Source organism: Methylobacterium sp. yr668 (assembly GCF_900116245.1).
Lineage (GTDB): Bacteria > Pseudomonadota > Alphaproteobacteria > Rhizobiales > Beijerinckiaceae > Methylobacterium.
In genome coordinates this window covers 1-87321 of the sequence record NZ_FOZY01000027.1, presented here as the reverse complement: position 1 = coordinate 87321, position 87321 = coordinate 1, and the positions used below count along the sequence as shown (strand labels likewise).

Below are 87321 nucleotides of genomic sequence, written 5' to 3'. Positions count from 1 at the left end.
GGGCTACTCCAGTCCGCCGGCCCGTCGTCGCCTCCGACAACGCCGGGTCGAGCCGGTGATCCCCACCCGCAAGGATCAGCCCCGCCAGCTCGATTTCGACAAAGCCGCCTATCGCCAGCGCAACAAGGTCGAGCGGTTGATCGGTCGGCTCAAACAGTATCGCCGCATCGCCACCCGCTACGAGAAGCGAGCCGCAAACTACCTCGCCATGGAGTTGACCCGGTCTCGTGGAGCCCTCCAGACTTTCCGCACGAGGTGCGCTCCATGCCTCATACACGCCCGCCCTACGCCCCCGAGTTCCGCCGCCAGATGGTCGAATTGGTCCGCGCCGGACGCGACCCGGCCGATCTCGCCCGCGAGTTCGAGCCCTCCGCCCAGGCCATCCGCAACTGGGGCGCTCAAGCCGACCGCGGTGAGGGCCGTGGCGCCTCCAAGAATGACGTCCCGACGCTCGCCGAGCGGGAGGAACTGGCCCGTCTACACCGCGAGGTGCGGCAGTTTCGGTTGGAGCGCGACATCCTCTCAAAAGCCGCGGCCTGGTTCGCACGGGAGAGCGGCGCGGTGCCGTCGGGCTCTTCCAGTTCATGAGCGCGAACCAGGCCGTCTTCCCCATTGCGGCCATGGCACGCAGCGGGCACCCCATCGCGGCCTGCCGCGATGGGAACCCTGCTCGGCGTGTCGGAAGCCGGCTATCACGCTTGGCGGCAGCGCACGCCCTCCGTCCGTGCCGTGGCGGATGCCGCGTTGTTGAAGCAGATCCGCACCGCTCACGCTGGGTTGGGCGAAATCTACGGTGCGCCGCGCGTGCACGCTACGCTGGCAACGCAGGGCGCACGACACGGACGCAAGCGCATTGCGCGGCTGATGCGCGAGGCGGGCCTTGTCGGCGTCAGCCGCCAGCGCGGAGGCGTCGTGACCACTCGACGCGACCGGGAGGCTCGCCCCGTGCCCGATCTCGTGGACCGCACCTTCTCGGCCGAGGCCCCCAACCAGCTCTGGGTAGGTGACATCACCTTCGTGCTGACCGCCGCGGGCTTCCTCTATCTCGCCGTGGTGGTCGACGCCTGGAGCCGGCGCGTCGTGGGCTGGTCGATGGCCAGCCACCTGCGGACCGAACTCGTGCTCGACGCACTGGAGATGGCCATCATGCAGCGCCGACCGCGCGATGTGATCCACCACTCCGACCAGGGATCGCAATACACGTCGCTGGCCTTCGGCGGTCGCTGCCGCGAAGCGGGCGTGCGGCCCTCCATGGGCTCGGTGGGCGACGCCTACGACAACGCAATGTGCGAGAGCTTCTTCGCGACGCTGGAGTGCGAGTTGCTCGACCGCCGGCGCTTCGCCTCTCAAGCACAGGCCCGCATGGCCGTGTTCACCTTCAGCGAGGGCTTCTACAATCCCGTGCGCCTGCACTCCGCGCTCGGTTATCGCTCACCCATCCGCTACGAACAGGAGATGCTCGCCAACCCTTGATCCGCAAGCGTTCCACCGCTCCACCAAAACGGGTCAACTCCAACTCCAACTCCAGCTGACTCCGCGGTCCCGCCGCGACGCGTTGATCCAGCGCAAGGCCTGCGAAGCCGGACCGAGCTCATCTCGTAGGCTCAAACGGGAGGGCCAGACATGAAGACGTCAGCCCTAAGCTCGCCCGGGACGTATCGACCGGTGACCGCCGGATGGATGCCGGGCGTGCACGGGTGGCTTGCAGCCTTGCCGCTTGCCGGCCTCTGTGTCGGCTTGGCTGTGCAGGTCATCGGTCGGGCAGATATCGCGGCGGCGGCCTGGACCCTCGCGACCCTGGCGGTCCTCGGAGCCCTCGTGTTCCAGGTTGTGACGAGCCTGGCGAAGGGCGACGTCGGCCTCGACCTCGTCGCCCTGCTCTCGATGGGCAGCGCGCTCGCGCTTTCGCAGCCGCTGGCCGGCGCCGTCATCGCCCTGATGTACGCCGGCGGCCAGTCGTTGGAGGCGTACGCGTCCGGCCGTGCCAGCAGGGCGATGACCGCGCTGGTCGCGCGCCAGCCACGCACCGCCATGCGCGAGGACGGTGGCGCCCTGACGGAGGTGCCGCTCGCGGCGCTGGTCCCGGGAGACCGCATCCTGGTGCGCGTCGGCGACGTCGTGCCGGTCGACGGGCGGGTCGCCGCAGGTCGCGCCATCCTCGACCGGTCCAGCCTCACCGGCGAGGCACTGCCGGTCAGCTTCGGAGCGAACGAGGCCGTGTTGAGCGGTACGGTGAACGCGGGCACGCCGTTCACCTTGGTGGCGGAGCGGCCCGCGGCCGAGAGCACGTATGCCGGGATCGTCCGCCTCGTGGAGGCGGCGCAAGCCCGGAAGGCGCCGATGGCACGCCTGGCGGACCGGTACGGGCTCGTTTTCCTCGTTCTCACGCTGCTGCTGGCCGGAGGCGCTTGGCTCGCCACCGACGACCCCCTTCGGGCGCTGGCCGTGCTGGTCGTCGCCACCCCGTGCCCGCTGATACTGGCGGTGCCCGTCGCGCTCGTCTCCGGCCTCTCCCGCGCCGCCAGCATCGGCGTCCTCATCAAGGGCGGTGGCGCCCTCTAGATGCTGGCCAAGGTCCGCGTCCTGGTCGTCGACAAAACCGGCACCCTGACCCACGGCACCGCCCGGATGGTGTCCATGCGGATCCTCGGCGCCTTTCCCGAGGACGAGGTGCTGGGACTCGCGGCGTCTCTCGAACAAGCCTCGGGGCACCCGGTCGGGCAGGCACTGGTCGAGGAGGCGCGCCGACGAGGTCGGACGCTCTCTCAACCCGAAGCCGTCGTGGAGACGCCCGGGGAAGGCGTGACCGGACACGTGGACGGGCGGCACCTCGTCGTCGGGGGGCTGCACCTGATGCGAATCCACGGGATCGACTTCCGGATACAGGACGAGGCGCGAGGCCTGGCGGCAGCCGCGGCGACGGTTCTGGTCGCCATCGATGGCGCGCCGGCCGCCATCCTGGAGTTCGCCGACCCGCTCCGTGCGGACGGCGGCATCGCGCTTCTGGAACTTCGCGCGTGCGGCATCGAGCGGGTAGTGCTCGCGACCGGAGATCGGTGTGCCGTCGCCGAGGCGCTCGTCGCCGGTCTGCCCGTCGACGCCGTCGCCGCCGACCTCGACCCGACGGCGAAGACGAACACCGTGGCCGCCGAGCGTCGCAACGGGCCCGTGATGATGGTCGGCGACGGGGTGAACGACGCGCCGGCCTTGGCGGCCGCCGATCTCGGCGTGGCACTCGGCGCGAGGGGTGCGGCGGCCGCGGCCGAAGCCGCGGACGTCGTCCTGCTGGTCGACAGCCTGGCCCCGCTGCCCGATGCCATCCGCATCGCCAAGCGGACCCGCACTATCGCGCTTCAGAGCGTGTGGATCGGCCTCGGCCTGTCGCTCGCCGGCATGACTGCGGCGGCGCTGGGCCACCTCTCGCCCCTTCAGGGCGCGTTGCTCCAGGAGGTTATCGACGTGGCGGTCATCCTCAACGCCATGCGTGCGCTCGGCGGCTCCCAGGACGCTCGCAAGCCGACGGCGCGGGAAGTTGCGCGGCATCCATGAGGCTGTCGACAGCCCGCGGAACTTGCGATGGATCAAGGTGGCCCGTTCCCGCCAGGACCAAGCTCCCTTCGTCGGCATCGACGCACAACGGAGGCCGCCATGGACTACGCGAACATCCTCGTGTCCGCCGACCTCGGCGAGGCCGCACCGAATCGGATACGGCTTGCCGCCGACCTGGCCCGACGCTTCGGGGCGACCGTGACAGGTGTGGCCGCCCACACCGTTCCGGCCCCCATCCTGGTGCGGGACATCTACGATGCCATTGACCAGGAAGGCCGCAACAAGGCGCAGATACAAGCCATCCTGGAACAGGCGCACGCGTCGTTCGAACGCTTCGTCGGGGATGGCATTCCCACCGACTGGCGCTGGTGCTTCGCCGACGCCACCGCACATCTCATCGAGCAGGCGCGCGCCGCGGACCTCGTGGTCGTGAGCCGGAAGGGTCTCGGAGACCAGGATCCAGGACCTCTCGGCGTGCCGCCCGGGCCCGTGATCATGGAGGCAGCCAAGCCGGTCCTGGTCGTGCCGCCGAGGACCGCGCACCTGAAGGCGGCGCGCATCTTGGTCGCCTGGAAGGATAGCCCCGAAGCACGACGGGCGGTGTCGGCCGCGCTGCCTCTCATGCGGGAGGCGGACCAGGTCCTCGTCGCGACGGTCGGCACGGACGCACACCTTACGGGCGCGGAAGACGTCGCCTACCACCTCGCGCGGCACGGTGCCCACGTCACACCGCACCGCCTGCACACGAAGGACGACGACGGCTCGGAGATCCTGCGCTTCGCCCTGATGCAGGATGCCGACCTGATCGTCCTCGGCGCCTACGGCCATTCCCGGTTGCGGGAGTGGATATTCGGCGGCGTGACGCGAGACCTGTTGGACCGTTCGCCCCTTTGCAGCCTGATGTGCCATTGATGACCGGCAAGCGTGTCCTGCTCGTTGCGAGCGTCGCGCTCCGACTGCTCGCCGGGCCTGCCGCGGCGGAGGAGGCTTCCGCCGCGCGCGGGCGGGCCCTCGCGGGCATCGTCTGCGCTCGCTGTCACGCAGTGCGTATGACGGGCGAGAGCCCGATGCGCGAGGCGCCTCCGCTCCGCAAGCTCGCCGAGAGCTTCCCCATAGGCGACCTCGCCGACGTTCTGGACGAAGGCGTCGAACGCCGGCATCCCGCCATGCCGGACTTCCGGCTCGACCCGAGCGATGCGGCCGACCTGACGGCCTATATGCAGACGATGAGGCGGTGAGACGGACGTCAAGGCGCAGGTAGCCGGACATCGAGGACGAGGGTTCGACGGGACGCCGAGTCCCGAAAGGGACGAGCACCATGGAAGGGTCGCTTCTCTACGTCAGCCGTCGGACGTCCTCCGATGCTGAGGTCCGGAACATCGTCGAGACGTCGCTGGCGAGGAACGCTCAACTCGGCGTCACCGGAGCGCTCGTCGCGTCGCGCGGGCGATTCGCACAGATCCTCGAAGGCCCCCGCGCCGCGGTAGACGCGCTGATGGACAGCATCCAGCGCGATCGGCGCCATGCAGGCGTGGAGGTGCTGGTCTACGATGACATCGACAGGCGGCGCTTCGCGGACTGGACCCTGGCCTATTCCGGCGCCTCCGTTTTTGTCGATGGGCTGATCGGAACTTTAACCGAGCGCGCCACGCCCCTGCCACATCGAGGCGACGTGCGCCGCTTGATCCAGGCCATTGGGGGACTCGCGCGCGCACGAATTTGACGGCCCGGCAAGCCCGGGCCGCCTGAAGCGGTGCGCGGCCGCTTTACTCGACGAAGCTCCAGCCGGCCTTCAGGGCGGCGCGCTCCTCCTCGTTTATCGGGCCGGGCCACTCCGGCCTGTTCGGTGCCCGCACCTGAGGCGGCACCTCCCCGACATCGAGCTTTGCCGGTGCGGATTTGCTGCGCGCGCTCGGGGTACCGCGTCTCCGGGCGGCCCGACCGGTCGGGCCGCTCCCTGAAGATCCTTGCTTGAACACGGTCGGCCTCCCGGGCTTAATGGGCGAGGAACAGCGGTGCCGGGCTGCCCCTCAGGAAGGAGCGGGTCACCCCGCCGAAAAAGTATTCACGCGTGGGGGAGTGCCGGTAGGCACCCATCACGATCATGTCGGCCCGGAACAAGCCGGCCTGGGCGCGCAACGTGTCGGCGACGCTCTCCCCCTTCGGCAGGTCGTTGACGCTGACGTTTACCCCGTGCCGCGCGAGATGGGGTGCGAACTCGGCGCCTGGCACCCCTTCTTGGATCTCTGCCTCGGTGCCGACCGAGACGATCTCGACAGCCTCGGCCGAACGCAGGAACGGCAAGGCGTCGTTGGCGGCGCGGGCGGCCTGGGCGCTGCCGTCCCAGGCGACGATGATCCGCCGTGCCGCGAAGGCGTCGTGTCCCGGCGGGACGGCGATGACCGGCCGGCCGCTGTGAAACAGCGCCTTCTCGACCATCTCGCGGTCGAGGTCGTACGTCCGCGGACCGATGTCGAGGACCGTCAGGTCGTGCAGGCGCGCGCGGGCGGCGAGACGGTTCACGATCTCCGGATACGGCAGGCTCGGCGTCTCCGTCGTGCAGACCACGCCGGCCTGCGCGGCATCCCCAGCCGAGCGCTCGGCGACGGAGCGGGCCAGGGCGTCGAGCCGGCGGTCCATGACCGAGACGCCTTCGTAGTCGAACTCGCCGAGCCAGGCGTCGTCGCCCGAGAGGCGCCACGAGGCCGACTGGACGGTGAGGTGGGCGCCGGCGGCCTTGGCCAAGGTCAGGCCGTAGCCGATGGCCGACGAGGCCTCCTCGCGCTCGCCCTCCACGGCGGTGCCGACGAGGACGTCGCGAATGCCTGCCAAGTGCGAAGGGCTGAATCTGGACATGGAAGTTCTCCGGGTTGAGCCGATCCCATAGTTCCTCCCGTCGTGGCTGCGCGGCGTTGATCCATCTCAAGCGGCCGGAGCGACGCGGTATCGGTGCCGGTTCGGCCCAAAGAGCTACTCGACCCGGGCCGCGAATACGCACCTGCGGCTGTTCCCCGCTCCGAAATCGCAATAATAACTGGGCACGAGATGCAGCCGGGTGGCGGTCGGACACGGGCGAGTTCCACAACGGCCGCGCGCAGGACTTCTCCGGGTGCGCTCGATGACGGACACCGTCGACCGGCCCAGCGCCGACCTTGAGCGTGACGTCACGCGAGCGAGCGACGAGCTTCGGCAGACCCTCGACGAAGTCGGGATCTGCGTCTGGTCTTTGGACATCCCGACCGGGCGGGCCACGGTATCCCCGACCTGCGCGCGCCTGTTCGGGGTGCCGCCCGAGCGGCTGACCACGTTCGCTGACTCACAGGCGTTGGTTCACCCGGACGACCGCCAGGCCCGCGCTGACGCCATCCAGAAAGCGCTGCGTGAGGGCGGGAGCTACGAGGTCGACTACCGCGTCGTGCGGCCGGACGAGTCCGTCTGCTGGCTGCGCTCGCGCGGGCGGGTGAACCTCGACGCGGCTGGCAGGCCGGCGCGCCATCGCGGGGTTGTCCAGAGCATCGACGAGCAGAAGCGGGCCGAAGAGGACATCCGGGCGCGCGAGGCGCACCTGCGCTCGATCCTCGACACCGTGCCCGAAGCCATGGTCGTCATCGACGAGGCGGGCCTCATCCATTCTTTCAGCGCCGCAGCCGAGCGGCTGTTCGGCTACGCGGCTGGCGAGGTGGCCGGGCAGAACGTCCGCATTCTGATGCCGGAACCGATGCGGGGCGAGCACGACGGCTACCTCGACCATTACCGGCGGACGCGGGAGCGGCGCATCATCGGCACCAACCGGATCGTAACCGGCCGGCGGGCCGACGGCACGACGTTCCCGATGGAGCTCGCCATCGGTGAGATGCGCTCGGGCGAGCAGGTGTTCTTCACCGGGTTCATCAACGACCTCACCGAACACCAGAAGACGCAAGCCCGGCTCCAGGAACTCCAGACCGAGCTCGTCCACGTCTCCCGCCTGAGCGCGATGGGCGAGATGGCGTCCACCCTGGCGCACGAGCTGAACCAGCCGCTCGGCGCCATCGCGAACTACACCAAGGGTTGCCGTCGGTTGCTCGCGCGGTCCGGCCCGGAAGCCATCGCCAAGTCGTTGGACGTTCTCGACAAGACCGCCGAGCAAGCCCTGCGGGCCGGCCAAATCATTCGCCGGCTCCGGGAGTTCGTTACCCGCGGGGAGACGCAGCGACGGCTGGAGCCGGTCTCGCGGCTGATCGAGGAGTCAAGCGCCCTGGCCTTCATCGGTGCCAGGGAACAGGGCGTCGTTGCTAAGATCCGGGTGGCCGCCGGCCTGAAGGCCGTACTGGCCGACCGGGTCCAGATCCAGCAAGTCTTGGTCAATCTCATGCGGAACGCGCGCGAGGCCATGCAGCAGAGCGAACGGCGCGAGATGACCGTCGACGCCCATGCGTTATCCGCGAAGATGGTCGAGATCACAGTGTCGGACACCGGCCCCGGCATCGCGGACGAGGTCGCGGACCGCCTCTTCCGGCCATTCGTGACCACCAAGGCCAGCGGGATGGGCGTCGGCCTCTCGATCTGCCGCACCATCATCGAGGCGCATGGCGGCCGCCTGACGGCCGAGCGCAACGCAGCCGGAGGTGCCACATTCCGTCTGACTTTGCCGACCGCCGCCGAGGGAGACACGGCCAATGGCAGTTAGCCTCGTGCACGTCGTGGACGACGACCCGGCGATGCGGGATTCGGTCGGCTTTCTGCTCGACACCGCCGGCTTCGAGGTCGCGCTCTATGAGGCCGGGTCGCGCCTCCTCGAAACGCTGGCGAAGCCCGCCGCGGGATGCGTCCTGACCGACATCCGCATGCCCGGCATCGACGGGCTGGAACTGCTGCGCCGTTTGCGGGCGATGGGACACACCTTGCCGGTGGTCATGATGACAGGGCACGGGGATGTGCCGCTCGCGGTCGAGGCGATGAAGCTCGGCGCCTGCGATTTCATCGAGAAGCCGTTCGACGACGAGGCGCTGATCCAGGCGCTTAGGTCGGCCTCGGAGCGTGGCGGGGTCGCCGGAACTGTCGACCCGACGGTGCGCGATTTCGTTCGACGCGTTGGGACCCTTAGCGAGCGCGAGCGGCAGGTTCTGGATCATCTTGTGGCCGGCCGCACCAGCAAGGAAATCGGCCGCTCGCTCGACATCAGCCCACGCACCGTCGAGATCTACAGGGCCAAGCTCATGGCAAAGACGCGAGCGGAGAGCCTGCAGGAATTGGTGCGCTGGTCAGTGCTGGCTGGGCTCGCCTGACGCCGGCTTGAGGCAGGTCAAGGCGAGCGCCCGGTCCTTTCCGCAAGGTGGCGTCTTCAACCGCGAGCCACACCGGACGGCGACCACCATGCCATCGGCCCCTCAGAGCCTCATCTACGTCGTGGATGACGATCCGGCCGTCCTGCACTCCACCCGCTTCCTGATCGAGTGCGAAGGTCACCGCGTCGAGACCTTCGCTGACGGCCACGATCTGCTGGCGGCCTTCCCCGGTCCGCGACCGGCCTTCGTGCTGCTCGACCACGTCATGCCGGGGATGGATGGTCTTGAGGTGCTTGGCCATCTGCGCGAGCTCGACGCACATGTGCCCGTCGTGCTGATCACCGGCCATCCCGACCCGGGCATCCGGGCGCGCGCCAGGGCCGCGGGCGTTCCCCTAGTCGATAAGCCGCTGGTGTTTGACGCGCTCCTCGGCCTGCTCGCCAACGAAGCGGCTGAGGTTTCGGCCAAACGAGCCTTACGGAGCTGAAACGAGGCCTCGACCGCGCCACTGCGCCCTGACGGTGGAAATTGGATGCCTAATACCCGCTCCGGGACGTCCGAGAAGGGTGGTTTTCTGCCAGGCCACTTTCGGAACCCGGAGCCAGAAGATCGGACTTGCAGCGAGTAGGATTGCCCAGATTCGATGTAGACAAAGAACGCTTTCGCGTGAGGTGATTTCCCGATGCCTAAGCCCGTTCTCCCTAACCACTGAGTTTCGTCGGCAGATGATCGATCTGGAGAGCGCCAGCCGCAGTCCGGCGCACTTCGCCCGCAAGTTCCAGCCCTCCGCTAAGGCCATTTGTAACCGTGCGACAGAGGCCGAGCGTAGCGTAGGTCGACAGGAGGCGAAGCCACGGGCCGCCGATGAGGGATTAAAGACACGAAGCGCGACAATCTCCTCTCACTCGGGTGAGAGGTCAAACCGTAAAATCTGGAGCGCGGTAAGCGTTGTCATGCGACCCAGCTGTCATACAATAACCGCTCCCTCTGCTCGGTCTGAAATGCCGGCGAGGTCAGGTGCCGAATGCACCGGACGGTCGAGCGGCCTGAAGCTGAAGCGCGGTTAAGCCTCGCGGACGCCGGGCTTCTTGCCTGCCTCGAAGATGAATTCGACGCCCGCCTCTTCCAGCGCACGACGCACGGCGAGCAGGGTGTCCGAGCGCGACCGAACCGCCGAGGTCGGGTCCTCCAGCCGATTGAGTGTCGAGACCGAGACATTGGCCAACGCGGCAAGATCATCCTTAGAAAGGCCCGTGATCGCACGGGCCGAGCGGATTTGGCTCGAAGTCAGGGTCTCGTCAGCGGGCGTGGCCTGCACGATTCCCTGCTGCAGCGCAGCATCGGGCGGCGGGGCCCCGTAGCGGGTTCGCCCCGGCACGTTGAGGCACACCCCGACCCATTCTCGGACGGAGCCGTCCTTGTTCAGGACCGGCGCGCCGCGGGCATTGAACCAGCGATAGATCCCGTCCGCGCACAGGACGCGATAGTCCGTGTTGTAGGGCGCCGTGTGCTCCACCGCCGTGGTCCAGGCCGCGAGCGTGCGGGAGCGGTCGTCCGGGTGGACGGCGTCGAGCCAGCCCAGACCCTGCATCTGCGCATGAGACTGACCGGTCAGGGCCATCCACTGCGGCATCTCGCTCGGCTCACCGTTCGCCTTGTTGACCCAGAAGACCGCTGCCGTCGCGGCGATCAGCGCGTTCAGGCGGTCATGCCGCTGCATGAGCGCGTTCATGGTCTCGTGCTGCGCCGTGACGTCGAACACGACGCCCATGCCCTGGCTCGGGCGCCCGTCCGCGCCGAGCATGACCTCGGCGTGGTGCAGGAGCCAGCGCTGGGTCCGGTCCGGCCGGATGATGCGGAACTCACGACTGACCGGCTGGCCGGAGCGCAGCACGGCGATCTGGTCACCGTGCGCGGCTTGATCCTCCGGGTGGATCATGTCGAGCCCGAAGCCGAAGGTCATCTCTGTGGTCGGGTCGAGGCCCAGAATCCGGTAGAGGCCCGGCGACGCGTCCAGCCGCTCGGAAAGCAGGTCCGCCGACCAGAAGCCGATTTTTCCCGTATCCTCGATCAGTTTCAGGTAGTGGCGCGAGGAGAAGCCGCGCGGGGCGACGCCGATCTCGGTCTTCGACTGTGGACGCATCAATGCACGTGTCGGCATCGCCTCACCCCGATCGCCAGCGCTCCAGAACTGAGATGCGAAATGCCATAATCGTGGCCGTGAAAGCGTTAAGAAGACAGCATTCGATCCATATTAACTGACATTTAGTGGCGGCTGTCAGCGTCGTGCAGGCCATCGATCGCTTGGAAAAGGAAGCCTGCGTCGGCTGCCTTTTTGGCGATCGATGGATACCAGAATTCGACGAGGTATCTATCGGTCGAGCGCGATGGATATGCCGCAGAATGGAACAAAAAATTCCACTGCGCCCGAAGCTTCGGATGTGTCCGGCGGAATGACAGGAAATTGGATCCCCTCAAGCGCGATTGAACAGGAATTCCGGCGATCGGCTTGAGACTCTGGCAGTCCGAAGCGGTCATCCTCGCACCGGAGACGCGGCGAGCCGTCTCCTGCCTGGGTACCTGAATGTCGCTGCCGAATGCCGAATACCGGGCGAAGTCGAGCACCCTCGACAGTGCACCGGCGTCGATCCAGTTCGACCTCCGCGGCAGGGTGATCGCCGCCGACGGTTCGACGTCCTCGAACGGGCGCGGCCATGAGTGAGATCATCCTGCCGATGGGCGTCGACGACGCGGTGCACCTGCCCGACGAGGACGCGCGCCTGCGCGAGGCGATGCGCGCCACGATGCTCGCCGAGACGCTGCAACTCGGCCGATACTCGGCGGTTACGCAGGCCGCCGTCGTGCTCGCGCTGGCCGCCATCTTCTGGGGCATCGTCTCGCACGCTTACCTGTCCGGTCTCGCGGCGGCGGTGACGGCGCTGTGCGCGGTGGCTATGATCGCGATGCGCCGCTATCGCGGCCGCCTCGGCGACCGATCGATCGCCCGGGAGGCCTTCGCCGTCCTTCACGGCCTCGCGCTCGGCCGCGGTCTCGCCTGGGCCAGCATGCCGGCGATCCTGCTGCCCTCGGTCGACAATGCCTACCGGATCGTGGTCGGGGCCGTCTGCGCCGCCCTGATCTCGCACGCCTACGTGGCGGGCCCGATCTTCTCCCTGGCACTCCTGGCCGTGGCGCCGGTGGTGGCCGGCATCTTCGTCGGGCTCGCCGGTTGCGAGAGCCCGGTCGGCGAGTACGTCGCCGTGCTGCTGTCGCTGTACGCGGCCTTCGTCTTCGTGAGCGCGCGTCGGATGTGCCGGCACTCCTACCAGCGCCTCTGCGACCGCGTCATGGTGCAGGCGCAGAGCGAGACCATCGGGTTCCTCCTCAAGGATTTCGCCGAGGGCACGAGCGACTGGCTCTGGGAAACTGACACGGTCGGGCGCCTTCGGCAGGCCCGCGCCGCTGTCGCCGCCCTGCTCGGCGTCGAGGTCGCCGGGCTGCGCCACCGGCCGCTGTCCGAGCTTCTGCGCGCGTTCGCCGACCCGGACGGCGACGGCGCGGACGCCCAGGCCGTCGCCGCGGCGATCGCGGCGCGCGCGCCTTTCCGCGATCGCACCATCCGGCTCCGTACCGCGGCCGGCACGCGCTGGATCACGCTCAACGGCAAGCCCGTCTTCGACGCGCAGGGAGCGTTCGCGGGCTATCGCGGCGTGGGCTCGGACGCCACCGAGAGCCGTGAGGCGCAGGCCCGCATCGCCTTCCTGGCGGGTCACGACAGCCTGACCGGACTGCCGAACCGCAGCGGTTTCCAGGACGCGCTGGGGACGCTCTGCCGCACGGTTCGCACGGCGGAGAGACCGAGTGCGCTGTTCTATCTCGACCTCGACGGCTTCAAGGCCGTCAACGACAGTCGCGGCCACCTCGTCGGCGACCGATTGCTGCGCGCGGTCACTGCACGCCTGCTCGCCATCGGTGAACCGCACAGCCTGTTCCGCCTCGGCGGCGACGAGTTCGCGATGGTCGTCCGCGATCTAGGTCGGCCCGCGGCCGAGGCCCTCGCCGCCCGCGTGGTGGCCGAGCTGCGCCGCCCGTTCCAGATCGACGAGGCCCGGCTGGAGGTCGGTGTCAGCGTCGGCATCGCCTACATGCCGGACGACGCGATCGAGCCTGCCAGCCTGCTCATGCGCGCCGACCTCGCCCTCTACGCCGCCAAGGCGGACGGCAAGGGCTGCTGGCGGACCTTCGATCCGTCGCTGGAGGAGCGGGTCGTCCGTCAGCGGCAGTTCGACCTGGACATGCGCGCGGCCCTCGCGGCGGACGAGATGGAGCTGCACTACCAGCCCCTGGTGGACATGCGGAGCGGTCGTGTCGCCGGTTTCGAGGCGCTGCTGCGGTGGAACAAGCCCGGGTACGGCTGGGTTTCGCCGGGGGAGATTATTCCCATCGCCGAGGCGACCGGCTTCATCGTCGAGATCGGCCGCTGGGCCCTGCGCCGTGCCTGCACCGACGCCCGCACGTGGTCCGACCTGAAGATCGCGGTGAACATCTCCTCCATCCACGTGCGGATGCCGGGCTTCCACGCCGAGGTCGCGGCCGTTCTCCGCGAGACCGGCCTCGCGCCAGATCGGCTCGAGATCGAGATCACCGAGTCGGTGCTGCTCGACCACGGTCCGGAGGTTCTGGAGAACCTGAAGCGCCTGCGCGCGACGGGCGTGCGCATCGCGCTGGACGACTTCGGCACGGGCTACTCGAGCCTGAGCTACCTGACCGAATTCCCGTTCGACAAGGTGAAGGTCGACCGCTCCTTCGTGCGCGATCTGCAAGGTCGCCCCGAGAAGGTCGCCGTGGTCGAGGCCATCGCCCGAATGGCGCGGGCCCTGTCGATGAGCGTCACGGTGGAGGGCGTGGAGACCCGGCAGCAACTGGACGTCCTCCGGGACAAGCGCTGCGACATCGCGCAGGGCTTCCTCTACAGCCCGGCGCGCCCGGTCCACGAGGTTGCGGCGCTGATCGCGCGCATCGAGGGTGCTGCGCCGCCGCCAAGCGTGAGCGCCAGCGATCCGGACGGGAGCCCGACCGCCGACGCGCGCCCGGTCCTGTCGCTGGCCCGCGCCTCGTAGTTGACGGGCGGCGCATCGCGTCACTGCCGAAAGGCAGAAAATCTCTCTTGTCGCGCTGAGGACGCCCCCCAGAGCGCGATTGCCAGGCAACGCGTCTTTAAATGCGGCGACTTCAAAATTCAGAAGTAATGGAGCATCATTACATGTCGCGCCTGTCGGACCTCAAGATTGTTACTAAGGTTACGATCCCGCTGCTGCTGGTCGCCGCTGTCGCCGGGGGGCTCGTGTATCGCGCGCACGGCGTCTTCGATGAGTTGAACGAGAAGACGCAGCACATCGTCGATGTTCAGTCCGCGCGACTTGAGAATATCCTGACTGTTCGCACGAACGTCCTCGAGGCGACGGTTCAGAATCGGAACATTCTCATCGAGGACCGGCCGCCCGAGCAGGCCACGTACCGATCGCGCTACGACGAGGCCGTGAAACAGGCCTACGTGGCGGTCGACAGGCTGATCGCGCTGTCGAACTCGCCCGAGCGGCGGGCCGTCAATCAGAAGCTGCGAGAGGCCGTCGAGGCCTATTTCCACATCGTCGGGCGCGCGAACGCGGCGGCCCTCGACAGGGACGCCGAGACCGCGCGGACAATCGTGCTTTCCGAAGGTCTCGCGGCCCGCAACAAGGTCCGCGACCTCGTCCAGCCGCGCATCGACAATCTCGCGGCCGAGCTCGCCCAGGCGAAGGCGGAGGCCCAGGCGAGCGCGGAGCGGGCGACGACGGTCCTCGTCACGGCCGCGGTCGCCGGGCTGCTCGCGGCCCTGGCCATCGCGTTCGCCATCGTCCATTTCGGGCTGACGCGGCCCCTGACGCGGCTGGTCGCCGTTCTGCAGCGCATGGCCGAGGGCGATATCGATGCCGACATCGCGGAGGCCGCCCGTCGCGACGAGATCGGCCAGGTCGGCAAGGCCGTTGCGGACATCCGGGCCATGGTCGCGCGGAAGGCCGTCGAGGACACGGAGATGAAGCGCGCCGCCGACGCGGCGGCCGGCGCCGAGCGACGGCGCCTCATGATGGACCTCGCGAACGGCTTCGAGCGGGCCGTCGGAGGCATCGTCGGGATGGTCTCGGCCTCCGCGACGGAGTTGCAGGCCACGGCCGCGACGATGACGGCGACCGCGACCGAGACGGCCACGCAGTCCACGGCCGTGGCTGCGGCGGCCGATCAGGCAGCGTCGAACGTCGGCACCGTGGCGGCGGCCTCCGAGGAGCTCGGGAGCTCGGTTCAGGAGATTGGCCGTCAGGTACAGGGATCGGCATCCCTCGCCCAGGCCGCTGTCGGCGAGGCCGACCGGACGGCGCGGCTCGTCGAGGACCTCACGACGGCCGTCGCGAGAATCGGCGACGTCGTCGCGATGATCTCGGCCATCGCTGGCCAAACCAACCTCCTGGCGCTGAACGCGACCATCGAGGCGGCGCGGGCCGGCGAGGCCGGCAAAGGCTTCGCGGTCGTCGCAGCCGAGGTCAAGGAACTCGCTTCGCAGACGGCCCGGGCGACGGACGAGATCGGCGGCCATATCGGCCGCATCCAGGGCGTGACAGGCGAGGCCGTCTCGGCCATCGGCGCGATCACGGGGCGCATCCGCGAGATCAACACGGTGGCGGCCAGCATTGCCGCCGCCGTGGAGCAGCAGGGCGCGGCGACCCAGGAGATCGTGCGCAACGTCGCCCAGGCGGCGACGGGCACCGCGGAGGTGACCGGCAACATCGCCGGAGTCGCGTCAGCGTCGGAGGCTACCGGCGCGGCGGCGACCCAGGTGCTGGCGTCGTCCGGCGAGCTGTCGCGACACGCCGAGCAGCTCGCAGCGGAGATGACGCGCTTCCTCACCACCGTGCGCGCGGCCTGAGGCGATCCCGATGGCGTGCAGCACAGCCAGCGTCCCGGGCCTCGGGGCCAATCCCACGCTTCGGCCGGGTTGCCGGGGAGATGCCGCGGCGGGGCACCGGCGTTGCGGCCCGTACCGGGTCGGGCAGGCGTGATCGCCATGGCCGACATTATCCCTCTCGGCACCATCCCGGGCGCCGAGAGCGCCCGCGCGATGCTTCTGGACCTGCGCCGGCGCCTCGATTCCGGCGAGGACATCGGTCCGCGGATCGCGCAGATCCGTCAGGCCGCGGCGTCGATGCGGGCTCTGGCGGGCGGCCTCAGACGGGTCCTCAAAGCGCCGGACGAGAGGCTGGCCGCCGAGCCGGAGGTGCTGGCCGCGGCCTGGAAAGTCCTCGCCTTGGCGGAGCGCAACGTCGCGAAGGTCGAGGAATTCCTTCGGCTCTCAGACGAAGAGGACTTGGAGGAGGCTTCGCGGTAGCCTTTGCCCTAATCTCGCGAATGCGGGATAGGCGATCCAGATCACGGCTCTGTCCCAGACTGAGCGAGTTCCGTACACCGGGCGGACGCTTCGGCGCGGATGAAGGCGCAGGTCAAGCGACCGGAAGTACCACGTTCGACCTGACGCGCGGATCGTACCGTCGCCAGCCGTGCCACCGCGCGCAGCAGCTCCCGACGCGCGCGCTCGGACCGGCTTTGGTCATTTGACAACCGCTGTCCGCTCGCCGGCAGCAGCGAAGACTGAAGGCGAGGATCCATCTGACACGGAATAGTTCATGATCCGACCGATATCTGTATCAGGCTCCAAAAATTCCTCGAAATGAAACGTGGCGCCGCACGTTCGAGGCCGGATTCGGAGGTGCTGCTAAGTCCAGCTTATTGTCTCTATGTCACGATATGGCGTCCAATGAAAGTTGCGCCATGTTCCGTAAGTCTGCCTATAATGAAACCCAGGCCACCATCGACGCGCTAACGCGCTCATTGGCCATCATCGAGTTCGGTATGGATGGCACGATCCTGCGCGCCAACCCGAATTTTCTGGCCGTCGTGGGCTACGATCTGGCTTCCCTGCAGGGAAAACACCACCGGATCCTAGTCGGCGAGGAGATGGCCAGTAGTTCGGAATACGACGAATTCTGGTCGAAGCTGCGAGCCGGCGAGTTTGCGTCCGGCGAATTTCCCCGCCGCGCGCGGTCCGGCGCGAAGGTCTGGCTCGAAGCCACCTACAATCCGATCCTGGGCTCCGACGGCAAGCCGTTCAAGGTCATCAAGTTCGCCAGCGACATCACGGCCAAGAAGAGCGAGACCAACCGACTGCTGCGCATGATCGACGAGATGCCGGTCGCGGTCATGACCGCAGACCCGAAGAACGATTTCAAGATCAATTACATCAACAACACCTCGCGCAAGACGCTGGAAGCTATCGAGCGGTATCTGCCGATCAGGGTCTCCGAGATGATGGGTCAGTCCTTCGACGTGTTCCACAAGAATCCGCATCATCAACGAAACATGCTGGCTGACGCGCGCCGACTGCCCCACCGCACCAAGATCAAGGTCGGACCCGAGACCCTCGACTTGCAGGTCTCCGCCATCACCGACGCGGATGGAGCCTATGTTGGGCCCATGTTGACTTGGTCGGTCATCACCGCACAGCTTGCCATGGCCGAGGACGTCGCTGGCGTCGTCGAGGCACTCGGGACCGCAATCGGCGAGATGAAAGATTCGGCGGAGGGCCTGAACCGCTCGGCAGACGCGGCGAGCGAGCGCGCGAACTCCGTGGCGGCGGGATCCGAGGAGATGACCAGCTCGATCCACGAGATCTCGGGCCAGGTCGGGCGGGTCTCCGAACGCACCCAGCAGATCGCCAACCAGGCGACGGCGACGGACGCAACGGTGCGCAATCTCGCGGCCAACGCCGGCGAGGTCGACGCGGTGGTGGGAATGATCAAGTCGATCGCCGACCAGACCAACCTCCTCGCGCTCAACGCCACGATCGAGGCGGCGCGTGCAGGCGCGGCCGGGCGCGGCTTCGCGGTTGTGGCCACGGAGGTCAAGGAACTTGCCGGCCAGACGGCGCGGGCGACCGGCGAGATCACCCACAAGGTTCACGCCATCCAGAAGGCGACCGGCGAGGCCGTGACGGCGATCCGCTTGATCACCGACGAGGTGGCCGAGCTCTCGAAACTCACGCTGGCCATGGCGAGCGCCGTCGAGGAGCAGGCCGCCTCGACACAGGAGATGTCGTCCAACATCACTGGTGTCTCGGCCGCGGCCGGAGAGACGGGGCAACTCGCAGAGATGGTCCGGCGGATCTCCGACAAGCTCGAGGCGCATTCCGCCGGCCTCGGTGCCAGCATGGAGAAGTACCTCAAGGCGGGTTGATGAGAGGCATCAGGAGGCCAGTCCAGCTTTCCGCTTCAGGCTGCCCAAGCGCGGCCTGAAGCGAACGCTGCTCGATCGCCCCTTCGTGAAGGCGCCGGCCCGGGCATGCTTTGCGACGCGCCAGATTGAGATCGTGCACGGCAGGATGCGGCATTCGTCTACGCTATTGCCGAGACGAGTAAGCTTCGAGCGAATGAATGACATCGCGGGACGCAGCGTCGTTTCAGGTAGAGGGTCAAACGCTCTGTGATGATCAATTGCACAACACCGATAATCACTATGAGTGACGGCGAGGCGGTGATCGGACGCTCCGGCGAGCGGAGCGTCGAGGGATTCTTGCAGGATCCTGCAACGCGGGAGGTGCGACGATCACATGCCGGCCTCCTTGTTCTCGATTCGGACCACCGGCGCAGACGAACAGGCCAAGCGGTGAGCGATCTATTGAAGAAAACACAAGGCGAGCGCCTCGCTTTGATCGGTGCACGCAACCGCGAGATGGCGGCCGACGATACGAGAAATCTCCTTCTGGAACGTCTGGGTCTTATCCAACGGATCGGAGGTCCGCGCCCGCATCATCTGCGCGGTAATTCCGTTATTGAGTGGACCATCACAGAGGCAGGCATGACTGCCCTCTCTGAGTTCATGATTGCGATAAATTGGGTCTGACCCACTAGAAACCGAGAAGTTCGCTTAACGTATGCGCTACGGTGGGATCCATGTGCTACTGGCCGCATCGCTCCCACTTGTGAGGTCAGATTGGGAGGACGTGGATAGCTGCCATGCTCGCTTTAGGCGGGGCACTCCGTATAGGCAATGGATAGAAGCTGACCCGTCGCTTGCAAACGGCGCTTGGAAGAGCTGTTCCGTAAAAGCTAGGTGCTGGTGCTATCCTTGGCGAGAACATTTTGCGTGCCAGCAGCGCCTGACAATGATAATCTAATTTAGCCGTCGGTGATGAGCACCGAGGCAAATTAGCACTGCGACCATTTGAAAAGATTGCAACGATCGAGTATCGTGGCACTCAATCAGGTAATTTTATTTAATTTACTGAATACATTAGTAACTCACTGATTGGCCTTAATGCGCGTATTACTGCCTCAGAGGCAGCACTCGATGCGTCCGCTTCTGAGATCGACAAGGTCGCAGTTAATTGACTGTTGTGGGTCGGCAGCAGACCCAGGGTATGGGTTTTATCCATCAGAGTTCGACCACTAGCACGCGCTCGACCTAATCCTTGGGCCGTCTGTGACCATAGCTGGATTGCGCCAGATCAAGGTCGTTTGGCGGCCTTCACGCCAGCCTGGAAGCCAGCCGGAACGGGGAAGGCACCCGAGGTCCCTTCGACGTTGGGCCCTGGGCCGTTCCGCGTAAGCCGCCGCGCCCGCGAAGTCCCGCGGCGGGCTGCACGCTTGGGGACCGTTAATCAATCATCTGATCAGGTACGGGCCGGGCCGCCGGCTCCACGCATGCCGAGTGTCTGCGGGCTAAGGCGACGGCAGCTCCTCGCTCATCTTGAGCCACATCAATGCTTCGAAGCGACATGGTCGGATGCTCGATCTCAGGAGGCGGCAGGCCATCTGCCGCCCCGGGGCCCCGTGTTCAGTGTGTCCGGTCCCGGTTCTCCCCTCTTCCGCAAGGAGGCAACGATGCGAACCATCGAGAACCGAACCGAGGACATGATCCCAAACGCCCTCAATGCCTTGCTCGGCGTCGCTCTGCTCATGATGCCCTGGTACCTGAGCCTCGGAAGCGAGACCGCCCGGGCCCGAAACGCTTTCGTGTGCGGGATGGCCATCGCAATTATCGCGGTGCTCGCCCTTAGCAAGTCCTACGACTGGGAGGAGTACATAAACCTCGCCGTCGGCCTCTGGGTGTCCATTGCCCCGTGGGCGCTCGGCTTCGCGGACTCGGCCGTGCCAACGTGGACACACGTCGTGATCGGGCTCGCGGTCGCCGCCCTGGCCGCATTCGAGCTCTGGCGGCTGTTCGTGTCCACCCAGGCGCGCTCGGTCTGACCGACCGTCCGTCGCCGCAGCGGCCGCGCCGGTACCTCGCCCGATGCGGCCGTGGCCGATCTCCCCAGAGCCCCCTTCCCGGAGGCCGTCATGACACTCGACCCAGTCGCGCTCGCCGCCGCCGCGACCTTCACGGCCGGCTGCGCCGGCATCCACGACCTTCTTCGACCTCATGACGGTCCAGAAGGCGGTCCCACATCTTCTGGTCGGCGGCTTTGCGATCCTGCTGCAGTCCGGGATCGGTCTCGTCCTAACGAGCTTCTATCACCCGTTCTTCCTCGCCTTTAATCTGGTGGTTGCCACCGTGCTCGTCGTCATCGCACTCCTCTGGGCGGGGCCGGCGGTCCGGTCCGGCGCGGCGCTGAGCCATGCCAAGCATGAGATGGCGCGCTGGCTTGAGAACATCGGCAGTTCGAATGGCTTCTACAGGCACGGCGGCCGGCTCACGACCGCTCTGGCCCGTTCCGAGGCGTTGACGGCCACCTACGCGAAGGTGCATCGCCGCCACTTCCGACACACCTTCGCGCAGACCATCGGATTCCTCCTGGTCTACGCGGTCGCGAGCGCCGGCCTCTTGGCGATGGGCCGTTGGCTGATCCTGCAAGGGCAGTTGTCGCTCGGACAACTTGTGGCCGCGGAACTCGTCCTGTCGAGTGCCTTCTACGGGATTTCGCAACTCGGCTCCCATGCGAGGACCTTCTACGACCTCGCCGCCGCGCTCCACGAGCTTTCGCTGTTCGAGGGTATCGAGCAGGTGGGCGGCGACGGATGGAACGGCCCGGGCCCCGCCGACGGGAACCTGCGCCTGCGCGACGTCGAGCACGACGGCCTCCGCTTCGACTTCGCAGTCGAGAGCGGCGAGATCCTCGCCGTTGCCGCGGACGAGGGTGTCGAGCGGACGCTCGCGGCACTCATTGAGCGGAGGGTCCGGCCGCAGCATGGATGGGTGATGGTCGGGGGAGCCGACATCGCGGCGTTCGGTGCGGAGCGGCTGCACTCGGAAATCGTCGTCCTGGACCGGCCGACGCTCGCCGAGATGACCATCCGCGAGTACCTGTCGGCCGGGAATGGGACGTGCCCCGCGAGGATCCACGAGTGCCTGGATCGTGTCGGATTGGCAGACCGCATCCGACGCCTGCTCTCCGGGCTCGACACCCCCCTATCCGCGTCCAGCTCGCCGCTCTCGCCGGGCGAGGCCGTCGCGTTGAAACTGGCCGCCGTCCTGCTCCATCCCCCAAAGCTCGTCGTCCTTTCGGCGCTGTTCGACCTGCTGCCACCGGATCGCGTGGCGGCAGCGCTCGCAGGGTTCCGAGCGGTGGGCACGACGGTGCTGCACGTCACCCGCCGCCCCTTGCTGCCGGTCCACGACGACCAGATCCGGCTGGGTCCCAACGGTTATGGTCGCTCCACCGAACGTGAGGCACCGCACGATAAGGCAATACTGAGGGAGAGGACGCATGCTGTCGCGGCCTGAACACATCCGTCATTTCCCAACCCTGACCGGGATCCGGCCTCCCCGCGCGGCGGTCGCCCTCGGGTGGATGATCGGTATCGGGACCGTTCTCGCGGTCCTGATCCTCCTCTACGTGCCCTGGGTTCAGACATCGGCTGGGATCGGGCGCATCATCGCGCCGAACCCAGCCGACCGGGTCCAGACGGTCACGGCCCTGGTCCAGGGCAGGGTTGAGCAATGGTACGTTGAGGATAGCCAGCGGGTTCGCGCCGGGGATCCCATCGCCCGTCTCGTCGACAACGATCCGTTCCTTCTCAAGCGGCTCGCCGCCGAACGGGAGCAGATCGAGGCCGAGATCGCGGCGGCCGATCAAGCCGTGAAGGTGGCGGAGAGCCAGGTCAGCCAGACGCGCGAGGCCGCTGAGAAGGGCTTCGTGACCCGGCGCAACTTCGAGTCCGCGCAGATCCGCGTGGCGGAGCAGCGCGCCAAGCTGGCCGGGGCCAAGGCCAAGCTCAGCCGCCTCGACGTGACAGTGAACCGCCAATCGGCGCAACTCGTGCGCGCCCCGAGGGACGGTCGCATCCTGCACATCAACGCCGCCGCGGCCGGTACGCTGGTGAACGCGGGGGACACCCTGGCCACCCTCGCCCCGCACGCGCCGGAACGCGTCGTCGAGCTGATGGTCGACGGGCGAGACATCGCCCTGATCCGGCTTGGTCAGAGCGTGCGCCTCGCCTTCGAGGGCTGGCCCGCCATCCAGTTCAGCGGCTGGCCCTCGATAGCCCACGGCATGTTCGATGGGCGGGTCCGTGCTGTTGACCCCTCGGCGCAACAGAGCGGCTTGTTTCGCGTGCTGGTCGAGCAGCACCCCGAGCGACCCACATGGCCTGACGTCGATTTCATCCCGCTCGGAGCAAAGGCGCGGGGCTGGATTCGGATGGAGACGGTGTCGGTGGGCTACGAGCTCTGGCGGGTGCTTAACAATTTTCCGCTGGAGTTTCCAAAGCAGCCCAGCGCTTCGTCTTGAAAGATCACCCAAAAAGCGGAGCGGGGACGGATTCCAGGCCGAATGGCTGTCCGGGGCCGAGCTGCCTCCTGTGCCGGGATAGGCCTTGCGGAGCGCGTGTGGCTCCGCACTATGGTGCGCCGGTGTCAGCATCTGCGCGCCAGGGAGTCTTCCGACCCTCGCGAAGCTTTGGGCGCAGGTGCCGGAAAAGCCCGGGCGCGACACCCGGCGCGTGATCGTTCAATGGGCGAGGAACAGCGGTACCGGGCTTCGAGTCAGGAGTGACCGGGTTGCGCCGCCGAGGAATCATTCCTGCAGGCGCGGGTGTCGGTAGGCTCCCATCACCAGCATGTCCGCGCGGAACAGTCCGACCTGGGCCCTCAACGTCTCCGCAACGTCATCGACGACAGGCAGGACGTTCACCGAAACGTTCACGCCATGACGCGCGAGGTGCGGCGCGAATTCGGCGCCGGCGGCCGAGGCCGACAAGTCCTTTTCGCCGACCACCGATACGATCTCGACCGCCTCGGCAGCGCGCAGGAACGGCAGCGCGTCGTTTGCGGCCCGGGCAGCCTGTGTGCTTCCGTCCCAGGCGACGACGACCCGCCGCGCGGAGAACGCCGAGCGGCCCGCCGGCACGACGACGAGCGGACGACCGCTCCCGAACAGGACCCCGTCGATCAGGTCGCGGTCGAGATCCACCTCCCGCGACTCGGCATCCAGGACGGTCAGGTCGGCGAGCCGAGCGAGAGCGGTGACTCGTGCGATCAGGTCCGGATAGGCGAGCGCAGGCGCCTCGGCCCTACAGGTCACGCCCGCACTCGCGGCGTCCCCGGCGACGCGTTCGGCAACGGACTGCGCTAGGATGCGCAAGCGCCGGTTCTCGCCCGCGACGAGGTCGTTGACGAACCCCAAACCCGCTCCGCCGACCATGGTCAAACGACGTGCAGCGGACTGCACGGTCAGGTGGAAGCCCGCCGTGGCGGCAAACGTGAGGCCATAGCCGAGCGCCGTCTCGGGCTCGTCGCCGCGGCCCTCCTCGGTGACGGCGACCAGAATGTCGCGGAACGCGGCGAGGGGGGAGGAGGACGGGAGGGACATGAGGGGTCCAGACTGCCTTGTCGCCCAAGTCTCCATCGTAGCGGCGGGCCCGCCTTGATCCAGCGCAACACCGGGACGTTCAACGACTGCGCCAGGTCATCTGCATCCGGCCCGATCATGGCTTCCGGAAGCGGGAAACGGCGCGCTCGACGGCCCTGGCGAGCGTCTCAAGCCGCGGCTTCAGCGACGGGATGTCCTCGCTCAGGAGGGCGAGGCCAAGGGGGAGCATCCAGAGGCCGAGGATGGGCAGGAACGACAGCAGGCCACCCCCAATCAGCGCGAGCGCCGCTGCAAGCCGCACCGGGCGCCGCGATGGCTTTCTCAGCCACGTGACCGCCTCGCGCAGGCGCACGGGAAGGCGGCCGGTTAACCGCTCAACCCGTGCATCCCAATCGGCCGCAATCGGGTTCATCGCTATCCTGCTCCAGTTTGAAAGCTCGCAAGGATACCCACGTCGCCGGTGTCAAAGACCGTCGGACCTCAAACGGTGCGGCCCTCGCGCGGTCCGCTTGATTACTCCTGCGACGAAGGTCCCGAATTGGACGACCAAGAGCGGCGCGAGGCTCGCCGGTAGTACGATTGCCCAGCCGTTCCAGCCGAGAGAGGCAAGGCCGAGCACGGCGCCGACGGGAGGAAGGTAGGCCGGTCCGACGAGCAGCGCCGTGCACAGGAGCAGCGCGGCCCAGACCCAGGGATTGCGCGTGACCTCGTTCCGGAAGTGCTTCGAACCGGAGGCACGCATGTTGAACACCTGCCAGAGCTGGGAAAAGGCGAGCGTCAGGAACGTGACCGTCACGATGGAGGCTCGGTCGAGGGCGAGCCAGAACTCGGCAACGGCCAAGGCGCCGAAGGTCGATGCCGTCATCGCGCCGGCATGCAGGACGATCCGGACCCATTGATTTCGCCCGAGGATGGGCTCCTTGGGGTCCCGCGGCGGCCGCTGTAAAATGTCGTCGCGACCCTCTCCCAACGCCAACGCGAATGCCGGGAAGACATCGGTGACGACGTTCAGGTAGAGGATCTGCAAAGGCAGGATCGGCAACGGCAAGGTCGACACGACCGCCAGCCCGACGACCATCACCTCGCTCAAGTTACAGGCTAGGAGGTAGGCGACGAACCGGCGGATGTTGTCGAAGATGACCCGTCCCTCCCGGATCGCGCCGACGATGGTCGGAAACGCGTCGTCGAGGAGGACCATGGCGGCGGCCTCGCGCGCCACGTCCGTCCCCCGCTGGCCCATCGCGACACCGATGTCCGCCTGCCTCAGGGCCGGGGCGTCGTTGACGCCGTCGCCGGTCATGGCGACGACCTCACCCACGTCCTGATAGGCACGCACCAGCGCCAGCTTCTCGGCCGGGCTCACCCGCGCGAAGACCGCGATGTCCTCGTGCCCGTCCGGCAGGCCGCCAGCGGGAGCCCCTTCCGCAACCTTGTCCTCCGGTCGGGCGAGCCCGATTGCGCGCGCGATGCTCCGCGCCGTGACGGCGTGGTCGCCGGTGACCATTACGACGCGTATGCCGGCAGCGCGGCAGGCTGCCAGCGCCCCTGGAACGTCCTCCCGGGCGGGATCCTCCAACCCGACCAGCCCGAGGAACGTGAGCTCCTCGAACGGATGGATGTCCCTCTCGTCCGCCATCTTCTCGGCACAGGCGATGACCCGCAGGCCCCGTGCGCCGAGATCCTCGACCCGCCGCCGCCACAGGTGGCGGTCGACAGCGTCGAGCGGGCGGTCGCGCTTTCCATCGCCGGTACATCGCGAGGCGGCGAGCACGGCCTCCGGAGCGCCTTTGACCGCCACCAAGTAGCGCGGCCCTGAAGCGTGGACGGTCGCCATCATGCGGGTGTCCGCCTCGAAGGCGTGCTTCCCCATCTTCGGCCGGTCGTGCAGGAGGGCTTCGCGGTCGAGGCCCACGGACCGCCCCGCTCGCAGAAGCGCCTGTTCCATCGGGTCGCCGCTGCCCTCTCCGACGCCTGCTCCGAGGGCGGCATCGTTGCAGAGCACGGCGACGCGGAGCAGGCGTCGAGCTTCGTTGGACGGGTCGCACCCTCTCTCGGATACGGGCAGATCGCCCGAGGGCGACGACAAATGCCGCACCGTCATCCGGTTCTCGGTGAGCGTGCCCGTCTTGTCGGTCAGGATGAGGGTCGTGGCCCCGAGCGTCTCGACGGCCGAAAGGCGCTCGATGAGCGCGTTCCTGCGCGCTATCCTCCACACTCCGCGCGCGAGCGTCAGAGTCGCCACGATGGGCAGCCCTTCCGGAATGGCTGCGACCGCCAGTGCGATGCTGGCTTCGATCGTCAGGCGGAGGTCCTTGCCGGTCGCCACGCCGACGCCGGCGAGGAGAACGACCACCATCAGGACGACCCAGACCATCTGCCGGGATAGGTGTTCCAGGCGACGCTCCAGTGGTGATCTCTCCGGCTCGGCCTGCTCCACGAGGCGGGAGACGCCGCCGAGCTCGGTTCCGGCGCCGGTCGCCACGACGACGCCGATGGCACTTCCGCGGGTGACCAGCGTTCCCCGGAAGAGCATCGACGAGCGCTCGGACAGGAGCGCGTCCGGAGCGACCGGGTCCGCCGACTTGTTCGCGGGCACGGATTCCCCCGTGAGCGTCGACTCGTCCGCGCCCAGGTTCGAAGTCTCGACCAGCCGGATGTCGGCCGGGACCGCATCCCCGCCTTCCACCAGCACGATGTCGCCCGGGACGAGATCCTCGGCCGCCAGCACCCGGACCTGCCCGTCACGACGGACGCGGGACGAGTGCGTCCCGAGCGCCCGCAATCCCTCGACGGACCGCACCGCCCTCAACTCGGTGAAGAAGCCGAGACCGGTGTTGACGGCCAGGACCGCTACGACGGCGACGACCTCCCGCCAATCGCCGAAGTAGAGCGAGAGCCCACCGGCCGCCGCTAGCAGGTAGACGACGGGGCTGGCAAGCTGGTGCAGGAACAGGACGAGCGCGCCGGTCGGCTCCTTCGTGGCGATTACGTTTCGACCCGCTCGGGCGAGCCTTTGCCGGACCTGCGCCTCCGTAAGGCCCATGTGCACGCTCGTCCCGAAGTGCCCGGGAACGTCCTCGACCGGCATGGCATGAGCCTGCCCCATAGCCGGCATGGCACGGTCGGTCGCCACCTGCGGGTCGGACGACAAGGGTTCGATGGCCGCTCCCGGTTCAAGCATGTCGTAACCGGTCGAGGCGAACGGCATTCGGGCAGTATTCCTGGTAGGCGTCGGACGCGGTTCCGGCCCAGAGCTCGCGCGCGCAACGGCTGCGTTCCGTACACTTCAGGCAGGCCGCTTCAAGCTCTCGCATGGCCCCGGACTGGTGCAGCCGGACAGCTTCGGGGTCGATGTTCAGGCTTCGCATGAGGTTTGCGATGTTGCGGACCTTCGCGGCGGCTTCCGGCGACAGGCCGATGGAAGATGAGGCGTCAGCCTCCGTCATCGCCTCCATCATCTCCTGGTCGATGTCCCTGAGCTCTCGGGCCGCCTTCAGCAAACAACACCATTCGTTTATCGAGGCAGCGACGCCGAACGGGTCGAACGGGTCGGTTTTGTCGGTTCGTGCGGCCATGGCGGCCTCCGCAAAGCCCCTGACTGCACCTCCCGGGCCGCGGCTCCCTTGATCCATCTCAAGGTCGATCAGGTGGTGCCGTCGCAAGGCTCAACCGACGGGTGCCGGTCACCGGGCGACCGCGTCTCGCCAGTCGCCACGGAGGCCGAACGCCGATGCACGTCGACCTCGGCCTGCGCCGCGTCCAAGGTCGAGCCTCCCGAGGACCAACCCGCATGTCGCCCTTGGACCTGTCTTGTGTTGGCGAGTTCCTGAAGCAGGCCTTATCGCGCACGGGGACGGTGGACACGGCAACCACGCACATCTCAAGGCTGTTCCTGGCAGGAAACCGCGTGTTCAAGCTCAAGCGCGCCGTGCGCTTTCCCTACCTTGATTTCTCCACGCCCGAGCGCCGGCTCGCGGCTTGTGAGGCAGAGGTGGCACTCAACCGGCGCACGGCTCCTACGCTCTATCTCGGCGCCCGGCGGATCACGCGCGAACCGGGCGGGACACTGGCCTTCGACGGGTCCGGGGATCTCGTCGACGCCGTGGTGGAGATGCGCCGCTTCCCGGAGGCGGACCTGTTCGACGCCATGGCGCGCGATGGTCGCCTCGGGCCCAGCCACGTCGCGGAACTCGCGCAGGTCATCGCGAACTTCCATGCCAACGCGGAGATCCACCGCGACGGAGGCGGGGCCGCCGCCATGGCGACGCTCGTCGACATGAACGACGCCGCCCTCCGGGCGACGGGGCTCCTCACGGCCAAGGGGACGGAGGCTCTCACTGCTCGGTTCCGGTCGCACCTGACGCGGCACGCCTCTCTGCTGGATGCGCGCCGAACGGCAGGCAAGGTCCGCCGCTGCCACGGCGACATGACCTTGCGCAACATCTGCCTGTACGAGGGAAGACCGACGCCGTTCGATTGCATCGAATTCAGCGAGACCATCGCAACGACTGATATCCTGTACGACCTCGCCTTCACCCTCATGGATCTCTGGCACCGCGAGCGCTTCGACCTCGCCAACCTCCTCCTCAACCGGTACCTCGATTTGGCGGACGAGACCGACGGGATCGGGTTGCTGCCGTTCCTGATGGCATTGCGCGCGGTGATCCGCGCCCACGTCACTGCGGCGCATGCGGCGGATGGAACCGGCGATGTCGCCGCCGCGAAGACGGCCGAGGCGCAAGCCTATCTGGCCCTCGCGGAGAGCCTGCTTACCGACAAGCCAGTCGTCGTCCTGGCGGTCGGCGGCTTCAGCGGTTCCGGCAAGTCGACCGTCGCGGTCGCAGTTGCCCCGTGGATCGGGGCGGCCCCGGGTGCCCGCATCCTGTCGAGCGACCGCATCCGCAAGCGCCTGCATGGCGTCGACGCCCTCACGCGGCTGCCGGCATCGGCCTATGCTCCCGCCGCGTCTCGTCGAGTCTACGAGATCCTGCGGTCGGAGGCGGCACGTGTCCTGGCCGCTGGCCATTGCGCCGTCGCCGATGCCGTCTTCGACCGCCCTGCGGAACGGGAAGGCATCGAGGCGGTCGCCCGGGACAACGATGCCGGGTTCCTCGGCGTTTGGCTGGAAGCGCCGGCCGCGACGCTCGCAAGCCGCATCGAGAAGCGTGTCGGTGACCCCTCGGACGCGACCGCGGCGGTCCTGACGGCCCAGGTCGCACGCGGTTGCGGCGCGCTCTCGTGGCATCGTCTCCAGTCAGACGTGCCGCTGGACATTCTGCGCTCGACTGTCCTGTCTCTCGACGGGCCGTCGCCGTGACGGGGCAGCCGACCGCCCGTCCTCCTCAGGCGGTCCCGAGATCCGGCCAGGGACGGTCGGGGGGGGCGCACCACGGCGTCCGTTGACGCACGTCAATGCGATGCCGGGTGCGCATAGCCACCCTGAAGGCGCATCAGCAATTCGGGCCAGACGATGCCGTTCAGATCGACCGAAGGCGAGCCGGCACGCGACCGGTCAACGCCCGGTCGCGGTCTCACGTGCTTGATCGTCGGGTTGGCCGGGTTAGCCGGGACGGTCGGCACGGTCCTGATGACGCCGGGCTCACCCGATGCCGGCACTTGGCCCGACCGTTCCCGCCAGACCTCATATCGAGACCTGCTCGCCTTCGGTGCCGCGTTCCACGTCGTCCGGACACGAGCGGTCGACATGCCAACCGACGGCCGCTTGGTCGACGCGGCCATCGCCGGGATGGTTGCCTCGCTGGACCGGCATTCACGCTACCTGACGGCGACCGAGTTTCGCCGACTCGATGAGCAGAATACCGGGAGCTACGCCGGCATTGGCCTGGAAGTCGAGGCAGGTGGGCGGATTCGGAGCACGCTTCCAGGCGCCCCCGCGGCGCGAGCCGGCTTGAAGCCCGGGACCGTGATAGTGCGCATCGATGGCGACGCCGTAGAAGACCTCGGGGTCGACCAAGTCGCCGGCCGCTTGCGGGGCGAGCCGGGCTCCACGGTGCGACTGCGGATCGTGCAAGCAGAGGCGCCAGCCCCGGTCGAGGTGATCATGACCCGGGAATGGCTACCGCTGCACCCGATCCGCATACGGGTCTTCGATGCCATCGCCTATATCGGTGTCGATCACTTCGACGAGTTCACCATCGGCAGGCTGGTCAGCGCGATCGCGACCCTGATGGACCGCATCGGTCGGGACCGGCTCCGCGGCTTCGTGGTGGACGTACGCGGCAATCCAGGCGGCCTCGTGGTGCAGGCCGTTGCGGTGGCCGGAGCCTTCCTTGGGCACGGTGAGATCGTGCGCCTAGTCGGTCGCGGTCCCGACAAGGTCGAGCGGTTCGCGCTGGACGGGACGGGAGGTGACTTGATCGATGGACTTCCGCTCGTCCTGCTCGTGGATGGCGGCACGGCCTCCGCGGCCGAGATCGTCGCCGGAGCGCTCCAGGACCACCGACGCGCGACCGTCATCGGCACGCGCACCTACGGCAAGGGCGCCGTTCAGACCACTTACGCGCACCGGGACGGGCGCGGTCTGCGACTGACCACAGCCTGGGTCGTCACGCCCGCAGGCCGCAGCGTGGAAGGCAACGGCATCGAGCCCGACCGCGAAGTGCCGCCTGACGGAATGGCGGCGGAAGATGGCGGAAGACCGCCGGAGAGGCCGTACGGGAACGGCGGGTCCTTGCAGGACGGCATCGTGGAGGATGGCCTGATCGACCCGACGCGGGACCGGCAGTTGACCGCCAGCCTGAGGTATCTGCGGGCAGCCGGCCAGGGCGGCGGCTTGATCCAGCGCAACGACCCCATCGCCCGCCGATGATGTCGTCCGCCACGAGTGGAAGGCGATGGACCTGCCCCATGGAAATGACAGCGGCTCCGGTCCTCGCCCGGGACATCTCCTCGCTGCCGGACCAGCCGCCATCCGTGTCCGCCGCGGCTTTCTGGACGCGCGGATCCGAGGCGCTCTGCTCCGAGCTCGGGTGCGGGCTCGACGGGCTCGACTCCTCCGAAGCGGCGCGCCGGCTCGAACGCTACGGGCCGAACAGCGATGCCGGCGCGCGGGCTGATGGCGCGCTCCGAGCTGTGCTGCGCCGCCTGCTCGAACCGCTCGCCTTGATCCTGCTCACGGCCGGGCTCGTGTCGGTTGCGACCGGAGACGTCGTCGGGGGCGCGATCATCGTCGCCATCCTGGTGTTGTCCGTCGGTCTCGACACCGTGCAGGAGGGTCATGCGACGAGGGCGGCGGAGGCTCTGCGCCACGCGGTGGCGCTGAAGGCCGAGGTACGGCGCGACGGCCACTTCGTCGCCGTCCCGGTGGAACAGGTGGTCCCGGGCGACCTCCTGCGCGTTCGAGCAGGAGACATCGTTCCGGCAGACGCCGTCATCGTCGAGAGCGATGCGTTCACGGCCGCCGAAGCCGCGCTGACCGGTGAGCCCTACCCGGTCGAGAAGCGCCCCGGACCTGTGACGGCCTCCGAGCCGGCCGAGGCCTCGAACGCCCTCTTCCGCGGCGCCGTCGCCCAGACGGGCGAGGCGACCGCCCTCGTCGTCGCGACCGGTCGCTCCACGATGTTCGGCGCGGCAGCCTCGGCGCTGGTCGAGGCTCAGGCATCTTCGCCCTTCCAGCGTGACCTGCACGCGTTTGGGCTCGTCGTCGCCCGGCTCACCATCGGCTTGGTGCTCTCCGTCCTGGCGTTCCGTGTCGTCCTCGGCCGGCCGGTGCTCGATTCGCTCCTGTTCGCCGTGGCCCTCGCGGTCGGGCTGACCCCGGAGCTTCTGCCGATGGTCACCACCGTGACGCTCTCCCGGGGCGCGCTGCGCATGGCGGCGCGCAAGGTCATCGTGAAACGCCTGGCCGCCATCCACGACCTCGGCGCGATGACCGTGCTCTGCACCGACAAGACCGGGACGTTGACCTCCGCCGAGATCGCGTTGGCGCGCAGCCTCGACCCGGCGGGCCGGGACAATGCGCGGCCGGCGCGGCTCGCGGCCGTCGCCGCCGACCTCGGCGGCGACCGTGGTTCGCTCGACGCCGCCTTGGCCAAAGCCCATCCGAACGCCGGGCAGGGGTGGGGCCTCTCCGGCCGGCGGGCGTTCGACTACGGGCGCCGCACCGGGTCGGTCATCGCGCAGGGACCGGAAGGGACGCTGCTGATCCTCAAGGGCGCCCCGGAAGCCGTCCTCGCGCTGTGCACCGCGCGCCGTGCCGGCGAGCGGACGGAACTGATGACCCCGGCGGCGCGCGGCGAGGCCCTCGGGCAGGTCCGAACGCTGGCAGAAGACGGATTGCGCAGCATCACCGTCGCCTCGCGGGTTTGGTCCGGGCACGTGACACCGCCCGGAGGCACGGACGAGGTCAACCTCGTCTTTGAGGGGTTCTGTGCCTTCGCCGATCCGCCGAAACCCACGGCGGCGGCCGCCATCGCGCGGCTCGCGCGGGCGGGCGTGCGCCTGAAGATCCTGTCCGGCGACGACCCTGTGGTCGTGCGCCGTCTCGCAGGTCTCGTCGGGCTGCATGCCGGCACGGTTTTGTCCGGCCCCGAGGTCGCGGCGCTCAGCGACGCGGCCCTCGCGGTGCGGGTCCGGAAGGTGGACGCCTTCGGGCGGCTGACGCCCGACCAGAAGGCCCGCGTCGTGCGGGCGCTCCAGGCCAAGGGCGCCGTAGTCGGCTTCCTGGGCGACGGCATCAACGACGCGCCCGGCCTCGCGCAGGCCGACATCGGCCTTTCGGTCGACGGCGCGACCGGTGTGGCCCAGGCCGCCGCCGACATGATCCTGCTCGCCTCCGACCTAGAGGTCGTCGCCGACGGCGTCGCGGAGGGACGGCGGACCTTTGCCAACATCCTCAAGTACGTCCGCATGGGGGCGAGCTCGAACTTCGGCAACATGCTCTCCATGGCGGTCGCCTCGGTGGCGCTGCCGTTCCTGCCGATGCTGCCGACGCAGATCCTCCTCAACAACCTGCTCTACGACCTCTCGGAGGTCGGCATCCCGTTCGACCGGGTGGCCTCGTCCGCGACCGCCAGGCCCCAGGTCTGGGACATGGCGAACGTACTCCGTTTCGCCGCGGTGATGGGGCCGCTGTCGTCGCTGTTCGACCTCCTGACCTTCGGTGTGCTGCTCCTCGTCTTCGGCGCCTCGGCCGAGGAGTTCCGCACGGCCTGGTTCCTGGAGTCGATGGCGACGCAGATCCTGGTGATCTTCGTCATCCGGACAAACGGGCATCCCTGGGAGGACCGTCCGAGCGCGGCGTTGGTTGGTTCATCGCTCGCAGCCCTCGGGGCCGCGTTGGCCCTTCCGTTCTCGCCGCTGGGGAGCTGGTTCGGCTTCCAGATCCCAGACCTGCCGACCCTGCTCGCCATCGGGCTGATCACCGTCGTGTACCTGGCGGCGGTCGAGGCCGTGAAATCATGGGTCGTCCGCCCGCGGCACCACGCGCAGGGCCGACGTCCGGGAGCTTGATCTGCCTCAAGGCTGGCCGCCGGGACCGGTCGAAAGATAGCTGATCGGCCGCCGGTCCGGTCCGGCGCTGCACCGGGTTGGAGGCTTCCATGACCACGACGTTCGACGAGCGCGAGCGGGCCGCCGAGCGCCGCTTCGTCCAGGAGGAGGAGGCGCGCTTTCACGCCCGCAACCGGCGCAACCGGCTCCTGGCGACCTGGGCCTGTGAACGGATGCGCCTGACCGGCACGGCGGCCGAGGGTTACGTCACGTCCTTCTCGGAGGGCGCGGTCGTCACCGACGACGACACGCTGATCGCGAGGCTTCAAACCGACCTGAAGGCGGCCGGCATCGAGGCGACGGTAGATCGCTTGAGCACGGAGATGACCCGGTGCGCCGCGCTGGCACAGGCCGAGCGGCGCGTCGGAGTTGCGCTGGATCAAGGCTCCTCCGGCTAGGCCGCGCAGGATCGACCCAACCATTCCTGCCACCCGGCACGAATCGGAGAGACGACATGAGGAAGGACGCCATGACCGACAAGGATCTGCGCCGCGACGTGCCCGACGAGCTCGACTTCGACCCCAGCCTAGATGCCGGCGCCGTCGGCGTGGCCGTCTCGGAAGGCGTGGTGACCCTGACCGGCCACGTCGGCAGCTACGCCGAGAAGGTCGAGGCCGAGCGCGCCGTTCGCCGGGTCAGGGGCGTGCGCGCCATCGCCCAGGAGATCGAGGTCCGCTACGCCGACGACAAGAAGGTCGCCGACGACCAGATCGCCGCGCGGGCGCTGGCCATCATCGACTGGTCGGTGCACCTCCCGAAGCAGGCCATTCAGGTGAAGGTCGCCGGCGGCTGGGTCACGCTGACTGGCACGGTGGACTGGCAGTACCAAATGGCGGGCGCCGAGGCGGCGGTGCGGAAGCTGTCGGGCGTCCACGGCGTGACCAACCTCGTCGAGGTCAGGCCGCGGGTTCCGCCGACGGCGGTCAAGGACAAGATCTTGGAGGCGTTCAGGCGCAGCGTCATGTTCGAGGCCGACGGGATCAAGGTCACCGTCTCGGGCGACAAGGTCACGTTGGAGGGCGCCGTATCGGCCTGGGCGGAGCGGGACGCCGCCGAGCGTGCGGCCTGGTCGGTCCCGGGCGTGCGTGCCGTCGAGGACCGCATCGTCGCCCTGAGTTGAGGAGAGCGGCCCTGTTCCACGGCACGTGCTCGCGTGGTGGCTCCTGGAGGGAGACGAAGGCCACGGCGCTATCGCTCCCGTTGGGCGTCGCGGGCATCCTCCTTGGCTTTTGTGTCCCGCTACCGGTGCTCGGACAAGACGCCGACGGCTCGGGATCGAACCGGGTTGCGTCGAGCCGCTCCGATTACGTGACCAAGAGCGGCGAGACGGTGCCGCGGCCGGACAAGCTCGACCTCGGGCCGGGCAGGGACATCCAGCGGCGGACGCCCGAACAGGAGCGCGACGATGCGGTCACGCGGGGCATCTGTGCCGGTTGCCTACGCTGACACCGGCCCTTCGTCCGCGCCACGGCCGCGGCGCCACATCGAGGATCCGCCTGACAGGTGCTCTGCGTCCGGTTTTCGGGACGCACATCGTTCTGAAACGAGGAGGCTCACAATGGCTCATGGAACGCATGGAGCGGACGCCATCGCCCCGGGTGTGGTACCGCGTACGGGCAAACCGAGCGCACCCGCCACGCTGCAGCGCGTGACCCTGATGCTGGCGCGCTGCCCGGAGCATCCGGACGGCAGCGGCGGACGGGGCTACGAGATCGTGGCACCGCTCGGACCGGACGGCCACCTCGACGCGACGCTGTGGCGGGAAACCCGGGACCATTGCCGCGCTCGGCGGTTCTGGATCGGCGAGTGCGACCGGCATGGCCGGCTCGTGCACCGCGCCGGCGGCGAGGGCGGCGCGACCTGGCTGATCGACTATGATAACCGCACCGACGAGGACGACGAGCCCGGCTATCGTCTTGGAACCCATGCCTTCGTCGAGGGCGAATACGTCTCGATCCGCGATGCCGGTGACGGGACTGAGCGCACCTTCCGCGTCGCCCACGTCAGCCGCGTCGAGGCAAGGATCAAGTCATGACGCGAGGGTCGTCGGACCTTCCGGCGCGCCCTCCGTCCTCGGAGTTTGAGCTCGCCGGGAATACCTTGCTGACGCTCTGGCGCACGTTCTGGCTCGACCTCCCGCTGGCCTGGGCAAGCGAAGTCGACCGGCTTCTGTACCGATGCATACAGCCTGCGGATATCGAGGACCGTCTTCTCGGCCTCGATGTCGGAAACGCAGATCGTATCGACCAAGTCCAGGACAGCCAGCGTCAGTGACTGCAGAACCTGGTTCCGAACTCGGTCAGGCTATGCAATCGACATTGATCGTCAAGCCAGGTGCGATGGTGTCCAGCATAGTGTGGAGGGTCGGGAAAGCCTTGCGCACCCATGATGGCCTGCTTCGGCCTGCCCCGACGGATATCCAACCGGCATTGGACCGGCCGAGACGGATGGTGCTCCCGACCATGATTTTTTGATTCATCGCAAGGCGCGAGGGCATCGCGCCGCCAACCTGCCATCCGTCCTGTGGAACCGGGGGCGCACATGTCCAACACCGATGGGGATACGCGTTCGAGGCCGGGCCAAGCGGCGGCACCGGACAGAGGTGATGCCGCGCAATCGACTCCAGCCTCGACGCGCCCACCGACAGTCTTGCGAGACCCGCAATCGCGCAACGGTAAGACGGCAAGCGAACGTGCCCGCGTTTCAGGCGTGGATTGGACCTTGAGCCTCAGGCGCAGGCTGGACCGGTGCGGTGTCTCGGCCCCGGAGATCGACGCCCTCGCCGCGTCCGTATCCCGGGTCGCAACGATCGAGGCCGACCGGGAGATATTACGCGAGGACGACGTTACGGCTCAATGCCGGATTCTTCTGGATGGCTGGACTTGTAAGTACATCCCCCTGGAGACCTTCAGACCGCAGATCCTGAGCCTACAAATCCCGGGCGACTTCCTTGACCTGCAGGGCCTTTTTCGACGGCGGATGGATCACGTGGTCGCTTCGCTCACGCCATGTCGCATCGGCGTCATCCCGCATGATGCCTTCAAACGCCTGATGGAGCGGCATCCGCGCATCGGCCGCATGGTGCAGCTCGAAGCAGTCGTCGAGTTGGCCACGGCCCGTCGCTGGCTCCTGAACGCCGGCCATCGCCAAGCGTACGAGGGGATGGCGCACCTGATCTGCGAGCTCTTCACGCGGGCGGCAGCCGCCGGCTTGGCCGAGGCGTCCCGATTCCCCATGCCGTTGACGCAGACGGAACTCGGCAGCGCCCTCGGACTGCCGTCGGTCCATGCCAACCGTATCGTGAAAAGGCTTGCCTCGGCCAAGCTCATGTCGTGGCGAGGCCGGTGGATCACCATAGAAGACTGGGATGGGTTGACGGAGGTCGCCGAATTCGACCCCGCCTACCTCAAGCCGGAGCACGCGGCGCTCTGATCGAAGAGGTCGGGGTCCACCGACGATGCGTCGGCGAGCGGCGCGCTTACAGCGGCTCGAGCACATCGGTCACCGACAGGGCGATCTCGCGCTCCTCGTTCGCGGGCGCGATGCGAACCGAGACCGCCGAGCCGGACGCCTCGATCATCGCCTCGCCGCCGGCATTGGCTTCTTCGTCGAGGCTGACGCCAGCGAAGGACAGCCCGCGGCAGATGGCGGCGCGAACCTGCACGGCGTGCTCGCCGATGCCGCCCGTGAAGACCAGGGTGTCGACGCCGCCGAGGGTGGCGATGAGCGAGCCTGCCTCCCGCACGATCCGGTAGGTGAACAGATCCAGGGCCTCGCGCGCGGCCGAAGCGTCGCTCGCCTCCAAGACCCGCACATCGTCGCTTATGCCGGAGACGCCGAGGAGGCCCGACCGCTCGTTCAGGAGATCGGCCACCGCGTCGGCTGACAGGCCGCGCTCCCGGATCAGGTACAGAACGAGGCCCGGGTCGACCGCCCCGCTGCGGGTACCCATCATCAGCCCGTCGAGCGTGGTGAAGCCCATCGTCGTGGCGACGCTTCGCCCGTCCCGGATCGCGCACAGGCTCGCCCCGTGCCCGAGATGGGCGGCCAAGATCCGCCCGTGCGGAAGCGTTCGGGCGAGATGGGCGTAGGACAGTCCGTGGAAGCCGAAGCGCACGAGCCCCTCGTCGATAAAGGCGCGCGGCAGCGGGTAGAGTTGGGCCAACCGGTCCTGCGTCCGATGGAAGGCGGTGTCGAAGCAGGCGACCTGCGGCAGATCCGGCCAGACCTCCCCGACCGCGCGGATGCAGGCGAGCGCCTGCGGCTGGTGCGCGGGCGCGAGCGGAATAAGCGCTTCAAGAGCCGCGAGGATCTCCGCGTCGAGCCGCACCGGCGCTGCGAGATGCAAGCCGCCATGGACGACGCGGTGTCCCACCGCGGTCGGTGCCGCGGGAAGTCGCACGAACAGCCAGCGGGCGACGGCGGCATGGTCACCCGCTGGTGGGCGCTCACCCCCGACGGCGGCGCCGTCGACGGAGAGCCTTGGATCATGCCCGATCTCGGCGACGTGCGCTCGCCACGCCGGCTCGTCGGCGCCCGGCCGGAAAAGGGCGCAGCGCAGGCTGGAGGAACCGGCGTTGAGCACGAGGATCATCGCCCGGCCTCAGGTCACGACCGTCCACCCGTCCACCGTCCCCGCCTGCCCAGGCTTGGCCGTGTCGGTCGGGCCGCACTGCATGATGTCGCCCTCGATCCGGCGGTCGCGATCCTCGGGGGCGCGCCGTTCAGGCCATGTCCAATCCCGCACTCCAGGCAGGTCGTCGCCGGTTCGGCGAACATGCTCGCGATGGGTGGCCAGCGCCTCGCGAAGCGCCTCCTCGGCGTGCTCGGCCCGTGCGCCCAGTCGCGGGACGGCCCGGATCGCGGCCTGGGCGAGATGATAGCGGTCGAGCCGGTTCAACACGCACATGTCGAAGGGCGTCGTGGTCGTGCCCTCCTCAATGAAGCCATGGACGTGGAAGTTGCCGTGGTTCGTCCGCTTGTAGGTCAGCCGGTGAATGAGCCACGGATAGCCGTGGTAGGCGAACACCACCGGCCGGTCGCGCGTGAACAGGCTGTCGAAGATCGGGTCGTCGAGACCGTGCGGATGCGTCTCGGGCGCCGGCAGCGTCATCAGGTCGACCACGTTTACGACCCGGACCCTGAGTTCCGGGACGTGCCGGCGCAGCCAATCCACCGCGGCGAGCGTTTCCATCGTCGGCACGTCGCCCGCGCAGGCCATCACAACGTCGGGCTCCGTGTCCCCCTCGTTCGAGGCCCAGTCCCAAATGTCGATGCCGGCCGCGCAGTGCGTGACGGCCTCGTCCAGGGTCAGCCACTGCAGCGCCGGCTGCTTGCCGGCCACGACGACGTTGATGCGGTCATAGGTTCGCAGGCAGTGATCCGTGACGCACAGCAGGGTGTTCGCGTCCGGCGGCAGGTAGATCCGCGCCGTATCCCCGCGCTTGTTCGCCACGAAGTCGATAAAGCCCGGATCCTGGTGGCTGAAGCCGTTGTGGTCCTGCCGCCAGACGTGGGACGAGAGCAAGATGTTCAGGGATGGCACCGGTCGTCGCCAGGGCAGGTCGCGCGAGGACTTGAGCCACTTGGCGTGCTGGTTCACCATCGAATCGACGACGTGGGCGAAGGCCTCGTAGGTCGCGAACAGGCCGTGCCGGCCCGTGAGCAGGTAGCCTTCGAGCCAGCCCTCGCAGAGGTGCTCGCTCAGCACCTCCATGACCCGGCCGTCGCGCTGAAGGTGGTCGTCGCCCGGCAGGGTCGCATCCTGCCAGACGCGCCCCGTCACGTCGAACACCGCGTCAAGCCGGTTCGAGCTGGTCTCATCGGGACCCATGATCCGGAAGTTGCGGGCGTCCTTGTTCAGGGACAGGACCTCCCGCAGGTAGCCGCCGAGCGTGCGGGTGGCCTCGGCTCGGGAGCGGCCAGGTCCCGGCACGGGGACGGCGAAGTCCATGGGGTCCGGCAGCCGCAAGGGCGCGCTCTTATGCGCGTTGGCGTGCGGGTTGGCCGAGATGCGCCGCGGCCCCTTCGGCGCCAGGGTGGCGAGTTCCGGAACGAGCGAGCCGTCCTCGTCGAACAGCTCCTCCGGTCGGTAGGAGCGCATCCAGGCTTCCAGGATCGCGCGGTGCTCCGGGTTCTCCCGCGTGGCCGCGACGGGAACCTGATGCGAGCGCCAAGTTCCCTCGACCGGCTTGCCGTCAACGGCCTTCGGTCCCGTCCAACCCTTGGGGCTGCGCAGCACGATCATCGGCCAGCGCGGTCGCCGGGCCTCGCCGCAGCGCGCGGAGTGCCGGATGGCTGCGATCTCGTCGAGGACCGCGTCGAGGGCCGTCGCCATGGCCTGGTGCATGCCGGCCGGCTCGTCGCCCTCGACGAAGGTCGGCTCGTAGCCGTACCCGACGAGAAGGCTGCGAAGCTCATCCGCGGGCATCCGGGCGAGGAGCGTCGGGTTGGCGATCTTATAGCCGTTGAGGTGCAGGATCGGCAGTACGGCTCCATCGGTGGTCGGATTCAGGAACTTGTTGGAGTGCCACGACGCGGCGAGCGGCCCCGTCTCCGCCTCGCCGTCGCCGACCACGCAGGCGACGATCAGGCCGGGGTTGTCCAGGGCAGCGCCGAAAGCATGGGCCAGGGAATAGCCGAGCTCGCCGCCCTCGTGGATGGAGCCGGGCAGCTCCGGCGAGGCGTGGCTCGGTATGCCCCCGGGAAACGAGAACTGCCTGAACAGGCGCTCCATCCCCTCCGCGTCCCGCGCAACGTCGGGGTAGATCTCGCTGTAGGTGCCCTCCAGGTAGGCGTTGGCGACGAGCCCCGGCGCGCCGTGACCCGGCCCCCACACCGCGATCATGTCGAGGTCGCGCTGCCGGATGACCCGGTTCAGGTGGACGTAGATGAAGTTGAGGCCCGGTGTCGTGCCCCAGTGGCCGAGAAGCCTTGGCTTGACGTGCTCGGGCCTGAGCGGTTCGCGCAGGAGCGGGTTGGCCATGAGGTAGATCTGGCCGACCGACAGGTAGTTCGCGGCCCGCCAGTAGGCGTCGATCCGCTGCAGGCTGTCGGGTCCGAGTGGCCCCGGCACGAAGGCCAGGTCGTGACCGTCGTCCGCACGGCCGCCATCGCGGCGTTCCTGGCGGGTCTTCGTCGGCTCGCGCCTCGCGTCCATGTCGGCCTCCCGGCTGCGGATCCCGGACGACCGTGCAGGCAGCCGAGGCTAGCGGCGTTGAGCTGGATCAAGGCGGCTCCCCGGAAGGCCGGCAGGATGCCTTCCGTCAGCAGGACGGGAGCGAACGATGGCCCTGGTGCTTCGAACCACCTTCATCACGACGGTACGCCGCGCGCGGGTGCCGGTCATGCTGGCACCGACGAACGACTCCGAACCCCGGGTCGTCACGGACGCGGCGCGCTACCGGTCCATCGGCAGCCTGCAGGCGCTGGCGCTCGCCATCGCGGCCTCGGTGGTGACGCCGGCGCTGCTTTGGCTGGCTCTCTGAAAAAAATCCCGGCGAATCGAGGAGACCCGCGATGGACGACATCAGCGTACGCCGTCAGGTGCTCGACGAATTGGAATACGCCCCCATGGTCGACGCGGCGCAGATCGGCGTCGCGGTCGACGACGGCGTCGTGACGCTGACCGGCCACGTCCGTAACTACGCCGAGAAGAGCATCGCCGAGCGCGTCACACTCCGGGTGCGCGGCGTCCGGGCCGTGATCGAGCGGATTGAGGTGCGGTATCCGAAAAATCCGCGCGTCGGCGACGAGGCCCTGGCCGAGCGGTGCGCCCGGGTACTGGAGTGGGACGTGCAGATCCCGGAGCGGTCGGTCTCGCTCAAGGTCGAGAAGGGCTGCGTCACGCTCGAAGGATGCGTGCCGCACTACCACCAGAAGGCGGCGGTCGATAAGGCGCTGCGGCGGCTCGCCGGCGTCACCGACATCGTCAACCTCATCGCGGTGAAGCCGCATGTCCGACCCACCGAGGTCAAGGACAGGATCCTCGCCGCCCTGAGGCGCAGCGCCCGGGATCCCGACACCATTCGCGTCCACGTGGACGGGGACAAGGTTATCCTGGACGGCTGCGTCGACGTCTGGAGCGAGCGCAAGCTCGCCGAGCGTGCCGCGTGGTCGGCGCCCGGCGTCCGCGCCGTCGAGGACCGCCTGACGCTCGCATGACAGGGAGTTGCCGATGCTGGCGATGGTCCTGCAGGAGATCGGCGGTCCCCTCGTGCCGGAGGAGAGGCCCGACCCAATTCCCGGCCCCGGCGAGGTCCGCATCCGGGTTGAGGCCTGCGCGGTCTGCCGGACCGACCTCCACGTCATCGACGGCGAGCTTCCGCAGGCCGTCTACCCCATCGTGCCCGGCCACGAGGTCGTCGGCATCGTCGAGGCCGTCGGCGAAGGCGTGACCGATCCGGCCCCGGGTCAACGCGTCGGGGTGCCCTGGCTCGGGCACGCCTGCGGCCACTGCCGCTACTGTAAAACCGACCGGGAGAACCTGTGCAATGCCCCCGGCTTCACCGGCTGCACCCGCGACGGCGGGTTCGCCACCCATCTCTTGGCCGAGGCCGCCTTCACCATCCCGCTCGACACAAGCCTGGACCCGGTCGCGACAGCGCCGCTCCTCTGCGCAGGGCTGATCGGTTGGCACACGCTGCGGATGGCGGAGGACGCCGACACTGTGGGGCTCTACGGCTTCGGGGCGGCCGCGCACATCGTCGCCCAGGTCTGCCGGTGGCAGGGCCGCCGCGTGTTCGCGCTCACCCGACCCGGCGACCGGAAAGCCCAGGACTTCGCCCGCTCCCTTGGGGCGGAATGGGCCGGCGGGTCGGACGAGGCGCCGCCCGAGCCGCTGGACGCGGCCTTGATCTTCGCACCCGACGGCCGGCTGGTGCCGACCGCGCTCGCGGAGTTGCGCAAGGGTGGATGCGTGGTCTGTGGCGGCATCCACATGAGCGACATCCCGCGCTTCCCCTACGAACTGCTCTGGGAGGAGCGGTCGGTGCGCTCGGTGGCGAACGCCACCCGCGCGGATGCGCGCGGCTTCTTCGAGCTCGTGCCGCGGGCCGGCATCGTCACCCGCACGCGCACGTTCCCGCTCGTCCAGGCCAACGCGGCGATCGCCGCCCACCGGTCCGGCGCCCTTCAGGGCGCCGCCGTTCTCGTGCCCTGAACCGGTCTCGTCCGCTGCATTTGGACTGCCCATCGAGTGCCCTTGCGATGGATCAAGGTCGTCCCCGCGAACCGGGGCCAGAGTACCTCCATCGCGCCGGCAGCCCGGCCAAGGGAGGTGGTCATGAAGATCTCCAACATCATGGTCTCGGTCGACCTCGGGCCCGCGGCGGCGGACCGAGTCCAATTGGCGGCCGGCCTCGCCCAACAGTTCGGGTCCAAGCTGACGGGCGTCGCCGCACGTCCGGTCCTCGGACCCATGCCGGTCGGCGACATGCTGGAGGTCGAGCGTGTCTGGGCCCTTGAGGAGCGCCTGACCGATGAGCAGCTCGCGGAGGCCAAAGCGCTTTTCGAGCGCGAGGCTGGGCAGGCGCCTAAGACGAGCTGGCGCTCCGCACCGACCGATCCGTTGGCTTTCCTCGGTGCGCAGGCGCGCACCGCCGACCTCGTGGTCGTCGGCCGGCAGGGACCTGCGGACGGTGATGCCGGTCCGATGGCGGTCTCCACCGGGGGGCTGCTGATGGAGGTGGGGCGTCCGGTGCTGGTGGTCCCGCCGGGCATCGAGCACCTCGCGGTCAAGCGGGTCGTGGTGGCTTGGAAGGATACGCCCGAGGCCCGTCGAGCCCTTCACGACGCTTTACCGTTCTTGAGACAGACCGAGCAGCTTTGCGCGGTGGCCGTGGGACCGGACGCGCAGCACGTGGGCGCCGAGGGCGCGGCCGAGTACCTGTCCGGGCACGGAATCAAGGCCACGACCCACCTGCTGCGCAAGCCGGAGATCGGCCCCGCCGACGAGATCCTTCGGTTCGCCGGGCGGGAGGACGCGGACCTCATCGTGATGGGCGCCTACGGTCATAGCCGGCTGCGCGAGTGGGCCTTCGGCGGCGCCACCCGCGAAGTCCTGCAATCGACCCCCGTCTGCTGCCTGATGAGCCACTGATGCGCTCGGCGACCACCATCCACGCGGGCGCTCTGGTGCTGCTGTCCATCCTTATCGGCACCGGCTCCGCCCAGGCCTGGGACCGGCAGGTCAAGCAGGGCGAGTCCCTCGCCAGGACCAACTGTGCCCGCTGCCACGCCGTCGGACGTGTCGGGGCGAGCCCGCTGCGCGCTGCACCTCCCTTCCGCGAACTGCACAAGCGCTACCCCGTCGAGGATCTCGGCGAGGCGCTCACGGAAGGCATCCGCACCGGTCATCCGAGCATGCCCGAGTTCCGGTTCGACCCTGACCAGGCGCAGGACCTGATCGCCTACATGAAGTCGCTCGAACGCTGAGGGAGAGTCTCGATGTACCTCCGCTGTCTTCTCGTCCCCACAGCCCCGGGCATCGATGTCACCCGCCGCCTGGACGCAGCCCTTCGCCTTGGGCGGCGCCTGCACGCGCACATTGGGGTCGCCTTCATGGCGCCGGACCCGGGTTACGTCATGGCCAGCATGGCCGGCATGGTCGGCATCGCCAGTTTGGCCAGCGTCATGCCGATGGACTGCGCGACCATCGAGGCCATCGAGCGGGGCGTGCGCGAGGCCGCGGCCGAAGGCAAGGCGGCCCTGGAAGCCTGGTGCGGACGCGAGGGCGTTCCGCTGGTCGCCAAGACCGAGCGCCTGGACGCCACTTTCGCGACCTGGACGGAGCTGTCGGGCGAGGTCGAGCCGCTCCTGACGCTGGCCGGGCGAGTGAACGACTTGATCATCGTCGACCGACCCGATCCGGCGCGCTCGTTCACCGGGAGGGCGCTCGACACGGCCCTGTTCTCGGTCGGACGACCGACGCTGATGGTTGGCGAGGTAGTCCCGTACGACCTCCTCGAACACGTCGTGATCGCCTGGAACGGCAGTCTCGAAGCGGCACGCCTGATCGGGCAATCCATCACGCTGCTGCACGAGGCCGCCCGCGTCACGGTCGTGCATGCGAGGACGGAACGCTTCGAGGAAACGCGGGCCGCGGACCTGTGCGCCTACCTGCGCTGGCACGGCATCGTGGCCGAGGCCGTCACCCTGCCGGTCGGGGATGGGATCTCGGTCGGCGCGGCCATCCTGGACGAGGCCGAGCGCCGGAACGCCTCCTTGCTGGCGATAGGTGCCTACACCCACAGCCGCGTGCGCGAGTTCCTGCTCGGTGGCGTCACCCGGCATGTGGTCGAGCACGCGCGCATCCCGGTACTCATGGCCCACTGACGTATCGCGCTTGCAGGACGGCCTTTCCGGGGTTGGCCCGTCGCGAGACCTCGGCGGCCCCGCTCTCAACGCCTCGGGTCGTGGCAGTGCATGCGAGGAGGCGCCGTGCCGCAATCCAGGCTGCAAGTCTGGTGGGGCTTGCAGAACCACTGCAGGGCCCCGCTTCTCAGGCAGGACCCTGCGCAATGCCGATGGGGCGCGTTTGCAGGCTCGACGAACGTCCCTTTCGCATCAGGCGAGCCGGCCGTCGGTCGCGCCTGAGTTGGCGACGCGCTTACCACGACCGCGGCGAGAACCAGGAGGGCTGCACATGACGTGGTGCTCCGCATGATGCCGGGCATCAATGGCTCATCAGGCAGCAGAGGGGGGCATAGGCCAGCAACTCCCGAGTGACGCCGCCGAACGCCCACTCGCGGAGGCGCCCGTGACCGTAGGCGCCCGCGACGATCAGGTCGGCCCCGTGCTCGGTGGCCGCTTCGACGAGTGCCTCGGAGGTCGAGGCACCCAAGGCATCGTGTCTGACGCGGATGGCTGAGACGCCGTGCGCCTGGAGGAGACGAAGGGTGTCCTGACCCTCGGAGCCGGCGCCATCGTCGACGGAGACGACGAGTACCTCGGACGCCCGCTTCAGGAACGGCAGCGCGTCCAGCACCGCGCGGCGCGCCTCGCGGGTGTTCTTCCATCCGACCACGACGCGCTTGGCGTCGAGATGGTCGACGCCCGGCGGCACCACCAATACCGGGCGCCCAAGATGCATGACCGCGTCGGCCGGATCGACCGCTAACAGCGCGGGCCCGGGGTCCGTCCCTCGGCCGACCACCACGAGGTCGGCGGCCGCCGCCTGGGCGACCAGGAACGCCAGCGGGAAATCGAGGTTGGAGCGCCACTCGACGCGGCTGCGCCCGCCGGCGGCTTCCTCGAAGGCCTCGTGGGCCACCCGGAGGTCGTTCAGGACCGCCTCCTGGATCGAGGGGATGCCGAACGACCCTCCCGGCGTCGGGCCGGCCGGAGCCCAGCCATAATCCGGCATCTCCGCCGCGACGCCGGTCAAACGGGCGTGGAAGTCGTCGGCAAGGTGCGCGGCCAGGCGCACGCGGCTTCGCGCCCCGTCCGTCAGGTCCACGGCGACCATGATGCTCGCGTAGGTCATGGAACGTCTCCGGGTCGGCAGGCGATGGAACGGGTGCGGGCGGCCCTTGCGGCCTCACCCACTCCGATGGTTTCAGCCAAGCGTGAGGTGGTCCTCGACGGCGCGCACGCCCGGAGCCGACCACGCGGCGGTCTCGGCGAGACGTCGCTCGTGCCAAGCGTTGACCCTGCCCTCCAGGACGACCTTGGCGTCCTTGACCGTCACCTTGATGGCGTCGGCCTCAAGTTCGGCGTTCCGCTTGAGCGCCGCCAAGATCTTCGCGCGAACGTCGGGCGCGCTCGCCTTCGGCGCCACCTCGATGTTGTTGATGATGCCGGTCACGCCGGCGAGCCGCTTGATCGACCGGTAGGCCTCTTCCTTCTGGTACTGCCAGTCGACCTTTCCGGAGAGCGTCACCCAGCCGGTCTGGACCTTCACCTGCACGGCATCCTTGGGCACCGTCGCGGACCAATCGAGCATCTGCACCGCGCGTTGCGCCAGGTCCTCGTCGCGCGGCGGGGTCTCGCCGGCGAAGCGCACCGTGATCTTCTCGACGACGCCGCGGACGCCGCGCACCTTCTGCGCGGCCTTCTCTGCGGTCACACGTTCCGCATAGTTGGCGACGTGACCGGTGAGAGTGACGATGCCCTTCTCTACGGCGACACCGATGTGGGCGGCGTCGATGCTGGGGTCGAAGTCGAGCTCGTCGATGACGTTCTGGCGGATCAGCTTGTCGCCCATCGTAAGTCTCCTCGATGAGGTCCAGGTCGCGCCTGGCCGAGCCCGAGGCTATGCGCGGCAGGCGGTCGGACATTGATCCAGCGCAAGCTCTTGCCCGGCCGTGATACGACCCAGCATCGGGCATGCCCGGGGGCAGCCCGGGACGGCGCAGCCGGCGGTCACGGCGGAGACCATGTCCCGGGCATCGAATAACCGGCCGAGCAGCGGCACGTCCGCGAAGGCCTTCGGGACCCGGGCGTTCCCGGCAATCAGGGCGAAGGGGATGCCCCTCCGGCGCAGGGCGCAGGCCAGCGGGAAGCACGGCCCCTCGTTCAGGTCGACGCTGACCACGGCGAAGTCCGGACGTTTCGTGTCGAGGCTTCCAATAGCATCGCCGCCGGTTCCGTAGGGGCCGCTCACCGCACAGCCGGCGTCCGCGAGGGAGTCCTCCAGCCACATGCCCGGCAGCGCCTGCGGCTCGGCGACCAGCACGACCGGCCGCCCCTCCGTTCCGTTCTCCATCGCCCGATTCCCATTTCCGGTTGCGATGGGGCGAGGATGGATCGGTCGGATCCGTCCGCTTTGCGCTGGGTCAAAGCAGCGTGACCGTGCCGAACATGGCCAGGACAGCGAGCAGCATGCAGGCGGTCGCGATCCATCCGAGCAGCCGCAGCGGCCCACGCACCGCGAAGGCGCCCATGATGTCGGAGCGGGACGCGGCCAGCATCATCACGGCCATGACAGGCGCCGCGATGATGCCGTTGACCACCGCGCTCCAGTAGAGCGCCCGGATCGGATCGACCGCGCCCAGGCTTATGACCATGCCCACCAGGGTGGCGAGCGCCACCGTCCCGTAGAAGGCGCGTGCCTCAAGGATGCGTCGGCCGAAGCCCACCGGCCAGCGCCGCGCTTCCCCGACCGTGTAGGCCGCCGAGCCCGCAAGCACCGGAACCGCCAGAAGTCCGGTCCCGACGATACCGAGCGCGAAGACCGTCGCGGACAACGGGCCGGCCAGCGGGCGGAGCGCCTCCGCGGCCTGGGCCGAGGTCTGAATGTCGATGATGCCGCGCGGGTGCAGCACGGCGGCGGTGGTGACCATGATGGCGAGCGCCACGAGGTTCGAGAAGGCCATGCCGACGAGCGTGTCGACCCCGATGCGGCGGAGCGCGGCGCCACCCTGCTCGGGTGCGTGCAGGAGGTCGCGCCGGCGCGGGAAGGCGTTCAGGTCCTCGGCTTCCTCCGCGGCCTGCCAGAAGAACAGGTATGGGCTGATCGTGGTCCCGAACAGGGCCACGAGAGTAGTCAGGCCGGTGCCGCTGAAGTCGACCCTTGGTACCGCCAGGGCCAAGCCGAGATCCCACCAAGAGACGCGGGCGAAGATCACCACGCCGAGATAGGCGAACAGGCTGAGCGTCAGCCATTTCAGGACGGCGACGTAGCGCGTGTACTGCAGGACGAGTTGCATGAAGGCGCAGACGGCGGCGAAGAGCACGACGTAGAGCCAGCGTGGCCCCGGGAGGAGCAGGTCGAGCGCGTCCGCCATCGCGCCGAGATCGGCCCCCAGATTCAGGACGTTGGCGGTGAGCAGGAGGAACACCACGGCCTGGAGCAGGCTATCCGGGTAGTGCTCGCGCAGCACGCCGGCGATGCCATGGCCGGTGGTCCGCCCGATCCGGGCGGAGACCATCTGCACCGCCGCCATCAACGGCAGGGTGTAGATCATGGTCCAGCACAGGCCGTAGCCGAGCTGCGCCCCGGCCTGGCCGTAGGTGGCGATACCGCTGGGATCGTCGTCGGAGGCGCCGGTGATCAGGCCGGGCCCGAGCACCGGCAGTAGGCGCGGCTTCGAGGGACCGACGGCGGTGCGCGCCACCTCCGGATCATCGGCCTCCCTGGCCGCGGCACGTGACGAGTTGCTCATGCCACCGGCTTCACGCCGGCTTCTTCGCCCCGCAGGGCGCGCGCGACCCTCAGGGCCGCGTCCAGGTCGTTGCGATCCGTCCCGTAGCGCCGCCATAGACCGTCCAACCATTCCGGCCGTCCGGCCTCGGCGTCCGGGATCTCGGAGAACGGAATGTGGTACATGCCGTCGAGCGCCTCGATGCCGTAGCCAGTGACGGCCCATTGCCTCCCTTCCCAGCGCACGGGTTCGGTGAGTCCGTGGCTCATTTCCGCCTCCTCACGCCGCCTGCCCGTCGAGCTCGGCCACCTCGCAGGTGTCGGCCCGCATGCGCCAGTCGACGATACCCGCCGTCTGACAGAACAGCGCCTGGGCCGCGCAGGCGGCGGCAGCCTCCGAGTGGGCGGAGACGACGGTCTGCCGCTGGATGGCGGTGTGTTCGTGGCCGATGTCGTCCGGCACGACCTTGTGGAAGGTGACCAAGTACTTGTGCATGGCGCGCCTCGTATTGCGATATTGCGGAGACGGTGGGCGCCCGCGGGAGCGGCGGCCTTGATCCAGCGCAAGGCTCGACAAGCGATCAGGCTTCTGGTGCCGGCGGGAAGAGGCGTTCCCGACCCGGTTCGGGCCCGTTGTCGTGGCCTGTCCGCGCGGTTCGATGCGCGTGCGCCTTGCCGTGCAGCGGCCAGTATCGCTCCATCGCCAGGTAGGTGAACGACGCGGACCAGCCGATCAGGAGCAGGCCGTTGAGCGCCTCGACGCCGGCGAGCAGCCGGGTATGGGAGGTCGGGAAGTGGTCGCCGAAGCCGAGCGAGGTGTAAGCCACCACCGAGAAGTACAGGCAGTCCTCGAAGGACGTGACCGGCGCGCCCGCGAAGGCGCCGACGCCGAGGCGGAGCACGAGAAGCCAGTAGGCGCCGGCGTAGATCCAGACCGCGACGGTGTGCCCGACGAAGGTCATCAGCACCACGGCGAGGATCCGGGCGCGGGGCGGGACCGGCAGCTCGGACAGGTGCTCCGAGGTCAGCCGCAATGTCTCGTAGAGCACCAGGATCGTGGTCGTGACGAGGACGACGCTGGCCGTCATGGCGAGGAGCATGCGCGGCCCCGGGTGAGCGTGGCGGCCCGAGCCTGCCTGATAAGGCGAGCGCGTCCTTGGCCTAGCGCTAGTGGGCAGGGGTTGAGGCGCCTTTGACCGAGATCAACGCCGTCCCTCACGGAACGGCATTTCCTCACCGGAGCGCCGCGAACCAGGCGCCGGGATCTCGGAGGTGACCATGGCCGACGTGCATGTTGCCGAGGAGCTCTGGTCAACGGGGATGCAGCCCGAAGGCATTCTGGAGCGGTGGTTCGTGGCGGACGGGGCGCTTGTGCGGGCCGGAGAGGCCGTGGCGGCCGTGCGCATCGGCGAGGCCTTGCACGACATCGCCTCGCCGACCAGCGGCCGCCTCACGGTCCTGGCGCCCGTCAACGAGGTCATCGACCCCGGCTGCATCATCGCCGAGGTCCACGCGTGACATCCGGGAGGCAGACCATGTCTCAACTCGACGCGGCCACGTCATCACCGACTTGGCGGACGCAAGAGATCCTGATCGGCGGCCTTCAGCACGCCGCCGGCGTCACGCTGGTGCTGACGGCGTGGGTGCTGGTCTTCACCGATCATGCCCGCGCGGCCGGGTCCGCGCTCGTGCCGGGCTTGCTCATCGTCACGCTCTACGGCGCCAATCAGATCCGCTTCCGGGCGGTGCTCGAAAAAGCTGTGCTGATCGTCGGGGCCTGGACGCTCGTCGCGCCCTGGGCGCTCGGGTTCGTGGCGAACGACGGCGCGACCTGGGCGCACGTCGCGCTCGGTGGCGTGGCCATCGCGACCGCCGTTGCACTGCTCCGCATCGCGAGGCGGCCATGACGATTCAGCCGGCCGCCACCCGCGCGGCCGTTCTGGCCGCCCTCCTGGCGGCTTGCATCGGCGCTTCGGTCGCCGGTCCCGAGGAAGACCATCGCGTCCGTGGGCGGGCCATCGCCGCGCAGCTCTGCAGCGAGTGCCACGTCATCGGCCGCGCCTCGCAGCCCGGCGCGTTCGCTGGCCCTGCCTTTCTACGGGTCGCCAACATGCCGTCGACGACCGGTCCGGCGCTCGCGGTATTCCTGCAGAGCCATCACCAGCGGATGCCGAGCCTGAGACTCGACCGGGACGAGATGGACGCGGTCATCGACTACATCCTCAGCCTCAAGGCCCGAACGGCCGCGACGCCTCCGGGCATCACCTCGGAGGATTGAGGGTGACGCTGCCGCATCCCGTGCTGCTGGCCGATATTGGCGGCACCTACGCCCGCTTCTCCGTCCTTCCGGAGCCGGGAGGACGTCCAGGCCCGATCCGGAAGGTGCCGACGGCCGGCTTCCCCGGCCCGGTCGACGCCATTCGGGCCTATGTCGACCGACAGGACGCGGTCCGGCCGCGCTCGGCCTTCCTCGCCGTCGCGGGGCGGATTACCCCTGGCATCACGCGTCTGACCAACGCGCCGTGGCGGTTCGACCCGGGCGGGATCGGCGAGGCGTTCGGCTTGGAAGCGGTGCGGCTGGTCAACGATTACGTGCCGCTCGCCGCCGCCGTCACCGTCCTCGACCCGGACGACCCGGCCGAATTGGCGCGGATCGGGCCGGCTGTCGAAGGGGTCGGGCCACGGTTCGTCCTGGGGCCGGGCACGGGCCTGGGCGCGGCCGTCCTGATCCCGGCGGGCGACCGCCTCCTGATTCAGACGACCGAGGCCGGGCACATCGGGTTCGGCCCCTGCGAGCCCGACGACAAGATGCCCTGGTCGGCCCTGATGGCCGCCGAGGGCAGGCTCACGGCCGAGACCCTGCTGTCGGGTCCGGGTCTCGTCAGGCTCGTGCGGGCCCTCGCGGCGACGCGCGGTGCCGCCGTCGGCTGGAGCTCGCCGCCCGAGGTCCTCGAAGGCGCGAGGTCGGACCCGGTCGCTAGGGATGCGGTCCATCAGTTCGCCCGCCTCCTCGGCAGGTTCGCGGGCGACATGGCGCTGGTGTTCTCGGCCACGGGCGGCGTCTTCCTCGCCGGCGGGATCGCGCCACGCATCGTCGACGTCCTGCGGGGCGAACCGTTCAGTCAGGCCTTCGAGGACAAGGCCCCGTTCCGCGAGGCGATGCTGGCGCTCCCGCGCGCCGTGATCCTGCATCCGGAGCCGGCCATCGACGGTCTCGCGGCGCTCTTGGCCGACGAGGACCGCTTCCTGTTCCCGGCCCAGGACTGGCGGGCTTGAGCCAGGTCAAGGCGGGCAGTCCATGCCCCCGCACGGTGACGGCCGGAGTTTCGATCCGAGGAGGTCACCATGTCCTATGCCAGCATCATGGTCGCGGCCGATGACGGGCGTCACGCGCCGGCACGGGTGCGTCTCGCCGCGGAACTGGCGCATCGTCTCGGCGCGCGTCTCGTCGGCGCCGCCGCCTGCCTACCGGACTATCCTCGGGGCTATGGCGAGACCGCCGTGCCCATGGGCATGGTCATCGAGGAGATCCGCCAGGCTGCGTTGGACCGGCTCGCGGGCGTCGAGCAGGTTTTTCGCCATGCCTCCTGCCTGAACGACCGCGTCGAGTGGCGCTCGGACCTCGCGCCACCGGCCTCGTTCCTCGAAAGCCAGTCGCGGGCGGCGGACCTCGTCGTGGTCGGGCGCTACGCGGATGACGAGGGTGTGACGGTCGGCATGGCCGTCGATGCTGGCGACGTCCTGATGCGGTTGGGGAAGCCCGTCCTGGTAGTCCCGGCCGGCGTCGAGCACCTGGAGGCCAGGCGCGTGCTCGTCGGCTGGAAGAACACCCCGCAAACGCGACGGGCCGTGTCTGACGCCCTGCCCATGCTCAGGCGTGCGGAGGCGGTGCAGGTGTTCCGCGTCTCGGACGGCGACGACCGGGCCGAGGTCGAGGACGTAGCCCGCTACTTGGCGCTGCACGACGTAAACGCGACCGCGCATCTGGCCAAGCCATCGGGCTGGACCGTCGCCGACGACGTCCGGAAGGCGACGCGCGATTTCGACGCCGACCTGATCGTGACAGGCGCCTACGGCTACAGCCGCCTGCGCGAGTGGTTCTTCGGCGGGGTCACGCGGGACCTGCTGGCGCAGGCGTCCGTCTGCTGCCTGCTGTCCCACTGATCGGAGGGCGTTTCGATGGCCAACCCAGGCAATCTTGACCGAGGCGAACCGGGCTTCTCGCCGCCTTCGCCCACGCGTCCCCCGGACCAGGGTCAAGACCCCCTACCCGAGCCGGTCGGGGTGCCCATGCTCGGACAGGACGACATGCCGCCGATGAACGAGCCCCCGGGGCGTCCCGGGAGGCATGCCGACGAAGCTCGTACCTGCCGGCGCGAGGTGAGGGAGGCGCTTGGAGCTCCCAGCGAGACAATTTGCGTTGAAGTTGCCTTTGGGCGCCCCGGGGTGAAGGTGGTTTGAAGCCAAGAATGTCATGGCCGCCGGCTTAACCGATGTCCGCTTTAACTGTCTGCCGTCAGCGCTCGTGAGACAGATTGAGGCCGTTCACGAACGGAGGATGTCTGGTTCATCGTAGCCTCAGGAGCGAAGATGAAGCAGACATCCGGGCCGGCTCGGAAGCCGGCAGAGACCGTTCGGAGGCGAGCGTCTACCGCCTGCTCAAGGCCCAGGACCTGATCACCAGCCCGGCCGACATCGTGATCAAAGCCGCCGACGAGTTCCGGGACAAGACCACCGCGTCCAATCAACTCTGGCAGACTGACTTCACCTATCTGAAGGTGCTCGGCTGGGGCTGGTACGACCTCTCGACCGTGCTGGATGACTTCTCGCGCTACATCGTGGTGTGGAAGCTGTGCGCGACGATGCAGGCCAGCGACGTCACCGCCACGCTCGACCGCGCGCTGGCAGCCGCCGGGCTCGACCACGTGCACGTGGTCAGCGGCCTCGGCGGCTCTCCGACAACGGGCCGAGCTACGTCGCGGGGGATCTCGCCGACTGGCTCGGCAGCCGGGGCATGACCCACATCCGCGGTGCGCCCCGCCATCCTCAGACGCAGGGTCAGATCGAGCGTTGGCACCCGACGCTCAAGAACCGCATCCGGCTCGAACACGCCGACCTGCCCGGCGAGCTGGAGGCGCGGGTTGCCGCCTTCGTCGAGCCTTACAACCAAGCTCGGGCTCACGAGAGCCTGGGCAACCTCACCCCCGCCGACGTCTACTTCGGCCGCGGCGAGGCCATCCTGCAGGAGCGGGCGCGGATCAAGCGCCAGACCCTTATGGACCGCCGCTTGCGCCACCACGCGCAGGCTGCCTAACCTCTCAACCCAGGTGGACCAAAGCCTCCCTTCCTGAGCGTCCCAAATCGTCTCAAATCATCTGACAACGGACAGGCCAAGCTCGGCATCCCCTATGCGACGCGCGATCTGCCGGTCGGCAGCCCAGTGCGGATCGAGTTCGGCGAGGCGAGTCTCGCCTCCTTCGACGGGACCGGGCTCGACAAGGCGACGCTCGGGGCACGGACAGCCGAGTTCGGCAAAGCCCTGTCGAGCGCCGTCGCGGCCGCGGGCTACCCGGCCGAGGCCGATCCGGCCAAGACGAACCTGCCGGCGCTGATCGCGCTCCTCAGCCTCCTCAACGTGTTCGTGGCCCTGGCCTCGGCCCCGCTCGCGGCCTGGATGATCGAGCTGTTTCCGACGCGCATCCGAACCACGGCGCTGTCCGTGCCCTACGCCGTCGGCGGCTGGTTCGGAGGCTTCCTGCCGGCCATCGCCTTCTCGGCCTTCACGGCGACGGGGAACATCTATGCCGGCCTCTGGTACGCGCTGACCGTCCTCGCCGTCGCCTTCCTCGTCGCGGCGCTGTGCCTGCACGAGACGCGGGGCCGTGCCCTCGACGCTATCGCCTGACGGATCGCCCACGCCATGTCCGACACCGCGCCCGACGCCGCGTCCGGCCCCCCGCGGATCGCCATCGCCCTGGTCCGGCAGCTCGATGCCGCCGCGGCCCTGGTGTTCGAGGCCTGCACCGACCCGCGCCGCCTCGCCCGCTGGCTCACGCCGGGGGCCGGCGAGGTCCGCGACGCGACCTGCGGGTCGGCGGCCGCTTCAGCCTCGAAGGCTGCAATCCGGACGGGCGCGCCTACGCGGTGTCCGGCGAGTACCTGGAGATCGTGCCGCCGCGGCGCCTCGCGATGACGTGGCACTTCGCCGGCGACGGACCGCTCGCCGGACCGCCGTCGCGCGTCGAGATCGACCTGCGTCCCCTCGGGGTCGACGTGACCGAGCTGACGCTCTCTCATACGCGGCTCGACCGGCAGGACACCGCCGACCGGTACAGGGCGGCCTGGGCGATCTGCCTCGAACGCCTGCGCTGGAGCACCGCGCCGAAACCCGACGCGGCCGTGTTCGCGCCGCCTCTGGGCGCGATCAGCAACCTCTACGGTCCCCGTCACCGGGTCTTCCAAGAGGCGTTCGAGACGGGCAACCTCGCGAACCGGCTGCGCAGCCTGTCGGTCACGAGCGAACTCACCGCGACCCAGCAGGCCTTCATCGCGCGCCAGGACCTGGTCTTCATCACCTCCGTCGACCATCGGGGATTTCCGACCTGCTCGTACAAGGGCGGTGCGCGGGGCTTCGTGCGCGTGGCGGGCCCGCGCGTCATCGAGCTGCCGAGCTACGACGGCAACGGCATGTACCTCACGGCCGGGAATCGCTCGGCCAACCCGAAGCTCGGCCTGCTGTTCATCGACTTCGAGACGCCGCACCGCCTGCGCCTCCACGGCACGGCGCGGATCGCCCGCGACGCGAGGGACTTGGAACGTCATCCTGGCGCCGAGCTGGTGCTCAAGGTCGACATCGCCGAGGTGTTCGTGAACTGCCCGCGCTACATCCACCGTTACCGTCGGGAGGCTACGTCAGGCTTCGTGCCGGGGCGGGCACGAGCGGGCGAGCTCCCGGCCTGGAAGAGGATCGATCTGTTCGCGGATGTTCTGCCCGACCGCGATCGGCGAGCGATCGACCCGCGCGACACCGGGACAATGACCCTGGCCGATTACCGCCTGCTGTTGGAGCGTGGGGAAACCTGACCCTGCACGGCCGCGGCTGGCTGTCAGGCCGGAACGTCTCGACCGTCTGCGACGGGTCGCCAACCCATCCTCTCGATCGGTCCCGTCCGGAGCCCGCTCGTCAGCCCTGACCCATCGATCCGCAGGATGCGCGATCTGCTGGATCAGCCTCCGACAAGGCGTGAGGCGCCCACGGCCTTACCAAGTTTGCGGTTCGCGCCCTCGTCACTGGCGGCGCTCCGAGAGAGCCACCGCTCGTCACGCCACGACCCGGGTCTCAACTGCACGGCAGCGGCGACGGGCGAAAGATCCGAGCCTCACCACGCCTGCTCGAGGACGAAGCGTCCGTGATCCTGCTCGCGCCGGGATGGCTCCTGATCGTTCCGACGATCATCGATGCTGACGATCACGGTCCCCCGGCCATCTTTGCCAATCCAGAGCTTCCCCGAGGGGCCTCGGAAGCCCGCATAACCGTTCGCACAAGACACGGTCCCTGCACTCTCCGTACACAGCTGGGCTACGGCGGCCGGTCCCGCCGCGAACAGCGCGGGGGCGAAGGCGACGGCGGACCCCGCAGAGAGCAACACGGAGGCGAGGCCAATGGCGGATGTGACGCGCATAGCCGCAGATTATGCAGCCTGTGGTTGAGTTTCAAGACAACTACGCAACCTGACCCCGGAGCTTCCCAGGACATCGAACGGCTTGGTAAATATCGGTCGGCTGTCGAGTCGATCGAGGGACCGGCACCCGGCGGCCGCGATCGCTGTACCACGCCGGATTTCCCGAGACAGTTTGGTTCAGCTTGCGAGCCGCGACACGGCTCCGTGCGGCCTGGACGTCGGCCCGATCGAGCCAGGCAGATGGCGACCGCGGCCATCCCCGAGATTACGGAAGAGCGGGGCGCCTGCGGAACGAAGTCGTCCGCTCCGATGCCCCTGCAGCTCGAAAACGGAACGGCAGAGATTCACCCGTCGGAGACGCTCCTGCAGGCGGTCTGCGGCGGCCGATGCTGGCGGAAGCCGTGATCGGCTCGGAAGGCCGGCTGCCGGAAGAGAGGACGGACGCCTCGCGACCCAGCCCAGCCATTCCGGCCTGTTCAGCGGCATCCCCGAACCGGACATTCGGATGCAAGCAGCCGTGTCACCGTCTCATATGCCCAGTCCGGTGCACGACGAGAAATGCGGACTTGATCGCGGTGGAGACGGATCGTCGCCGGGCACACTTTATCGGGCGAACAATTCGTCGCGAAATTCAAGTGTTACAATTCAGACGATCGTTGAATGGGTAATTGTCATGGCAGACTACTGCAAATGATGAGACTTTTATCACTCTGCACTAGAATCGGCGATTGCATCGATCAAGACGGATCGCTGTCGATGAACCACCCGGAGAAAGACGGCATTGTCCTCTAAGGCTCGCGCCAGCACGATCGCGCCCTGTATCCCCGAAACCACCTCCTCCGCGAGTTGCGAGGCTTGCGGTTCGTGAACGCCGCCGGCTCTCAGGCACCGGGCCAGAGCCGATATCCAGCGCGCGAAGTAGCTCCTTATCCGCTCCGCGAAAACGGCTCCGGAGGCATTCAGGCCAATGCAGCCGACGAGACAGACTCTTCTGCCGGATCGGAAGTATTCCGTCACATCGTCGATCATGGACGTGACGGCCGCTGTCGGATCGCGCGCATGCTCCAGCGTCGAGAAGATGATCTTCTCGAACCAAGCATCTATGTCGGCGAGAACCGCCTCCATCATCTCTTCTTTCCCGCCGGGGAAGAAGTTGTAGAGGCTGCCCTTGCCGAGGCCGGTCGCCTTCGACAGCACCGACAGGCTCGCGCCCTCGAACCCGTGCTCGCGGAACGCTTCCGCGAGTGCCGGCACGGCACCGGCACGTTCGGTGAGGACGCGCTTCGTGCTCAAAGGCCCAGGTCACTCAGCGAGGGGTGATCGTCGGGTCTGCGCCCGAGCGGCCAACGGAACTTCCGTTCCGCCTCGGTGATCGGCATCTCGTTGATGCTGGCATGACGGTGCGCCATCAATCCGTCTTCGGCGAACTCCCAGTTCTCATTGCCGTAGGCGCGGAACCAGTGCCCGCCGTCGTCGCGATACTCGTAGGCATAGCGCACCGCGATACGGTTGCCGGTGAAGGCCCACAACTGCTTGATCAGTCTGTATTCGTGCTCCTTGTTCCACTTCCGAGTGAGGAAAGCTTGCGCCTCCTCGCGATTGGTCGCGAACTCGACGCGGTTCCGCCAGCGCGTGTCGGGCGTATAGGCCTGCGCGACCTTGGCCGCATCGCGCGTGTTCCAGCCATCCTCGGCAAGACGCACCTTCTGGATCGCGGATTCCTCGGTGAACGGGGGAAGCGGAGGTCGGGACATCAGGATCACCTCTCAGAACCATGTTGTACCGTTCGGTACAACATGGGCGCCGATAGATCAAGCGCCCTGAAAGCCCTCCGGCTCTCGGTCGGGAAATCTGCAAGCGGCGAGGGGCAGCTTACCGGAGTGCCGTTCCCGAAGCGGACCCGCGGAAACCCACCCGACCCCGTCGTTCTCCTGCGGCTGCGCGGCTCGCGTCAGCGGAGGGATGTCCCGCCGCGCCCCTGGCAAGGACGAGCACCCTCAGGGCACCGGGATGCCGCGCCGGACGGGACCGGCCTCCGGCTGGCCGGCCGCCGCGGAACCGAAGACCCGCGCGATCAGGACGTAGAAGAGCGGCGTGACGAAGACGGCGAGCACCGTCGCGGTGACCATGCCGCCGAGAACGCCCGTGCCGATGGCCCGCTGGCTGTTCATGCTGGCCCCCGTCGCGACGGCGAGCGGCACGACGCCGAGGATGAAGGCGAACGAGGTCATGACGATGGGCCGGAAGCGCAGCTCGCACGCCTCCAGCGCAGCCTCCCGGACGGGCACGCCCCTGGCCACGAAGTCCTTGGCCACCTCGATGATCAGGATGGCGTTCTTCGCGGTCAGACCAATCACCGTGATCAGGCCGACCTTGAAGTAGACGTCGTTCGGCATGTCCCGCATCAGCATCGCGAAGACCGCGCCGACCACGCCGGTCGGCACCACGAGCAGCACGGCGAGGGGGATCGACCAGCTCTCGTAGAGCGCGGCGAGGCAGAGGAAGACGCAGAACAGCGCCAGCGCCAGCAGATAGACAGCCTGGGAGCCCGACAGCTTCTCCTGCAGCGATTGCCCGGTCCAGGCGAAGTCGAAGCCCGGCGGCAACTGCCCCGCCAGGCGCTCCATCTCGGCCATGGCGTCGCCGCTGGCGTAGCCGGGGGCGGCGCTGCCGGAGATCTTGATGCTCGGGTAGCCGTTGAAGCCCACGACCTGCGACGGGCCCATCGTCCATTGCACCCGGGCGAAGGACTGGAACGGCACCATCTGCCCCTTGGCGTTGCGGACGTTCAGGTCGAGCAGATCCTCCGCCTTCATGCGCCGGGCCGCCTCGGCCTGGACGATCACCCGCTGCATCCGCGCCTGGTTCGGGAAGTCGTTGACGTAGGCCGAGCCGAGGCTCGTGGAGAGGGCGTCGTTGATGTCGGCGAAGGTGACACCCAGCGCGCTGGCCTTCTGCCGGTCGAGGACGAGCTCGATCTGCGGCGCGGTCGGCAGGCCCTCGACGTAGACGCCCTGCAGGATCGGGCTCTGGGACGCCGCCTTGACGAGCTGGTCGCGCGCGGCCGCCAGCGCCGCGTGGCCCTGCTGCGCCTTGTCCTGGAGGCGGAAGGCGAAGCCGCTCGAATTGCCGAGCGAGTCGATGGCCGGCGGCGAGAGCGACATGGCGATGGCGTCGGGCAGGCCGCCGAGGGCGGCGTTGGCGCGGGCCGTGATGGCGTCGGCGCTGTCCTGCGGCCCGCGCTCGCCCCAGGGCTTCAGCCCGACGAAGTTGATGGCCGCGTTCTGCCCCTGGCCCGAGAAGCCGAACCCGAGGAGCAGCGTCTGGCTGTCGATGCCGGGCTCCTTGGCGAAGTGCTCCTCGATGCGCTTGGCCACGTCGAGCGTGCGGCCGGTGGCGGATTCCGGCGGGGTCTGCGCGTCGACGATGACGTAGCCCTGGTCCTCGATGGGCAGGAAGCTCGACGGCATGCGCCAGTAGCCCCAGCCGAGCGCGGCCACGAGGAGGCCGTACACCAAGAGCGCCCGAACGGGCCGGCGCAGCAGGCCCGCCACGCCGGACCGGTAGGCCCCCGTGCCGGCGTGGAAGCGGCGGTTGAACCAGCCGAAGAAGCCGCCCTTGGCATGATGGTGGCCCTTCTCGACCGGCTTCAGCAGCGTGGCGCAGAGCGCGGGCGTCAGCGAGAGGGCCAGGAAAGCCGAGAAGGCGATCGAGGTCGCCATGCTGACGGCGAACTGCCGGTAGATCACCCCGACCGAGCCGGGGAAGAAGGCGAGCGGCACGAACACCGCGACCAGCACCGAGGTGATGCCGACGATGGCGCCGGTGATCTGGCCCATCGCCTTGGCGGTGGCCTCCCGCGGCGGGAGCCCCTCCTCTCCCATGATGCGCTCGACGTTCTCGACCACCACGATGGCGTCGTCGACGAGGATGCCGATGGCCAGCACCATGCCGAACATGGTCAGCACGTTGATCGAGAAGCCGGCGAGCAGCAACGCGCCGCAGGTGCCGAGCAGCGCCACCGGCACCACGATGGTCGGGATGAGGGTGTAGCGGACGTTCTGCAGGAACAGGAACATTACCGCGAAGACGAGCGCCATCGCCTCGGCGAGCGTCATCAGCACCTTCCGGATCGACACCTCGACGAAGGGCGTGGTGTCGTAGGGCACCGTCACCCGGATGTTGGCGGGCAGCGTGCGCTGGAGCTGGGCGAGCTTCGCCTTGACGCCGCCGGCGGCCGCGAGCGCGTTCGCGCCCGGGGCGAGCTGGATGCCGATGCCGGCGGCCGGGCGCCCGTCGAGGCGGGTCTGCATCGTGTAGGACTGGCCGCCCAGCTCGACCTCGGCCACGTCGCGCAGGCGCACGAGCGACCCGTCGGGGTTGGCGCGCAGCACGATCTCGGCGAACTCGGCGGGCGTGGTCAGCTGCCCCTTCACCAGCACGTTCGCGGCGATGCGCTGGCCCTCGGCCGCGGGCTGCGCGCCGACGGTCCCTGAAGCGACCTGCGCGTTCTGCGCCCCCACCGCGGCCGTAACGTCGCCCGGCGTCATCCCGAACCCGACGAGCTTGACCGGGTCGATCCAGATGCGCAGCGCCTTCTCGGAGGAGAACAGGGTGGCCCGGCCGACGCCCGGCACCCGCCGCAACTCGCCGAGGAGGCGGCGGGCGGCGATGTCGCCGAGGTCGGTCTCGCTGAGGGCGCCGTCCTTCGAGGAAACGGTGACGAACTGCAGGAAGCTGGTGCTGGCCTCCTCGACGATGACGCCCTGCTGCGTGACCGCCCGGGGTAGTCGCGCCTCGATGCGCTTGATCCGGTTCTGCACCGCCACCGTCGCCTTCGACGGGTCCGAGCCCGGCGCGAAGGACGCCATGATCTGCGCCATGCCGGACGTGTCGCTGGTGCTCTCGAAGTACATCAGCCCGGGGATGCCGTTCAGCTCCTCCTCGATGATGCGCGTGACCCCGTCGTAGAGCCGCTCGGGCGGAGAACCGGGATAGGTCGCGCTCACCTGGATCGTGACGGGCGCCACGTCCGGGTATTGCGAGACCGGCAGGAACGCGAGGGAGATCGCCCCCACCAGCACGATGAAGATGGAGATCGCCCAGGCGAAGATCGGGCGCGCGATGAAGAAGCGGGTCATGGTGCGGTCCCGGCGCGGTCAGGGCTTCGCGGAGGCGGAGGACGTCCGGGGGCCCTGCCAGGGCGCCGGGTTCACAGCCATGCCGGGCTGTATCCGCTGGAAACCCTCGACCACGACGGTCTCGCCGGCCTTGAGCCCGTCCTCGACGATCCAGCCCGCATCCGTCAGCGCCCCCGCCCGCACGGGGCGCAGCGCGACAATCCTGTCCTCCCCGACCACGAAGACCTGCGCGACGCCGGCGCTCGACCGCTGGATGGCCTGGGCCGGGACGACGACCGCGCCCGGCACCGTCCCCTGCGCGAGGCGGATACGGACATAGGTGCCCGGCAGCAGGACGACCTTCGGGTTCGGGAACGTGGCCCTGAGCGACACCTGCCCGGTGCCGGGGTCGACGCTCACATCCGTGAACAGCAGACGCCCGGCATCGGCGTGGAGCGCGCCGTCGGGCAGGACGAGGCGGACCGCCGTCTCCTTCTTGCCCGTGGCCCGCTCCGCCAGCCGGCCCGGATCGGCCGCGGGGGCGTTGAAATCGGCGAAGATCGGATCGACCTGCTGGATCAGCGCGAGCTTGGTCGCCTCGCCCTGGCCCACGAGGGCGCCCTCCGTGACGAGGGCCCGGCCGATGCGGCCGGCGATGGGCGCCCGCACGGTCGCGTAGTCGAGGTCGATCCGGGCGCGGGCGAGCTGCGCCTTCGCGCTCGCGACGTCGGCCTCAGCTTGGCGCAGGGCGGCGATCGTGAGGTCGTGCTGGGCGGTGCTGGCCGCCTGACGCTCCAGAAGGGTCTCGGTGCGCTCGGATTGCTTCAGCGCCTGCACCCGCGTGGCCTCGGCCCGGTCGAGGGCCGCGGACTTGGCATCGACCTCGGCCCGGTAGACGGCGGGGTCGATGCGGAAGAGGACATCCCCCTTCCGGACGAGGCTGCCTTCCTCGAAAGCGCGCTCCTGGATGATGCCGGCGACCTGGGCCCGGACCTCGGCGACCCGCGTGGAGGTGAGGCGACCCGGCAGGTCGAGGGTGCGGGGCACCGTCCCGGGCTCGGCCCGAGCGGTCGAGACGTCGGGCGGCGAACCCGCCGATCCGGGACCGCTCGGTGCCTGACCGTCCGCCCCGGGCTTGCAGCCCTGCAGGGCGAGCGCCGCGACGAGGCCGAGGGTGGCGAGGGTCGGCGACCGCCGGGCCGGTGCGTGTGAAGGCATGGAGATCCGTCCTGGAATCGTGGTCGTCAGGCCGCCTTGCGCACGAGGCGCGCGTAGGCGCCTCCGCGGGCGAGCAGGGCTTCGTGCGTGCCGCATTCGACCACGCGCCCCCGATCCAGCACGACGATCTGGTCGGCCCGGCGGACGGTCGAGAGGCGGTGGGCGACGGTGATGGTCGTGCGGGGCTTGCCCGGACGGGCAAGGGCCTCGACCATCGCCCGCTCCGTCGCCGTGTCGAGGGCGCTCGTCGCCTCGTCGAGCAGCAGCACGCGCGGGTCGCGCAGGATGGTCCGGGCCAGCGAGAGGCGCTGCCGCTCGCCGCCCGAGAAGCGGTGCCCGCGCTCGCCCACCAGCGTGTCGTACCCGTCCGGCAGGGCGGCGACCATGTCGTGCAACTGGGCCGTCCGGGCCGCCGCGACCATCTCCGCGACCGTCGCATCCGGCCGTGCGAAGAGCAGGTTCTCGGCCACGCTGGCATGGAGGAGGAACGGGTCCTGCGTCACGACCCCGAGCACCTCGGAGAGGGAGGCGAGACTCAGGTCGCGCACGTCGACGCCGTCGTAGAGCACGGCGCCGCCATCGACGTCGTAGAGCCGGGCCAGGAGATGGCCGAGGGTGGACTTGCCCGAGCCGGTCGCGCCGACGATGGCGGTGTGCGACCCGGCGGGGATATCGAGCGTGACGCCGGCGATCGTCGCGGGGCCGGCTCGGTCGTAGGAGAACGTCACGCCGTCGAGGCGCACGTGGCCGGCGACCTCGGCGGGGTCGAGGGTGACGGGATCGGGCCGCTCGGTGATGCCGACCGGCTTGTCGAGGTACTCGAAGATGCGCGCGAACAGGGCCCGCGTCTTCCGGGCCTCGACGCCCGTGCGCAGGACCTCCTCGAGCGGGAACAGCATCTGCTCCTGCAGCGCGATCATCGCGACGAGGGTGCCGATGGTCATGGTCGTCCCGGCGCCCGCCATCCAGCCGCCGAGGAACAGGGTCAGGGCCGGCAGGGATTGCAGCACGAGGTCGATGATCGACCACTGCCACTGCCCGGCCGTGTGGGACCGGACCTCCAGGTTCGCCACCGCGCGCGAGGCCCGCGCGAAGCGCTCCGCGAGATGGGGGACGCGGCCCATCGTGCGGGCGAGGACGATGCCGGAGACCGAGAGGGATTCCTGCACCGCGGACGTCATCTCGGCGATGCGCTCCTGCTGCGCGTAGGTTGTCTCCTCGCGCAACCGGCCGACGCGGACACTGATCCAGGTCGCCGGCGGCAGGACCAGGAACGAGAACAGGGCGAGCCGCCATTCCAGCAGCAGCATGGCCGCGGCGGTCATCACCACCGCGCTGGCGTTGCGCGTGGCCTCACCCGCCGTGTGGGTGACCAGCGCCTGGAGGGCGCCGATGTCGCTCGCGATGCGGGACTGGATGTCGCCGGAGCGGGTCGCCGTGAAGAACCCGAGCGGAAGCGACTGCAGGTGCGCGTACACGCGGACCCGGAGGTCGTGCATGAGGGCCTGCCCGACCTTCGCGGTGACGAGGGCTTGCAGCACGCCGATGCCCGCCCCGAGCGCGGCGAGGCCGACCATGCCGGCGGCGAGCCGGCCGAGCAGTCCGAGGTCGGTGCGCGGCAGCGCGACGTCGACGATCTCGCGGAGCAGGAACGGGGCGGCGAGCCCCGCGGCGGAGGCGAGCGCGATCAGCCCGATGACGAGCGCGATCCGGCCCGCGTAGGGGCGGAACAGGGTGAGGATCCGAGCGACGGAGACGTGCCGCGCGGCCAGGTCGCCGTATTCCGCGGCATCGCCCGGCCCGTCCGCGCCGCGGGCGGGGGCGAACCCATCCATCGAGGTCGATCCCATGGCTCAGTCCCGGTCGCCGCCCGGGTGCGCGGACGGTTCAGCCAATGTCATCGCGACGAGGCGGTCGCGGAGCGCGTCGAGGGCGGGGACCGGGTCGCTCGGCTTCTCGCGCACGAGGTAGGCGAGCCACGCGCCGTCGGCGGCGAGCCGGACGAACTCGAGGTCGGCGCTCCCGTCGGTGTCGCGGTGGCGGTGCAGGCGTTCCGCGAACCAGGCCGACACCATGCGGCGCAGGGGCGGCTCGGCGAGGATCGAGATGTGGAGAGCGGCCCACTGGCTGCCCTCGGTCATCATCGGGTCGTGCAGCGTGATGTCGACGTAGGCGCGGGTGTACCGGCCGTACGGCCGGGGATCCTTCGCCATCGCCGCGTCGATCTCGGCGTCGAGCTGCGCGATCAAGTCGGCGACGACGCCCTCGACCAGGGCCTGCTTGCTCGGGAAGTGGTGGAACAGGGCCCCTTTGGTCACCCCGGCGGCGTGGCAGACCGCCTGCACGGTGACGGCGGACAGGCCCTGTTCCAGGGCGAGCTTGGCTGCGCAATCGAGCAGCGCGCGCCGGACGAGCTCGGGCCGCTTCTTGCGATGATAGGCGGTCGCCATGGCCCCTTCCCAGGAGTGACGGGAATCGTCCCCGCCTCGAAGATACCTACCGTGCGGTATCTTTCAAGTGCCGTGATCGGATGACGTGTCCGAGACGCCGGCGCGCAGGTGCGCAGCTCCCCGCCGGCTTCAGCTTACCGTAGGGCGTCGGCCTGTTCCGGCCGGGCACGAGAGCAGGCCGGCGCAGATCCGAGCCGACAGCCAATGCGAAGGCGACCCGGGTCGGACGGCCGGACATGGCCGAACGCACCGGACCGTCGTCCCGTGCAGGGACTACGGCGCGCGGAAGCTCGCCCGCGCGACCAGTCCCGATCCGCCTGCGCGGGAACCGAGCGTGACCGCCCCGCCGATCCGGTCCGCGAGGGCTCGGACGATCGCGAGCCCGAGGCCGCTGCCGTCAGGACCGTCTCGCGTCGCGACACGGTAGAAGCGCTCGAAGACCTTCTCGCGCACCTCCGGCGGTATGCCCGGGCCCTCGTCCTCGACGTCCAGGCAGGCGCCGGTCTCCGTGCGCCGGACACGGACAACGGTGGTGCCTTCGGGACGGTTGTAGCGGATCGCGTTGTCCACGAGATTGGTGAGGATCTCGCCGACGATGAACGCATCGCCCACGACCGGCACCGCGCCGTCGGGGCGATCGAGCACGATCTCGCCCCCGCGCGCGAGGGCGTGGGGCACCTGCTCCGTGACCACGCGGGCCGCGATGTCGTTCAGGTCGGTGATCGCCGCGGCGGCGTCCGTGGCGGCCGCGCCCGCATCGGCGCGGGCGAGCGCGATCAGTTGCGCGAGCAAGCGTTCCAGGCGCCGCGCGGCTCCGTCGATATCGTCGATCGCCGCGGCGTGGGCCGGTTCCCCGGGCGTGATCCTGCGGAGCAGTTCCACGTGCATCCTGAGCACGGCGAGCGGCGTCCGCAGCTGGTGCGAGGCGTCCGACGTGAAGGTGCGCTCCCCCGCGATCGCCTGCTCCAGGCGCTCGAGCAGCGTGTTGAGGGCGAGCACCGGGGCCAGCGCCTCGCGGGGCACCCCGGCCACGTCGAGCGGCTGCAGGTTGATCGCGCCCGGGACCGCCCGCCGGTCGATCGCGTCGCTCAGCCGGGTCAGCGGCCTCAGGCTGCTGTCGATGCTGTACCACGACAGGGCCCCGATCAGGCCCATCAGCCCCAGCTCGGCCAGCGCGAGCCCGGCGAGCAGGCGTCGCTCCAGGCCCTGGCGGGACTCGCGCGTCTCGGCGACCTGGACGAGGACCGGGTCCGGCTTCCCGTAGACCCGCCGGGCCTGGGCGGCGATCCGCACGGCCGCCCCGCGGACGATGCCGTCGCGATGGGTCGTCACCCCGAGCGGGAGCGTCTCGACGTCCAGGCCCGGGAGGTCGCGATAGCCGGTCACCAGCGCCCCGCCGTAGGTGACGCTGTAGTAGATCCGGTCCTGCGCCTGGCTCTCCAGCATCCCGAGGGCGACGCGGGGCAGGTCGACCGACACCTCGCCGTCCTCCACGGTCAGCCGCTCGGCGATCGCCAGGACGGACCCGTCGAGCAGGCGGTCGTGCGTCGTCTCCACGACGTTCCGGATCACGAGCGCGCCGGCGAAGCCCAGCAGCAGCGCGAGCGCCAGGGCCGGGAGCAGCATGCGGACGAGCAGGCGCCGCCGGATCGAGGGCGCGCGCGGCGGGGTCACACCGGCATCAGCAGGTAGCCGAGGCCGCGGATCGTGCGGATCTCGGGCCCGTCCGGCTGCAGCTTCTTCCGCAGGCGGGCGACGTAGAGTTCGAGGGCGTTCGGCGCGACCGCCTCGTCGAAGCCGAAGATCTCGGCGCTGAGCCGTTCCTTCGGGACGGGTTTCCCGGCGCGCGTCATCAGGATGGTCAGGACGGCGAGTTCCCGGCGGCGCAGCGCGACGGGCGCCCCGCCGAGGGTCACGGTGCCCGCGGCCCGGTCGAGTTCCAGCGCGCCGCAGCGCAGGACCGGGTTCGGCACCGCCTGCCCGCGGCGGACGAGCGCCCGCACCCGCGCCTCGAACTCGGCGAGGTCGAACGGCTTGAGCAGGTAATCGTCCGCCCCGAGATCGAGCCCGCGGACGCGGTCGCTAATGGCGTCGCGCGCGGTCAGGATCATGACCGGAACGGTCGAGCCGGCCGCCCGGACGGCCTTGAGGACCTCGAAGCCCGGCAGGCCCGGCAGGCCGAGGTCCAGGACGATGAGGCTGTAGGGTTCGCTCAGCGCGAGCTGCACCGCGTCCGCTCCGTCCGCCTCGTGGTCGGCGGCGTATCCGCCGTGCCGGAGGGCGGCGACGAGGCCGCGCGCCAGGGCGGCATCGTCCTCGACGACCAGAACGCGCATGCTCCTCCCGTCATCGATCGTGTTGGCCGAAGCGGTCCTCCGAGTTTAGCATTCCCGCCCGGTCTCTGCACGGCGAAGCTGCGGGGACTCCCGCGGCTCTCGAAGGGCAGACCCTGGTGCGCGCTCCCGCTGTCGTCGGCCTCGTCCTGCTGCTGATGGCCGGTCCGGGCCCGGCCTCGGCACAGGTCGAACCATCTCCGGCGGCCGAGGGGACCGGGTCCGCCGCGGCCCGCGGCGAGACCGTCGTGGTCGTGCGGGCGACGACCGACGAGGCCGAGGTCGCCGACCTCCTCGCGGGCTTCCGCGAGGCCCATCCCGGCGTGGCGGTCTCCTACACCAAGATGAATTCCGCGACCCTGTACGACGGCTTCGTGGAGGAGGCCGCGGCCGGCGCGGTCAAGGCGGACATCGTGTGGAGTTCCGCCATGGATCGCCAGATCAAGCTGGTGAACGACGGCTACGCCGCCCACTACGCGTCCCCCGAGGCGGCCGCCCTGCCGGCCTGGGCCGTGTGGCGCAACGAGGCCTTCGGCGTCACGGCCGAGCCGATCGCCATCGCCTACAACAGGACGCTCCTCCCGCCGGACCAGGTTCCCCAGACCCGCGCCGACCTGATCCGAGCCCTGACGGACCACCCCGAGACGTGGCAGGGGAAGGTCGCCGCCTACGATCCGGAGCGGAGCGGCGTCGGCTCGCTCATCCTCGCGCAGGACGCGGACGTGACGCCCCGGACGTGGGACCTCGTCTCCGCCCTCGGGCAGGCCGGCGTGAAGCTCTACACCCGGACGGAGACCATGCTCGACCGCATCGCCGCGGGCGAGGCCGTCCTCGCCTACGGCGTGTTCGGCGCCTACGCCCTCGAGCGGGCCCGGCACGATCCGGCGATCGGCCTCGTGCTGCCCACGGACTACACGCTCCTCGTCTCGCGGATCGCCTTCATCGCGAAGGATGCGCCGCATCCCGCCGCAGCCCGCATGTTCCTCGACTACATGCTCTCCCGCGAGGGGCAGGCGCGGCTCGCCGCCCGGTCGCTCACGCCGGCCCGGACGGATGCCCGCCGGGCCGATGACCCGGTCGCGTCCGCCCCGGCCCTGCGGCCGGTCCCGGTCGGGCCGGAGCTGCTGGCCAACCTCGACCAGATCCGGCACGCCCGCATGCTGCGGCGCTGGCGGCGCGCCGTGGAAGGCCGCTGAGACCGGGTCCCGCGACAGCTTCGTGACAGGTTGACCGGCGTATAGCGGCTTCAAGCGCTGCGAAGTCGGCGCGAATACATGGGAGGATTGGTTTGCGGCTGCAGCCCGATCGCCACGAGCGATCGTCAGCCGTTCAGAACCGACGCTTCCCTCGTGCGGTTGCGACCGCTCCGGCGCCTGAGGGAGACAGCAATGATACAGGCCCATCCGTCGAGTTCCAAAGTCGCCACGGTCCTGCGCGTGACCAGCGGCAACTTCCTGGAGATGTTCGACTTCTTCCTGTTCGGCTTCTACGCCACCTACATCTCCAAGACCTTCTTCCCGGTCGGCAACGAGTTCGCCTCGCTGATGCTGACCTTCGTGACGTTCGGCGCCGGCTTTCTGATGCGGCCTCTCGGCGCCATCTTCCTCGGCGCCTACGTGGACAGTATCGGCCGCCGGAAGGGGCTGATCGTCACGCTCGGCATCATGGCGGCCGGCACGATCCTGATCGCCTTCGTCCCCGGCTACGGCACGATCGGCCTGTTCGCGCCCTTCCTGGTCCTCGTCGGGCGCCTGCTGCAGGGCTTCTCGGCCGGCGTCGAGCTCGGCGGCGTCTCCGTCTACCTGTCGGAGATGGCCACCCCCGGCAACAAGGGCTTCTACGTGTCCTGGCAGTCCGGCAGCCAGCAGGTCGCGGTCATGTTCGCCGCCGTGATCGGCTACATCCTCAACCACGCCCTCTCGCTCGCCGACATGAACGACTGGGGCTGGCGGATCCCGTTCTTCATCGGCTGCGCGATCGTACCGTTCCTGTTCTACATCCGGCGGTCGCTGGAGGAGACGGAGGAGTTCCTGAAGCGCAAGCACCGCCCCTCCATGAAGGAGGTGTTCGGCTCGCTCGCCAGCAACTGGCAGATCGTGCTGCTCGGCATGCTGCTCGTCGGCATGACCACGATCTCGTTCTACACGATCACCGTCTACACCCCGACCTTCGGCAAGGCCGTGCTCAAGCTGTCCGACACCGACAGCCTTCTGGTGACCTTCTGCACCGCCCTGTCGAACCTGTTCTGGCTGCCGGTCATGGGAGCCCTGTCCGACCGGATCGGGCGCAAGCCGCTCCTGCTCGTCTTCTCGGCGCTGACCCTGCTCACCGCCTACCCGGTGCTGGGCTGGCTCGTGGCCAACCCGAGCTTCGGGAACATGCTGATCGCCCTCCTGTGGCTGTCCTTCCTGTACGGCAGCTACAACGGCGCGATGGTGGTGGCGCTGACCGAGTTGATCCCGGCGAGCGTGCGCACGGCCGGCTTCTCCCTCGCCTACTCGCTGGCGACGGCGCTCCTCGGCGGCTTCACGCCCCTCGTCTCCACGTGGCTCATCGAGGCCACGGGCAACCGCGCGGCCCCCGGGCTGTGGATGGCCTTCGGCGGGGCGTGCGGCCTCGTCGCCACGCTCCTGATCTACCGCCGCGCGACCCAGCCGGTCGCTCTGGGAGCCCCCGCGTGACCGGCTCGCCGGGAGCACCCCGCCTCGGAGGCTCCGCGCGCGTCGCGTCGTAGGGGTCACGACAGAGGGGCGGCCGGGACCGGATCGCCGGCCGCCGCCCGCCCCTCCCCTGACTGACCGCCGCGCCGACCGCCCGACACGGGTCCCGTCGCGCGACCTCAGAGATCCAACGTCTTGCGGGCGAAGCTCTCGATGTAGTCGACGAGCCTGTCCGACGCGGCGCCGGCAGCCTCGACGTCGCGACGCGCGACCGCCTCGCAGACGTCCGCGTGGAGGTTGGCGGTCAGCGGCAGATCGGCCGCCTGCTTGTAGTGCTGGTACCAGAACCGCCGCGACAGGCCCGCCATGCTCTCCAGCGAGCGCACGGCGAACTCGTTGCGCGAGGCCGTCGCGATCAGCTCGTTGAACTGCCGGTCGAGGCGCATGAACGCCAGATCGTCCGAGGCCGCGGCCGCGTCGCGCATGTCCTGCGCGAGCCCCGCGAAGACCTCGCGCTCCTCGCGGGTGGATCGCTCCGCGGCGAGGCGGGCGATCAGGCGCTCCAGGACGCGCCGCGTCTCAAGGAGCCGCAGCTGCGAGCGCACGTTGATGTCCGACACCAGGATGCCGCGCCGCGGCATGACCACGACGAGCCCGTCGCGCGCGAGGCGCTGAAGGGCTTCCCGGATCGGGGTCCGCCCGATCCCGAGCCGTTGGACCAGGTTCTGCTCGCCGAGCACGAGGCCGGGCGGGAGCACCAGGGTCGTGATCATCTCTTCCAGCTGCTGGTAGGCCCGGTCGGTCAGCGTCAGGTCGGGCAGATCGTCGTTGCCGCCCGCGGCATGGGGTGCCTCTTGGGCGGCCTCCTGGGACACCTCTTGGGACGCCCCTTTCACGGCCTTCCGCGCCCGCTTGCGGCCCGGCTCGGCGGCGCGGACGGACGTCGTCTTCCCGGTCACGAAGTTCATGGACGACACCCCCGCCACGGCCGGGCCCGCACACCACGCCGCCATCCGCGTGCATGGGGCGGGCCCGCGAATCGCGCAAGGGCATACGTCTGATATATCTTGCGCATCTTAGTAATATCCTGCATGACGACTCGCCGCATATAACTGCGAGGGAGGTTGAGCCATGGCAGGGCCTGTAGCGATTTCCGCCGGCGACGTGCTGCCGGACCGGGTGACCGCGGACGCCACCGCTCGCGCCGCGGTCGGGTCGGGCGCACTGATCGCGGCGCGCCTCGAGCGGCTGCCGATGACCGCCTTCCAGCGCAACATCTTCCTCATCATCGCCACGGCGTGGTTCTTCGATTCGATCGATCTCGGCTCGCTCACCTTCCTCCTCGGGTCGATCAAGACCGAGTTCGGCCTGACGACCGCCCAGGCGGGACTGCTCTCGAGCATGAGCTTCATCGGCATGTTCGCGGGCGCGGCCCTGTCGGGCATGCTCGCCGACCGGTTCGGGCGGAAGGTGGTCTTCCAGATCAGCATGGTGTTCTGGGGGCTCGGCAGCCTCTGGTGCGCCTACGCCCCGGACGCGACGATGCTGGGCTATGCCCGCCTGCTGCTCGGCTTCGGCATGGGCATGGAGTTCCCGGTGGCGCTCGCCATCGTCTCGGAGTTCCTGCCGACCGCCAAGCGCGGCCGCTACCTCGCCATCATGGAAGGGTTCTGGCCGCTCGGCTTCATCGCGGCCGGCTGTCTCAGCTACGTGCTGCTCAGCTATTTCGACTGGCGCGCTGTCTTCCTCGCGCAGGCCGTGCCGGCGCTGTTCCTGTTCGTGATCCGCTTCCTCGTGCCGGAATCGCCCCGCTGGCTCGCCGACCGCGGCCGGCACGCGGAGGCGGACCGGGTGATGGCGCAGATCGAGCGGCAGGTCGCCCTGCGCCTCGACGGGCGTCCGCTTCCGGAGCCGACCGTCCTGCCCGAGCCGGCGCGGGGCGAGCGGCGTTTCTCGTTCCTCGAACTCTGGAGCCCCGGCTACGCCAGCCGCACGGTGATGATCTGGCTGACGTGGTTCTTCGCCCTCTTGGGCTTCTACGGCCTCACCACCTGGCTCGGCGCGCTCCTGCAGGAGGCCGGCTACAGCGTCGCCAAGTCGGTCACCTACACGATCCTGATCTCGCTCGCGGGCGTGCCGGGCTTCATCGCCTCGGCGATCCTCGTCGAGCGCTGGGGCCGCAAGCCCACCGCGGTCCTGATGCTCCTGGGCAGCGCCGTCGCCGCCTACCTGTACGGTCACTCGCCGTCGTTCGGCTGGCTCATCGCCTACGGGCTGATGATGCAGTTCTTCCTGTTCGGCATGTGGTCGGTGCTCTACGCCTACACGCCCGAACTCTACCCGACGCGGGCGCGCGCCACCGGGGCCGGCTGCGCCTCGGCCATCGGCCGCGTCGGCTCGCTCATCGGGCCCTTCGCGATCGGCCTGATCCTGCCGGTGCTCGGCCACGGCGGCGTCTTCGCCCTGGGCGCCGGCTCGTTCGTCATCGCCGCCGCGAGCGTCGGGTTCCTCGGCATCGAGACCAAGGGCAAGTCCCTGGAAGCCATCTCGCACTGACCGGACCGGCCCCGACCGGGCGGTGGCGACGTCGCCACCGCCCGGTCAGGTTGACAACTGATATATCAACAGTATCTCTAGAACGATAGATCCCGGTGGGGGCGCGTCGTCACCCCCATCCCAGCGAGGAGGCGCACCATGGAACCCGCCAACACCCGTATGAGCGAGCGGCAGCGGAACTACCGCGCCAATTACCGCCAGCGCGTGGCCGGCTGGTACAACGGCGTCCTGCACATCGCGATCATCTACACGATCGGCCTCACGGCCCTGTACATCTACGTCTCGAACATCCACGCACCGAGCTGGATCGAGCTCGCGACGGTCCCGGTCGTGTTCCTGTTCTGCAATTTCTTCGAGTGGTGGCTCCACCGCTACGTGATGCACCGGCCGCAGAGCAATCCGATCGGGCGGGCCGTCTACAATCGGCACACGCTGCAGCATCACCAGTTCTTCACCGACCACGAGATGCGCTTCGCCGACCACCGGGACTACCGGGTGACGTTCTTCCCGCCCTACGCGCTGGCTACGTTCACGCTGATGTCGATCCCCGGCGCCATCGTGCTCGGCAACATCTTCACGCCCAACGTCGGGTGGCTGTTCATCACCACGACGACCAGCATCTACATGATCTACGAGTTCATGCACTTCTGCTGCCACGTCGAGGAGAACTGGTTCGTCCGCACCATGCCGTTCATCAACACGAACCGGCGGCACCACACGGCCCATCACGACCAGTCGATCATGATGGAGCGGAACATGAACCTGACCTTCCCGATCATGGACTGGCTGTTCGGCACCTCGGACCTGAACCGCGGTCTCATCGGAACGCTCTTCAACGGCTACGACACGCGCCACGTGAAGACCGACATGCGCAAGACCGCGCGCACGCCCGGTGCCCCCGAGCCCCGCGCCATGCAGGCGGCCGAGTGACCCGCCGCGTAACCCGCCGCCTAGACTGACGAGCAGCCCGGAACGCCGCCATGGACATGATCGAACCGAACATCGCCGCGCTCGCGTGGTTCGCCCTCTTCGCCGGGGTCGCTTGCACCGGCTTCTACGTGCTGGCCGGGATGTTCCCGCTGGAGACCCGCCCCGACCTGAGGGCGCGCCCCCTCGGCCTCGCGCTGATCGCGGCCAACGTCCTCCTGCTCGCGGCGCTGACCGGCGGGATGCTCGCCTACGGGGCCGCCGAACTCCGCTGGTCGAGCCTCGTGATCGTGGGCGGCTTCGCCATCCTGTTCGCGCCCGGCCTGTTCAACGTCTGGCCCCAGCGCTGGCGCGACGGCGTCGCGGGCCTGGCGATCGTGCTCGCCGCCCTCTGCGGTACCCTCGGCCTGCTGCAGCAGGTCGGCGCCGTCTTCGTCCTCTGACCCGCGCGCGCGATCCGGGAGGGATCCCATGCCGTTTCCGATCAAGTTCGGCCTGTCGGTCGCCGTCGCGCTCGCGGCGCTCGCCGGCTGGTTCTACATGGGCCATCTCGGCCAGACCGGGCCGCGCTGGGCCGTGGCCTTCCTCGGCCCGTTCATGGTGGTCAGCCTCTGGATCTTCCCCGAGGTGATGCGCAACCGCTCCGACGGCCGCACCCCGCGCCACCGGATCCGGGAGGCGCGGTGATGGACAAGGTCTATGCCGGGGACCGGACGATCGACGGGATCGTCGTCACGGTGAACGGGGCGCCGCTGCCGGATCGGGCCGAGGCCAAGTGCTACTCCCGGAACGGCTTCGAGTGGAGCTACGAGGGTCCCGAGCCCTCGCAGCTCGCCTACGCGATCCTGGTGGATCATCTCGGCGACGCGGCGGAGGCGGAGCGCCTGCAATTGCGCTTCATGCGCGGCGTCGTGGCCAACTTCCAGAACGAGTGGGAGATGACGACGGCCGACGTCGCCCGCGTCCTGGAGCGCCTGGATTCGGGCGGCGCGGCGCGGTCCGGCTGAGACCCGAGGCCGCCCACCGCCGCGGCGCGTCGGGACCGCGGCGACGTTCCGTAGCGGCCCTGCCTGTGCCATGCTCCCGCGTCCGGAATCCCGGAGTCAGAGCGCAACCGGGCTGCCCAGACCCGGGCTGGGGGCCTGTCGGAGCGAGGCCAGCATGTCCGACGACCGCTACCACCGGAAGGCGCTCGGCGACCGCCCGCTCCGTCCCGAGACGCTGATGCTCGGCTACGGCTACGACCCGGCCCTGTCCGAGGGCGCGGTGAAGCCGCCGGTCTTCCTGACATCGACCTTCGTGTTCACCTCGGCCGAGCACGGCAAAGCCTTCTTCGACTACGTCTCCGGACGGCGCGAACCGCCGGTCGGCGAGGCGGCGGGGCTGGTCTACTCGCGCTTCAATCACCCGAACAGCGAGATCGTCGAGGACCGGCTGGCCGTCTTCGAGGAGGCCGAGGCCGCGCTGGTCTTCTCCTCCGGCATGTCGGCGATCGCCACCACGATCCTGGCCTTCGCGCGGCCCGGCGACGCGATCCTGCACTCGCAACCCCTGTACGGCGGCACCGAGACCCTGATCGCCAAGACCCTGGCCGGGTTCGGCATCGCGCCGTTCGGGTTCTCCGACGGCACCGATCCGGCGAGCGTGCGCGCCGCGGCCGACCGCGCGGCGGGCGCGGGACGCGTCAGCGTCGTCATGGTCGAGACCCCCTCGAACCCGCTCAACACCCTCGTCGACCTCGGCCTCGTCCGGGCGGTCGCCGAGGAGATCGGCGCCCGGCAGGGCGGCGAGACGCCGGTCGTCGTCTGCGACAACACCCTGCTCGGGCCCCTCTTCCAGCACCCGCTGCGCGAGGGCGCCGACATCTCGGTCTACTCCCTGACGAAGTATGTCGGCGGCCACTCCGACCTGATCGCCGGCGCCGCCCTCGGCTCGGCGGCGCGGATGAAGCCGGTGCGGCTTCTGCGCTCGGCAATCGGGACCGGTCTCGACCCGCATTCCTGCTGGATGCTCGGGCGCTCGCTCGAGACCCTGTCGCTGCGGATGAGCGCCGCCAACCGCAACGGCGACATCGTCGGCCGGATGCTGGCGGCGCACCCGAAGGTGGAGCGCCTCCACCACCTCGCGCATCTCGAGCCGGGATCGCGGCAGGCGCAGGTCTACGCCAAGCAGTGCGCGGCGCCGGGCTCGACGTTCTCGTTCGACATCGTCGGCGGCGAGGCCGAGGCGTTCCGGGTTCTCAACGGCCTCCAGCTGTTCAAGCTCGCCGTCAGCCTGGGCGGAACCGAGTCGCTCGCCAGCCACCCGGCCTCCACGACCCATTCCGGCGTGCCGAAGGCGGTGCGCGACCGGCTCGGGATCACGGACGCGACCATCCGGGTGTCGATCGGGATCGAGCACCCGGACGATCTGGTCGCCGACCTCGCGGCCGCTCTGTCGGTCCTGGGCTAGAGACGCGCCCAACGGCGGCCGGGCGCGGTGCGCACCCCGTCGAGGCGGCTCGGTCGCATCGCCCGGCAACGCGTGTCCGGCAACCGGAGACCGCGCGTTAACGACGCCCCGCATTTCGAGCGGTCGCTGCACGACATTGCGGGGACGGGACAGAATTGCGGCCGCGCAGAACTGGTCAGCGCAGGCCTTCCTTCCTAGTGTCTGGCCGCGAAACGCGACGGGACGATCGACGGATCCATGAATTTGGCAACCGGCACCCAGTTCGACACGCGGAGCGGCGCTCCGGGCACGCGCGTGGCCGCCGTAACCTTCGACCCGCGGGTCAAAGGTCTCACCTGGCTGGCGCTGAAGGGCTTTCTGCTCTCGATCGTGACCTTCGGCATCTACAGATTCTGGTACGTCACCAATCTGCGCCGCTTCTTCTGGGAGCGCACCGCGCTCGACGGCTCGCCCGCCGAGTATACCGGCACGGGCAAGGAACTGTTCCTCGGCTTCCTCGTCGCGCTCGCGATCCTCGTGCCGATCTACGTCGCGCTGTTCGCGCTCTCGCTCGTCGCGCCCGCGCTCGCCCCGTTCTCGGTGGTGATCTCCTTCGTGTTCCTGTTCCTGCTGGGACAATTCGCGATCTACCGCGGGCGCCGCTACCGCGCGATGCGGACGCTCTGGCGCGGCATCCGCCTCGGGCAGGACGGCTCGGGCCTTGCCTACGCGGCCCGCGCGGGCGGCTGGTGGCTGCTCACGCTCGTCACCTTCGGCCTGGCCTTCCCGTTCATGCGGGCGAGCCTGGAACGCTACCGCATCGACCACACCCTGGTCGGAACCAGCCGGATGCACTCGACGGCGCGGGGACGCAGCGTGCTCGGTCCCTGGCTCCTGCTGTACGGGGTCGGGCTGGGGCCGCTGATCGGGCTCGGGATCGCCCTCCTGGTCGCGGCGGATTTCTCGCTGCCCACGGACCTCCTGGTACCGAAGCCCGGCGGCAAGGCCGGCCAGACGATCCTCAACCCCGCCTACGCGGCCTCGAAGATCGGCATTCTCCTCCAGGCGATGGGCTTCGTGGCCGCCATCTGCGTGCCCGCGGCGCTGCTCCTGCTCCCGTACTACCGCGCCCGCGAGACGCGGGCGTTCATGGGCGCCGCCAGCCTCGGTCACGCCCGCCTCGCCTCGAGCCTGAAGGCGCGGCAGTTCTACTGGCCGTACATCGTCTACATGCTGTCGCTCCTGGGCTTCCTCGTCGTGCTGGGCCTCGTCGCGGCTCTGCTGATCTTCGCCGCACGGGCGGCGGGCGATCTCAGCATGCTCCACTGGCTCGTCGTCCTCATCTACCTGGTCGGCGCGCCGCTGTTCGCGGTGCTCTACGTGCGCGTGGTGCAGGCCCGCCTGTGGGCGGCGGTCGCGACGAGCACGAGCGTGACGGATCCCGAAGCCCTGGATGCCGTCCTCGCCTCGTCCCGCGGTGCCGGCAGCGGTCTGCAGGAGGGCCTCGCCGACGCGCTCGACGTCGGAGGCGCGCTCCAGATCGGCTTCTGACGCTTGACCCGCGCTTCCCAGGCGGTCGACGCGACGCCGATCGAGGTCGAGGGCCGCTACTTCGACGGCGTCAGCGCGCGGGCACATCCCGTCGCGCTGCGCCTCGACGACCGCTTCCGCGTCTCCGGGCCCGGGATCGCCCAGGACTGGAACCTGCTCGACCTGCGCGCCGCCGTCTACCTGCCGCCGCTGATGCGGATCGGTCCGGCCGGCGAGCCGGTCCGCGTGGAGTTCTCGGACGCGACGCTCGCCGCCGCGCTCGCGGCGCGCTGCCCGGACCTCCATCGCCGGGAGCGCTCGGGCGGCACGGTGCGGCTCGTGCTCTGGTCTCTCGCGGCCGGTCTCTCGGTCCTGCTCGTGGCGGTCTTCGGCGTCCCGCAGATCGCCGGGCTGCTGGCCCCGCTGGTGCCGGACGCGGCCGAGTCGCGGCTCGGGGCGGTGGCGGAACCGCAGGTCCTGCGCTTCCTCGGCGACCCGCCGGCCTGCGCGGAACCGGCGGGCCGCGCGGCGCTCGACACGCTCGTGGCCCGCCTCGTCGCGGCCGGTCGGGCGGAGGGCTCGCTGCCTCCCGAGGTGGCCGTCAGCGTGCGGCGGCACGGCACGGCCAACGCCTTCGCCCTGCCGGGCGCCCGCGTGATCGTGCTCTCGAGCCTCATCGCGCGGGCGCGGTCGGCCGACGAGGCCGCGGCGGTCCTGGCGCACGAGCTCGGCCACGTCCGCCGACGCGATCCGACCCGCTCCCTCATCCGGGCGTCGGGCACCTCGTTCCTGTTGAGCCTCGTCCTGGGGGACCTGACCGGCTCGACCATCATCATCGCGCTGGGCGACGCGGTGCTCTCGGCCGGCTACAGCCGCGACGCCGAGCGGGCGGCGGACGCCTACGCGGTCGACCTCATGACCCGCGCGGGCGGCAACGGCGCGGCGCTCGCCGACATCCTCGAGCGCATCGCCAAGGACAAGCACGACGGGAAGAGCGATGTGCTGGACCTGCTGCGCAGCCATCCCTTCACGCGCGAGCGCGCCGCCGCGATCCGTGCCCAGGCGGGCCCTGCGGCGGCCGAACGCCAGATCCTGTCCGGCGCCGCCTGGACGGCACTCAGGGGCATCTGCGGGCCCGAGACGAAGACGACCGAGCCGTAGGTCCGGATCACCGGACGGTCGCTGTCCGCGGGCAGCCGCGGCGGACGGCCCGGCTCCGGTCTCCGAGCCGGTCGGTGTCGCCACGGCCGGCGGCCTGACTGAGATTCTGAGCAACTAATTGCTGTCGGATCGCCCGCCCCTCGGCTTCTGTGACGCCGGCACAGAGGAGGAGCGGATGGCACACCACGCGACCGGGGTTCCGAACCCGCCCCCCTTCGATCCCGAGGCGATCCCGGAGGCCGCCACCCTCGCGCGCGGCGGGACCGGCCTCCGGTTGCAATGGCGCGACGGGCTGACCGCGACGCTGTCGGCGGAGCGGCTGCGGCTGCGCTGCCGCTGCGCGTGGTGCACCCGTGACCGGGTCGAGCGACGCTTTCCTCAGGCCGCCGCCGACATCGCGGTCGCGCGGGTCGAACCGATGGGCGGCTACGCCGTCCACATCGCGTTCTCCGACGGCCACGCCCGCGGGATCTTCCCCTGGTCCTACCTGCGCGCCCTCGTCGCCGAGGCCGTCGACGGCCCTTCCGACGCCGCGCAGGCCGCCTGACCGCACGATCCGATCCTCCGGCGATCCCACACGCCCCGCCCCTGACCTGACGCGAGATCTTGCCATGAACGCGTTCGAATCCGCGACGAAGACCGAGATTATCGAGACCGACATCCTGGTGATCGGCGGCGGCACCGGCGGTCCGATGGCCGCGATCAAGGCCAAGGAAGCCGATCCGAAGCTCCGGGTCGTCCTGATGGAGAAGGCCAACGTCAAGCGCTCGGGCGCGATCAGCATGGGCATGGACGGGCTGAACAACGCCGTCGTGCCGGGCTACGCCACCCCCGAGCAGTACGTGAAGGAAATCACCGTCGCCAACGACGGCATCGTCAATCAGAAGGCGGTGATGGCCTACGCGCAGGGGTCGTTCCCGATGATCCAGTACCTCGACAAGCTCGGGGTCAAATTCGAGAAGGACGGCTCGGGCGAGTACAACATGCGCAAGGTCCACCACATGGGGACCTACGTGCTGCCGATGCCGGAAGGGCACAACGTCAAGAAGGTCCTCTACCGGCAGCTCCGCCGCCTCCAGGTCGGCGTGACCAACCGGTACATGGCGACGCGCCTGCTGAAGGGCGCGGACGGGCGCATCGCCGGAGCGATCGGCGTCAACACCCGCACCTCCGAGTTCCTGGTGGTGAAGGCCAAGGCGGTGATCCTGGCCTGCGGGGCCGCCGGCCGCCTCGGCCTGCCGGCCTCCGGGTACCTGTTCGGGACCTACGAGAACGCGGCGAATTGCGGCGACGGCTACGCGATGGCCTACCACGCGGGCGCGCAGCTCGCGAACCTCGAGTGCTACCAGATCAACCCGCTGATCAAGGACTATAACGGCCCCTCCTGCGCCTACGTCACCGGCCCGTTCGGCGGATACACGGCCAACAATCGCGGCGAACGCTTCATCGAGTGCGATTACTGGTCCGGACAGATGATGCTCGAGTTCTGGCGCGAGCTGCAGGGCGGCAACGGCCCGGTCTTCCTCAAGATGGACCATCTGCGCGAGGAGACGATCTCCGAGATCGAGACGATCCTGCACTCGAACGAGCGCCCCTCCCGCGGACGCTTCCACGAGCGGCGCGGCACCAATTACCGCCAGCGTCCCGTGGAGATGCACATCTCCGAGATCGGCTTCTGCTCGGGCCACTCGGCCTCGGGCGTCTTCGTCGACGAGTTCGCGCGCACGACGGTCCCCGGCCTCTACGCGGTCGGCGACATGGCGAGCGTGCCGCACAACTACATGCTGGGCGCCTTCGTGAACGGCGGCATCGCCGGGGCCGACGCCGCCGCCTACTGCACGGCCAACGCCCTCGCCGACCATGACCCGGCGGACATCGCGGTCGAGCGCGAACGGGTCCTGGCACCGACCCGGCGCGTCGACGGGCTCACCCCGCACGAGATGGAGTTCAAGACCCGCCGCTTGGTGAACGACTATCTCGAGCCGCCGAAGGTGACGGCGAAGATGGAGCTCGGCCAGCGCCGCTTCGCCGAGATCCGCGAGGACCTCGACCTGCTCTGCGCCCGCGACCCGCACGAGCTGCACCGGGCGCTCGAGATGCAGACGATCCTCGACTGCGCCGACATGGCGGCGGCCGCCTCGCTCTACCGCACCGAGAGCCGTTGGGGCTTCTACCACCTGCGCGTCGACTATCCCGAGACGAACGACGCCGAGTGGGCCTGCCACACGGTCCTGTTCAAGGACGGCCAGGGCCGGATGGCCCACGCGAAGCGCGCCGTCGACCCGTTCATCGTGCCGGTCGCCGCCGAGGAGATGGGCGCCTACCACCAGCTCCGCATCAAGACGCCGGCCGCCGCCGAGTAATCCCGCACCGTACCGGAGATCGATCCATGCCGATCATCAATCAGGCCAGCAGCGCCGCGGTCGTCATCGACGACGCCAAGTGCATCGCCGAGAAGGGCTGCCGCGTCTGCGTCGACGTCTGCCCGCTCGACATCCTCGCGATCGATGAGACCCGGCAGAAGGCCTACATGAAGTACGACGAGTGCTGGTACTGCATGCCCTGCGAGGTCGACTGCCCGACGAACGCGGTAAAGGTCAATATTCCCTACCTGCTGCGCTGAGGCCGACCATGAGCCCCGTGTTCGATTCCTTCGACGACGATCTCGACGACGTGGCCGAGCGCTGCGCGAGTGCCGACTCCGGCGTCCGGCGCGTCGCGATGATGGAGCTCGCCGAGGCCGTCGGGCCCGCGGCGAAGGTCCTGCTCCTCAAGGGCCTCGGCGATCCGGACGCGGCCGTCCGCGCCGCGGCGGCCAAGGCGCTGGACGAGCACGACGGCGCGGACGTCGTCGAGGGCCTCGTGCGGTCCCTGGAGGACGACGACGAGGCCGTGCGCCGCACCGCCGCCGATACCCTGGCCGAGAAGAAGGAGCCGGCCTGCGGGCCGCTCCTGATCGAGCGCGCCGCGCACACCGACCCGTTCGTGCAGGCCTCCGCCCTGCGGGCCCTGCGCGAGCTCGTCCTGCCGGACGCCCTGTCGGCCGCGCTGAAGGCGCTCCAGAGCCCGTCCCCGGAGGTGCGCCGCGAAGGTCTCGGCGTCATCGGCTACCTCAAGGCCGAGGAGGCGCTGCCGGCGCTGATCGCCACCGCGGGTGATCCCGACCCGACGGTCCGGCGCGCCACGATGGCGGCGCTGGTCTTCCTGCGCCCCGGCGGTCCGGGCATCGGCACGTTGATCGCCGGCCTGTCCGACGAGCACTGGCAGGTTCGCGAGGAGGCGGCCGTCTCCTGCGCCAAGATCCGGCTGCCCGAGGCGACGGCGCCCCTGATCGCCGTGATGGACGATCCCGTCTGGCAGGTCCGCACCAAGGCGGCCAATGCCCTGGGCCGGATCGGGGCGCCGGCGGCCGTCGAGATCCTGGGACGGGCGCTGACCTCGGAGGTCAGCAACCTGCGCAAGGAGGCGGCCGCGGCCCTCGGCGAGATCGCCGACCCGCGGGGCCTCTCGGCCCTCGAGGCGGCCGCCAACGATCCCGATCCCGACGTGCGCAAGCTCATCCAGTGGGCGATCGGACGCTGTCAGGGACGCCCCTGATCGATCCGGCCGTCTCGGCCTCGTCGCGGCGCCGCATCCTCCGGGTGCGGCGCCGCTTCACGTCCGCTCGGCTCCGCGATATCCAGACGCTGCCGGTGCCGGCGGCCAGTTTAGAGCTGGTACAGGGTTTGCTGCGCCGCGGCAGGTAGGATGCTGGAGGCGGCAATGCAGACCACGGCGCCGATACGCCCGTCTCAGGCCCCGGCGGGGCTCCAGACCCAGGCGAGCGCCCTCCTGCTGTCCGAGGCCGCGCCCAAGGCCGGAACCGGGCAGCGCCCTCTCCTCGACGGGCTGACCGAGCGCGAAGTCGCCCTCGTGCTGGAAAAGGGCCGGCGCCGCGTGCTCTACCGCGGCGCGACCCTGTTCACCCAGGAGACGCCCAACGACGGGATCTGGATCGTCGAGAGCGGCCGCATCCGGGTCTTCTACGCCGCGCCGTCCGGTCGCGAGATCACGCTGGCCTACTGGTACCCCGGCAACTTCGTCGGCGGTCCCGACGTGTTCGGCGCCGGCCTCCACAAATGGTCGGGCATGGCGGCGAGCAATTCCAGCGTGCTGCACCTGCCGGCCAAGGCGCTCCGGCAGCTCGTGACGCAGATCCCGGCCCTCGCGATCGGGGTCATCGACGGCCTGACCTTCAAGGGCCGCTGCTACTCGACCCTGGCCCAGATGCTCGGGACCCGCTCGATCACCGAGCGCCTCGCCCACCTGCTCCTGCACCTGTGCGACCTCTACGGCGTCGCGGAGGAGGACGGGACGGTGATCGCGGCGACCTTCACGCACGCCGACCTCGCCCACATGGTCGGCGCCACACGGCAATGGGTGACGATCAGCCTGAAGCGGCTCTCGGAGCAGGGCGTCCTCGTCACGCGGCGCACGCAGATCGTCGTGCTGCGTCCCGACATCCTCGCGGCGATGCGCGGCGGCGAGGAATGCGCCTAAAACGCGAGCGTCCCGCACAAAACCGCAGCACATCCGGAGCCGCTCGACTTTTTTGCGCAACTAATCGACCCGCAGGCGTCCTCGGCATTTGATCGGACGCGCCGCAGCGCCCGATCATGCCGTCGATGTCTTCGCGACATCGGGCCGAAATGTTGGAGCGGGCGATGACTGGACGATTTCCCGGGCTCAGATCGGTCTCCGCTCTCGCGCTCCTCGCGCTGGCGGGCGCTGGGATCGGGGCACCGGCCCGCGCCGAGACCCTCACCGTCGGCATCGGCACGCAGGACACGACGACCAACACCGCGACGGTCGGCGTGGTGATCCGCCAGCTTAAGCTGCTGGAGAAGTACCTGCCCAAGACCGGCAAGTACGCCGGCACGACCATCCAGCTCGACTGGCAGAACTTCACGTCCGGGCCGCCGGTCACGAACGGCATGATGGCCGGGAAGCTGCAGTTCGGCGCGATGGGCGATTACCCGCTCGTCGTCAACGGCGCGACGTTCCAGAACAATCCCGAGAGCCAATCGCGGCTGATCGCGGTCGCCGCCTACAATCTCCACGGATCCGGCAACGGGATCGTGGTCAACAAAGCTTCCGAATACTTCTCTTTCGAGGATCTGAAAGGCAAGGTCGTCAGCGTGCCCTTCGGGTCGGCGGCCCACGGGATGGTCCTGAAGGCGCTGCAGGACAAGGGCTACCCGGCCACCTATTTCCGCCTGGTCAGCCAGAGCCCGGAGGTCGGCTCGACCAATCTCCAGGAACGGAAGATCGACGCGCACGCGGATTTCGTCCCCTTCGCCGAGCTTCTGCCGTTCCGCGGCTTCGCGCGCAAAGTGTTCGATGGCGTCGAGACCAACCTCCCGACCTGGCACGGCGTGGTCGTGCGCTCCGACTTCTCCGACCGCTACCCCGAGATCGTCGAGGCCTACCTGAAGGCCGTCCTCGACGCCGACGCCTGGGTCAAGGCCGATCCGAAGCGCGCCGCCGAGCAGATCGCGGCCTGGACCGGCACCGACAAGGAGGTAGTCTACATCTTCCTCGGGCCCGGCGGGATCATGACCGTCGATCCCACGATCAAGCCGCAGCTGGTCGAGGCCGCCCGCGAGGACGTCAAGGTCCTGCAGCGGCTCGACCGGATCAAGACGTTCGACGTCGGTCCGTGGGTCGACGACGGGCCGCTGCGCAAGGTCTTCGCCGAGCGCGGCCTGGACTACGCGCAGCAGCGCGCGAGCACCGCCAATTACGAGGTGCGCGGCGAGGACACGTACTGCAAGAGGCCCGTCACCGAGCCGCGCAAGGCCGGCGAGATCTGGGTGAAGGGCGGGGCGATCCAGCCCTACGCGAGCGCGGCCTGCACGCTCGGCGCGCTGAACGAGATGAAGTCCAAGGGGCAGGCCGTCGATGTCGCCTACGTCTTCGACACGGCCCGCGGCATCAAGCTGTTCGCCCGGGAGGCCTTCTACGTCGTCGACGGCAAGGGCGGCATCGCGCCGTTCCTGCTGAAGCAGGACGCCGAGGCCGCGGCGCGGGGCGGCGGCACGGTGATGCCCTACGACGAGGCCCTGAAGGCCGCTGTGACGGGAGGCTAGAACCGCATGGAAGCTGTCGCTCTCCGGCCCGCCGCCGAGTCGCGCCCGCCGCGGGCGGCGCCCCTCCCGCCGCCGGCCGCGTCCACCCGCCCCGCGACCGGCCGCGTCCGCCGCTGGCTGCGGCTGCATCACGGCGCCTTCCGAGCCGCGCTGATCGGGCTCACCTCCCTGATCCTGTTCGTCGCGCTCTGGCAGTATCTGACCGCGAACCGCGTGACCCTCTACGTGCGGTTCCTGAACATCCCGACGCCGATGGACGTCGTGGACCGCGCGGCGATCGCCCTGCGCAGCCCGAACTTCGGCGACCACGTGCTCATCTCCTGCCGCCGGATCCTCTTCGGATTTCTCCTGGCCGGCGGCGTCGCCGTGCCGCTCGGGCTCCTCATGGGGCGCTACCGCCTCCTGCGCGAGATCGCCTTCCCGATCTGCGAGGTGCTGCGGCCGATCCCGGCGATCGCCTGGGTGCCGATGGCGATCATGCTCTGGCCGACCAACGAGGGCTCGATCGTCTTCATCACCTTCCTGGGCTCGTTCTTCCCGATCCTGATCAACACCCTCCAGGGCATGGTCCAGGTCGACCCGGTCCTGGTGCGGGCCGCACGCTGCCTCGGCGCCCGCGAGGCGGCGGTGTTCCGCGAAGTCTACCTGCCGGCCTCGCTGCCGCAGATCTTCACCGGGCTGACGGTCGGAATGGGCGTGGCCTGGGTCTCGCTGATCGCCGCCGAGATGATCTCCGGCCAGTTCGGCATCGGCTACTTCACCTGGGAAGCCTACTCGCTGGTCCAGTACCCGGACATCGCCCTCGGCATGATCACGATCGGGCTGCTCGGCCTCGGCTCCAGCTTCGCGATCCGTCTCGTGGGCCGCCTCGTCATGCCCTGGGCCGCGGCCCGCTAGGCCTCGGCCAGCCGCCCGGCGCGGCCCTCGCCGGACCGGTCCTCCACGCGCGTCACCAATCGGGAGCTTGCCATGGCCGAATCGAGCCGGGGCCTGATCGAGGTCAGCGACTTCTGCCTGCGCTACGAGACGATGGAGGGGTCCGTCGAGGCCGTCTCGAACGCCTCGCTCACCGTCCATCCCGGCGAGTTCGTGTCGATCATCGGGCCCTCGGGCTGCGGGAAGTCGACGCTGCTCAACGCGCTGGCCGGCTTCCTCAAGCCGTCGTCCGGGCGGGTCACCGTCGACGGCGAGGCGATCGCGGGACCGAGCGCGGATCGCGGCATGATCTTCCAGCAATACTCACTGTTTCCCTGGAAGACGGTGCGCGAGAACGTCGAGTTCGGCCTGAAGATGAAGGGCGTCCGGCGCAGCGAGCGCGAGCGTCAGGCGCGGACGCTGCTCGGCCTCGCCGGCCTCACGGCGTTCGAGAACCACTATCCGGACCGATTGTCCGGCGGGATGAAGCAGCGTGTCGGCATCGTGCGCGCGCTCGCCACCGGCCCGCGCATCCTGCTGCTCGACGAGCCGTTCGGCGCCCTGGACGCGCAGACGCGGCTGATCATGCAGCAGATCCTCACCAACATGTGGCAGCGCCTGAAGATCTCGGTGCTGTTCGTGACCCACGACATCGACGAGGCGATCTTCCTCTCCGACCGCGTCTACGTGATGACCGCGCGTCCCGGGAGCATCAAGGCCGAAGTCGTGGTGCCCCTGCCCCGCCCGCGCCAGCCGGCCCTGACCCTGTCGTCCGAGTTCCTGGGCCTGCGCCGGGGGCTGATGTCGCTGATCCGCGAGGAGAGCCTCCGCGCGATGGGCGGCGAGGTCAGCGCCGAGGCGATGAAGGGACTGGCGATCGATCTCGAGGGCCAGGATCTCCCCGCGCTGCTCTGACCCCTGCGCCGAGGTGCGAAGTCATGACCTATGTCGTCACCGAGAACTGCATCCGCTGCAAGTACACCGACTGCGTCGAGGTCTGCCCGGTCGACTGCTTCTACGTCGGCGAGACCATGCTGGTGATCAAACCGGACGAGTGCATCGATTGCGGCGTCTGCGAGCCCGAATGCCCGGCCGATGCCATCAGGGCCGACACCGAACCGGAGATGGCGGGCTGGAAGACCTTCAACGCCAAGTACGCCGATCTCTGGCCCAACATCACCGAGAGGACCGAGCCGGCCGACGACGCCGCGGCGTGGGACGGCCGCGGCGGAAAGCTGCTCGACCTGTTCGGGACTGCCGACCCGGCGTCCGCCTGAGCGAGGACTGATCCGTCGATGAGCAAGTTCTACGAGGAGCGCGTTCTGTCGGTCCACCACTGGACCGACAACCTGTTCTCGTTCCGCACGACGCGGGATCCGGCGTTCCGGTTCCGCAACGGCGAGTTCACCATGATCGGCCTGGAGGTCGAGGGCCGGCCGCTGCTGCGCGCCTACTCGGTGGTCTCGGCCAACTACGAGGAGGAGCTGGAGTTCTTCTCGATCAAGGTCCAGGACGGCCCGCTGACCTCGAAGCTGCAGCACCTGAAGGTCGGCGACCCGATCATCGTCGGCAAGAAGCCCACCGGCACGCTGGTGCTCGACAACCTGCTGCCGGGCCGCAACCTGTACCTGCTGGGCACCGGCACCGGGCTGGCGCCGTTCCTGTCGATCATCAAGGATCCCGAGGCCTACGACCGGTTCGAGAAGGTCGTGCTGGTCCACGGCTGCCGGCAGGTGCAGGAACTCGCCTACGGCGAGACCATCACCGAGACGCTGCCGCGCCACGAGTTCCTGGGCGAGATGATCTCGAACCAGCTGGTCTACTACCCGACCGTGACCCGCGAGCCGTTCCGCAACCGCGGCCGGATCACCGACCTGATGGTCTCGGGCAAGCTGTTCGAGGATATC

General features: G+C 69.2%; 81 protein-coding genes and 5 pseudogenes. 61 read left to right on the top strand and 25 right to left on the bottom strand.

Features of this window, described 5'->3' with window-relative positions; genetic code table 11:
- The 6 genes and pseudogenes from BM419_RS25020 to BM419_RS24995 all read left to right on the top strand — a co-directional run.
- A pseudogene (locus BM419_RS25020) lies at nucleotides 1-211 on the top strand (transposase); the annotation flags it as partial.
- 53 nt (nucleotides 212-264) lie between these two features.
- Nucleotides 265-1473: pseudogene (locus tag BM419_RS25015) on the top strand (IS3 family transposase).
- Between the two features lie 150 nt (nucleotides 1474-1623).
- Nucleotides 1624-3549, top strand: a pseudogene (locus BM419_RS25010) (heavy metal translocating P-type ATPase).
- Nucleotides 3550-3648: 99 nt separating this feature from the next.
- Entirely contained in the window at nucleotides 3649-4461 is an 813-nt protein-coding gene (locus BM419_RS25005; RefSeq protein ID WP_091927997.1) for a universal stress protein, read from the top strand.
- A complete protein-coding gene (locus BM419_RS25000) occupies nucleotides 4461-4787 on the top strand; it encodes a c-type cytochrome (protein ID WP_091927996.1) in 327 nt (108 codons plus the stop codon). The genes BM419_RS25005 and BM419_RS25000 overlap by 1 nt, the downstream gene beginning before the upstream one ends.
- 80 nt (nucleotides 4788-4867) lie before the next feature.
- The gene (locus tag BM419_RS24995) at nucleotides 4868-5272 is read left to right on the top strand and encodes a BLUF domain-containing protein (protein WP_091927995.1); all 405 of its coding nucleotides are present in this window, start codon (nucleotides 4868-4870) and stop codon (nucleotides 5270-5272) included.
- Nucleotides 5273-5544: 272 nt separating this feature from the next.
- Here BM419_RS24995 and BM419_RS24990 read toward each other — a convergent pair whose 3' ends face one another.
- On the bottom strand, nucleotides 5545-6405 hold the full coding sequence (locus tag BM419_RS24990) for a universal stress protein (protein ID WP_091927994.1): 861 nt from the start codon (nucleotides 6403-6405) through the stop codon (nucleotides 5545-5547).
- Nucleotides 6406-6667: 262 nt separating this feature from the next.
- On the opposite strand from BM419_RS24990, the gene BM419_RS24985 reads away from it, so the two are divergent.
- From BM419_RS24985 to BM419_RS24975, 3 genes are all read left to right on the top strand, one after another.
- On the top strand, nucleotides 6668-8218 hold the full coding sequence (locus BM419_RS24985) for a PAS domain-containing sensor histidine kinase (RefSeq protein WP_091927993.1): 1551 nt from the start codon (nucleotides 6668-6670) through the stop codon (nucleotides 8216-8218).
- Entirely contained in the window at nucleotides 8208-8816 is a 609-nt protein-coding gene (gene fixJ / locus BM419_RS24980; RefSeq protein ID WP_091927992.1) for a response regulator FixJ, read from the top strand. Before BM419_RS24985 ends, fixJ begins: the two co-directional genes overlap by 11 nt.
- Before the next feature lie 88 nt (nucleotides 8817-8904).
- Nucleotides 8905-9303, top strand: a complete 399-nt coding sequence (locus tag BM419_RS24975; protein WP_091927991.1) for a response regulator transcription factor — start codon at nucleotides 8905-8907, stop codon at nucleotides 9301-9303.
- A gap of 576 nt (nucleotides 9304-9879) precedes the next feature.
- On the opposite strand, the gene BM419_RS24970 is transcribed toward BM419_RS24975, so the two are convergent.
- A complete protein-coding gene (locus BM419_RS24970) occupies nucleotides 9880-10977 on the bottom strand; it encodes a PAS domain-containing protein (protein WP_244540852.1) in 1098 nt (365 codons plus the stop codon).
- A gap of 423 nt (nucleotides 10978-11400) precedes the next feature.
- On the opposite strand from BM419_RS24970, the gene BM419_RS32580 reads away from it, so the two are divergent.
- The 9 genes from BM419_RS32580 to BM419_RS24935 all read left to right on the top strand — a co-directional run bounded on the left by BM419_RS32580 (nucleotide 11401) and on the right by BM419_RS24935 (nucleotide 22632).
- Nucleotides 11401-11538: a hypothetical protein gene (locus BM419_RS32580; RefSeq protein ID WP_170855247.1), complete on the top strand. Its 138-nt coding sequence runs from the start codon at nucleotides 11401-11403 to the stop codon at nucleotides 11536-11538.
- Nucleotides 11531-13936, top strand: a complete 2406-nt coding sequence (locus BM419_RS24965; protein WP_091927989.1) for a putative bifunctional diguanylate cyclase/phosphodiesterase — start codon at nucleotides 11531-11533, stop codon at nucleotides 13934-13936. Before BM419_RS32580 ends, BM419_RS24965 begins: the two co-directional genes overlap by 8 nt.
- A gap of 143 nt (nucleotides 13937-14079) precedes the next feature.
- Complete coding sequence (locus BM419_RS24960) at nucleotides 14080-15777, top strand: methyl-accepting chemotaxis protein (protein ID WP_091928006.1); 1698 nt, start codon at nucleotides 14080-14082, stop codon at nucleotides 15775-15777.
- A gap of 129 nt (nucleotides 15778-15906) precedes the next feature.
- Nucleotides 15907-16236: a hypothetical protein gene (locus tag BM419_RS24955; protein ID WP_139257109.1), complete on the top strand. Its 330-nt coding sequence runs from the start codon at nucleotides 15907-15909 to the stop codon at nucleotides 16234-16236.
- Nucleotides 16237-16676: 440 nt separating this feature from the next.
- Nucleotides 16677-18137, top strand: coding sequence for a methyl-accepting chemotaxis protein (locus BM419_RS24950; protein WP_091927987.1), 1461 nt, complete (start codon nucleotides 16677-16679; stop codon nucleotides 18135-18137).
- Between the two features lie 279 nt (nucleotides 18138-18416).
- On the top strand, nucleotides 18417-18803 hold the full coding sequence (locus tag BM419_RS32035) for a hypothetical protein (RefSeq protein WP_139257108.1): 387 nt from the start codon (nucleotides 18417-18419) through the stop codon (nucleotides 18801-18803).
- 980 nt (nucleotides 18804-19783) lie between these two features.
- Complete coding sequence (locus tag BM419_RS24945; protein WP_091927986.1) at nucleotides 19784-20152, top strand: SPW repeat protein; 369 nt, start codon at nucleotides 19784-19786, stop codon at nucleotides 20150-20152.
- Nucleotides 20153-20324: 172 nt separating this feature from the next.
- Entirely contained in the window at nucleotides 20325-21626 is a 1302-nt protein-coding gene (locus tag BM419_RS24940; RefSeq protein ID WP_244540851.1) for an ATP-binding cassette domain-containing protein, read from the top strand.
- Nucleotides 21610-22632 (top strand): efflux RND transporter periplasmic adaptor subunit, encoded by a 1023-nt coding sequence (locus BM419_RS24935; RefSeq protein ID WP_091927985.1) that lies wholly within the window; start codon nucleotides 21610-21612, stop codon nucleotides 22630-22632. The genes BM419_RS24940 and BM419_RS24935 overlap by 17 nt, the downstream gene beginning before the upstream one ends.
- Nucleotides 22633-22851: 219 nt before the next feature.
- On the opposite strand, the pseudogene BM419_RS24930 reads toward BM419_RS24935, so the two are convergent.
- The 4 genes and pseudogenes from BM419_RS24930 to BM419_RS24915 all read right to left on the bottom strand — a co-directional run bounded on the left by BM419_RS24930 (nucleotide 22852) and on the right by BM419_RS24915 (nucleotide 27287).
- Nucleotides 22852-23712, bottom strand: a pseudogene (locus tag BM419_RS24930) (universal stress protein).
- A gap of 115 nt (nucleotides 23713-23827) precedes the next feature.
- Nucleotides 23828-24124, bottom strand: coding sequence for a hypothetical protein (locus BM419_RS24925; RefSeq protein ID WP_091682926.1), 297 nt, complete (start codon nucleotides 24122-24124; stop codon nucleotides 23828-23830).
- 51 nt (nucleotides 24125-24175) lie between these two features.
- A complete protein-coding gene (locus BM419_RS24920) occupies nucleotides 24176-26800 on the bottom strand; it encodes a cation-translocating P-type ATPase (RefSeq protein ID WP_244540854.1) in 2625 nt (874 codons plus the stop codon).
- 85 nt (nucleotides 26801-26885) lie between these two features.
- Nucleotides 26886-27287, bottom strand: a complete 402-nt coding sequence (locus tag BM419_RS24915; protein WP_091927983.1) for a heavy-metal resistance — start codon at nucleotides 27285-27287, stop codon at nucleotides 26886-26888.
- A 215-nt stretch (nucleotides 27288-27502) separates the two neighbouring features.
- Between BM419_RS24915 and BM419_RS24910 the strand changes: the two genes are divergently transcribed.
- The 8 genes from BM419_RS24910 to BM419_RS24870 all read left to right on the top strand — a co-directional run bounded on the left by BM419_RS24910 (nucleotide 27503) and on the right by BM419_RS24870 (nucleotide 36654).
- Nucleotides 27503-29029 carry a bifunctional aminoglycoside phosphotransferase/ATP-binding protein gene (locus BM419_RS24910; protein WP_091927982.1) on the top strand — a complete coding sequence of 509 codons (1527 nt, stop codon included), beginning with the start codon at nucleotides 27503-27505 and terminating at the stop codon, nucleotides 29027-29029.
- Between the two features lie 222 nt (nucleotides 29030-29251).
- Nucleotides 29252-30541, top strand: coding sequence for a S41 family peptidase (locus BM419_RS24905; RefSeq protein ID WP_244540850.1), 1290 nt, complete (start codon nucleotides 29252-29254; stop codon nucleotides 30539-30541).
- A gap of 38 nt (nucleotides 30542-30579) precedes the next feature.
- Nucleotides 30580-33183, top strand: a complete 2604-nt coding sequence (gene mgtA, locus BM419_RS24900; protein WP_091927980.1) for a magnesium-translocating P-type ATPase — start codon at nucleotides 30580-30582, stop codon at nucleotides 33181-33183.
- Between the two features lie 89 nt (nucleotides 33184-33272).
- On the top strand, nucleotides 33273-33620 hold the full coding sequence (locus tag BM419_RS24895) for a DUF1476 domain-containing protein (RefSeq protein ID WP_091927979.1): 348 nt from the start codon (nucleotides 33273-33275) through the stop codon (nucleotides 33618-33620).
- Nucleotides 33621-33691: 71 nt separating this feature from the next.
- Nucleotides 33692-34342, top strand: coding sequence for a BON domain-containing protein (locus tag BM419_RS24890; protein WP_091927978.1), 651 nt, complete (start codon nucleotides 33692-33694; stop codon nucleotides 34340-34342).
- Nucleotides 34343-34780: 438 nt separating this feature from the next.
- On the top strand, nucleotides 34781-35257 hold the full coding sequence (locus BM419_RS24880; RefSeq protein ID WP_175556367.1) for a hypothetical protein: 477 nt from the start codon (nucleotides 34781-34783) through the stop codon (nucleotides 35255-35257).
- 65 nt (nucleotides 35258-35322) lie between these two features.
- Complete coding sequence (locus tag BM419_RS32575) at nucleotides 35323-35496, top strand: hypothetical protein (protein ID WP_175556366.1); 174 nt, start codon at nucleotides 35323-35325, stop codon at nucleotides 35494-35496.
- Between the two features lie 447 nt (nucleotides 35497-35943).
- Nucleotides 35944-36654, top strand: coding sequence for a Crp/Fnr family transcriptional regulator (locus BM419_RS24870; RefSeq protein ID WP_175556365.1), 711 nt, complete (start codon nucleotides 35944-35946; stop codon nucleotides 36652-36654).
- 46 nt (nucleotides 36655-36700) lie between these two features.
- Here BM419_RS24870 and BM419_RS24865 read toward each other — a convergent pair whose 3' ends face one another.
- Entirely contained in the window at nucleotides 36701-37816 is a 1116-nt protein-coding gene (locus BM419_RS24865) for an acetate/propionate family kinase (protein ID WP_091927974.1), read from the bottom strand.
- Between the two features lie 9 nt (nucleotides 37817-37825).
- Nucleotides 37826-40381, bottom strand: a complete 2556-nt coding sequence (locus BM419_RS24860; protein WP_091927973.1) for a phosphoketolase family protein — start codon at nucleotides 40379-40381, stop codon at nucleotides 37826-37828.
- A 127-nt stretch (nucleotides 40382-40508) separates the two neighbouring features.
- Between BM419_RS24860 and BM419_RS24855 the strand changes: the two genes are divergently transcribed.
- The 6 genes from BM419_RS24855 to BM419_RS24830 all read left to right on the top strand — a co-directional run bounded on the left by BM419_RS24855 (nucleotide 40509) and on the right by BM419_RS24830 (nucleotide 44556).
- Complete coding sequence (locus BM419_RS24855; RefSeq protein ID WP_091682911.1) at nucleotides 40509-40709, top strand: hypothetical protein; 201 nt, start codon at nucleotides 40509-40511, stop codon at nucleotides 40707-40709.
- 31 nt (nucleotides 40710-40740) lie between these two features.
- Nucleotides 40741-41385 (top strand): BON domain-containing protein, encoded by a 645-nt coding sequence (locus BM419_RS24850; protein WP_091927972.1) that lies wholly within the window; start codon nucleotides 40741-40743, stop codon nucleotides 41383-41385.
- A 13-nt stretch (nucleotides 41386-41398) separates the two neighbouring features.
- The gene (locus BM419_RS24845) at nucleotides 41399-42382 is read left to right on the top strand and encodes a zinc-dependent alcohol dehydrogenase family protein (RefSeq protein ID WP_091927971.1); all 984 of its coding nucleotides are present in this window, start codon (nucleotides 41399-41401) and stop codon (nucleotides 42380-42382) included.
- A 123-nt stretch (nucleotides 42383-42505) separates the two neighbouring features.
- The gene (locus tag BM419_RS24840) at nucleotides 42506-43321 is read left to right on the top strand and encodes a universal stress protein (RefSeq protein WP_091927970.1); all 816 of its coding nucleotides are present in this window, start codon (nucleotides 42506-42508) and stop codon (nucleotides 43319-43321) included.
- Entirely contained in the window at nucleotides 43321-43656 is a 336-nt protein-coding gene (locus tag BM419_RS24835; RefSeq protein WP_091927969.1) for a c-type cytochrome, read from the top strand. Before BM419_RS24840 ends, BM419_RS24835 begins: the two co-directional genes overlap by 1 nt.
- A gap of 12 nt (nucleotides 43657-43668) precedes the next feature.
- Nucleotides 43669-44556 (top strand): universal stress protein, encoded by an 888-nt coding sequence (locus tag BM419_RS24830; RefSeq protein WP_091927968.1) that lies wholly within the window; start codon nucleotides 43669-43671, stop codon nucleotides 44554-44556.
- 65 nt (nucleotides 44557-44621) lie between these two features.
- Here the strand turns inward: BM419_RS24830 and BM419_RS32985 are convergent, their stop codons facing one another.
- The 8 genes from BM419_RS32985 to BM419_RS24790 form a co-directional block, all read right to left on the bottom strand.
- Nucleotides 44622-44885 (bottom strand): hypothetical protein, encoded by a 264-nt coding sequence (locus BM419_RS32985; RefSeq protein ID WP_091928004.1) that lies wholly within the window; start codon nucleotides 44883-44885, stop codon nucleotides 44622-44624.
- An 11-nt stretch (nucleotides 44886-44896) separates the two neighbouring features.
- A complete protein-coding gene (locus BM419_RS24820) occupies nucleotides 44897-45706 on the bottom strand; it encodes a universal stress protein (protein WP_091927967.1) in 810 nt (269 codons plus the stop codon).
- 72 nt (nucleotides 45707-45778) lie between these two features.
- Complete coding sequence (locus tag BM419_RS24815; RefSeq protein WP_091927966.1) at nucleotides 45779-46426, bottom strand: BON domain-containing protein; 648 nt, start codon at nucleotides 46424-46426, stop codon at nucleotides 45779-45781.
- Between the two features lie 48 nt (nucleotides 46427-46474).
- Nucleotides 46475-46927: a response regulator gene (locus BM419_RS24810; protein WP_091927965.1), complete on the bottom strand. Its 453-nt coding sequence runs from the start codon at nucleotides 46925-46927 to the stop codon at nucleotides 46475-46477.
- A 70-nt stretch (nucleotides 46928-46997) separates the two neighbouring features.
- Nucleotides 46998-48326 (bottom strand): NRAMP family divalent metal transporter, encoded by a 1329-nt coding sequence (locus BM419_RS24805; protein WP_091927964.1) that lies wholly within the window; start codon nucleotides 48324-48326, stop codon nucleotides 46998-47000.
- Nucleotides 48323-48574, bottom strand: a complete 252-nt coding sequence (locus BM419_RS24800; RefSeq protein ID WP_091682895.1) for a hypothetical protein — start codon at nucleotides 48572-48574, stop codon at nucleotides 48323-48325. Before BM419_RS24800 ends, BM419_RS24805 begins: the two co-directional genes overlap by 4 nt.
- 10 nt (nucleotides 48575-48584) lie before the next feature.
- Nucleotides 48585-48800 carry a hypothetical protein gene (locus BM419_RS24795; RefSeq protein ID WP_091927963.1) on the bottom strand — a complete coding sequence of 72 codons (216 nt, stop codon included), beginning with the start codon at nucleotides 48798-48800 and terminating at the stop codon, nucleotides 48585-48587.
- An 85-nt stretch (nucleotides 48801-48885) separates the two neighbouring features.
- Complete coding sequence (locus BM419_RS24790) at nucleotides 48886-49404, bottom strand: potassium channel family protein (protein ID WP_091682892.1); 519 nt, start codon at nucleotides 49402-49404, stop codon at nucleotides 48886-48888.
- Nucleotides 49405-49582: 178 nt separating this feature from the next.
- Here BM419_RS24790 and BM419_RS24785 point away from each other — a divergent pair, with 178 nt between their 5' ends.
- The 9 genes and pseudogenes from BM419_RS24785 (at nucleotide 49583) to BM419_RS24745 (ending at nucleotide 55387) form a co-directional block, all read left to right on the top strand.
- Nucleotides 49583-49822 (top strand): biotin/lipoyl-containing protein, encoded by a 240-nt coding sequence (locus tag BM419_RS24785; protein ID WP_091928003.1) that lies wholly within the window; start codon nucleotides 49583-49585, stop codon nucleotides 49820-49822.
- 17 nt (nucleotides 49823-49839) lie between these two features.
- Nucleotides 49840-50211, top strand: a complete 372-nt coding sequence (locus BM419_RS24780; RefSeq protein WP_091927962.1) for an SPW repeat protein — start codon at nucleotides 49840-49842, stop codon at nucleotides 50209-50211.
- A complete protein-coding gene (locus BM419_RS24775; RefSeq protein ID WP_091927961.1) occupies nucleotides 50208-50582 on the top strand; it encodes a c-type cytochrome in 375 nt (124 codons plus the stop codon). Before BM419_RS24780 ends, BM419_RS24775 begins: the two co-directional genes overlap by 4 nt.
- A gap of 2 nt (nucleotides 50583-50584) precedes the next feature.
- Nucleotides 50585-51580 (top strand): glucokinase, encoded by a 996-nt coding sequence (locus BM419_RS24770; protein WP_091927960.1) that lies wholly within the window; start codon nucleotides 50585-50587, stop codon nucleotides 51578-51580.
- 69 nt (nucleotides 51581-51649) lie between these two features.
- Complete coding sequence (locus BM419_RS24765; protein WP_091927959.1) at nucleotides 51650-52468, top strand: universal stress protein; 819 nt, start codon at nucleotides 51650-51652, stop codon at nucleotides 52466-52468.
- A 470-nt stretch (nucleotides 52469-52938) separates the two neighbouring features.
- Nucleotides 52939-53618, top strand: a pseudogene (locus BM419_RS24755) (DDE-type integrase/transposase/recombinase); the annotation flags it as partial.
- A gap of 126 nt (nucleotides 53619-53744) precedes the next feature.
- The gene (locus tag BM419_RS24750) at nucleotides 53745-54209 is read left to right on the top strand and encodes an MFS transporter (RefSeq protein ID WP_244540849.1); all 465 of its coding nucleotides are present in this window, start codon (nucleotides 53745-53747) and stop codon (nucleotides 54207-54209) included.
- Nucleotides 54210-54224: 15 nt separating this feature from the next.
- Nucleotides 54225-54497: an SRPBCC family protein gene (locus BM419_RS32980; RefSeq protein ID WP_244540855.1), complete on the top strand. Its 273-nt coding sequence runs from the start codon at nucleotides 54225-54227 to the stop codon at nucleotides 54495-54497.
- Nucleotides 54389-55387, top strand: coding sequence for an SRPBCC domain-containing protein (locus BM419_RS24745; protein ID WP_244540853.1), 999 nt, complete (start codon nucleotides 54389-54391; stop codon nucleotides 55385-55387). The genes BM419_RS32980 and BM419_RS24745 overlap by 109 nt, the downstream gene beginning before the upstream one ends.
- A 1304-nt stretch (nucleotides 55388-56691) precedes the next feature.
- Here BM419_RS24745 and BM419_RS24735 read toward each other — a convergent pair.
- From BM419_RS24735 to BM419_RS24700, 8 genes are all read right to left on the bottom strand, one after another.
- The gene (locus BM419_RS24735) at nucleotides 56692-57279 is read right to left on the bottom strand and encodes a TetR/AcrR family transcriptional regulator (RefSeq protein WP_091927957.1); all 588 of its coding nucleotides are present in this window, start codon (nucleotides 57277-57279) and stop codon (nucleotides 56692-56694) included.
- Complete coding sequence (locus tag BM419_RS24730; protein ID WP_020095776.1) at nucleotides 57276-57740, bottom strand: nuclear transport factor 2 family protein; 465 nt, start codon at nucleotides 57738-57740, stop codon at nucleotides 57276-57278. The genes BM419_RS24735 and BM419_RS24730 overlap by 4 nt, the downstream gene beginning before the upstream one ends.
- Nucleotides 57741-57983: 243 nt before the next feature.
- Nucleotides 57984-61127, bottom strand: coding sequence for an efflux RND transporter permease subunit (locus BM419_RS24725; protein ID WP_091927956.1), 3144 nt, complete (start codon nucleotides 61125-61127; stop codon nucleotides 57984-57986).
- Between the two features lie 18 nt (nucleotides 61128-61145).
- Entirely contained in the window at nucleotides 61146-62324 is a 1179-nt protein-coding gene (locus tag BM419_RS24720; protein ID WP_091927955.1) for an efflux RND transporter periplasmic adaptor subunit, read from the bottom strand.
- A gap of 26 nt (nucleotides 62325-62350) precedes the next feature.
- Nucleotides 62351-64159 carry an ABC transporter ATP-binding protein gene (locus BM419_RS24715; protein WP_091928001.1) on the bottom strand — a complete coding sequence of 603 codons (1809 nt, stop codon included), beginning with the start codon at nucleotides 64157-64159 and terminating at the stop codon, nucleotides 62351-62353.
- Between the two features lie 18 nt (nucleotides 64160-64177).
- Nucleotides 64178-64774, bottom strand: coding sequence for a TetR/AcrR family transcriptional regulator (locus tag BM419_RS24710; RefSeq protein ID WP_020095780.1), 597 nt, complete (start codon nucleotides 64772-64774; stop codon nucleotides 64178-64180).
- A gap of 273 nt (nucleotides 64775-65047) precedes the next feature.
- On the bottom strand, nucleotides 65048-66448 hold the full coding sequence (locus BM419_RS24705; RefSeq protein ID WP_175556364.1) for a sensor histidine kinase: 1401 nt from the start codon (nucleotides 66446-66448) through the stop codon (nucleotides 65048-65050).
- A complete protein-coding gene (locus tag BM419_RS24700; protein WP_091927954.1) occupies nucleotides 66445-67110 on the bottom strand; it encodes a response regulator in 666 nt (221 codons plus the stop codon). The genes BM419_RS24705 and BM419_RS24700 overlap by 4 nt, the downstream gene beginning before the upstream one ends.
- Nucleotides 67111-67226: 116 nt before the next feature.
- On the opposite strand from BM419_RS24700, the gene BM419_RS24695 reads away from it, so the two are divergent.
- Together BM419_RS24695 and BM419_RS24690 are read left to right on the top strand one after the other, a co-directional pair.
- Nucleotides 67227-68303 (top strand): ABC transporter substrate-binding protein, encoded by a 1077-nt coding sequence (locus BM419_RS24695; RefSeq protein WP_091927953.1) that lies wholly within the window; start codon nucleotides 67227-67229, stop codon nucleotides 68301-68303.
- 192 nt (nucleotides 68304-68495) lie between these two features.
- A complete protein-coding gene (locus BM419_RS24690) occupies nucleotides 68496-69788 on the top strand; it encodes an MFS transporter (protein ID WP_091927952.1) in 1293 nt (430 codons plus the stop codon).
- A 158-nt stretch (nucleotides 69789-69946) separates the two neighbouring features.
- Here BM419_RS24690 and BM419_RS24685 read toward each other — a convergent pair whose 3' ends face one another.
- Nucleotides 69947-70735, bottom strand: a complete 789-nt coding sequence (locus BM419_RS24685) for a GntR family transcriptional regulator (RefSeq protein WP_091927999.1) — start codon at nucleotides 70733-70735, stop codon at nucleotides 69947-69949.
- A 163-nt stretch (nucleotides 70736-70898) separates the two neighbouring features.
- Between BM419_RS24685 and BM419_RS24680 the strand changes: the two genes are divergently transcribed.
- The 18 genes from BM419_RS24680 to BM419_RS24595 form a co-directional block, all read left to right on the top strand.
- Complete coding sequence (locus BM419_RS24680) at nucleotides 70899-72323, top strand: MFS transporter (RefSeq protein WP_026605338.1); 1425 nt, start codon at nucleotides 70899-70901, stop codon at nucleotides 72321-72323.
- Between the two features lie 138 nt (nucleotides 72324-72461).
- Entirely contained in the window at nucleotides 72462-73253 is a 792-nt protein-coding gene (locus BM419_RS24675) for a sterol desaturase family protein (protein WP_091927951.1), read from the top strand.
- 50 nt (nucleotides 73254-73303) lie between these two features.
- Nucleotides 73304-73693, top strand: coding sequence for a hypothetical protein (locus tag BM419_RS24670; protein ID WP_091927950.1), 390 nt, complete (start codon nucleotides 73304-73306; stop codon nucleotides 73691-73693).
- Nucleotides 73694-73721: 28 nt separating this feature from the next.
- On the top strand, nucleotides 73722-73937 hold the full coding sequence (locus BM419_RS24665; RefSeq protein WP_020095789.1) for a hypothetical protein: 216 nt from the start codon (nucleotides 73722-73724) through the stop codon (nucleotides 73935-73937).
- Nucleotides 73937-74257 (top strand): DUF6166 domain-containing protein, encoded by a 321-nt coding sequence (locus BM419_RS24660; protein ID WP_091927949.1) that lies wholly within the window; start codon nucleotides 73937-73939, stop codon nucleotides 74255-74257. Before BM419_RS24665 ends, BM419_RS24660 begins: the two co-directional genes overlap by 1 nt.
- Before the next feature lie 154 nt (nucleotides 74258-74411).
- Nucleotides 74412-75701, top strand: a complete 1290-nt coding sequence (locus BM419_RS24655) for a cystathionine gamma-synthase family protein (RefSeq protein WP_091927948.1) — start codon at nucleotides 74412-74414, stop codon at nucleotides 75699-75701.
- Between the two features lie 237 nt (nucleotides 75702-75938).
- Nucleotides 75939-77231 (top strand): YjgN family protein, encoded by a 1293-nt coding sequence (locus tag BM419_RS24650; protein WP_175556363.1) that lies wholly within the window; start codon nucleotides 75939-75941, stop codon nucleotides 77229-77231.
- A gap of 3 nt (nucleotides 77232-77234) precedes the next feature.
- Entirely contained in the window at nucleotides 77235-78371 is a 1137-nt protein-coding gene (locus BM419_RS24645) for a M48 family metallopeptidase (protein ID WP_091927947.1), read from the top strand.
- A 175-nt stretch (nucleotides 78372-78546) separates the two neighbouring features.
- Complete coding sequence (locus BM419_RS24640; protein WP_091927946.1) at nucleotides 78547-78918, top strand: DUF971 domain-containing protein; 372 nt, start codon at nucleotides 78547-78549, stop codon at nucleotides 78916-78918.
- A gap of 64 nt (nucleotides 78919-78982) precedes the next feature.
- Nucleotides 78983-80734: a fumarate reductase/succinate dehydrogenase flavoprotein subunit gene (locus BM419_RS24635; RefSeq protein ID WP_020095795.1), complete on the top strand. Its 1752-nt coding sequence runs from the start codon at nucleotides 78983-78985 to the stop codon at nucleotides 80732-80734.
- A 26-nt stretch (nucleotides 80735-80760) separates the two neighbouring features.
- A complete protein-coding gene (locus BM419_RS24630; RefSeq protein WP_020095796.1) occupies nucleotides 80761-80994 on the top strand; it encodes a 4Fe-4S dicluster domain-containing protein in 234 nt (77 codons plus the stop codon).
- Between the two features lie 8 nt (nucleotides 80995-81002).
- Entirely contained in the window at nucleotides 81003-81968 is a 966-nt protein-coding gene (locus BM419_RS24625; RefSeq protein WP_091927945.1) for a HEAT repeat domain-containing protein, read from the top strand.
- A gap of 165 nt (nucleotides 81969-82133) precedes the next feature.
- Nucleotides 82134-82910 (top strand): Crp/Fnr family transcriptional regulator, encoded by a 777-nt coding sequence (locus tag BM419_RS24620; RefSeq protein ID WP_091682861.1) that lies wholly within the window; start codon nucleotides 82134-82136, stop codon nucleotides 82908-82910.
- Between the two features lie 164 nt (nucleotides 82911-83074).
- Nucleotides 83075-84499, top strand: a complete 1425-nt coding sequence (locus BM419_RS24615; RefSeq protein WP_244540848.1) for an ABC transporter substrate-binding protein — start codon at nucleotides 83075-83077, stop codon at nucleotides 84497-84499.
- A gap of 6 nt (nucleotides 84500-84505) precedes the next feature.
- Nucleotides 84506-85396 carry an ABC transporter permease gene (locus tag BM419_RS24610; protein ID WP_091927944.1) on the top strand — a complete coding sequence of 297 codons (891 nt, stop codon included), beginning with the start codon at nucleotides 84506-84508 and terminating at the stop codon, nucleotides 85394-85396.
- Nucleotides 85397-85468: 72 nt separating this feature from the next.
- Complete coding sequence (locus BM419_RS24605) at nucleotides 85469-86329, top strand: ABC transporter ATP-binding protein (RefSeq protein WP_091927943.1); 861 nt, start codon at nucleotides 85469-85471, stop codon at nucleotides 86327-86329.
- A 23-nt stretch (nucleotides 86330-86352) separates the two neighbouring features.
- Nucleotides 86353-86691, top strand: a complete 339-nt coding sequence (fdxA, locus tag BM419_RS24600) for a ferredoxin FdxA (protein ID WP_091927942.1) — start codon at nucleotides 86353-86355, stop codon at nucleotides 86689-86691.
- A gap of 18 nt (nucleotides 86692-86709) precedes the next feature.
- The coding region (locus tag BM419_RS24595; RefSeq protein ID WP_091926389.1) for a ferredoxin--NADP reductase at nucleotides 86710-87321 on the top strand (612 nt) is incomplete at its 3' end.

Excerpts from the sequence above, each read along its gene's own strand:
- BM419_RS25005 (WP_091927997.1), top strand. The coding sequence starts at position 3,649 with ATGGACTACGCGAACATCCTCGTGTCCGCCGACCTCGGCGAGGCCGCA.
- BM419_RS25000 (WP_091927996.1), top strand. The coding sequence starts at position 4,461 with ATGACCGGCAAGCGTGTCCTGCTCGTTGCGAGCGTCGCGCTCCGACTG.
- BM419_RS24995 (WP_091927995.1), top strand. The coding sequence starts at position 4,868 with ATGGAAGGGTCGCTTCTCTACGTCAGCCGTCGGACGTCCTCCGATGCT.
- BM419_RS24990 (WP_091927994.1), bottom strand. The coding sequence starts at position 6,405 with ATGTCCAGATTCAGCCCTTCGCACTTGGCAGGCATTCGCGACGTCCTC.
- BM419_RS24985 (WP_091927993.1), top strand. The coding sequence starts at position 6,668 with ATGACGGACACCGTCGACCGGCCCAGCGCCGACCTTGAGCGTGACGTC.
- fixJ (WP_091927992.1), top strand. The coding sequence starts at position 8,208 with ATGGCAGTTAGCCTCGTGCACGTCGTGGACGACGACCCGGCGATGCGG.
- BM419_RS24975 (WP_091927991.1), top strand. The coding sequence starts at position 8,905 with ATGCCATCGGCCCCTCAGAGCCTCATCTACGTCGTGGATGACGATCCG.
- BM419_RS24970 (WP_244540852.1), bottom strand. The coding sequence starts at position 10,977 with ATGCCGACACGTGCATTGATGCGTCCACAGTCGAAGACCGAGATCGGC.
- BM419_RS32580 (WP_170855247.1), top strand. The coding sequence starts at position 11,401 with ATGTCGCTGCCGAATGCCGAATACCGGGCGAAGTCGAGCACCCTCGAC.
- BM419_RS24965 (WP_091927989.1), top strand. The coding sequence starts at position 11,531 with ATGAGTGAGATCATCCTGCCGATGGGCGTCGACGACGCGGTGCACCTG.
- BM419_RS24960 (WP_091928006.1), top strand. The coding sequence starts at position 14,080 with ATGTCGCGCCTGTCGGACCTCAAGATTGTTACTAAGGTTACGATCCCG.
- BM419_RS24950 (WP_091927987.1), top strand. The coding sequence starts at position 16,677 with ATGTTCCGTAAGTCTGCCTATAATGAAACCCAGGCCACCATCGACGCG.
- BM419_RS32035 (WP_139257108.1), top strand. The coding sequence starts at position 18,417 with ATGAGTGACGGCGAGGCGGTGATCGGACGCTCCGGCGAGCGGAGCGTC.
- BM419_RS24945 (WP_091927986.1), top strand. The coding sequence starts at position 19,784 with ATGCGAACCATCGAGAACCGAACCGAGGACATGATCCCAAACGCCCTC.
- BM419_RS24940 (WP_244540851.1), top strand. The coding sequence starts at position 20,325 with ATGACGGTCCAGAAGGCGGTCCCACATCTTCTGGTCGGCGGCTTTGCG.
- BM419_RS24935 (WP_091927985.1), top strand. The coding sequence starts at position 21,610 with ATGCTGTCGCGGCCTGAACACATCCGTCATTTCCCAACCCTGACCGGG.
- BM419_RS24925 (WP_091682926.1), bottom strand. The coding sequence starts at position 24,124 with ATGAACCCGATTGCGGCCGATTGGGATGCACGGGTTGAGCGGTTAACC.
- BM419_RS24920 (WP_244540854.1), bottom strand. The coding sequence starts at position 26,800 with ATGCCGGTCGAGGACGTTCCCGGGCACTTCGGGACGAGCGTGCACATG.
- BM419_RS24915 (WP_091927983.1), bottom strand. The coding sequence starts at position 27,287 with ATGGCCGCACGAACCGACAAAACCGACCCGTTCGACCCGTTCGGCGTC.
- BM419_RS24910 (WP_091927982.1), top strand. The coding sequence starts at position 27,503 with ATGTCGCCCTTGGACCTGTCTTGTGTTGGCGAGTTCCTGAAGCAGGCC.
- mgtA (WP_091927980.1), top strand. The coding sequence starts at position 30,580 with ATGGAAATGACAGCGGCTCCGGTCCTCGCCCGGGACATCTCCTCGCTG.
- BM419_RS24895 (WP_091927979.1), top strand. The coding sequence starts at position 33,273 with ATGACCACGACGTTCGACGAGCGCGAGCGGGCCGCCGAGCGCCGCTTC.
- BM419_RS24890 (WP_091927978.1), top strand. The coding sequence starts at position 33,692 with ATGACCGACAAGGATCTGCGCCGCGACGTGCCCGACGAGCTCGACTTC.
- BM419_RS24880 (WP_175556367.1), top strand. The coding sequence starts at position 34,781 with ATGGCTCATGGAACGCATGGAGCGGACGCCATCGCCCCGGGTGTGGTA.
- BM419_RS24865 (WP_091927974.1), bottom strand. The coding sequence starts at position 37,816 with ATGATCCTCGTGCTCAACGCCGGTTCCTCCAGCCTGCGCTGCGCCCTT.
- BM419_RS24860 (WP_091927973.1), bottom strand. The coding sequence starts at position 40,381 with ATGGACGCGAGGCGCGAGCCGACGAAGACCCGCCAGGAACGCCGCGAT.
- BM419_RS24855 (WP_091682911.1), top strand. The coding sequence starts at position 40,509 with ATGGCCCTGGTGCTTCGAACCACCTTCATCACGACGGTACGCCGCGCG.
- BM419_RS24850 (WP_091927972.1), top strand. The coding sequence starts at position 40,741 with ATGGACGACATCAGCGTACGCCGTCAGGTGCTCGACGAATTGGAATAC.
- BM419_RS24845 (WP_091927971.1), top strand. The coding sequence starts at position 41,399 with ATGCTGGCGATGGTCCTGCAGGAGATCGGCGGTCCCCTCGTGCCGGAG.
- BM419_RS24840 (WP_091927970.1), top strand. The coding sequence starts at position 42,506 with ATGAAGATCTCCAACATCATGGTCTCGGTCGACCTCGGGCCCGCGGCG.
- BM419_RS24835 (WP_091927969.1), top strand. The coding sequence starts at position 43,321 with ATGCGCTCGGCGACCACCATCCACGCGGGCGCTCTGGTGCTGCTGTCC.
- BM419_RS24830 (WP_091927968.1), top strand. The coding sequence starts at position 43,669 with ATGTACCTCCGCTGTCTTCTCGTCCCCACAGCCCCGGGCATCGATGTC.
- BM419_RS32985 (WP_091928004.1), bottom strand. The coding sequence starts at position 44,885 with ATGCGGAGCACCACGTCATGTGCAGCCCTCCTGGTTCTCGCCGCGGTC.
- BM419_RS24820 (WP_091927967.1), bottom strand. The coding sequence starts at position 45,706 with ATGACCTACGCGAGCATCATGGTCGCCGTGGACCTGACGGACGGGGCG.
- BM419_RS24815 (WP_091927966.1), bottom strand. The coding sequence starts at position 46,426 with ATGGGCGACAAGCTGATCCGCCAGAACGTCATCGACGAGCTCGACTTC.
- BM419_RS24810 (WP_091927965.1), bottom strand. The coding sequence starts at position 46,927 with ATGGAGAACGGAACGGAGGGGCGGCCGGTCGTGCTGGTCGCCGAGCCG.
- BM419_RS24805 (WP_091927964.1), bottom strand. The coding sequence starts at position 48,326 with ATGAGCAACTCGTCACGTGCCGCGGCCAGGGAGGCCGATGATCCGGAG.
- BM419_RS24800 (WP_091682895.1), bottom strand. The coding sequence starts at position 48,574 with ATGAGCCACGGACTCACCGAACCCGTGCGCTGGGAAGGGAGGCAATGG.
- BM419_RS24795 (WP_091927963.1), bottom strand. The coding sequence starts at position 48,800 with ATGCACAAGTACTTGGTCACCTTCCACAAGGTCGTGCCGGACGACATC.
- BM419_RS24790 (WP_091682892.1), bottom strand. The coding sequence starts at position 49,404 with ATGCTCCTCGCCATGACGGCCAGCGTCGTCCTCGTCACGACCACGATC.
- BM419_RS24785 (WP_091928003.1), top strand. The coding sequence starts at position 49,583 with ATGGCCGACGTGCATGTTGCCGAGGAGCTCTGGTCAACGGGGATGCAG.
- BM419_RS24780 (WP_091927962.1), top strand. The coding sequence starts at position 49,840 with ATGTCTCAACTCGACGCGGCCACGTCATCACCGACTTGGCGGACGCAA.
- BM419_RS24775 (WP_091927961.1), top strand. The coding sequence starts at position 50,208 with ATGACGATTCAGCCGGCCGCCACCCGCGCGGCCGTTCTGGCCGCCCTC.
- BM419_RS24765 (WP_091927959.1), top strand. The coding sequence starts at position 51,650 with ATGTCCTATGCCAGCATCATGGTCGCGGCCGATGACGGGCGTCACGCG.
- BM419_RS32980 (WP_244540855.1), top strand. The coding sequence starts at position 54,225 with ATGTCCGACACCGCGCCCGACGCCGCGTCCGGCCCCCCGCGGATCGCC.
- BM419_RS24730 (WP_020095776.1), bottom strand. The coding sequence starts at position 57,740 with ATGTCCCGACCTCCGCTTCCCCCGTTCACCGAGGAATCCGCGATCCAG.
- BM419_RS24725 (WP_091927956.1), bottom strand. The coding sequence starts at position 61,127 with ATGACCCGCTTCTTCATCGCGCGCCCGATCTTCGCCTGGGCGATCTCC.
- BM419_RS24720 (WP_091927955.1), bottom strand. The coding sequence starts at position 62,324 with ATGCCTTCACACGCACCGGCCCGGCGGTCGCCGACCCTCGCCACCCTC.
- BM419_RS24715 (WP_091928001.1), bottom strand. The coding sequence starts at position 64,159 with ATGGATGGGTTCGCCCCCGCCCGCGGCGCGGACGGGCCGGGCGATGCC.
- BM419_RS24710 (WP_020095780.1), bottom strand. The coding sequence starts at position 64,774 with ATGGCGACCGCCTATCATCGCAAGAAGCGGCCCGAGCTCGTCCGGCGC.
- BM419_RS24700 (WP_091927954.1), bottom strand. The coding sequence starts at position 67,110 with ATGCGCGTTCTGGTCGTCGAGGACGATGCCGCCCTGGCGCGCGGCCTC.
- BM419_RS24690 (WP_091927952.1), top strand. The coding sequence starts at position 68,496 with ATGATACAGGCCCATCCGTCGAGTTCCAAAGTCGCCACGGTCCTGCGC.
- BM419_RS24685 (WP_091927999.1), bottom strand. The coding sequence starts at position 70,735 with ATGAACTTCGTGACCGGGAAGACGACGTCCGTCCGCGCCGCCGAGCCG.
- BM419_RS24680 (WP_026605338.1), top strand. The coding sequence starts at position 70,899 with ATGGCAGGGCCTGTAGCGATTTCCGCCGGCGACGTGCTGCCGGACCGG.
- BM419_RS24675 (WP_091927951.1), top strand. The coding sequence starts at position 72,462 with ATGGAACCCGCCAACACCCGTATGAGCGAGCGGCAGCGGAACTACCGC.
- BM419_RS24670 (WP_091927950.1), top strand. The coding sequence starts at position 73,304 with ATGGACATGATCGAACCGAACATCGCCGCGCTCGCGTGGTTCGCCCTC.
- BM419_RS24665 (WP_020095789.1), top strand. The coding sequence starts at position 73,722 with ATGCCGTTTCCGATCAAGTTCGGCCTGTCGGTCGCCGTCGCGCTCGCG.
- BM419_RS24660 (WP_091927949.1), top strand. The coding sequence starts at position 73,937 with ATGGACAAGGTCTATGCCGGGGACCGGACGATCGACGGGATCGTCGTC.
- BM419_RS24655 (WP_091927948.1), top strand. The coding sequence starts at position 74,412 with ATGTCCGACGACCGCTACCACCGGAAGGCGCTCGGCGACCGCCCGCTC.
- BM419_RS24650 (WP_175556363.1), top strand. The coding sequence starts at position 75,939 with ATGAATTTGGCAACCGGCACCCAGTTCGACACGCGGAGCGGCGCTCCG.
- BM419_RS24640 (WP_091927946.1), top strand. The coding sequence starts at position 78,547 with ATGGCACACCACGCGACCGGGGTTCCGAACCCGCCCCCCTTCGATCCC.
- BM419_RS24635 (WP_020095795.1), top strand. The coding sequence starts at position 78,983 with ATGAACGCGTTCGAATCCGCGACGAAGACCGAGATTATCGAGACCGAC.
- BM419_RS24630 (WP_020095796.1), top strand. The coding sequence starts at position 80,761 with ATGCCGATCATCAATCAGGCCAGCAGCGCCGCGGTCGTCATCGACGAC.
- BM419_RS24625 (WP_091927945.1), top strand. The coding sequence starts at position 81,003 with ATGAGCCCCGTGTTCGATTCCTTCGACGACGATCTCGACGACGTGGCC.
- BM419_RS24620 (WP_091682861.1), top strand. The coding sequence starts at position 82,134 with ATGCAGACCACGGCGCCGATACGCCCGTCTCAGGCCCCGGCGGGGCTC.
- BM419_RS24615 (WP_244540848.1), top strand. The coding sequence starts at position 83,075 with ATGACTGGACGATTTCCCGGGCTCAGATCGGTCTCCGCTCTCGCGCTC.
- BM419_RS24610 (WP_091927944.1), top strand. The coding sequence starts at position 84,506 with ATGGAAGCTGTCGCTCTCCGGCCCGCCGCCGAGTCGCGCCCGCCGCGG.
- BM419_RS24605 (WP_091927943.1), top strand. The coding sequence starts at position 85,469 with ATGGCCGAATCGAGCCGGGGCCTGATCGAGGTCAGCGACTTCTGCCTG.
- fdxA (WP_091927942.1), top strand. The coding sequence starts at position 86,353 with ATGACCTATGTCGTCACCGAGAACTGCATCCGCTGCAAGTACACCGAC.